Below are 115,343 nucleotides of genomic sequence, written 5' to 3'. Positions count from 1 at the left end.
TGGACGTGATCGGCCCCGCCACCGGAGTGCTCGGCACCGTTGCCTCCTTACGTGACGGGCTCATAGCCGCCGTCGGGCCGGAGCCCACCACGGCGGGCTCCCGGGGCGGGACCCGGATGACCTGGCCGACCGGAGCCCGCGCTCTCGTCCCCGGCGTCGCTCTCGGCGACGACCACGCCCTGCCCACCCAGGTGCGCGAGGACATGCGCACCGTATCCATGACTCACTTGACGGCGGTCTCCGGGGAGCACGTCGCCATAATCATGGGCCTGGTCCTGGCCGGGCTGGGCGTCCTGCCCCGGTGGGCGCGTGCCGGCGTCGGTGCCTGATCCTGGCCGGGCTCGTGGTACTGGTGCGCCCGGACGGGTCCGTGCTGCGGGCCGCCGCCATGGGCGCGGTTATGCTACTGGGCGTGGCCGCGGGAAGACGCTCCGCGTCCCTGCCCGCCCTATGCGTAGGCGTGATCGTCTTGCTGCTTCTCGACCCCTGGCAGTCCCGCGACTACGGCTTCGCCTTGTCCGTGCTGGCCACCGCCGGCATCCTGCTCGGCGCCGCCCCGCTGACCGCCGCGCTGTCCCGGCGCCTGCCCCGCCCGCTTGCCGCGGGGGTGGCCCTGCCACTGGTCGCCCAGCTGGCCTGCGCCCCGGTGCTGGTGCTGCTGCAACCGGTAGTCGGAATCTGGTCGGTAGCGGCTAACGTGGTTGCGGCTCCGCCCGTGCCTGTGGCCACCGTCTGCGGCATCCTCGCCACCCTGGTGGCGCCGCTGTGGCCGCAGGCTGCGGCCGTCATTGCCTGGCCAGCGACGGCGTCGTGCGCCTGGCTGGCGCTGGTGGCCCGCGCCTTCGCCCGCCTTCCGGGCGCGGCGCTTGCCTGGCCGGGACAGCTGGGTGGGGCACTGCTCCTGGCGGCCGGCGAGGCGGCGGTCATCGGTCTGCTGTACTGGCGTCGTCGGCGCCGCCCGCCCGGGCGTGGCAGGCTATGAGCCATGGCAACCTCCCGACCCGCCCGCGGCGCCCGCGGCGCCCGGCGCGCCCCCGCCGGACCCGCCTGGGACGAGGTGAATCTCGCTCCGATCGTACTGATCCGGGCGGGGGAGGAGCTGCTCGCCGACCGGGCCGTTTCCCGGCTCTTGGCCCAGGCGCGTCAGCAGGATCCGGCCACCGAAGTCACCACCATCGAGGCTGCAACCTACGAGTCGCATCAGCTGGACACGCTGGTGTCCCCGTCCCTGTTCGGCGAGCCCAAGCTCGTGCTCATTCCCGCCCTGGAGCAGATGACCGACGCGCTGCTGACCGACCTGCTCGCCTACGTCGCCGCGCCTGCCCCGGACGTAGCCGTCATCCTGCGGCACAACGGGGGACAGCGCGGCAAGCGGCTCCTGGACGCGCTCGCCAAGTCCCCCTACCCGGTGTGCACCATCCAGGCCGTTAAGTCCCCCAAGGACAAGGCGCCCTGGTCGCCGCAGACGTGCGCAGGGCCGGACGCCGCATGGAGCCCGACGCCGTCGGCGCGCTCGTAGACGCGCTGGGAACCGACCTGCGGGAGCTGTGCTCCGCCGCCGAGCAGCTCATCGCCGATACCCAGGGCACCATCACCGTCGGCACCGTCAACACCTACTACGCGGGTCGCTTCGAGGCCACCGGTTTCACCGTCGCGGACGCCGCCGCGGCCGGGAACGTCGCCAAGGCCGTCACCGCCCTGCGGCATGCGCTCGCCACCGGCACCGACCCGGTGCCTATCGTCGCCGCCCTGGCCATGAAGATCCGCCAACTGGCCCGGGTCGCCGCCATGGGCGGCCGCAGGGGACTGACCGCCCGCGACCTGGGCATGGCGCCATGGCAGGCCGAGCGCGCCCGCCGCGAGTTGTCCGGCTGGTCCGACGACGCCCTGGCCGTGGCGATCCAGGCGGTGGCCCGCGCCGACGCCGAGGTCAAGGGCGCCGCGCGCGACCCCGTATACGCCGTCGAGCGCGCGGTGATCACCATTTGCGACGCCCGCCGCGGGCGATTGCCCAAGCAGTCCTCCTAGGCTTGGGCCCGCTCCCGGGGCGTGGGGGTCGGTGCGGGCTGCCCGGAACTCAGCTTCGCGCGATGGCGGCCAGCGTGATTGCCGTGCTCATGGCCGCGCACGCCGCCTCGTAGCCCTTGTCCTCGTCGGCGCCGGGGCCACCGCAGCGGGCGAGCGCCTGGGCCTCGTTGTCGCAGGTGAGCAGGCCGAAACCCACTGGCACCCCCGTGTCGAGGGCGACCCGGCTCAGCCCGTCGGTGGCGGCCCGGCACACGTAGTCGAAGTGGGGAGTGCCGCCGCGGATGACGACGCCCAGCGCGACCACGGCATCGGCCCCGCCCCGGGCGGCGGCAGCGGCGAGGATCGGCAGCTCGAAGGAGCCGACCGCCCGCACGACGCGCGCCCTCGCCCCGGCGTCCTCGATGGCGCGCAGTGCTCCGGCGAGCAGGCCGGCCATGACCTGCTCGTGCCACTGCGCGGCAACGACCGTCACCCGCATGCCTCGCGCTTGCGGCGCGCTCTGCTCCGGTGCCCCGGTTCCGCTCATTGTGCTGCTCCTTCGTGCTCGTGGCTGTTGGGGTCGGTGTGCGTCGGCAGGCCGCCGGCGCGGGCCGCCTCGGGGCGGAGCGCCGCCGCAGGGGGCGGCATATCGCCGGGCTCGAGACCCGCGAGCAGGTGCCCCATGCGGTCGCGCTTGGTGCGCAGGTAGGTGAGGTTCTCCCCGTTGGCGAAGGTCGGTGTCGCCCGCCGGGACGAAACGCGCACCCCGTAACGCTCCAGGCCGGTGACCTTGTCCGGGTTGTTCGTCATGAGTTCGACCGAGCGCACGCCGAGGAACCGCAGCACCTGGGCGGCGGTGGCGTAGCTGCGCGCATCCGCGGGCAGTCCCAGCGCGACATTGGCGTCGAGGGTGTCCATTCCCCCCTCCTGGAGGGCGTAGGCGCGCAGCTTGTCGATGAGCCCGATGCCGCGCCCCTCATGGTCGGAGGCGTAGACGAGGACCCCGCGCCCACGGGTGCTGATCGCCTCCATGGCGGCGTGCAGCTGAGGCCCGCAGTCGCAGCGCAGGGAGGACAGGACGTCGCCGGTCAGGCACGCCGAGTGCACCCGGGTGAGGACGTCCTCACCATCCGCGAGACTGCCGCATACGAGCGCGAGGTACTCGGCGCCGTCGACCCTGCTGCGCAGGGCGTGAGCCTGGAACTCCCCAAGGGCGGTGGGCAGGTGAGTCGTGACGACCTCCTCGACGAGCTCCTCATGCAGCCACCGGTAGCGCTCCAGATCGCCGATCGAGATCATGGGCAGGGAGTGCGCATCGGCGAAGTCCCGCAGCTGGTGGCGGCGCGCCATGGTGCCGTCGTCGTTGACTACTTCGACGAGAACGCCGACCGGCCGCTGACCCGACAGGCGCATGAGATCGACGGCGGCCTCCGTGTGTCCGCGGCGCGCGAGGATCCCGCCCTCGCATGCGCGCAGGGGGAAGACGTGACCGGGGTGGGCGAGGTCGGCCGGTACGGAGTCAGGGTCCGCCAGGACGCGAATGGTGCGCGCCCGGTCGGCCGCGCTCACGCCGGTAGTGATCCCGTTGCGAGCATCGGCGCTCAGCGTGAAGGCCGTTCGCTTGGGATCGGTGTTGTGTTCGGTCATCATGGGGATGCCCAGGCGATCGAGCTCCTGCGCCGTCGTCGGCGCGCAGATGATGCCCGTCGAATGACGGATCGCGAAGGCCAGCTGTTCGGTCGTGGCCGTGCGTGCCGGGAAGATGAGGTCTCCCTCGTTCTCCCGGCTCTCGTCGTCGACGACGATTACCATGCGGCCCTCGCCGAGCGCGCCCAGGGCGTCTTCGACGGTGTCGAGGCGGACACGGGTGTCGCTGCGCATGCTTACGCCGCCCCCTCGTCGGACGTAGCCCCCAGGAGCCGCTCAACGTACTTCGACATGACATCGACCTCGAGATTGACCCGATCGCCCGCCGCCCTCGCGCCGAGCGTGGTGCGGCGCAGGGTTTCCGGAATGAGACCGACGCTGAAGGCCGGTCCGACCGGCGCCGGATTGTCACTGGAACGGGCATCGCCGTCGTCGACGTCGACCACGGTCAGGGAGACCCCGTCGACGGCGATCGAGCCCTTGACCGCGACGTAGCGGGCGAGGTTCCGAGGCAGGGCCAGGCGCACGAGGTCCCAGTGCTCCCCATGGTGACGGTCGATGACGCAGACGGTGGCGTCGACGTGACCTTGGACGACGTGTCCGCCGAGGCGGTCGGCCAGGCGCAGCGCCCGCTCGAGGTTGACCCGCTCGCCGGGGGCCACGGCACCCAGGTTCGTGCGGGTGAGCGTCTCCGCCATGAGGTCCGCCGTGAAGGCGCCGTCGTGCAGCTCGGCGACGGTCAGGCAGCAGCCGTTGACAGCGATGGAGTCACCTGCCCGTGCGTCCCGGGTGACGACCGGCGCGGCAACCGTGAGCCGGGCGGAGTCCCCGACGGCGTCGAGCCGGACGACTCGTCCGAGCTCCTCAACAATTCCTGTGAACATCAGCGATTCTCCTCGGCGTGGTGGTGGATGGGGGTGATGGATGGGCGGTTCGCTCCGGGCCGCCGGGATCGGGGTCGCCGGCCAGGCGGATGGCGAGATCGTCGCCCTCGCCGAGAACTTGGACCCGGGGGTGGCGGAGCCGCACTATGTCGGCGATCGTCGACACCCCGAAGTCGGCTACAGCGGCGGGTCCCGCACCGAGCAGCGCGGGCGCCACGTAGGCGACCACCTCGTCGACGACGCCGGCGCGCAGAAATGCGGCTGCGAGAGTCGGGCCGCCCTCCAGGAGTACGTGCCGGATCTCGCGGGAGGCGAGGACGGCGAGCACGGCGTGCGGGTCGTGGTCCGGCAGTAGGAGGTGGTTGTCGTCGGCGAGTACCTGCGCGGTGGACGGAATGGGCCGCGAGCCGACGACGACGCGCAGCGGCTGGAGGTGGGGCGGAGCCGGCTGCCCCGCCTCGTCGCGGATGGTCAGGGCCGGGTCGTCGGCGAGGGCGGTGCCGGTGCCCACCATGATGGCGTCGCACTGGCGGCGCAGGCGGTGGGCGTCGTGGCGGGCCGCCGGAGGGGTGATCCAGCGGCTGGTTGTGTCGGCGGCGGCGATACGACCGTCAAGGGTGGCCGCGAGCTTCCACGTCACCATGGGGCGACCGGTCGTCACGGCGAGGAGCCACGCGCGGTTGAGTTGGGCGGCCTCGTCGGCGCACAGACCGCTCCGGACGTGGACTCCGGCGGCGGCGAGGGCTGCCGCGCCGCCGCGAGCCTGCGTGGTGGGATCGTCCTGGGCGTAGATGACGTCGGTGACCCCGGCGTCGAGGAGCGCCTGGGCGCACGGACCGGTGCGGCCGTAGTGGTTGCAGGGCTCGAGTGTGACGACGGCGGTGGTGCCGTATGCGCTAATGCCCGATGCGGCCAGGTGCGCCAGGGCGTCGACCTCGGCATGGGCGGTGCCGGCGCCGCGGTGGTGGCCCTCGGCGAGGACGCGGCCCGCGGCGGAGAGGATGACGCAGCCGACTCGGGGATTGGGGCCGGCGGGGGCATCGGGGGAGGCGGCAATGGCGATGGCGCGGTGCATCGCGGCCGTCTCTGCCGACGTGAACCAGGTCATGCGTTCCTCTCCCTCGGGTGCGCTGAGGGAGAGGACACACGGGTGCGGCGGCCAGCGGGCAGGTGGCGCGCGGCGCGACACCATGTGTCCCGTGTGCACTTCCCATCCGGACTTTCACCGTCGGTCCAGGAGTTTCACCTGGTCAGCCGACCGCAGGATGCGGACGGGTCGCGGACTGTCACCGCCGGTTCGGACTTACACCGACCCCAGAGCACACGAGATTGTCTCGTTGCGGCGAAATATACCGCACTACTTCTTCCGGTAGAGCGACTTCGTGGCGAAGACCGGCTCGTTAGTCACCTGGATGCCGAGCGCGCGGAAGATCCCCTCGTCGACGCTCCCGAGGATGGTCGAGGTGTGCACGTCGCAGCCGCGCAGGCTGCCCAGCTGGTCCAGCGCCCGGGCGGCATTGGTGTCCCCGTTGGCGGACACCGCCAACGCGATCAGGACCTCGTCGGTGTGCAGGCGCGGGTTGCGGCTGCCCAGATGACGGGTCTTGAGCGTCTGGATCGGCTCGATCGACTCCTTGGCCAGCAGGTCCACCTGCGGGTCGATGCCGGCCAGACGCTTGAGGGCGTTGAGCAGCATGGCCGAGGAGCACCCGAGCAGCGGAGAGGTCTTGCCCAGTTCGATCGTCCCGTCCGGCAGCTCGATGGCGGCCGCCGGCGCCTTGGTCACCTCGGCCAGTTCCAGCGCCGGTACCACCACCGGACGGTCCTCCTTGGCGATGCCGAGCTTGCTCATCAGCAGCGCGATGCGTCCGGACTGGACCGGCTCCAGCATGTCCCGCTTCTCAGTGACCAGCGCCTTGTAGTAGCGGCGGATGACCTCCTGCTTGGATGCCTCCCGGCAGACCTCGTCGTCGCTGATGCAGTAGCCGGCCATGTTGACCCCCATGTCGGTGGGGGAGGCGTAGGGGGAGGAGCCCATGATCTGCTCGAACAGGCGCGACAGTACCGGGAACACCTCGACATCGCGGTTGTAGTTGACCGTCTGCACGCCGTGGGCGGCCAGGTGGTAGGGATCGATCATGTTCACGTCGTCGAGGTCGGCGGTGGCGGCCTCATAGGCGATGTTTACCGGGTGGTCCAGCGGCAGGTTCCAGATGGGGAAGGTCTCGAATTTCGCGTATCCGGAGGCGATGCCGCGCATGTGGTCGTGGTAGATCTGCGACAGGCAGGTGGCCATCTTGCCCGAGCCTGGCCCCGGTGCGGTGACGACGATCAGATCGCGGCTGGTCTCGATGTACTCGTTGCGCCCGTACCCCTGGTCGGAGACGATGCGGGCGACGTCGTTGGGGTAGCCGGGGATGGGGTAGTGACGGTAGACGGTGATACCGAGCTTCTCCAACTTGCGCTTGAACTCGGCGGCCTGCTGGTTGTCGTCCGTCCACTGGGTGATCACGACGCTGCCCACATACAGCCCGTAGTCGCGGAAGGCATCCACGTGGCGCAGTACCTCGTCCTCGTAGGAGGTGCCGTGGTCGGCGCGGATCTTGTGCCGGGCGAAGTCCCTGGCGTTGACGGCGACGATGATCTCCACGTCGTCGGCCAACTCGGCGAGCATGACGATCTTGTTGTCGGGGGTGAAACCGGGCAGTACGCGGGAGGCGTGCATGTCATCGATGAGCTTGCCGCCGAACTCCAGGTACAGCTTGCCGCCGAACTGGGCGCGCCGCTGGGCGATGCGTTCGGACTGCATCTTGAGGTACTTGTCCCGATCAAACCCGATACGCATGCGTTCTCCTCGCGGTCGCTTCAATGGTGCGGCCGAGCGGGAGGGCGCCGGCCTGACGAATCGTAACGCCATCGGCCGCTGCCAATAGAACGGGTCCGGTGGATGGAAGCCCGACGCGCCCGGTCAAACTCCGGGGTCTGTGGAGGGGGGTGGGCCGCGAGACGCGGGGCCGCTGTGGATGGGGCCCGTCCGGTGCTGACGACGTCCTTGTGTGCCCGAGGACGGCCTCCCAGGCCCGAATATGATCACTCCACCGCAGCCTCAGCTTGAACGACCACGTCCCCAAACACGGAGCGCCGCTAATTAGGGGTGGTGCTGACAGCGCCGAGGCGCGCGCCGATCACTCCCGGCACTCAACGCTGGCACCCGGGCATCGCCTGACGTACGACTTTCTGCCTCACGTACGGTTTTCCGCCACACGCACGCGTTTTGGAGTTCTACGGGGTTCTGGCACGGGCAAACCTCCAAAACGCGTACGTGAGAGGCGAACGCGTACGTGAGAGACGTCGTGGCGTCTGCCGCCGCGTCGCCTGGTGCCGGGCCGCCCGCCCCTGCCTGCCACCGCCCGGCCAGACGCACCTCCAGCCCAGCCGCTCATGGCGCCGCGCCACCCCGAGTTTGGACCCCTTACGTCGGTTTGGACCTCTTACGTCGTTTGGACCGCCCCAGTTGCACACAACGGCGGTCCAAACAGGGGCAAGCGGTCCAAATGGACTTACACGGTCCAAACAGGGGACAGCGGTCCAAACAGGGGAGGAGGCTGCCGGCGCCCATCCTCCCGGCACGCAGCACTTAAGCAACACGATCGCGCCGCTAACCCAGGAAGGAGGCAGAAAAAAGAGGAGGGACGCCCCTCCGGTGAGAGACGCCCCTCCTCGTGCAGCTAGATGCGCGACAGGTCACATGGCGTTGACGCGCTTGGCCAGCTTGGACTTGCGGTTGCGGGCCTGGTTGCGGTGAATGACGCCCTTGGAGACGGCCTTGTCCAGCTTGCGGCAGGCCTTGCGCAGGTGCTCCTCGGCGGCCTGCTTGTCACCGGCCTCAACGGCCTCGCGCGTGCGACGCACGTAGGTCTTGAGCTCGGACTTGACGGCCTTGTTGCGCAGGCGGGCCTTCTCGTTGGTCTTGATGCGCTTGATCTGAGACTTGATGTTCGCCACTGTGAGTGAAGCTTTCTGGTGTCTGAATGGTCAATGGCCGGAGAGAGGGTTGGCGCCGCGGGCGGACTTGAGGTGGTGGAAGCACCCGGCAGGCCCGGTCGCCGGACCCCGAAGCCGGCCAGGCCAGAGGTCCGGGTGCACTCTAGCACCGGATGTGTCGGCGATTCTCGGTCGGAAACCGCCCGACGACGTGAGGTGCGTCGCGCCGTGGCCGGCTCTGGCGGGCGGTCAGGCCCAGTGCGCGCGCAGGGCGACGACGACGCCGTCGAAGGTGGAGCGCTTCATGGTGGCGCCCTCGCGGCGCACCACGCCCGGTTCGACGAGCAGCAGACGATCCAGACGCACTTCGCTGGGGCGGCCCTTGGGGTCCCAGGGTCCGGTGCCGACGTCGTGCCAGTAGCGTCCCCAGCGGGCCTCCTGGGCGGCGTCGAGGTCGTGGTCCTTGCTGGTCAGCTGGGCGACGACGAGCCGCTTGCCGTGCCGGGCCAGGACGAGCACGGGCCGGTCCTTGCCCTGGGTGGCGTCCTCTTCGAAGGGCACCCAGGTCCAAACCACCTCGCCGGGGTCGGCGTCGCCGTCCGGGTCGGGGGAGTAGACGAACTTCGGCAGGCCCAGAGTGGCGACGTCGTAGACGTCGATGCCGGCGTGTGCGCCGGCGCGGGAGCTGCGGGCAGGCGCCGGGGCGGCGGTAGACGTGGCACGCTTGGACGCGCCGGCCTGCTCCGCCGTGGGCCGGGAGGGGCTGCGCTTGCGCGAGTTCTCCCGGGTGGCCAGCTCCTCCTCGAGCACATCGGTGATGGTCTCCTTGGCGGCGGAGGTGAAGATCCGGGCGATCCGCTTGAGCAGTGGGGAGGGCATGGGCAGACCCTACCGGAGAGCCGACTCGGCTAAACCCGGGGCGTTGCTCGTCCGGCCATGTACCCCAGCACTGCCCAGAAGACCGCGCCGCCCACCGCGGACCAGGCCAGGACGGGGCCGATGCCGGCCCAGTCCAGGCCGCCGGCATCGGTTATTGCGCCAGAACCGAGCGTCAGCGCCCGCGTCACCAACGAATACGGCCACAGCCCCGCCACCGTCCGCGACTGGTAGGCCACGGCGATGCCGATCACTGTTCCCACCAGTCCCAGGGCCACGGGCGTGGCGAAGGACCGCATGAGCATCGACAGGGTCGACTGCAAGCCCACCAGCGGCACCGCGGCCACCACCGCCAGCAGCGCCGAGACCGCGAAGCCGACGGGTACGCCCCCGTCCAGGTGTAGGAACACCAGCCCGGACAGCCATGTGGCGATGACCAGAAGCATCTGCATGACCAGCACCGGGACCAGTACCACCGCGGTCTTCGCCAAGGCGACCGCTGCGGGTGAGTGCGGCATCGTGGCCATGCAGTTCCAGGATGAGCCCCGGTGCTCCGGGCGCCAGGCGGCTGCCAGGATCAGGGCGACGGCGACCGAGAAGAAGAACAGGCCATAGAACAACGTGACCTGGCTGGTCAGCGACTCCCAGGTCGCCGTCAGGGCCCCCTGGTTCATGGCGAAGTTGACGGATCCGGAGACGACGGCGAGCACCGGCAGCGCCACCACGATCCACCACACCGGGGACCGGCGCAGTTTGAGCGCCTCCACCGCCAACAGCGCGGGCCACCAGGCTCGCCCCATGGGGCGGTCGCGGCAGGTACCGGGTACGCCGGAGCGGGTCGCACGTGCGGCAGCGTCAGAGCCTTCGGAGGGGGAGGGCGCGGGCATGACGATCACCTTTCCATCCGGTCAAGTCGGGCGGTCATTACGTGGAAGCAGCCGGCGGCCAGGCACAGGAACCCCGAAATCCAACTCAGCGCCGGCATGACGATCGCCACCTCGCCCAGGTGAGTGCCGGTCTGGGTGACGGGGCAGATCAACGCCCAGTAGCCCCACGGCAGCAGGCGCGCCAACCACTGCGGCGCGAGAAACATGTACACGGCGATAAACGCCCCCAGCAGGCCGATCCCCACGCACAGGATCTGGTTGTCGACGACGGCGGCGAGCAGGATATGCAGCGCACACACGGCCAGGTCGACGGCGATCAGCCCGACGGTGTATCCGGCCCACACCCCGATTGGCAGCGGCACGGTGGCGCCGACGGCGCGGGCCACACCCACCAGCGCCACCGTCTGCAGCGCGAGCGTCGGCACGAGCACGATCGCCAACGCGGCGAGCTTGGCCCGACACAGCCGTCCCGGCGTCAGGCCCGCCGTCGCCGCCAGGTACCAGCCACCGTCGTGCTCAATGTCCGTCAGTCGGCTGGCTGTGACGGACACCAGGATCGGGGAGAACAGGGCGCTCACCAACGCGTACTGCAGCAGCAGCGCCTCCCAGGGACGCGCGGACGGATCATCCAGACCCGCCCGGGAGGACTCGGACAACGGCGCGGCGAACAGGACGGCGATCACCGCCAGTACGACGACGACCACCGCCAGGCGCAGACGCCGCATCTTGACCAGTTCCAGCCGGACGGAGGCGGCGAAGGAGAGGCGCTGCCCGGCAGTGGACGGAGACGTGGAGCCACCGCGTTCGCGCAGACCGACGGAGGGGGCGATGGCTCTGGGCGACCTGCTCATCACAGCACCCTCGCTCCGCCGGTCAGGTCCATGAAGACGTCCTCCAGGCTCTGCGGCTCGCGCCGCAGCTCGTGCACGGGCACGCCCTCCGCCACCAGGCGCCGCACCAGCTCGGCGACGGCGTCGGGCGCCAGCCCATGAATGCGCACGCCCGCCTGTGTGGGAGTCATGACGCTCCTGCCATCCGGCGCGGGCCCGGCCCCTTCGGTACCCCCGAGTCCGGCCAGCAGCCCCGGAGCAACCGCCTGCGGGCGGGGGGTGACCAGGAGCAGATCCGGCACCGAATGACGCATCAGCTCGGCGCGCGTGCCTGAAAGACGAGCCTGCCGGCCGAGAGAATGCCGAGCACACCTGCCATGCGGTCGATCTCATCGAGCAGGTGACTGGAGACCAACACCGTCACCCCCTCGCCCGCCAAGGACATCAGCAGGTTGCGGATCTCCTCGATGCCGGCGGGGTCCAACCCGTTGGTCGGTTCATCCAGGATGAGCAGCTCGGGCTCGCGGGCCAGCGCCATGGCGATGCCCAGGCGCTGCTTCATACCCATCGAATAGGTCCTTACCAGCCGGTCCCGGTGCTCGGTCAGACGCACCAGCTCCAGCGCCCGCTCCACCTGCGCCTGCTGCAGTCCCAGCATGCGCTGTACCAGGCGCATGTTCTCGGCCCCGGTGAGGTGCCCGTAGCCGGGCGGCTGCTCGATCATGGAGCCGATGCGCGCCATGAGCGCTCCCCGGTGGCGTCGGTCGAGCGGGGATCCGAACAGGCGGACGCTCCCGGAGGTCGGCGTGAGCAGGCCGAGCAGCAGCTTCATGGTCGTGGACTTGCCCGAGCCGTTGGGACCCAGGAAGCCGTAGACGACGCCGCGGGGGATAACCAGGTCGAGGCGGTCTACGGCGGTGCGGGCGGCGGCGCCCCTGCCGAAGGTCTTGGTCAGGGCGTGGGTGGTGACGACGGCGTCCGTTTGCCGCGCTGCGACGTCTCTTGCGGCGGGCCCGGGGCGGGGGAAGGTGGCTGTGTCCATGCCTGGCAGCATTCCGGTGCACGCCGCCCATGACATCGGGCCCGGGTCTGAAACTCGAGACCGAACCCACCACTGCACTCATACCCGGGTATGACGACCCGACTCCCGCCGTGCCGCTACCGTCGCATACCGGATGGCGGCCCGGCTGAGGGGCATTCCCGCATACGGGCGGAGAGGCGGAGACAGAGATGAACGACGACGAGGCGGCGGGTCCGTCGACACCGGGAGCGTTCAGCGGTATTCGGCGGCATCTCCCGCGGAGCCGTCCGGGTGCGGCAGACACGCTGCTGGCCGTCGGCCTGGCCTATGTATGCGCATGGAATCCGCCCACGCTCCTGGAGACGCCGACCGGCGCAGGCCTGCGCGCGGCACTGTTCGACTCTGGCGCATACGTCATCATCCTCGCGGTGTGCTGCGTGGCCATCGCCTTGCGCCGCCTCGCTCCGACCGCGGCCGTCGCCGCGATCGGCGTGGCTCTCACCGTCCACGTGCTGATCTTTGACGGGCTTTCCATCCTTGCGGTGGTCGCCTGCCTGGTGGCGGCGGAGACCTGCACCAGCCGCGTGCCGCGTCCTCGCGCCTGGGCCTTGGCGGCCCTGGGGTACCTGGGCGGTACGGTCGGCGCCCTGCGTGCCGAGAAGCTGATCGACCCGCCCACCCGGGGGCCCGACTGATCGTCCTGGCGGTCACCTGGGCATTCATCACCGTCGCCGTCCTGACGGGCCTGCTGCGACGACGCTCGCGCGAGCGGGTCGAACAGGCCCTGGAACGCGCCGGAATATTGGCCGCCGGCCAGGAGGCCGAACGCCGCCTGGCGGTCAACGCCGAGCGGCAGCGCATCGCGCGAGACGTGCACGACCTGCTGGGGCACTCACTGTCCGTCATCGCCATGCAGGCCGAGGGCGCCCGGGCCGTCCTGGTCACCGACCCCGATGCCGCCGCCGAAGCGCTCGCCGTGATCGGGCGCACGAGCCGGCGCTCCGTTGCCGAGGTGCACGGCCTGGTCGACATGCTGCGTGCCGACGTCGATGAGCCCTCGCCGGCTCACCTTTCGGCGCGGTCGGACGGGAACAGGCCACCGATCGGCCGGGCCCCGGCCCTCGATGACGTGCCAGGCCTGGTGGCTGGGGCACGGCGGGCGGGCCTGCCACTCACCCTCGACCTGCACTGCGACTTCGACCCGCCGGCCCCGGTGGGAGAGGCCGTGTACCGCTGTGTCCAAGAGGCGCTGACCAATGCGATGCGGCATGCCGACGGCGCCCCGACCACGGTCTGGGTGCGGGCGGAGAGCGGGGGAGTCGACGTCGTCGTTGAGAACGCGGAGCCGGCGTCGGCTGGCCCCAACACGGCGGACCACGAGGCCAGGCGGGGAACGGGGCTGACCACCATGCGTGAACGCATGGCGCGGTCGGCGGGCGCTGTGCGCCGGGGCGCTGGCGGAGGGCGGCTGGCGCGTCCACGCCGTCGCACCGGCGGCGCCGCACGGTGCCGAGGCGCAAATAGAGGTACGAACAGAGGAGAACATATGAGCAGCACCATCAGAGTCGCGCTGGTGGACGACGAACCGCTGTTCACCGCGGGACTGGCCATGCTGCTGGGTGCGCAACCGGATATGGAGATCACTTGGCAGGCCACGGATGGTTGTCAGGCACTGCGGCGGGCGCAGCGCGATCCCGCGGATGTGATCCTGCTGGACGTACAGATGCCCGGCCTCGACGGCCTGGCCACCACCAGACGCCTGATTCAGGCGGGAGCACACGGCCGCATCGTCATACTCACCACCTTCGACACCGACGGCTACGTCATGGGCGCCATCGAGGCGGGCGCCGCAGGATTCCTGCTGAAGAACACCCCGCCGGAGCACCTGGTGGAGGCCTTGCGCACCGTCCACGCCGGCGACTCGGTCATCTCGCCGGGGCCGACGCGGCGACTGCTGACCGCGGTCCGCACCAGCCAGGAGATGCAGGCCGGGGTCCAGTCCCGGTACACGGCGCTGCCGGCTGGGTTGACACGGCGGGAGGAGGAGGTGCTAGCCTGATCGCCCGGGGTCTGACCAACCAGGAGATCTGCGACCGGCTGTGGCTGTCCATGGCGACCGTGAAGACGCACGTGACCCACCTGCTGGCCAAGACCGGGGCGCGCGACCGGGTACAGCTGGTGCTGCTGGCACTGCGCACCGGCGTCGTCGAGGTCGAAGAACTGTTCGCCGACTCCGTCTCGCCGGACTAGCGGGTGGCGGCCTTCATGGCGGCGACGAAGTCGCGCAGCTCGGCCTGGAGGGCCTGCATGGCGGCGGTGTACTGCTGCGAGTCGGTGCCCGCCTCGGCGGCAGCCGCCGCCAGGGCCGGGACATGCGACTCCACGATCTTGACCACGGCCGAGCCGGAGATCGCCCCGTCCGCTCCCGCCTCGATCGCCTCGGCCACTTGCGCCGGTGCGGAGATGCCGAAGCCCAGCATCACCGGCGCGGCCGCGTCCTGCCGCAGCCGCGCAACTGACTGCGCGAGCCCTACCGTGGAGGAGGCCCGTTCGGTGCCGGTCACTCCGGCTCGGGACACCGCGTACACGTAGCCGCGTGAGGCCCTGGCCACCGCGTCCAGCGTCTGTGCAGAGGCCGACGGCGGGGCGATGTAGACGGCGTCGATGCCCGCGGCATCTGCGGCGGCGGAGAACTCTTCGGACTCGCGCACCGGCACATCCGGTAGCAGCACCGAGTCGATGCCGGCGGCGGCGCAGCGGCGGTAGAACTCCTCCAGGCCGATCGCGAAGGGCACATTGCCGTAGATAAGCATGCCGATGGGCAACTGAGGGTGGCGTGCGCGCACCCGGCCCACCACCTCCAGACAGTCGGTGAGATTCGCCCCGGCGCCCAGCGCCCGCAGATGGGCGCGCTGAATGGTCGGTCCGTCGGCCACCGGATCGGAGAAGGGCACGCCCAACTCCAGGGCGTCTGCACCGCCGTCGATCAGCGCCTCGATGATCGCCTCGGAGGCGGCGGGGGTCGGGTCGCCGACCATGACGAAGGGCACAAAGGCGCCCTCCCCGGCGTCGGCCAGGCGGGAGAACATGGCGGGATAACGACTCATCTCAGGCCTCCTCGGGTGCGGCGGCGGAAACGGCCGCATTGCCGTGGCTCTCGGTACGGGCCAGCGACAGGTATTCGGTGCGCTTGCCCATCTGCTCGACCATGGCGGCGGCACGGGCGACGGCGGAGTCCTCGGAGAAGCTGCCGCCCAGGCGCATACGCACCTGCTCCAGGTCCTTGTCCCCGCGCCCCGACAGGCACACCAGCAGGTGCGGCGTGGGCGCCTCGGCAGGCGTATCGCGTGCAATCTTGAGGGCCTGGGCCAGCGCATGGGCCGACTCCAGAGCCGGGATGATGCCCTCCCAGCGGCTCAGCAGCCGGAAGGCCTCCACGGCCTCGTCATCCGTGATGGCCACGTACTGGGCGCGCCCGGAGTCGGCCAGCCAGGCGTGCTCGGGTCCGACGCCGGATAGTCCAGGCCCGCAGACACGGAGAAGGACTCCTCGACCTGCCCGTCGGGGGTGCGCATCAGGTAGCTGCGCGCCCCGTGGAGAATGCCGGTGGTGCCGTTGTTGATCGGGGCGCCGTTGCGGGGCGTGTCCAGCCCCTCGCCGCCAGGTTCCACCCCGATCAGCCCGACACCGACGTCGTCGATGAACTCAGAGAACATGCCGATCGCGTTCGAGCCGCCGCCCACGCAGGCGATCACCTGGTCGGGCAGGCGGCCAGTCAGGGCCAGGATCTGGGCGCGGGCCTCGCGGGAGATGCAGCGGTGGTACTCGTGCACGATAGTGGGGAAGGGATGCGCCCCGGCGGCCGTACCCAGCAGGTAGTGGGTGGTGGCGAAGGATGCGGTCCAATCGCGCAGCGCCTCGTTGACGGCATCCTTCAGGGTGCCGGCGCCACTGGCCACGGGCACCACACGGGCCCCCATCAGCTCCATGCGCTCGACGTTGGCGGCCTGCCGCACCACGTCGGTTGCCCCCATGTAGATGGTGCAGTCCAGGCCCAGCAGCGCGCACACCATGGCGGTGGCGGTGCCGTGCTGACCGGCGCCAGTCTCGGCAATGATGCGGGTCTTGCCCATGCGCTTGGCCAGCAGCGCCTGCCCCAGCACCTGGTTGCCCTTATGAGCGCCACCGTGCACCAGATCCTCCCGCTTGAGGAAGATGCGGGCATGGCCCTCGCGGGGCAGATTGTGCAGTTCGGTCACCGGGGTGGGACGCCCCAGGTAGCGGCGCATGAGCTCGTCCAGCTCGGCGGCGAAGGACGGATCCGACTGGGCGTCGATGAAGGCGTCCTCTAGCTGGTCCAGGGCGGGGATCAGCAGCTCGGGCACGTACTGGCCCCCGTAGGGGCCGAAGTAGCGCTCAGCCGCGGGTGGGTGTGGTCGGCGTGCTCCCGTTTCGCCGAGGCGTCGCTGGCGCCGGCGGCATCCGGCTCGACGGCGTCCTCCGCCCCGGGACGTGCTCCACCCCGGGCGGGCACCGGCACGGCGGTGGCCAGCACCTGCGCCACCACGCCCGGGTCCGGGGCGGACGACAGGGCCGAGCCGACTAGCAGGGCATCGACCTGCCCGGCCAGGCGGCGCACGTCCTCGGCCGTCTCTACTCCGGACTCGCCCACCAGCACCACGCCGGACGGCGCCAGCGGCGCCATCTCTTCGGTGCGGGAGATATCGGTGGCCAGGGTGCGCAGGTCGCGGTTGTTGATGCCGATCACCTGCGCCCCCAACGCGGCGGCCCGGTGCATCTCCTCCGGCGTGGACACCTCGGTGAGCACCTCCATGCCGAGGTCGTGAGCCAGCTGTGCCAACTCGGTGTAGACATCGTCCGGGACCACCGACAGCATCAGCAAGATCGCGTCCGCACCCAGGTTGCGGGCAGCCAGCACCTGCACAGGGTCCACGATGAAGTCCTTGCACAGCACCGGCACATCCACCGCGCCGCGCACGGCGGCCAGATCCTCGAAGGAGCCGTTGAAACGGTCCGGCTCGGTCAGCACCGACACGGCCGCCGCCCACGGCGCATAGGCGCGGGCCAGGGCCGCCGGGTCATAGCTGGAACGGATGGTGCCGCGCGAAGGAGAGGCGGACTTGCACTCCATGATCAGGGCGGGACGCGGGCTCGCCTGTTCGCCGGAGCGGGTGCGCAGCGCGTCGGCGAAAGAGTGCTGGGAGGGTTCCAATTCCTCGGCGCGCAGGTGCCCGAAGCGAGCGCGCAGCTCGGGCAGGCGCTTGCGCCGGGAGGCCACAATCGAGTCCAGGACGGTGCCGGTGGCGATCAGCCGCTCGTCCACCGGCCGCCGCTGCGGGCGCTCGGAGAGTCCGGCATCGGGGCGGTCGGCGGTCATCGGGCCTCACCGTCCGCGCCGTCGGCCTTGGTCATGGAGGCCAGGTGCTCGGCCACCCGGCCGCTGGCCAGCTGGTCCAGCGCCATGCGGGTGCCGTCGGCCAGGTTGTCGGCAGGACCCGCGAGGTACAGCAGCGCCCCGGCGTTGACGGCGATGGCGTCACGGTGTGCCGGCTCGCCCCGGCCGGAGAACACCTCCCGCAGCAGAGCGGCGTTCTCCTCCGGCTCACCGCCCAGGATGTCGTCGAGTGCGTAGGTGGATACCCCCAGCTCCTCGGGCGTGACCTCGTAGGCCTTGACCCCCCGCGGGGTGGCCTCGCGCACCTGGGTGGTGCCGTGGACGGCGATCTCATCGGTGCCCGCGCCGTGCACGATGAGGGCGCGCTTGCGGCCCAGCTTGACCATGGTCTCGGCGATCATGTCCAGGATGTCCGGGTCGGCCACGCCCATGAGCTGGTAGGTCAGGTGGGCGGGGTTGAGCAGGGGGCCCAGGACGTTGAAGATCGTCGGCGTGGCCAGGGCCTTGCGGATCGGGGCGACGTGCCGCATGGCCGGGTGGTACGCCTGGGCGAACAGGAAGGTGAAGTGGTCCCGGGCCAGGATCTCCACCGCCTGCTCGGGGGACACGTCCAGGGGCAGGCCCAGGGCGGCGACGACGTCTGCGGCCCCGGTCTTGGAGGAGACGGCCCGGTTGCCGTGCTTGGCCACCGACACGCCCATGGAGCGGCCACGATGCCGGCGCCGGTGGAGATGTTGATGGTGCCCACCCCGTCGCCGCCGGTGCCGACGACGTCCACCAGTGGGAAGGTGACCTCGGGGAAGGGGCGAGCCGCCTCACGGAAGGCGCTCGCGGCGCCGGCAACCTCGTCGGCGGTCTCGCCGCGGGCGTGCAGGGCTGCCAGCAGGGCGGCGGTCTCGGCCGCGGACAGGTCGCCGGCGCCGAGCGCGGCGAAGACGATGCCGGTCTCGTCCTGGCTCAGGCGCTTGCCCTGGATGACGCCGCGCAGCAGGCGGTGGGCGTCCTCGGCGTCGGCGATTGCGGCGGCCGAGGAATTTGCGGGGGCATTCGCCGGGGTATGCATGGCGTTGTTCTCGGCGGGTGCGGGGGTCATGGTGTGCTCCTCAAAGATGAATCGTGTGGTTGTTCGATGGCTGTGGCTTCAAGCGGAGGCCGCGGCGGCCAGATCCGCGGTGAGTGCATGCAGGATGCCGGGGCCGTGCGGCGTCAGCACCGACTCGGGGTGGAATTGGAGACCGACGACGGGACGGGTGCGGTGGCGGGCCGCCATGACCACGCCGGGCCCGGCGGGATCGTCGGCTCCGGTCACCGCCAGCGGGGCGAGTGCCCCGGGCAGCTCGCGGGTGCCCAGGGAGTGGTAGCGGGCCACATCCAGACGGCCGTCGGGCAGGTCCTGGAAGGCCGGGTCGGTGCGGCCGGCGTCGGTCAGTTCCACGCGCACGCTGCGGCCGTGTACGGGGCCGACCCGCCCGATGCTTCCGCCGCAGGCCTCGACGATCGCCTGGAAGCCCAGGCAGATGCCGAGCGTGGGGATGCCGCGCTCCAGGGCGGCCTCGATCAGCTCCATCAGGCTGCCGGAGGTGCGTGGGTGGCCGGGACCGGGGGATAGGCACAGCACCGGACGCTCGCCCCCGGCGTGGGCGGTGCCGCCGTCATCGGGGGCGAGCGCGCGCAGCACCGTGGCGGCCGGGGCCGTGTTGCGGTAGACCTCGATGCCCGCCCCGAGGGAGGCGAACTGGTCCACCAGGTTGTAGACGAAGGAGTCGCGGTTGTCGAGCAGGACCACGTGCATCTCAGCGCCCCCCTTTCCCCATGTCAGGTGCCGTGGCCGCGGGGACGGGGGCGTCGCCCGCGCCGGAGTCGATGACTAGCTGTGCCCCCTGGGCGGCGGCCACAGCGGCCAGCACCGCACTGGCCTTGTGCACGGTCTCGGCGGCCTCCGCGGCGGGCACCGAGTCGGCGACCACCCCCGCCCCGGCCTGCACCAGCGCCGTGCCCTCGCGCACGAAGGCGGAGCGGATCACGATGCAGGTGTCCAGCTCGCCGTCGCCCCGGAAGTAGCCGACCGAGCCGCCGTAGCTGCCGCGGCGCACCCCCTCGGCGCCGCGAATGAGTTCGGCGGCGCGCAGCTTGGGCCCCGGTGAGCGTGCCCATGGTCATGGAGGCGCGGAAGGCGTCCAGGGCGTCCAGGTCCGGGGCCAGCTTCCCGGACACCTCCGAGACCAGGTGCATGACTCGGCTGTAGCGGTCCACGCGCAGCAGGTCCTCGACTGCGGGTGCCGGGGACCGACACGCGGGCGACGTCGTTGCGGGCCAGGTCCACCAGCATGACGTGCTCGGCGACCTCCTTGGCATCGGTGCGCAGCTCCAGCTCCAGGCGGGTGTCCCGCTCGTGGTCCACGGCGCCGTCGGGGGCAAGACCGCGGGGGCGAGTGCCGGCGATGGGGCGGATGGCGACCTGCCCGGTCTTGGCCGAGTGCAGCAGGGCGGACTCCGGGGAGGCGCCCAGGAGCTCGAAGTCCGGGGCGCCCACGTAGAACATGTACGGGCTCGGGTTGGACTCGCGCAGTGCGTGGTAGGCGGCCAGCGCATCCGGGCACGGCAGGGCGAAGCCGCGCGCAGGCACCACCTGGTAGACGTCGCCGGCGGCGATCGACTCCTTCATGGTCTCCACCACGGCGGCGTACTCGGCGTCGGACTGGGTGGGTACGGCGTGCAGCGCCGGGCGGCCGACGCCATCGGGGCCGGTGCGCGCGGGGGCCAGCACAGGTTCCTGCCCGACGGCCGCGGCCTGATCGGCGAGCGCGTCCGCGGCGGCGCCCAGTGCTTCCAGCCGAGCGGCCAGGCCCGCGGTGTCCACCGAGGCGCCCACCAGCGTGGCGGTGCGGGTGGGATGGTCGATCACCAGGATGATGCGGGCGTCGTAGAAGAGGTAGTCGGGGCAGGTATTCGCGCCCATCGCCACTTCGGGCAGGGCCTCGAAGGTGGCCAGGTAGTCGAAGGCGAACACGCCCGCCTCCAGTGGCAGGTGCGGGTGGTCGACCTCGGTCGCCGCGAGTGCGCGCAGCGGCTCAATGGTGGAGATGGCCTTGAGCCGGTCGCGCTCCTCCACGTCGCCCGGGGCGGCCGGGAAGGCGAGGGTGAGCGTCTGGTCGGCGTCGGCGGTGACATATTCGGCCAGGGCGGTGCGCAAGCGGTCCAGGGCGGCGGCGCCGTCGGCGGGCGCCTGGGGGAGCGCCTCGGCGACGACGCTCCGTCCCTGGCAGGTCAGGCGGGCCGAGGCCTCCAGGACGGCGATGGTGGTGCGCGAGACCTTGGTGGCGATGTCGACGGACTCCAGCAGCACGGCGTCGAGGGGACGCGGGTTCCCGGCGGTGTCCGGCGCGGTGGCGATCAGACCGCGGCGCGCCAAATGATCCAGCAGGGCGCCGCCGTCGTGTTGGTAGCGCACCGACCGCGTCAGCACGGCGGGTGGGGGAAGCGTCATGGGGTGCCTTCCTGTTCGTGCCACCGGCAGAACCCGCCCCGAATGCGAAGAGCCCGCCTGGTGGCGAGCTCTTATGATCCGGCGCCGGCTATGCGGCGTGAGTGGCTCGCCCATTGGGGAGCCACCACCACTGGCGGGTACGGAACGCGGTCATGGGGGAACAGTAGAACGGGAGCCCGGCAGTGCCAAATCGGTGACGAGAATTTGAGACGGACGGCTCTAGAGCGTCAGGTGCTCACGCACCTCGTCCATGTCCTTGTCGCCCCGGCCGGACAGGTTCACCAGCAGCAGCGGTGCGGGCTCGCCGGGCGTCCGCTCGGCGTGCTCGCGGGCGAGCTTGAGCGCCTGGGCGACGCGTGCGCCGACTCCATGGCCGGATGATGCCCTCGTGCCGACTCAACAGGCGGAAGGCCTCCAGCGCCTCGGCGTCGGTGACGGCCACGTACTCGGCCCGCCCGGTGTCCGCCAGATAAGCGTGCTCGGGTCCCACCGACGGGTAGTCGAGCCCGGCGGAGACCGAGTGGGAGGGCAGGACGGTGCCGTCGTCATCGAGCATGACGAAGGAGCGCATGCCGTGCAGCACTCCGGTGCGGCCGGCGTTGATGGGGGCGCCGTGCTCACCGGTGGCCAGGCCTCGTCCGGCAGGCTCCACGCCGATCAGTTGCACGGAGGGGTCATCCAGGTAGGCGGCGAAGGCGCCGATCGCATTGGACCCCCCGCCGACGGCGGCGATCACGGCGTCGGGCAGAGTGCCGTAGCGCGCGAGCACCTGGCGGCGGGACTCGGCGGAGATGACCTGCTGGAAGTGCCGCACGATCGTGGGGAAGGGGTGCGGTCCGGTGGCCGACCCCATCAGGTAGAAGGTGTCCTCCAGACGGGTGCACCACTCCGCCAGGGCGGCGTCGATCGCGTCCTTCAGGCCCGCCTGCCCGGCGGCTACCGGAACCACGGTGGCGCCCATCAGCTTCATGCGCTCCACGTTCGGGCGCTGGCGCTCGACGTCGTGCGCGCCCATGTAGATGGTGCACTCCATGCCCATCAGCGCGGCCACCATGGCGGTGGCGGTGCCGTGCTGGCCGGCGCCGGTCTCCGCGATCAGGCGCCGCTTGCCCATGCGCTTGGCCAGCAGTGCCTGGCCAAGGGCGTTGTTCCCCTTGTGCGCGCCGCCATGGGCCAGGTCCTCACGCTTGAGCAGGATGCGGGCGCCGCCGGTCAGCGGCAGGTGACGGCATTCGAAGATGGGGGTCTCCCGGCCCAGGTAGGTGGCGCGCAGATCCTCCAGCTCCGCCTCGAAGGCGGGGTCGGCTACGGCCTCGGCGTACGCGGCCTCGAGCTCGTCAAGGGCGGGCAGCAGCTCGGCGGGGACCTCCTGGCCGCCGAAGCGCCCGAAGTAGGCGGGCAGGAGCGTCTCGCGCGGCACGTCCGCACCGGGCGGGGGAGGCGTGTAGCCCGGGGCGTCGGGTCCGAGCGGCCCGGTGGGCACGCGGTTGGCGGTGGGGGCCGCCCCGGGCAGGACGGTGTCTGATTCGGCGGGGGTGCGCATGGGTGCCTCCTTGCTGTCTCCACCGCCCGACGGCGGTCGCGTGCGTGAGGGTAGGGGCGTTCCCGTCGGCGGGCAAAAGCTGGCCCGGGTGTCTCAAATCGCGGGACCGTGGCGGCGTGTTCGGGAGCGCCGCGGTCTCGGTGCAGGTTATGCGTCGCGGTTGACAGATCACGCCCGCGCCTCCGTCAGGGTGATCTGCATCTCATATGATGGTGGATGTCCCTGTGAAACCCTGCAAGGAGAGATCGATGAAGATCACATACGGAAGGGGTCTGACCGTGGCAACCGTCGCGGCAGCCCTGGCCCTGACGGGATGCGCCTCCGGCGGATCCACCGCCGATGCGACCGCATCCCCCGGATTGGACAACAACGGCAACACCTACATCACGCAAGAACTGGACGACGGACAGACCCACTTCACCCGGGTCGTCAACCCCAACGGCGGCCAGGTGCTCAGCTACTCGGCCGACGGCGGCATGTCCATCATCGAGCAGACCGACGGCGAGTACACCTACGCCTTCAAGGACCTAGATGGTGACGGCGAACTCGACCCGGCCGAGGACTGGCGCCTGGAGGGCAGCGAGCGCGCCGCCGACTACGCCACCGGCCTGTCCAAGGAGCAGATGGCGGGCTGATGCTCTTCTCCTCCCACGAGCGCGCCCCCGAGGAGGGGCTTACGGCCGAGCAGCAGGAGTACCTGTCCGAGTCCTACCTGCGGGCCGTGCTCAACGCGGGCAGCTCGGACGTGACCGCCAACGTGCAGTGGGTCAACCAGATGCAGGCCTATGTGGAGACCCTGGGCTCCGCCGACACCCCCTATATCCCCGTCAACTTCTCCTCCGACCCGCGCTCGGACGCCTCCGGAGACGGCTCCTTCACCGAGGTCGGCGAGATTTCCAGCTGGCCCAGCTCGCTGGGGCTGGCCGCCACCTTCGACCCCGACACGGTGCTCCAGTTCGGGCAGATGGCCTCCCAGGAGTACAAGAGCCTCGGCATCGGCACCGCCTTGTCTCCACAGATCGACCTGGCCACCGAGCCCCGGTGGCTGCGCGTGTCCGGCACCTTCGGTGAGGACGCCGAAATGGCCGGGGCCATGGCAGCCAACTACGTCGCCGGCTTCCAGGGCACCTACGCCGATGACGGCGACGCCACCTGGGGCACCGACTCGGTGGCCACCATGATCAAGCACTGGCCCGGCGACGGCGCCGGGGAGGGCGGGCGCGAGTCCCACACCAACGCCGGCAAGTACGAAGTCATGGTGGGCGACAACTCCGCCGAGCACTGGTCCGTGTTCCAGCAGGCCCTGGACTCCGCGGCCGTGATGACCTCCTACTCCATCACCCTCGGCGCCGACGGCGAGCCGGAGTACGCCCAGCGGATGGGCTCCTCCTACGACGACGGCAAGCTCACCGCGCTGCGCGAGGACAACTCCTACGAGGGCGTGGTCGTCACCGACTGGGGCGTCACCCGCGCCACTACCGACCCTGACGAGCCGGTCATCGCTACCGCCTGGGGAGCGGAGGACTTGAGCGTCGAGGAGCGGCACTTCGAGATCATCAAGAACGGCACCGACATGTTCGGCGGCAACAACGATGCCGCACCCGTCCTGGCTGCCTACGACCTGTGGCAGGAGGCGTACGAGGCCGGGGAGCTGGAGGTGGATGCTCGCACCCGCTGGCAGCAGTCAGCCTCCCGCATCCTGACCATGTCCTTCAACATAGGCGCCTTCGACAATCCCTTCCTGGACCTGGCTGCCTCCCAGGCGCAGGTGGGTTCGCAGGACAAGGTGGCCGCCGGCCAGGAGGCGCAGCTGAACTCCATTGTTACCCTCAAGAATGACGGGGCCATCACTCTGGACCCGGAGGGGGACTGGTCGGACAAGACGGTCTACATCCCGCAGACCTACGACACCGGCTTCAACGGCGCCTTCAGCGAGGCCGAGTACACCGAGGGGCCCTCGATCGACGTCGAGGCCGCAGGCAAGTACTTCGGCAAGGTCGTCACCGACGAGGTCGAGTATGACTCCGAGGGCCGCGTCACCGGCTACACCGCCCCCGACCTCAGCGACGTGGACCTGGTGCTGGTGGGGATGCGCTCGCCGATCAACGGCACCAGCTTTTCCAAGGCGGGTTGGGACGAGGAGGCGGGCACCTGGTACCCGCTGTCCCTCCAGTACGGCACCTACACGGCGGACGGCGATAACGTCCGGCGCACCTCGGTCTCCGGGGACCTGCTCGACGACGGCAGCCGGGAGAACCGCTCCTACTACGGCGCCAGCTCCGCGATCTCCAACGGCGCCGACCTGGACGCCTTCAACCGTGCCGCCGACGCGGTAGAGGCCTCGGGCAGGGACATACCCGTCGTCGTCGCGCTCAAGGCGACGAACCCGGTGATTCACACGGAGTTCGAGGCGCGTGCTGACGCCATCGTCGTCGGCTTCGGCGTCGCCGATGAGGCGCTTATCCGGGTCGCGCTCGGGCTGCACGAGTCCAACGGGCGCCTGCCCATCCAGTTCCCCGCGGACATGGACACCGTGGAGGCCAACCAGGAGGACGTACCGAAGGATCTGACTCCTTACACGGACTCAATCGGCAACACCTACGACTACGGCTTCGGCCTGCACCTGGACGGCTCGGTGATCAAGGACTGACCGAGCAACCCGACCGGACGGTGCGCGGGGCGCGGACAGTGGGCTGTCCGCGCCCCGCGCCGGGGGCCGGGAGCTAGCTCCAGAAGATGGTGCTGACCGCCCCGGTCCATGCCTCATACTCCGGGCCGGTCCAGCCGGTTCCCTCCGGTGCGGTGGGGTCGCGGCGGAAGGCTCCCGGATTGGCGGCCGGTCCCTGGAGCAGGACCTGACGCAAGGGCTTGGCGCATTGGAAGTTGAGCGCGGACTGCACCCGGTTCAGGCCCCGGTTGAGTTCCCGCGGATCCTCCGGATGCTTGCCCGGAAAGCGCCCCTCCGCGGTGGCCCGCAGCAGGTAGAGGGCCAGGTTGGGTGCGGAGAACCAGTTCATGTTGAGCCGCAGTTTCCGCCCGCGCTGATCTTGCACGACGGACGAGTACTGACCTGTGGTCGAGAACGAGGCGATCTCCTGGTGGGGTATCTGTATGGCGCGGCCGCGCCAGTCGGTGCCAGCGATCAGCGTAGGAGCATCGATGAGGCTGCAGTTGCGGTAGGCGGCCAGGGAGTAACAGCCGTAACCGACGCTAAGGAGCGCCAACGCGGCGAAGATCCCGGCAGTCTGCAGACCATACACGACGGGCAGGGCGAGGATAACGAGGAACAACGCGCCACCGCCGAACAGGATGACCAGGCCGATATTGACCGCCACGCTGGGGCGCTGGATGGGGTACTCATAGGTGGTGGTCCCCGCCCCGGGCACGGGTTCGGTGATGCGGGCCTTGTCCGGGCGAGCGCCGCCGTGCAGCAGGGGCAGCGTCAACACCACCATGATGATGGTGAGAGCGTAGGTGGCAATCATGATGAGTATGCGTGCGGTGTCCATGGATCCTCCGGGGCAGTTCCGTAATCTCGGGCCGTGGCTTAGACAGGTTATGCGCCCGAACCGACAGATCGAGCGCTTGAGACAACATCACGCGCTGACATCGGTTCGAATTAGACCGCATGTTAATCACAGACAGGTCGCGGCTCCGAGCCGCCCATGCGTCATGGGTTGATCGGAGCCAGGCCCGTCCGTGAGCATCCCCATCCCCTTGCATTCCCATGCGAGGACCACAGAGAGGTGTCCCGACAGTGCTGGCAATCAACTGGAACGACGTCTGGAACGTGGTGGTGAGCCTGCGGCCGCAGCTGATCGCCATCGGCGTGGCGCTGCTGGCGGCGCTCGTCATCACCATTGCCGTACGCAGGCTCAACAAACCGACCCGCAAGCTCGTGCGCTCCACCACCTGGATCGCCGCGGTGGTCGTGGTGGCAGTGGCCGTCACCGGAATGATGTATGGCGGCCTGAAAACCGTTCTGGACCTGTCCTCCGGCTCCGGTACCCTGACCGACGAGACCAAGGCAACCGTTGAGGAGCTCGGCAATACGATCTCCGATGAGGGCATGGTCCTGCTCAAGAACGAGAACGCCACCCTGCCGCTCGAGGACGGATCGGCGATCAACGTGCTCGGCTGGGCCTCCACCAACCCGGTCTACGGTGGCACCGGTTCCGGCTCGCTGAACGCGGACAACCCCACCACCTCCCTGCTGGACGGCCTACACAATGCCGGCTTCACCACTAATGACGACCTGACTGCGATGTACACGGAGTATCGCGCCGACCGTCCCGAGATCGGCATGCACGCCGCCGACTGGACACTCCCTGAACCGACCGCGGAGGCCTACACCGACACCATCACCTCCTCCATCGAGTCCTTCTCCGACACCTCTGTTGTGGTCATCGCCCGCTCCGGCGGTGAGGGCTTCGACCTGCCGCAGGACGTCAACGCCGAGGTAGCTGCCAACGACGCCTTCTCCTACACGGACAACTCCACCTCCCAGCCCGATTTCGAGGACGGCCAGGGCTACTTGGAGCTGACCAACCCGGAGAAGGACCTCATCGAACTGGCCAAGTCCACTTCTGAGAATGTTGTAGTCGTCATCAACGCCGCCAATGCCATGCAGCTCGGTGAGCTTGCCGACGATCTCGACGTCGATGCCATCGTGTGGGCTCTGCCCGCCGGGCAGGTCGGCTTCAACGCGCTCGGCCGCATCCTCGACGGCGAGGTGAACCCGTCTGCAAAGACGCCCGACACCTTCCTGTACGACATCAAGTCCTCGCCGGCCGCCAACAACTTCGGCGGTTTCAACTACACCAATATGGACGAGTACGCCCAGACCTCCAAGTTCACCGGCACCACCACGGTCCCCGGCTTCGTCAACTACGTCGAGGGCATTTACGTCGGCTATCGCTGGTACGAGACTGCCGCCGTGGAGGGCGTCATTGACTACGACGAACAGGTCGTTTACCCCTTCGGCTACGGCCTGAGCTACACCACCTTCACCCAGGAGATGGGCGAGGTTACCTACGCCGACGATGGCACGATCTCCTTCGACGTCACCGTCACCAACACCGGTGACGTGGCAGGCAAGGACGTCGTCGAGGCCTACTACACCGCGCCCTACACCAACGGCGGCATCGAGAAGTCTGCCGTGAACCTAGCCGCCTACGGCAAGACCACGCTGCTTGAGCCGGGCGCCTCGGAGACGCTCACCCTCACCTTCGACGAGGATGACATGGCCTCTTACGACGCCGACTCGGCCAAGGCCTATGTCCTCGAGGCCGGTGACTACGAGATCTCCCTGCGCTCGGACTCTCACACCGTCATCGACTCCCAGACGATCACCGTTGATGAGACCATCACCTACGACTCCGACGACAACACGCACAACGGTGACGCCGTAGCCGCCACGAACCAGTTCGATGCCGCCGCCGGAGACGTCACCTACCTGTCGCGCGCCGACGCCTTCGCCAACTATGACGAGGCCACCGCCGCCCCCGCCTCCTACGAGCTGAGCGAGGACTACAAGGACACCTTCATCAACACCTCCAACTACGACGCTGCCGCCGAGGACGCCGCGGAGAACCCCGACGCCGAGATGCCCGTCACCGGCGCTGACAACGGCCTGGTCCTGGGCGACATGTACGGCCTGGACTACGACGATGAGAAGTGGGACCAACTGCTTGACCAGCTGTCCGTCGCCGACATGAACAACCTGATCGCCAACGGCGGTTACGGCTCGGTGGCCGTCGACTCCGTCGGCAAGGTGCGTGTGTCCGATGTGGACGGCCCCGCCTCACTGAACAACAACTTCACCGGTGTCGGCTCCATCGGCCTACCGGTCGCCGTCTCCGTGGCCGCCACCTGGAACCAGGAGCTGGCGCACGACTTCGGCACCGCCATCGGCACCATGGCGCACGACATGGACGTCGCCGGCTGGTACGCCCCGGCGACCAACACCCACCGCTACGCCTACGCCGGCCGTAACTTCGAGTACTTCTCCGAGGACCCGGTCCTGGCCGGCACCCAGAATGCCCAGGAGATTCAGGGGGCCAAGGAACTGGGGGTGTACGCCTTCATCAAGCACTTCGCCCTCAACGACCAGGAGACCAACCGCACCAACATGCTGGCCACCTGGTCAAACGAGCAGGCGATTCGCGAAATCTACCTCAAGCCCTTCGAGATCGGGATCAAGGACGGCGGTGCCGGTGCGGTCATGACCGCCTTCAACTACATCGGCACCACCTACGCCGGCGCCCACTCCGGCCTGCAGGAGAGCGTCCTGCGCGATGAGTGGGGCTTCCGGGGCATGACGCTGACGGACTACTTCGGTGGCTACGGCTACCAGAACGCCGACCAGCTTGTCCGCAACGGTGGCGACATGATGCTTGCGACCACGGACATCACGGTCAACTACGTCCAGACCACCGACTCCGCGGCCGCCGTCCAGGCGATGCGGGAGTCCGCGCACAACATCCTGTACACGGTGGCCAACTCGTGGATCTACGAGGATGGCCAGCCGGAGGTGCAGCGGGCCTCCTGGGAGTACCTGACCTGGGGTGTGCTGGCGGCTCTCGGCATCGGCCTGATCGCCCTTGAGACGCTGGCCATCCGCCGCTACCGCAAGCGTCGGGCCGAGGCCACGGTCGCCGTCGAGAGTTCCGAGAAGTAGCGATCGATACCCCGGTGGGTGGGGGCGAGGACGCTGTCCTCGCCCCCACCCACCGGCGACCTGCCCGAACCCGCGCGCACAACTCCCCGCCATCCTAACTACCCGTCAAGGTAAGGAGCATGCCGTGACTACCACCGCCTCGGATCTCACCCTCTTGGAGGCCGCCGCCCTGCTTTCGGGGTCCTCGGAGTGGGACTCGCGCGCCCTGCCCGCACGGGAACTACCCTCCTTCGTCCTCTCCGACGGCCCGCACGGAGTGCGCCGGCAACTCGGCAGCGGCGACCACCTCGGCATCGCCGCCTCGGAGCCCGCCACCTGTTTCCCGACGGCGGCCACGGTCGCCAACTCATGGGACCCGGAGCTGGCCGAGCAGATGGGCGCGGCGCTGGGCCAGGAGGCACTCGCCCTCGGAGTCGACGTGCTGCTGGGGCCGGGAATGAACATCAAGCGCTCCCCGCTGTGTGGACGCAACTTCGAGTACTACTCCGAGGACCCGATCCTCACCGGTCGTATGGCCGCCGGACTCGTCCGGGGCATCCAGTCCCAGGGGTGGCCGCCACCCCTAAGCACTTCGCGGTCAACGGCCAGGAGCTGCGCCGCATGGCCTCCGACTCCGTGGTGGACGAGGCCACCATGCGGGAGATCTACCTGACCGCCTTCGAGATCGTCGTGCGCGAGGCAGCCCCTCGCGCCCTGATGAGCTCCTACAACCGGGTCAACGGCACCTACGCCAACGAGAGTCGCCACCTGCTCACCGAGATCCTGCGCCAGGAGTGGGGCTTCACCGGCCTGGTCGTCTCCGACTGGGGCGGTTCCAACGACGCCGCCGCGGCCGCCGCGGCCGGGTCCTCCCTGGAGATGCCCGCGCCCGGTCTGCACTCCGCCCGCGAAGTCGTAGCCGCCGTCGAGGCGGGCCGCATCAGCCGTGAGGCCGTCTATGCCCGTGCGGCAGAGGTCATTGCCATGGCCTCCTCCGCACCCTCGGCCCGCACCGCTGCGGCCGACCGTCCCCGGATCGAGGTCGAGGCCCATCACGCCCTGGCCCGACGGGTCGCCGAGGAGTCCATGGTGCTGCTGCGCAACCAGGACGGCGTCCTGCCGCTGGCCCCCGGCACGCGCGTCGCCGTCGTCGGTGACATGGCTAAGACACCCCGCTACCAGGCTCCGGCTCCTCCCAGATCAACCCGACCCGGCTGGAGAACCTCCTGGACGAGCTCGCCGCCGCCGAGCTGGAACTGGTCGGCTACGCCCAGGGATACGACCGGCAGGGCGCCCCCGACCAGGCCCTACTCGACGAGGCGGTCGCCCTGGCCGCACGGGCCGACGTCGTCCTGGCCTGCATCGGGCTGGACGAGCTGTCCGAATCCGAGGGCCTGGACCGCTCCCACATGCGCCTGCCACAGGTCCAGACGCGGCTGCTGGAGGCCCTGTACCGGACCAACCCGAACATCGTCGCCGTCGTGTCGGCCGGCTCCGCAGTGGAGACCGCCTGGGAGGAACACACCCGGGCCGTGGTACACACCAGCCTGTCTGGGCAGGCCGGCGCCAGCGCCGCACTGCGGGTGCTCACCGGAGCGGTCAACCCCTCCGGCCGGCTGGCCGAGACCTACCCCGTCCGCTACGAGGACAACCCCACCTCCGCCTGGTTCCCGGCCACCGGGGAACTCGCCCTGTACCAGGACGGCCCCTACGTCGGCTACCGCTACTACAGCACCACCGGCACACCGGTGGCCCACCCCTTCGGGTTTGGCCTGTCCTACTCCCACTTCGAATATGCCGGGCTGAGCGTGGACGAGGGCGGCGCGCACCTGACGGTCACCAACACCTCCGCCGTGGACGGTACCGAGGTGGTGCAGCTGTACGTCACCGCCCCCGCGGGCGTGTGGGGACCGACCCGGGAGCTGAAGGCTTCGCCAAGGTGCCCGTGGCGGCGGGGGAGACGGTGACGGTGACTATCCCCTTCGACGACTACACCTTCCGCCGCTACTCGGTGAATGAGGGACGCTGGGTGCGCCCGGCGGGCACCTGGACGGTGCGAGTGGGCCGGAACGTGGAGGACCTGCCGCTCGAGACCACCTGGGAGGTGGACGGCGACCCGATCGCCCCGGCCGACCCGGCCCTGGGCCACTACTTGAACGGCACCGTCACCGAGACGACCGATGCCGAGTTCGCCGCCCTGCTGGGACGCCCGGTGCCACAGGCGGATACGTCCGGACGGATCGGCCCCAACAGCCCGGTCTCCGACCTGGCCCACGGCCGCAGTCGCATCGGCCGGATGGCGGTCAAAGTGCTGGAGCGGCGCAAGGCCAAGGCCGAGGCCTCCGGTAAGCCCGATCTGAACATCCTGTTCATGCTCAACATGCCGCTGCGCGCCATGGGCAAGATGACCGGCGGCCTGGTATCGGCCGAGATGGTCGACGGCATCGTCGACTTCGTGGGCGGCCACGGCCTGCGCGGGGCGCGCACCGTCGTAGGCGGCTTCTTCCGCAACCGCAGGCAGGACAAGACCACCCAGCGGCAGCTCGATTCCCCTCGCTGAATCCGCCTTCGAATCCGCGCCCCAAGGCCTGTGGCCCATCCATCCAGTTCCCCCGATAAGAGAGACCGAGACCTCTAATGAAAACGATCGCCGCCTGGTGGCGCCGCTTCGAGGAGCGCCACGAGACCATCGCCCAGTTCATCGTCTTCTTCATCCTGTCCAACGGCGTCACGGTGCTGCAGCTCATCCTGATGCCGGTATTCCGGTGGATCTTCGGATTCACCTCGTTGCAGGGCACCACCTTCCAGTTCCTGCCGGTCGGCTCCTCCGGCGGCAGTCCCGTCTACCTGTTCGACTACGTGGCCGGCCCCATCCAGGCCGACGGCTCCGGCGGCGGCCTGGCCTACTTCCTGGCCGTGGAGATTACGTTGCTGATCGCCCAGGTCATCAACTTCTTCGCGCAGCGCTCCATCACCTTCAAGTCGAACTCCTCGATCTGGAAGGCTGCGTTCTGGTACGCCGTCGCCTACGTGGTCATCACCATCGTCGCCGCCGCGCTGCAGGTGCTGTACAAGGAGCCCATCTACTCCTGGTGCAAGAGCGCGCTGGGTGCTTCCACCGGCGAGACCGTTGCGGACGTGGTCACCATGATCATCAACGCGGCCATCTCCTTCTGGGTGTTCTTCCCCATTTTCAAGGTCATCTTCAAGCGCGTGCCCGAGGATGCGGATGCGCAGCCGGAGGGGGCCGAGGCAACGTCGGCACGCTGAGCCGGGCCACGGTCCGGTAGTGTCATACACGTTAAACACCAGGAGGGCCCGGGTACGGGTCGGGCACCTGCCCGGCAACCGCGATACCTTGGCCGACTCCGTAGATCAAGGAGACCCGCGCGGTGCCCGCCAGCCCCCTTTTGACGGTCGTTGTCCCCGCCTATAACGCCGAGGACTGTCTGGGCCGTTGCCTGTCCAGTCTCGTGGCCGCCGACGACGGGGGCGGTGCCCTGGAGATCATTGTCGTCGACGACGGCGCCACGGACGGCACCGGTCCCCTCGCCGACGCCTACGCCCAGGCGCACACGGCCATCGAGGTCATCCACCAGGCCAACAAGGGCCACGGCGGTGCCATCAATACCGGCGTCGCCGCGGCACATGGCACCTGGCTGAAGGTGTGTGACGCCGACGACGCCATCGACCCTGGAGCTCTGCGCGCCCTACTGGCCGCCCTGCGCTCTTGGCGGCAGGAGGGCACCGAGCCGGACCTGGTAGTAACCAACTTCGTGTACGTCCGCGAGGGCACACCCTCCTGGTACCGCCTGAGCCACGGCCCCGCCCGCCGGGGCCCCCGTGGAATCCGACCCGGCCGCCACGTGGTGCGCTTCCGGGGACTGCTCCCGGTCGGGCGCATCGGCAACTGGAATGACGTCGGACGCTTCCGCCCCGACCAGTACCTGATGATGCACTCCCTCGCCTACCGGCGGGAGGTGCTGGAGCATTCCGGGCTGCGACTGCCCGAGCACTGCTTCTACGTGGACAACCTGTTCGCCTTCGAGCCGCTGCGGCAGGTGAGAACGCTGATCTACCTGGACCTCGACCTGTACTACTACACGGTGGGTCGGGCAGGGCAGTCAGTCGCCGACGACGTGATCGTGGCACGCCTGGATCAGCACGACCGGGTCAATGCGCTCATGCTGGAGGCGATGCCCCGCGCGGGCGAGGTCCCGGAGGCCCTCCTGCGCTACCTGGTGCACATCTACACCATGAGCGCGGTGGTCATCACCACCATGGCGCTGCGCTCGCGCACGCCGCGCAACCTGGCCATCAAGCAGCAGCTGTGGGAGCGCCTGGACACCACCCGGCCGGATATAGCGCGGCGGGTGCGGGCTTCAGCAATGGGACGGCTGATGACGCTACCCGGACGCCCCGGCAACTGGGTGCCGGTGGCCGGCTATCAGGTGGCCCGCCGGGTGCTCGCCCTGAACTGAGGTTGTTACATCCGGTGACTGGTATCCGGTCACTGATACCTGGGACGTGTGATGGGCGAACGTCTGCGACTGGGCACGTCACTGATGCCGGTCCCGATGCGCTACAAGTGCCGGTCTCGGTGGGGAGAATCGGCGGGCAGTGGCAGGAGTACGCGCAGCAGGAAGGTGCCCTGAGAACTCTCTCCGGCGGTGACCTGGCCGCCGTAGGTCTGCGCCGCGGCCCGGATGGCGTTCAGACCCGATCCGCGTGACCCCGCACCCGTTCCGGCGGCGGAACGACGCTTACGGGCGGCCGTCTCGACCGCCGCTACCGCTGCCGGATTCTCCACCTCCAGCAGGACGAAGCCACGGTGGGTGCGCACGTCCAGACGAATCCAGCGGTCACCGGTGTCATCGATGCGAGCGACGGCTTCGAGGGCGTGGTCCAGGGCGGTGCCGACCAGCGTGGCCAGATCCGCGGCAGTCATGAAGGTGAGCGCGGCGCCGTCGGCGATCGTGGTCATGGTGACATCGGCCTCCAGACAGGCCTGCTCCCGGTCGGTGAGGATGACGTCGAGCACGGGGCTGCCGGTGCGCACGAATACTTCGTAAGGGCGCACGGACGCCTCCAATTCGCCGAGCCGATCCAGTCGCACCGTGGGATCCGGCTCGGCGCGCACCGACGCGATCATGTGCCGCAGGTCGTGGTACTTGCGGTTGACGATGTCAATCGCCCGCTTGGAGGTCAGGTACTGCTCGTACTGCGAGCGCAGCAGCGCCTCAGAGGTGGCCAGCTCGACGCTTGCACGGTTCTGCAGGTCGACCTCCCGCTGGGCGTACAGGATGATGAAGCCGCACAGGTCCACCAGTGTGCGGATGTAGAAGACCTCTGACCCCAGCCGTCCGGAGAAGGGCGTGGCCGTGCTCAGGAAGCTGAGGTTGGACATGGCGAAGGTAATGGCGGCGATTGCGGCCGCCCCGGCCACGGTGGCGACGGTTGGCACCACGTCGGTGCGGAACCGGGGACGCTCCAGCAGGTAGACCACACCCAGGGCGACGCCGTCAACGGCGATGGTCAATGGCGCGGCCCAGACCGTGCCGGCGCGGTCGTGGAGGATGAACAGCTCCAACTGCCACTCCAGGGACGCCACCAACTCGGCGGCCACGAAGGCCCGCACCACCAGGTAGGTGGATCTCCGCAGCGACCCATTCAGAGCCAGATGCAGCACCCCCCACATGGCGGTCACCGCCCCCAGCATGCCCAACAGCCACAATGAGATCGGCAGGCGCTCAGCAAGCGCCTGGTAGACGCCCAACGCCGGCAGGGCCGCAGCCATCACCACCACGCCGCGGCGTCGAGAGTCCTGCGGCCTCCAGGTGGCCAGCACATACAGCAGGCATGCGCCCCACTCGGCCAATGCTGTCCACAGCCGGGGGATGTCCGGCAGCGCATCCTGGATCACGTGAGCGTTCCGGAAACGTGCTCGGTCAGGGCGCGCATGAACTCTTTCTTACGGGGCCGGGAGATGCGCAGCGTCTGGCCGGTACTCATCACGGACTCCTGCTCCCGTACCCCTACCACGTGCCGCAGGTTGACGATGTAGCAGGAATTGGACCGGAAGAACCCGTGCGGCACCAGCTGCGGCTCCATCTGCTTGAGCGAACCGGTCATAGTGATGGTGCCGTCAGTCAGGTGCACCTGAAGGCGGTGACCGGAGGACTCCAGGTAAACGATGTCGCGTACGGGAACGCGCCTCAGCCCCTGTCCGTCCTTCAGCACCACGTCGGCGGTCTCCCGTCGCTCCAGCACATCCACGGCGCGGCTCAGCTCACGTGCCAGGGAGGCGTAGGGGAAGGGCTTGACCAGGTAGCCGAGGGCGAAGACCTCGTAGCCGTTGATCGCGTACTGCTGGGCAACGGTGATGAAGATGATGACGACATCCGGGTCGGTGCGACGTACCGCCCGGGCGAGGGCAAGACCGTCTGTGCTCTTCATGCGGATGTCCAGCAGGAGGATGTCGTAGACGGGGCGGAAGCCGTTCAGGAGGGCCTGGCCGTCCTCAAAAGTGGAGACCTGCAGCTCCAGGCCCCGCTCGTGGCCGAAGCGTGCGAGATAGTCGGAAAGGACGCGGCGGTGGCGGGCGTCGTCTTCAACGACGCCAATGCGGAGTGTGGAGTGGATGCTCGTATTCACTTTCATCGGCGGCTGCGGCTGCGGGTTACGGTGCATGGGCGCTGATACCGACGGCACAGGGGTGCGCGACGGTCAGAGAGACATCAGAATCGAGCGTTCTCATGAGCACCGAAAGTAACGGTTACAACCATGCTAGTGTACCGGCGCCGTAGGCGGGCTGCGGTCCTGGAGGCGTTCACGATCGGTGGCCGATCGGCGAGGCGATCCTGCCGAACGACGACGGAGGGCGTAAACGATGCGAGCGGATCTAGTGGTGGTCGGTTCGGGGCTCTTCGGCGCCACGATCGCTCAGCGCGCCGCTGAGGAACTGGGCGTGCACGTGGTCGTGGTCGAGCGCCGCGATCATGCGGGCGGCAACGCCTACTCCTACCGGGACCCGGACACCGGCATCGAGGTGCATCGCTATGGGTCACATATCTTCCACACCTCCAATGAGCAGGTGTGGGCTTACGCTAACCGGTTCACCGCCTTCAACGGTTACCGCCACCACGTCTACGCCAATCATGCCGGTGAGGTCTACCCGCTGCCCATCAACCTGGGCACCATCAACCAGTTCTTCCGCACCGCCCTTGGCCCGGAGGCGGCCCGGGGGCTGATTGCCGAGCACGCTGCCGAGATCACCGGAGAACCCGCCAACCTAGAACAGAAGGCCATCAGCCTGATCGGTCGTCCCCTGTACGAGGCCTTCATCCGCGGTTACACCGCCAAGCAATGGCAGACCGACCCCACCGAGCTGGACGCCGCCATCATCACCCGTCTGCCGGTGCGCCTGAGCTACAACAACCGCTACTTCTCCGACCGTTACGAGGGTATCCCCACCAGCGGCTATGGGGCGTGGATCGAGCGGATGCTCGACCACCCGCGCATCGAGCTGCGGCTGGGGGAGGACTTCCTGGCGGACGACGGTCCGCTGCGCCGTGACGCCTGTGTGGGGCGGGCGCCGGTGGTCTACACCGGCGCCGTGGACCGGTTCTTCGACTACCGCTGCGGCGCGCTGACCTGGCGCACTCTCGACTTCGAGACACTCGTCCTGCCCACCGGCGACCATCAGGGCACCGCTGTCATCAACTACCCCGACGCCGACGTTCCCTACACGCGGGTGCACGAGTTTCACCACTACCACCCCGAGCGTTCCCATTCCGACGACGCCACCGTGATTATGCGGGAGTACTCGCGTATGGCCACCGCCGACGACGAGCCCTACTACCCGGTGGGTACGCCGACGGACCGCGAGCGGCTGGCCCGCTACCGGCAGTTGACGGCCGAGTTGGAAGCGCAGCGGGTCGCCTTCGGCGGGCGCCTGGGCTCCTACCGGTACCTGGACATGGACCGCACCATCGCCGCCGCCCTGGAGTGCTTCGAGCAGGTGGTGCGGCCGTGGTTCCGTCAGTGAGGAGCAAGACAGTGGGCTGTCCCGTCCGGGCGGTGCGCTCATTGTGATCACGCTCTTGACGCGGGCAGGTCACAGTGGTTGTCTTGCGTCCGGTTCACTTATGGGTGTTCTGCGGGCGGCCTAATTCCTTGAAGCTCTGGAGGTTTTCGTGGCGGATGCGGATATCCATATCGTCGGCGGTGATCTGGAGATGCTGGCCTCCTCCCTGGAGGAGCTTCGTGACGCGGTCGGCGCCCTGGACACCTCTGGTCCCTTCGAGAGCATCGGCGCGGCCATGCCGGGCTCGCTGAGTTCGGGGAGTGCCGGAACCGCCGCGGCCAGGCTGGAGAGCCGCAGGACGTCCCTGGGAAGCCGCTACGGGAATGTGGGTGAGGGCGTCCGGGACCTGGCGTCCGCCCACCGGTGCAATGACGAGTTCGTGGCCCAGGGGGCCGCAGCACTGGGGGCTGCTGTGCCATCGGCCTCAGCGAACCAGTGGGCGCGCGCCAGGGGGCTGATGTGAGATGACGACGTGGAGTGAGGTCCTGACCTGGGCCCCTGAGCCGCTGGCCGACGCCTCGGATGGGCTGAGGAGACTGCATACCTCCATGGCGGAGATGGGGGATGATGCGCAAGCCGCGAGCTCGCGGGTGATCTCGCGGGCCCCCAGCGTGGAGGCCGCGCTTGGTGCGCTGCACCGGTGCACAGCCGCTCACTCCGAGATGACCGAGCGGATCGGAGTCCTCACGCGTGCCACCGCCGACGCCTGCGAGGGTGTGACCCAGGTACGGCGCAGGGTACTGGCCTGCCAGGACTTCGCTGCTGAGCACCCCTACCTGACGCTGGGCGCTGACGGCTCGGTTTCGGTGTCCCTGGCCGAGGCGGCTGACAGCGGTGCAGAGAAGGCCACCGGAAGCGCCGTGGCAGCGGCGGTAGGCCCGGTGAGGATGGTCGCCGTGGGCCTGGGCGGGGCCATGGTGGAGGCCGCCCGGGCCCAGGCCCACGCCGTCGAGCTGGAGGAGATGGTCTCCTCTACTCTGACCTTGGCCACTCAGGTCGATGAGGACTATGCCACCGTCCTGGCTGGCTCGAGCTATGACAGCCCGGACCAGGCCCGGTCGGGACGGCAGTGGACTGATCCTCGGGACAAAGAGGACAGTCGCAGGAAGACGGATGACAGCGATAGGAAAACGGAGAGCAACCGCAGGAGTGGGAATAATGATCCCGAGACGCAGGGCAAGACAGAGCTCGGCGACCCGGTACCTGGAGAACATGCTGAAATGCCGGGGGTGACCCCCTGGGTCTATCCGGGGGATACCGCCAAGGAGGGGTCCGGGCAATACGGGAGTCGGCCAGCGGATCCGTTTGATCATCTTGTCCACGATGCGGCCATGATCGGCGCGGTTGCCAAGGCCTCGGACTGGCCGGACGCGTCAAGAAACCTGCTGCACTACCTGGGGAACAGCGGGGAACCGCAGGAACTGGACGCCGACCGTATGCTGGAAGATGTTGACGGGTTGAATACAAAAACGCAGCAAGCCGTTGAAGCTATGGCGGAGGCGGCGCGTAATGATGCTGAGGTCTCGGGCGTGACCGGGCCGGTCACCTACCCCTTCACCACTGAGTGGGAGGGGTACTACATCAGAGCGGAGGAGGATCAGAACTGGTTCTATGCCACGGGTGGCTGTAACTACGCGACGGATGGGACTGTCACGGTCTACCCACCCACGGCCGACAATCCGGAGTGGACCTATTCCTATGACTACCGTGTTCACGTGGCGGACCGGTACAACTGGGACGGGGACAAGTCGACGCAGATCGGTCCTTTCAACGTTAAAGATAGCCAGCTCCAGGAACTGCATCGCGCTGGTTTGGCTCAGGAGTATGACATGTCGGGTGGTTTTTCGGTGTTGCATGGGAGCGGGTCGTGAGGGTTAGGCGGCCGGTTGTGGGTGGTGAGGAGGTGACTGGTCGGCAGTTGCTTGTTGTGGTTGCCGTGTTGGTGGGGATTGGGGCGTTTTGGGTGCTTTTTGCGGTGGGGTACTTGTTTCTTTCTAGTGTGCAGGTTGAGAGGTCCGAGGCTAGGGCGTCTGCGTCGGCGAGTGCTGCTGGGGTGCAGGTGGGGGCTCCGTGCCCGGCGGATGTGGAGCACCTGGATGAGATCCTGGCGATCGATGGTGGTAGTTTGCCGGAGGGTGCTGAGGTGGTGTCGGTGGAGCCCGCGGTGAACTTTGCCGAGGCCTACCCGGGCGGGTGGGGGTACATCATCGAGTTCACCGCCAGCGACCAGGCCATCCGCGAATATACGGAGACTTACACCGCGGTGTCTGGCGATCTTATTGAAAAGCACTCAGAGGCGACGCATGTGTCAAAGACCGATGGGCTGGAGGACATTGACCTTAAGAACATTTCCAACCCGATGAGTACTGATTTTGGTAACGCCACGCTGGTTCTTGAGCGTCCTTTGGGGCGCGGGTGGCTGGTGATCCGTGGGGGCGGTAGGTGACAGGCTTGCCGTCGGGCATCACACCTGTGCCGACGCGGCATTCCGCCCGGCACGTGGGAGACTTGGTCCAGGTTTCTGTCCTGCGCCCAGGCCTCAGGTCCGAAGGCGCCGTAATGGAAGGCTTCTGTGTCACCGATCCCCACGTCCGAGCAGGCCGCTGCCGTCGCCCCCGCGGCCACCGAGCAGGCCCAGATCCGCAACTTCTCGATCATTGCGCACATTGACCACGGCAAGTCCACCCTGGCGGACCGGATGCTCCAGGCCACCGGCGTCGTCGCCCCACGCGACATGCGCGCCCAGTACTTGGACCGCATGGACATCGAGCGCGAGCGCGGCATCACCATCAAGTCCCAGGCCGTGCGCATGCCCTGGGCGGTCGCAGGCGCCGACGGCGTCACACGCGCCTACGCGCTGAATATGATCGACACCCCGGGGCACGTCGACTTCTCCTATGAGGTCAACCGGTCGCTGGCCGCCTGCGAGGGCGCGGTGCTGCTGGTCGACGCCGCCCAGGGCATCCAGGCGCAGACCCTCGCCAACCTGTACATGGCCATGGAGGGTGACCTGACCATCATCCGGTGCTGAACAAGATCGACCTGCCTTCGGCCGAGCCGGACCGTCACGCGGCGGAAATCGCCTCCCTCATCGGCTGCGAGCCCGAGGAGGTCCTGCGCGTGTCCGGCAAGACCGGCGCGGGCGTGCCCGAGCTGCTGGACCGGATCGTCGAGACGGTCCCCGCCCCCAGCGGTGATCCCGACGGCGCCGCCCGTGCCATGATCTTCGACTCCGTGTACGACGTCTACCGGGGTGTGGTCACCTACGTGCGCGTGGTCGACGGCGCCCTGAACCAGCGCGAGCGCATCAAGATGGTGTCCACCGGCGCCGTCCACGACCTGCTGGAGATCGGCGTCATCAGCCCCGAGCCGGTTCCGACCCGGGGGCTGCGGGCCGGCGAGTCGGCTACCTGATCACCGGCGTGAAGGACGTGCGCCAGTCGAAGGTCGGCGACACCGTCACCTCCGCCGCCGCACCGGCCACCGAGCCGCTGTCCGGCTACCAGGACCCCAAGCCCATGGTGTTCTCCGGACTGTTCCCCGTGGACGGCTCCGACTTCCCGGCGTTGCGCGACGCCCTGGACAAGCTCAAGCTCAACGACGCCGCCCTGACCTACGAACCGGAGACCTCGGTGGCGCTCGGATTCGGCTTCCGCTGCGGCTACCTGGGCCTGCTGCACCTGGAGATCATCCGCGAGCGCCTGGAGCGCGAATTCAGCCTTGACATCATCTCCACCGCCCCCTCCGTGGTCTACGAGGTCACCATGGAGGACCGCAGCGTGCACACGGTCACCAATCCCAGCGAGTTCCCCGAGGGCAAGGTCCGCGACGTCCAGGAGCCGGTGGTGCGCGCCACCATCCTGACCCCGAGTGAGTACATCGGCGCGATCATGGAGCTGTGCCAGGCCCGGCGCGGCACCATGCTCGGCATGGACTACCTGTCCGAGACGCGTGTGGAAATGCGCTACCGGCTGCCGCTGGCGGAGATCGTCTTCGACTTCTTCGACGCCCTGAAATCTCGCACCCGCGGCTACGCCTCCCTGGACTATGAGCCCGACGGCACCCAGAGCGCCGATCTGACCAAGGTGGACATTCTGCTCAACGGCGAGAAGGTGGATGCCTTCAGCGCCATCGTCCACAAGGACTCCGCCTACTCCTACGGGCAGAAGATGACCCGCAGGCTCAAGGAGCTGATTCCCCGCCAGCAGTTCGAGGTGCCCGTGCAGGCCGCGGTGGGCAGTCGCATCATTGCCCGCGAGACCATTCGCGCCCTACGCAAGGACATGCTCGCCAAGTGCTACGGCGGCGACATCACCCGTAAGCGCAAGCTGCTGGAGAAGCAGAAGGAGGGCAAGAAGCGCATGAAGCCGTCGGCCGCGTGGAGGTCCCCCAGGAGGCCTTCATCGCCGTGCTGGGCGCGGACCAGCCCACCGGAAAGTGATGCGAGCCGCAAACCCCTCGGTCGGCCGGATGGTACGCAGTAGGGTGGGCAAGCGGCGGACACGGCGGTCAGGAGCGTACAGATGAGTGAGGCAAGCGGTCACGAGCGGGCCCCGGAGCGGATAGACGGCGTTCCGGTCACCTCCGGCACGGTTCAGGCCGCTCTGACCGATGACGCTCCGGTCTGGAACTGACCTCCACCTTGGCGCGCCGCCTGGATGCCCCCACGCGGGCGCGGACGGCCGCCATGCGGACGAGCCCTCGCCCTTCCACGACGGCGACCCGGCGGGAACCGTCGGTGTCGTCTGCGCCCCGGAGCAGGTGCGCCCGGACGCCGGGGGAGGCGGGCGTATCCGCCATCCACTACGCGCAGACCGCAGCCCACGAGCCGGTCGCCTGAGCCGGCAGCGCCACGGCAGGAGCTGCCGGAGCGAATTCGAACACAACCAGGAGGAACCGGTCCAGTGCCCCAACAGCACCCTCCCCGCTCGCACGCCATTCGCGCCCGGGTGCGCTCGTACTCGCGGGCCGGGGGCCGCCTGACCGAATCACAGGTCCGCGCCCTGGAACGCTACGGGGACCGCTACGTCATTGACGTGCCGCGCGCCGACGCGATCCGCACCGTCGATCCGGCCTTCCGTCTGGACCCGGCCGCCGCTTTCGGCCATGTCGGCCAGCTGCGCCCGCTGATCGTGGAGGTGGGTTCCGGCTCGGGTGAGGCGATCCTCGCCCACGCCGCCGCCCACCCGGGGGTGGATCACCTGGCGGTGGAGGCCTGGGAGACGGCGATCGCCAAGCTGGTGGCCGGTGCCGCCAAGGCGGGCCTGCGCAACCTGCGGGTGGTGCCCGCCGACGCCGCTCAGCTGCTGGCTACCGCCCTGCCGGTGGGCTGCGCCAGCGAGGTGTGGGTGTTCTTCCCGGACCCGTGGCGCAAGCCCCGCCACCGCAAGCGCCGCCTGGTCAACTCCGCCTTCGCCGACTCCGTGGCCCGGGTGCTGCGCCCGGGCGGAGTGTGGCGGCTGGCCACCGACTGGGCGGACTACGCCTGGCAGATGCGCGATGTGCTGGAGGCCGCCTCCGCCCTGCCCGAGGGCATTGAGTCCGACTCCACCGGGCCGTATTTCCGCTACCCCGACGCCGGGGCGCAACCCGACCTGGGCGCCGACACCGCCGAGGAGGGCAGCCTCGGCAACGGCCCCGATCCCGGCTCTCCCGCAGGTGTGCGGGGCGGCTGGTCGCAACGCTATGCGGGGCGGGTGCTGACCCGCTTCGAGGACAAGGGCACCCGCGCTGGGCGCACCATCCGTGACCTGACCGCGGTGCGCACGGGGGAGATCTGGGTGCCTCCCCGGCGTGAGGCGGTGCCCTTTTGAGTCCGGCTCAGCCCGACGGGGAACCCCTGCCCGGAGCGGGCGAGTTGCCCGCACGGGTCCGGGCGACGTCGTCGGGCACCGGGGAGGAGACGCTGCGGGAGCGGCCGTTCTCGGTGTACCTGCACGTGCCCTACTGCCGGGTGCGCTGCGGCTACTGTGACTTCAACACCTACACGAACCTGGCCATGGGTGGCGGGGCGTCGGCGGGTGACTACGTGGATACGCTCGCCGACGAGCTGCGCCTGGCCCGCACCGGCATGGACCGGGCCGGCCTGGAGCAGCGGGCGGCCCGCACCGTGTTCGTCGGCGGTGGCACCCCCACCATGCTGCCCGCCGGGGACCTGGCCCGCATGCTGACCCTGGTGCGTCAGACCTGGGGGCTGGTCGACGGCGCCGAGGTGACCACGGAGGCCAACCCGGAGACCGTTGACGAACGCTACCTGGCCGCCCTGGCGCAGGCCGGCTTCACCCGGGTGTCCTTCGGCATGCAGTCGGCGGTGCCGCACGTGCTGCGCACCCTGGACCGCACCCACACCCCCGAGCGGGTGCCACAGGTGGTGGCCTGGGCGCGGGGCGTCGGATTGGCGACCAGCCTGGACCTGATCTACGGAACCCCGGGGGAGTCCCTGGAGGACTGGCGCCGCTCCCTGGAGGCGGCGGTGGAGATCGGCCCGGACCACCTGAGCGCCTACGCTTTGGTGATTGAGGAGGGCACCCGCATGTGGACGCAGGTGCGCCGCGGCGAACTGCCCCTGCCCACCGACGACGACGAGGCCGCCAAGTACGAACTGGCCGACCAGGTGCTGGGGCGAGCCGGCTACGAGTGGTACGAGATCTCCAACTGGGCGCGGCCCGGGCACGCGTGCCTGCACAACCAGGCCTACTGGCGCGACTGGGACTGGTGGGGTGCCGGCCCGGGGGCGCACAGCCACCTGGGGGACGTGCGCCTGTGGAACGTCAAGCACCCGGTGGCCTGGGCCGGGCAGGTGGCGGACGGGCGGCTGCCGTCGCGGGGCATGAGGTAGTCGATGCTGATTCGCGAGAATTGGAGCGGGTCATGCTCGGCATTCGCATGCGTGAGGGCCTGGAGTTGCGGAGCCTGACGCGGCTGGGGGAGGAGACGACGGCGTCGGGCGCCCCGCGGCGGCTCGTGCCCGTGGTGGGTCAGTACGTGGCCCAGGGGCTGCTTGACGGCGCCGCCGCCATGGCCGGCCGCGCCGTGCTAACCCTGCGCGGGCGGCTCATGGCCGACACGGTCACTCGCGGGCTAGTTGAGTGACGTGTTCCCGGGCCTGTCGGACGGCGCCTAGGGCTGGAGATCAACGGTGTCGGAGCAGGCGGCGATTACGGCTTCGTCGTGGCTGGCCACGACGATCGTCTTCCCTCGATCCCGCAGTTCCTTCAATAGATCGAGTACCGCGTCCCGGTTTGCGCTGTCCAAGGAGCCGGTGGGTTCGTCTGCCAGGATGATGTTGCAGGGCTTGAGCAGCAGTCGCGCGATGGCGGTGCGCTGCTGCTCGCCTCCGGAAAGGGTATAAACCTTGCGCGATTCGAAGCCAGGAAGGCCCACTGCGGCCAGAGCCTCGGATATGAGATCGGCCTTGGCCCGGCCCTCGGTGTCGGCGTAGGTGAGGGCGATGCGTAGATTGCTCTCGACTGACTCATGATCGATCAACGCGTAGTTCTGAAACAAGTAGCCGAGTTGATAGCGGATGAAACGGTTGGCGGCGCGGGTGCGGGGACGCGGTGAAGGGGAGCCATTCAGGAGAACGTCACAGCTCCCGGGTGATTCCAGCAAACCGAGGATGTTGAGCAGTGTCGACTTGCCCGAGCCCGAGGGGCCGGTGATGGCGAACATCTGCCCGCCGCCGATGGTGAACGAGACGTCGTTCAGGACCCGGTGCTTGCCGTAGGCTTGCAGAGGTTACGAACATCAACGGCCACGCTGCTCTGCACCCCGCTCGGCGTGGTCTGAGTGCTTGTTACGGAGGACATCTCAGAGCTCCTTCAATCGTCTGGTCAGGCTTATGCGCTCGGTGACCAGCGCAGTGAGGAATCCGATCGCGGCTTCAACCGCCGCGGCGGCGCACAACACGGCCGCCACCAGCAGAAGCCCCTGAGCGCCGAGCGCGTCAAGGGTGTATTGCAAAGGGCTGAGGTAGGGTAGTGGAAGGCCCAGGGAGCTGAGCGAGCCCAGGGCGATCGTGAATAGGAGTGCGAGCAGCCAGGTGCCTCCTAGTATGCGGAGCAAGCCGGAGTACGTCCGCATCAATGATGCCCCATGCAATCGAAGCACGGCGATCACGCGGTACTGCGAGTTGAAGTAGATGACGGTCGCGGAGGCACCGAGCACAACCACCAGCGCGAACAGCGAAGAACCCGCAGTCGCGGTGTTCCAGAACAGCTCGCGCTCATCGAGCGCGAGCTCGAAGCGCTGGGCGTCGCTCGTGGTGACCAGGTGCTTGAAATTATCGTCAAGGCCGAGCTCCTGCAGGGTAGGGAGGAGTCCCTCGTATGCGGACTCCGGATCCCCGTCGGTGAAGATCTTGAGAGCGGTGTCGGGATCGCCGGTAATCGAGTTCAGCCTGTCACCGACGAGGCTGTTGGAAGGCGTCATGATCTCGATGATGGGATCCCGTACCGTGTTCCCAGATTCGGGGGAGATCTTGGAGTTGAATGTGAATACGTCCTGTCCGGGTGCGGTCCAAATAATGGTGACGTCCTGTTCGTGTAGATCCTCGGGCACGGGCAGGCCCATGTGCTCATCGGCCTGAATGACGCCTTCTACTTCAGGGGTCCCGTTGCGAGACACGTAGTACGTCTGAAGAATGTGCTCCTCCTGGCTTTTGAGAGTTGAGGGGGCGGCGACGATCCAGGAGTCCTCGGAGGGGTCGATCTCTAGTGGTTGTCCGTCTTCCGCATATACTGGGTAGCGGGCCAAGTAGTTTAGGTTCACGGTCAGCGACTGCATTATCGGATCGTCGGGCGGAGAGTAATTCGGTTCGTAGCTAAACGATTCGATGTACAACGCTCCGGCCTGGTCCAGCATGGGGTACAGTTCACTCGCGACGGTCACTTCGGTTGCGTAGCCGCCGGAATCGATTTCCTGCTCGTCAGCGCCCACATAATAGGGGAAGAGTACTCCGTAATCGTCCGTGTCTCCCCATTCGGACAGGTGCTGTCGCTCATCCCGCGAATCAAGAATTGATGCGGACGCCTGCGAGATGATGATTATCAGCATCGTGGTTGCCAGTGTCTTTACGGTCAACGACAGAAACAGCGGGGTCGAATGGGCTGACATCGGTTCTCTCTACTGATTTGCTGATAGTCGTTACTGGATGTGAGTTGCGACGGTGACTTAGAGGCGGCCTTTTACGAGGTCGGACACCTTGAACCTCCTTATCGCCGCCATGCCGACGCCATAGGTGGTCAGTAGTACGGCGGCGGATGCGGACATGTATCGCAGGAACAGGGTGCGAACCAGGACTCCATTCATCTCGGGAACTGTTAACGCGAGAACAACGGTGGCGGTGAGACCCGCCCCCAGCATTATTAGCGTGGGTCTGCCGGTAGTGGTGTACCAAATGCGATTATCGGGGTAGCCGTGCAATGATAGTACTCCGAGTCGCCTGCCTGACCGTGTTACCGTGGCGGGGATCAGCGTTGCGGCGATCAGTGTCAATAGGTAGGGCGCGTACAAGAAGAACCTGGATGCGGTCGTTCGTGACTGGCCGTTGTTGATCTCGGACGGATCCAGCGGGTTCAAGTCGGTGGGTGTGTACTCCTCTCCGCTCAGGTCTGTGAGTGCTCCGGCAACGAGTTGAAGAAAATGGTCTCGAGCGTCTCGCGTAGGCGCCTCGACGGTGTAAGTGCCCTCGGCGGGCAGCCTGTTATAGGCGGCCTCGAGAGGCTCGATGCTGAGATCGTATCGCCTCGCTACGACATTCGGCACGCCCACCACTCCGGGCATGGTCGGTTCTGTGGTAGTGGCGGTCTGTCCGTGCCGCAGGCCGGATGCGGAGGGCCAGGTGCCGTGGCTCAGCTTGATGATGTGGAATAGTTGCGTGTCTTGGGTGCCCAAGTAAATGTAGTAGTGGATATGCCTGCGATCGCGCCCGGCGGAATCGATTGACGTTCTCAGGCGTTGACTCCCGACTCGGTGGCTGCTGTTGAGAGCGTTTCAAGTGCCTCCTCGGGTTCCGCGACATCGACTGCCGTCGGCCATTCGAACGTTGTTCCTATTCGTTCGGCCGCGTGCAGGTGTTGCTGCTCCTGATTGCGTGTGTAGTCGACTGTGGTTGATGTTGGTATCAAGACCATGATGAGGGCCAGGATGGCGTATAAGGACGTTCGCATGGTTCTCGTCCAGGTGCTACCTTGCGTGGTTAGGAGTAATCGGACGGTCGATGCGGTGGATGGTCAGTTGACTGCCGCTCGCTCCGGCCGTTTGTCTGCTTGTCAGTAAGTATCCCAGTAGACGTTGCAGCGCAGTGAGGTGTCTTTAGAGTTAGTTCCATGTTCCGCCTCCGACGAGGCGGCTCGTAGCTGCTGCGGGCATGATGAGATTAGCAACTGCCGGTGCAACCCCGCTCGTGGGGGACGCTGTGCGATGCGCAGTAGTGATTATGGTTGCTGCCGCGGTGCTGTTGATTTCGGTGGCGACGCTTGCGGTAGTGTTTCCGGCCGCAAGGATCATGCCAAGGACCGCGATGGCGATGGCACGCGTCAGCCCGGTACGCATTGTTGCTCCTCATGAATCTCACTTGGTGTCCGATTCAGGGTGTGATCGATCCGTTCGCGGAACACGCCGACACGGGCGTTAGCTTAGACATGCCGGGTGTGGTCGTCAACACAAAAGTGTGGTGAGTGCATGTTGCGAGGTACTAGCCGTCATCCGCGAATGTATTGCCGCATGCCTGGGGATGTGGGACGAGCCGAAGAGATGATCCAGTAGCCGATCGCTACTGGATCATCTCTTCCTGCACCAGCCGAAGCGTTGGTCTCTCGACGGTTCCGTCGGCCGATGCGCCACCGCCGTCGGCGGGTACCAGGAGCTGGCCGAAGGCGAAGGCGGAGAGGTCTCCTGGACGCTGGCCGATGAATACGGCCCAGCGTGCGGCCGAAACCTGCTCGCGGCGGAGCTGGTCGGCCAGGTGTGCGAGTGCTCGCGCGGTCGCCATCACCGAGAGCCCAAAGCGTTCCTTGAGACGCAAGAGCAAACCGAGTGATGGAGCGAGGCCCGTGGATGCGCGCACCGAGTCGCGACGCAGCAGCAACTCGCCGGCGAATCGGTTCGTCTCCTCCTTTAGCGCCCCTGTCAGTTGCTTCGCCTGTTCGGGTCGCCCCGTGCAGGAGCAGGTGGCCGAGTTCGCGTGCCAGGCGTACGCGGTCGGCAGCAATCGACATCAGCCGACGTCTTTGATTTCGAAGTTGACTGTCGCGGGCGGGAGGACGTCGGACAGATCTGTGCCCGCGCTCTCGAAGGTGCCGACCGACGGAAGAAGAATCCGTTGCTGCCAAGCGGTGATGAACCTCTCCGCGAAGGCTGACGGCAGCGACACCTCCATGTTCAGCACGCCGGTTTGAGAGTCGAAGTTGTACAGGAACACCCAGGTGCGAATACCGTCGAGGGTCGGGGGAACGGTGATCGGTATGAGGCTGAAGGCCAGTTGCCCCTGAGACGAGCATCCCAGCAACTCGGAGTTCGTGGTCACCTCGTTGGATCGGAACCTGCAACCGCGTGTCGTGCCCATGTGGTCGTTCCTGTTCGGTCTGCCCCCTCACCGCTCCACCGGCGTGGCGGTCTCCACAGTGTTTCGGCGGGACACGCAAGGTGTCGATTTGGCATCCTGGAGTCATGAGCACAGGCATGCCCGGTTATGGAGCACCCCAGAACAACGGTTACGGGAACTACGGAAACACCGGCCAGGGCAACGGTTATGGAGCCTCCCAGCCCTACGGTTACCCGTCTCCGGCCCAGCCCGCCATCACGGTCGGCGACGGGCTGTCATGGGCCTGGTCCCGCATCACCGACAACCCCGTGGTCCTGCTGGTCGGGTTCGGCCTTTGGACGGTGCTCACCGGTATTGGCGTGGAGGCGAGCTACACGGTCAATGGCGTCGAGCACAGCTACGGCCTGGGAATCCCCGGCGGCAACATCATCTCCTTGGCCGCCATACTGATCGGCCCCATCGCCTTGGCGCACGTGGGGATCCTGACGTCCTCCGGCCGCAAGGCGAGTTTCCGCGACGTCTTCACCTTTCCGAATTTCTTACAGGCCTTCCTTGCCATCCTCCTGTCGCGCTTGGCCATCCTGATCGGCACCATCTTCCTGATCATCCCCGGCATTATCCTGGGCTATCTGTTCAGCTTCGTTGCGTACGCCGCCGTCGAGCGCAACCTGGGGGTGACTGCCGCCATGCGCTACTCCATGCGCCTGTTGTCGGATAATGTCGGCCTGCTGTTGCCCTTCGCGCTGATCGGCTTCCTGCTGTACGTCGCCGGCGCGATCACCGTGATCGGCTGGATCATCACCGGCCCGCTAGTCGCGCTGATGACCACCTACGCCTACGTGCGCGTCCAGGGGCGGGACGTGGCTCGCTACCCGAGCCAGGGTTGACCTGCGTCGCGTCGTTGGCGCCCGCGGGGCCAGAACATCGGCGTGCTTCCGGTCACCTTGTGCCCGGGACGCGCCGATGTCTCGCGATGCGGGATGGATCTCGTCATAGGGTGGCGTTAGCGTCGTCGCATCTTTGATGGGGCGGCCCGCATACCGGCCCCGAACTTAGGAGTCTCACGTGCAGTTGCAGTGGTGGTCCATACTGCCCTTCGTCGTCATGCTCGCCTCGATCGCGGTGTTCCCACTGGTACCGGCGACCTCTCACTGGTGGGAGAAGAACTCCAGCCAGCTCACGGTCGCCCTGGTCCTGGGGCTCCCCGTCGCGGTTTGGATGTGGCTGGCCCTGGGCTGGGAGCCGGTATTCGGCGCCGTGGTGGAGTACATACAGTTCATTTCGCTGCTGCTGGCGCTGTTCGTCGTCTCGGGCGGCATCTTCCTGAAAGGTGACATTCAGGCCACCCCGCGCAACAACACGATCTTCCTGGCGATCGGCGCGCTGCTGGCGAGTTTCGTCGGCACCACCGGCGCCGCCATGCTGCTGATCCGTCCGCTGCTGAACACCAACCGCGAGCGCGAGTACCGCGTACACACCGTGCTGTTCACGATCTTCATGGTGGCCAACTGCGGTGGTCTGCTGACTCCGCTCGGTGACCCGCCGCTTTTCCTCGGCTTCCTGCGCGGCGTGCCCTTCACCTGGACCTTCAACCTGGCAGTCGAGTGGCTGTTCGTCAACGCCATGCTGCTCGCCAGCTACTTCGCCCTGGACACCTGGTACTACTCGCAGGAGCCCGCGGCCGACATCCTCGCGGACAAGACCGAGATCGAGCCCCTCGGACTGCGCGGTGCCTCCAACCTGATCTGGTTCGTAGTCATCATCGCCGCCGTCGCCTTCGCCCCCTCCATCGACGCCGAGGCCATCGAGGCGGGGCACGCCACCGTAATGGACTGGATCCCCGTGCGGGAGATCATCATGCTCGCCGCCGCAGGAGCCTCCTACAAGCTGGGTGACAAGCGCGCCCGTTTTGAGGACAACCAGTTCGAGTGGGGACCGATCGCCGAGGTCGCCGCCCTGTTCGTCGGCATCTTCCTGACCATGATCCCGGCACTGCGCTACCTGGACGAGATCGCCGGCAGCCTGCCGCTGAACGAGATCACCTTCTTCGTATTCACCGGCGGGCTGTCCTCCATGCTGGACAACGCCCCCACCTACGCGACCTTCTTCGAGATGGCAGGCCAGGTGGCTCACCCCGGCGGGGCCACGATTGCCGGCGTGCCCGAGTTGTACCTGCGCTCCATCTCGCTCGGCTCCGTGCTGTGCGGGGCGCTGACCTACATCGGTAACGGACCGAACTTCATGGTCAAGTCCGTCGCCGAGGCGCGCGACGTGGAGATGCCGTCCTTCGGCGGCTATATCGTTCGCGCCTACATGTATCTCGGGCCGATCCTGGTGGCCATGGTCCTGCTGTTCATCGCCGGCTCGCTGTGGGCGAAGCTGGTTGGCGTGATCATCGTGATCGCGCTGTTGGCCAACAACGCTCGGCTGCTGCGCTCCAGCCGCCGCCTGGCACTGGCCGACGCCTGACGACGCCACCCTGCCGACGACGTGCGGGCCCGGGCACCCTCTGGTGCCCGGGCCCGCACCACTGCTGCGTCAGGAGGCGGCCCGCTCGGCTACCCAGGAAATGAAGTTCTCCTCGCCGGTGCCGGTCAACTCGGCCATGGTGTGCCCCTGACCCCAGATCGTCCCGAAGTCCACCGACTGGCCGGCCGCCTGCAGCGCCAGCGCCAGGTTCACCTCCACCGTGCTGGCGGTGTCGCCCTGGGTGATGCCGGTGCGGATGCGCCAGTTGGGCGCCACCGTGGAGGTGCCGGCACCCTCATAGGCGCTGGACAGGAAGTACATGGGGTTGTACATGTGCTCGCGGGTGAGCACGTCCATCCCCTGCGCGTCGGTCTGTGCGAAGTCGGAGTCGTAACCGTCCGCGCCGTAGTCGTCGGACCAGTTGGTCAGCGAGGCATAGGTGTCCTGATTGGCGGAGATAACGTCGCGGGAGAGCTCGGAGAAGTGTAGCGTGGTGTCTCCAACCCCCAGGACCGTGTTCTCGGTCTGGCCGCGGTCGACGCCGTCGAGTGCGCCCACGTCCTTGGTCGCCGTCTTCTGACTGGTGACGAAGCCCTCCAGCCCGGTGACCGTGGCCGTGTTGGTCGAGGAGTCGTAGGAGACCCAGGCAACGTCCTCGTTCAAGGCGGCGATGTAGTCCTCCACGGTCTCATAGGTGACCGACTCGGATGAATCCGTCGAGGAACCATCCCCGGGGCCGCCCGCACCGGAGGTGGCGCCCCCAGGACCGCCGCTCGCGCCGTCCGTCGGGGCGCCGTCGGGGGCCTCGCCGTCTCCAGGGGACCCGGAGGGGAGCGCAGAGGCGTCGCCATCCGCCCCGTCGGGGCTGCCGGCACCGCCCTCGGGTGCGCCGGAGCCACCCTGGGACTCCATGCCGGCCATCTCGGTGCTGTTGGGCGTATAAGGGAACTCGGTGTTGGCCAGGAAGTCGTTCAGGGACTGCTCGACCACCGCGACCATATGGTCGTAGTAGGAGCCGGCCAGGTACTGCCCGCCCTCGGACTCCTCCAGCGTCAGGGTGTTGCCATCGGCGTCTACCAGCCCCAGGCCGTTGAGGTAGCCGGCGTAGGCGGCAGCCAGATCCTGGGAGTAGGCCTGCGTCCAGGTGCCCTCCGCGCGGGTGTCGGTGGTGGCGAACTGGCCCATGTTCCACTCGTAGGCGGCATTGGCGGCGTCCAGGCTGGTGATCGGGCACCAGCACATGGCGCCGGCGATCGCATCGGATAGGGCAGCGCCGTCGGTGTCGGTGGTGGCCGCGCCGAGCGCCTCCAGGTAGGGGGTGTACAGGGCGGAGTCACCGGAGGCCCCCATCACGGCGGACTGGGCGCCGCCGCCGGAGTGGCCGAACACGTACATCTGTTCCGGGTCGCCGGGCAGGGCGGCGGAGTTGTAGCGCAGGTAGCGCACCGCCGCCTTCAGGTCTGTCACGCCCCAGGGTGCGTTACCGGGGGCCGCGTCGGTGGTGGAGTCCTTGCCGCGCAGTCCCGCCTGCACGTAGATGAAGCCGGCCTCCATGTAGGCTGAGACCGTGTCATAGGAGTACTCGCTGGGCGGCTGCTGGGCCGCGTAGCCGGGGGTGTTGACCGGCAGCACGATCGGCGCCGTCGCCGCCGTCCAGCCGCCGACCGCGCCGTCGGAGGCGACTTCGGCGGTGAAGGTACCGTCGCCGTTGTCGGTGGCGGACAGGTAGGCGCCGGGCACGAAGACGCCCAGGGTCTCGTAGCTGGTGTCCTGTGGGGAGGCCACGTAGGACAGGCCCAGCTGGTAGTACACGTCACCGTCGGCGTCATAGTTCCAGGCGGCGGAGTCAAGCGTGAGAGAGGCGTCGGTGGTCGCTGCCGGTGTGGCGGCGGTCGAGCCGCTGGCGGAGTTTCCCGAGTCGTCGGAGCAGGCGGCCAGGCCCGCGGCCCCGAGCAGTGTCGCCACCGGCACCGCTCCCATGAGTGTGCGTCGCGAGAGCATCATCGTCGGATTCCTTCCAGTAGGCGTCAGGGTGACGGACAGGATGCAACCGTTCCTGCCTGTGCGACAACTGAAGACCGTGCTGTGAACCGCTTGTGAGAGCGCCGTGCCGGCGCCGTCGACTATGTGGGATAGACAGCCGCAGCGCGTGGCCGGTCCGGCCGAACCCGGGGAGAAACGCGCTGCGGCCAGGAAGGTGCCCGCACCCGCGCTGCGTTGCCCTGGCGGATCGGCCTGGGAACCTCTACCGACTTCGGTACGTAAGCTCTACCTACTCGCGCACAGGCGCCTTCAGCGGGTGCCGGGGGCGGTAACGAAGTCGATCAGCTCTTCCATGCGCCCCAACAGACTCGGCTCCAGATCCTTGTAGGAGCGCACCGTCGTCAGGATCCGCTGCCAGCCGCGGGCGATGTCAGCCTGGTTGGCGTGCGGCCACCCCAGTGCCTCCAGCGTGCCGTGCTTAATGTCCGTGCCGCGGGGAACCTGCGGCCAGGCCTGCAGACCCACGCGCTCGGGCCTAACCGCCTGCCATACGTCCACATACGGGTGTCCCAGGATCAGTACGTTCTCGCCGCCGGGCATGGCCCGCACGTGCTCGGCGATGCGCGACTCCTTCGAGCCGGGCACCAGATGATCCACGAGCACGCCCGCCCGCCGCTCGGGCGAAGGGCCGAACTCGGCCATAACCTCCTCGAGGTTGTCGACCCCATCGAGCATGAGCACGACCACGCCCTCATGACGCAGGTCGTCGCCCCACACCTTCTCCACCAGCTCGGCGTCGTGCTTGCCCTCGACCCAGATGCGCGAAGCCCGCGCCACCCGGGCCCGCTCGCCCTCGACGACGTAGGAGCCCGAGGCGGTGAGCCTGCGCCCGCCGGCGCTGACCGGCCCGGCGGGAGGACGCTTGCGCGGGGCCGGCGCCTCCACGATCACGGGCCGACCCTCCAGCCAGAAGCCCGGTCCCAGTGGGAAGGCGCGGCGCACGCCCCGTCTGTCCTCCAGCACCACCAGATGCTTGCCGCCCGACTTCTCCACGGCCACCGCCGCCCCCACGAACCCGGTTTGGCGGTCTTCCAAGACCATGCCGCGGGTAACCGCCACGTGTACGGACTCTGGTCGCACCGCCGTCGGACCCACCCGGTGCGGATCGACCGCCAGCACATCTCCGCCATAACGGTTGCTCACCGAAGGGCGCGCGGGCGGGGGAGTGGGGCCAGCCTTCCGGCCGCCACGGCCCGTCGCGGACCGTCCGGGGGACGCGGCGGCCCCGACCTTTCCCTCCGGATCGGCTTGACGACGCGCGGCGGCCTGCTGGCGGGCCGCCTGCTCGCGCAGGGCCCGACGGCGTGCCGCCGTCGCCCCGGGCACGACGCCGCTACGGGTGCCGGAGGTGGGTTGGGAGCCGGAACGGCGGGGCGGGGGCGTGTTCACTCAGGGCACGGTAGGGGAAGGTCACGCCCTCGGCCCTGATTACGCGCCGCGGCGCGGCGTAGGATGGCACTCGCGACCCGGGAGTGCTAACGGTGCCGGCCAACCCGACGGCGCATTAGCCAGCGGGCGCTGCGGCACCCCGCACGCCCACCGCGGACGAGGAAGGAGAACCCCATGTCGGACGATCGCCGGCTGAAGGTGTTGTCCGCCATCGTCACCGACTACGTGCGCACCCGCGAGCCGGTCGGCTCGCGCGCCCTGGTGGAGCGCTACCGGCTGGGTGTTTCTCCCGCCACCATCCGCAACGATATGGCCACTTTGGAGGACGAGGGCTACATCCACCAGCCTCACACCAGTGCCGGCCGCGTCCCAACCGAGAAGGCTACCGCCGCTTCGTCGACGAGGTCGCCCGCATCAAGCCCCTGTCCGCCCCCGAGCGGGCCGCCATCAACGCCCTGCTGTCCGGGGCCGTCGACCTGGAGCAGGTGGTCGCCCGCACCGTGCGCGTACTGGCCCAACTGACCGGTCAGCTGGCCGTCGTCGAGTACCCCAGCCTGCGCCGCACCACCCTGCGTCACCTGGAACTGGTAGCGCTGGGGCCTACCCGCCTGCTGATGGTTATCATCACCGACACCGGTCGCGTCGAGCAGCGCACGGTGAGCCTGTCCGGCCACGGCCCGAACGGACTGGTGGACCCGGCCGTCTTGGAGCGACTGCGCCTGCGGCTGAACACCGCCCTGGTCGGGCACCGCGCTGCCGAGGTGGTCCCGGTGCTCGCCGCCCTGGCCGAGCAGGCGCCTGCAGATGAGCGCACCGTCCTGGCCGCCGTCACCGACGAACTGGTCGCTGCCCTACGGCCCGACGCCGAGGAACGCATCGTCGTCGCCGGCACCGCCAACCTCGCCCGCTCACTGGACTTCACCGCCATCGGCACACTCCTGGACGCGGTTGAGGAACAAGTGGTGCTGCTGCGCCTGTTCACCTCCGAGGACGCCGCCCACCGCGACGACGTCGACGACACGGGGACCACCGTGCGCATCGGCTCGGAGACCCACGAGGACGCCCTGGCCGAGGCCTCCGTCGTCTCCGCCGCCTACGGTCCCGGCGACGCCGTCGCCCACCTGGGCGTTATCGGCCCCACCCGCATGGACTACCCGGCCACCATGGCGGCCGTACGCGCCGTCGCCCGCTATCTGTCCCGGTTCCTGACCGGGGCGGGGAGCAGCATGCCGAACTGAACCGTCCCGCCGAGAATTCGACACCACTCCACCACGAAGGAACACCAGCAAGCGTGAGCGACTACTACGACGTCCTGGGCGTCACCCGCCAGGCCACCGCCGAGGAGATCAAGAAGGCCTATCGCAAGAAGGCCCGCCAGTTGCACCCCGACGTCGCCGGCCCGGGGCACGAGGACGAGTTCAAGAAGGTCTCCACCGCCTACGAGGTGCTCTCGGACTCCGAGAAGCGCAAGATGTATGACCTGGGCGGCGAGGACGCCCTGCACGGCAACAACGGCTTCGGCGGCGGCTTCACCGGAGACTTCGGCAGTTTCTCCGACCTGTTCCAGCAGGCCTTCTTCGGCGGCGCCGCCACCCGCGGCCCGGCCTCCCGCACCCGCCGCGGCCAGGACTCACTACTGGCCTTGGACGTGGACCTGGCCGAGGTCGTCTTCGGGACCACCAAGACCGTGACCATGGACACCTACGTCGTCTGCGAGACCTGTCACGGCTCCTGCTGCAGCCCCGGCACCTCCCCGGTGACCTGCGCGGAGTGCAACGGGCAGGGCTCCGTCCAGCGCATGCAGCGCTCCCTGCTCGGCAACGTGGTCACGTCCACGCCCTGCCCACGCTGCCAGGGGTACGGCACCGTCATTGCCTCGCCCTGTAAGGACTGCGACGGTGAGGGCCGCAAGCACGTGCGTACCCCGATCGACATCAACATCCCCGCCGGGGTGTCGACCGGTACTCGCATTCGCATGGGTGGGCGCGGTGAAGCCGGCCCCGCCGGAGGACCCAACGGCGACCTGTACGTGGAGATCCACGAGAACGAGCATGACTCCTTCACCCGCGAGGGCGACGACCTGTACACCGAGCTGCGCGTGCCCATGACCGCCGCCGCCCTAGGAGCCACCTTCCGCTGGAGACCTTCGACGGCGAACGCAATGTCTCTGTGCGCGCCGGCACCCAGGGTGGGGACGAGATCGTCCTGTCGGGCCTGGGCGTGGGGCGGCTGCGTCGCCCCGGCCGTGGTGACCTGCGCGTGCAGATCGTGGTGGAGACCCCCACCCGCCTGGACGAGCGGCAGCGCGGACTGCTGGCGGAGTTGGCCTCCCTGCGCGGGGAGGACGGCTACGCACCGCCCAAGGACGAGTCCGTCATGGGCAAGCTCAAGGAGAAGTTCTCCGGTCGCTGAGGTGCCGCTCACGGACGCGCCGCGCAGCCGGTCGTGTCCGGGCAGGGCCCGCAGCGGGCTGTCAGGCGCCGTTCGTGGGCCAGTACAGTGAATCTGGGGTGGGGCGTGCTCCGAAGATCGCCTGTCCCACCCGCACGCAGGTGGAGCCGCCGGCGATGGCCAGCTCGAAGTCGCCACTCATACCCATGGACAGCTGCCCGTCGCCGACGGTGCCGGCCTGCAGTCCGGCGTCGCGCAGGGTGCGCATGATGCGGAAGCACTCGCGGACGCGTTCGGCATCGTCGGTGTGGGCGGCCAGTGTCATCAGACCGCGCACCCGCAAGGAGGAGTAGACCGGCAAAGCCGCCAGAAAGTCCGCCACGGCGTCCGGCTCCAGGCCGAATTTGGAGGCCTCCCCGGAGGAGTTGACCTGCACGTACACGTCCAGGCCGCGACCAGCCGCCTGCAGTCGCCGGTCCAGGGCCTCGGCCAGGCGCAGGGAGTCCAGCGCCTGGAACTCGTCCGCGAAGGCCGCCACATCCTTGGCCTTATTGGTCTGCAGGTGCCCGATCAGCGCCCAGTGGATGCCCAGGTCGGCCAGGTTGGTGGCCTTGCGCTTGGCCTCCTGCACCTTGTTCTCACCCATCTGGGTGATGCCGGCGGCGTGGGCGGCCCGCAGCCGCTCCTCGGGCACCGTCTTGGACACCGGCAGCAGCCGAATCTCGGCGGGGTTCCGGTCGGCGGCGTGGGCGGCGGCGTCAATGCGGGCACGCACGGCGGCCAGGTTGCGGCGGAAGTCTTCCACGGTGGTGGCGGTGGGGGCGGCTGATGCCTGCACGGCCGGTTCGGATCCTGGGGCGGGCGGCCGGGGGGACGGGAGGGACGATGGATCGGTCATGTTCCGTGACGCTAGCACCGCGGCACCAATGGGCCGGGAACCGTACCCTGTAAGGGTGACTGCGCCCGTCTTCCTCATCACACCCGAAACACTCGAACCCGCCGGGGCGGCTGCCACCGCCACGTCGGGGGCTCGACTCACGCTGACCGGTCCGGAGGCGCATCATGCGGTTTCCGTGCGGCGCCTGCGTCCGGGGGAACGTGTTGACCTGGTGGATGGACGAGGCCTGCGCCTGCTGTGTGAGGTGACCGACACGGCCGCCGACGGTGGACGGCGGGAACGCCTGGGCGTACAGGTGGTGGAGCGGGTCCAGGAGCCCGACGCGGGGCTGACGCTGGTGCTGGTGCAGGCTCTGGCCAAGGGCGGACGGGATGAACAGGCGATAGAGACCGCCACCGAGGTGGGTGCGGAACTGGTGGTGCCCTGGTGGGCCGAGCGCTGCGTGGCGGTGTGGCGCGGCGTGAAGGCCGCCCGTGGGCGTCAGCGTTGGCAGGCCGCCGCGCGGGAGGCCGCCAAGCAGGCGCGTCGAGCCCGCGTGCCCGAGATCGCGGAGCTGCACACCACCGCCGAACTGGTCGACTGGACGCGCCGGGTGCGCGCTGCTGGTGGGATGGTGTTGATCCTGCATGAGGAGGCAACCCGGCCGATCAGTGAGGTGGTGTTGCCGGAGGCAGCACGAGTGGACGTTGCGTCGTCGGAACCGGTTGGCGCGGCCGGGGACGACCCGCAGGGGCATGCGGGCGAGCCTCCGGTGCTCGCAGTCGTCGTCGGGCCCGAGGGCGGAATCAGCGACGCGGAGGTGGGGGCGCTGGAGGACGCCGGGGCGACCATGGTGCGCCTGGGGCCGCATGTGCTGCGCACGGCGTCGGCCGGGCCGGTCGCGCTCGCGGTCCTCGCCCAGCGCGCCGGCCTGTGGGGGTGAGAGGGGTCGCTAGCGGGGGGACGAGTGGCCGAAGCGCTTGTGCGCGGCCTGCTTCGAGACGCCTAGGGCGGCGCCTATTACTGTCCATGACTCACCGGCGGCACGAGCGTCGGCGACGGCGCGAGCCAGCTCCTGTTCCGCATCGATAGCGTGTTTTTTCGCGGCGATAATGCGCCGGAAGTGCGTGGCGTCGCGTGATGGCGTGCCAGCCGGGTCGAGAGACTGTAGGCCGGCATCCGGAGAACTGGTCGTAGTTGTTCGCTGCATGGGAATTACTTCAGAAAGTCGTAGAACTTCGGCCGTAGACGGTCTGCATGGATTATGCGAGCCGGTGCGGCTGAGGAAACAGCGACCAACTCGAGCAGACTCGAATCCATTGCGGGACCAATCACGAGTAATCGTTCCTCCCCGTCATACTCGTACTCCGCCAGTCGCAGCGCGTTCTCCCAGGCGTGGACGACGTCATCGGCTGAGACACCGTGTTTGAGGACCGACCGAGTGACCCTCATCCGTCAACCTTACGTTGACGGATGAGGGTGGTTAAGGCTGCAGCGTACTGCGCATGCCGTCGTGCGCCTGTTTTGCTGATTTGCGAAGGATTCATGCCTGTAAGGTCGCATGCTCCACTGACATGAATTCGGGTGCATCGACGTCCTGCGCCGGGAGCGGGCTACGGGCGCGGCGATACGATGTTGGCGTACCGTGCAGGCGGCGGGGCGGGCGCGCCCGACGGCCCGCACATTGGCCTTGCTTGCCGCCGAACATTCAGGATAAGACCATGCCCGAGACCATGACCGCCCTACTGCTCGACCGTCCGGCCGGGCCCGACGAGCTCGCCGCAGCCATGCGCCTGGGGCGGCTGCCCGTCCCCGAGCCCGGTCCCGGCCAGGTCCGGCTGCGCGTGGAGGCGTGCGGACTAAACCCCGTGGACTGGAAGGTCGCTCGCGGCGGCAACCCGGCCTGGGCCCGGCCGCACATCCTCGGCCTCGATGTGGCCGGAGTCGTCGACGCCCTCGGCCCCGGCGTCGCCGCCCCTGCCGAGGACGGCGCCCCCGCGCTGCGCCCCGACCTCGCCGTCGGTGATCGCGTCGCCCTGCACCACGACCTGCGGCGTCCCGGCGGCCTGGCCCAGTACGTCGTCGTCGACGCACTCGCCTGGCACACGTGCCGGACGCGGTCCCAACCACTGACGCCGCCGCCCTTCCCTGCGCGGGCATGACCGCCTACCACGCCCTCACCCGCCGCCTGCGCCTGGCCGCCGGGCAGACCATTCTCATCACCGCCGGAGCCGGGGGAGTGGGTGGCTACGCCGTGCAGATCGCCCACCACCTCGGTGCCCGCGTGCTCTCCACCGCCTCGCCCGCCAAGGTGCAGGCAGTCCGCGCCCTCGGTGCCGACGAGGTCATCGACTACCGCGCCGCCGGCGGTCCCGACGCCGTCGCCGCGGCCGCTCGCGCGCTGACTCCCGAGGGACGCGGCGTGGACGCGGTGCTCGACACCCTCGACTCGGCCTCGGCCACCGCGAATCTGGGTGCGCTCGCCTTCAACGGCGGTCTGGCCTTCATCGGCGGGCGTCCCGATCTGTCGGCCGTCCCGGGATTCACGATCTCGCCCTCGATCCACGAGGTCTCCCTGGGCGCCGCCTACTCCGCCGGCACCGCCCGTGACCGTGCGGACCTGGCCGCCATGCTCGCCGAGCTGCTGGAACTGGCTGCCACCGGCCGGCTCGACACCCGCGTGGCCGAGGTAGTGCCGCTTGGCGCGGTGCCCGCCGCCTACGCCCGGCTCGCCCAGGGCCACCAGGCCGGCAAGCTCGTGTGCGACGTGGCGGGGCAGTCGGTTTGTGACTCTGGGATGGGCGTTTCCCGTGCAAGTGTGTCCATCCGCCGCCACTTTTACGCTACTGTCCACAACACGATTCACAGTTTTCCCTGTTCTGGAGCCGTTCTTGCCGAAGAGCCTGCTGCGCCGACATGTGAAAGTGGCGGCGGATGGACACTTTTGGAAACCGACGCCGGGTCGGCGGTGGCAGCGGTCTCTTGAAATCCGGCGGTAGGAGGAGCCCGAACGTATCCTTCGACTCATCAACAGTGGTGCAGGAGGGGCGAGATGAGCACGCGGGGTCGTAGACGGGCCGGAAGTCCGGATGCCCGGCAGGCAATTCTGGGTGCCGCCCGCGCCGCCTTCGCCCGCGACGGCTATAACGCCTCGCTGCGCGGTATCGCCCGCGCGGCCGGCGTCGACCCCGCCCTAGTGCACCACTACTTCCCGGAGCGCTCGCGCCTGTTCGTGGAGGCCGTCTATGACGGGCCGGACGGGCCCGCCATGGATCCTGCGGTACTGGACGAAGTGCGCCACCTGCCCGCATCCCGGCAGGGAACCGCACTGGTGCGCCTGTTCGTGACCCAGTGGGACCGCATGGGGGCGGACCGTTTCGCCGCAGTGGTGCGCGCTGCGCTTACCAACGAGGGTGTGATCGCCCGCATCCGGGACCTCGTGGTCGGTGCCCTGGTGACTCCGCTGGTCGAGCGTGTGGCGCCCGATCGGGTCCGGCTGCGGTCTCAGCTGATTGCCGGACACCTGGTCGGGCTGGGCATGACGCGCTGGATCGCCCGCCTTGACGCCGTCGCCGCCGCGGAACCGGATGAACTCGCCGCCGCCGTCGGTCCGGTGATCCAGCACTACCTGACCGGCGACCTAGGTGAACCGAGTGGTGGCTTTGCCGAGGACGTGGACGAGTCCACGGTGCAGGAGCGGCCCGCGGAGTGAGCCCTATTCCTTGTCCAGTGGCGAGGAACGCTCTATATTCATCACATGATGAAAAACGGGTGGGGTACGACGGCTGGCCGACCCGCTCCCAGCGGCGCCTATACGTCTGGGCCCGCCGTCCGCGTGCGCGGCCTGCGAGTCTCACGTGGCGGCCGCGAGATCCTCCACGGCCTCGACCTGGAGCTGGGCCCCGGTTCAATCACCGGCCTGCTCGGCCCCTCGGGCTGCGGCAAGACCACGCTGATGCGGGTGCTCGTCGGGGTACAGCGCTACGACGGTGAGGCGAGGGTCCTGGGGGAGCGGCCGGGCGCGCCCGCAGCACGCGGGAGGGTCGGCTACGTCACCCAGGCGGCGGCCGTATACCGGGACCTGACCGCCCGCCAGAACCTGCGGTACTTCGCCGCACTTGCAGGAGCGCGCGCCCGCGACCTCGAGGAGGTGCTGGACGCGGTAGGACTGACCGCGCTGGCCGACCGGCGGGTGAGCACCTACTCCGGGGGCGAGGTCGGCCGAGTCTCGCTCGCCTGCGCCCTGGTGGCCGGGCCGGAGCTGCTGGTGCTTGACGAGCCGACCGTCGGCCTGGACCCGCTGACCCGGAAGGGGCTGTGGAAGGTGTTCCGGAACCTGGCCGACGCGGGCGCGACCCTCCTGATCTCCAGCCACGTCATGGACGAGGCCTTCCGTTGTGACCGGGTGCTGCTCATGCGGGAGGGGCGCTTCTTGGCCTCGACTACTGCCGCCGAGCTCCTGGCGCGCACCGGCGCCGACACGCTCGACGCCGCCTTCCTCGATGTGGTCCGGCGGGCGGAGCGGATGGCGGCCGGCGCACAGGCGGGCGCAATCCCGGTGGGCGACCACAGCGGGGAGGAACGCCGGTGAACGCGCGCACCTACGCCGCCACCGTCCGCCGTGTGCTGGCACAGCTGGTGGCCGACCGCCGCACGCTCGGGCTGATCATGATCGTCCCCGCCGCGCTGCTGACCCTGCTGTACTTCGTCTACCACGACTATCCGCACGGCGAGCAGCTGTTCAACCGGATCGCGGTGGCCATGATGGCGATCCTGCCGATGCTGGTGATGTTCTTGGTCACGAGTGTGGCCATGCTGCGCGAGCGCTCTTTCGGGACGCTGGAGCGGCTGTGGACCACGCCGCTGCACCGCGCCGACCTGCTGCTCGGCTACGCCACCGCCTTCACCGCCACGGCGGCGGGGCAGTCCCTGGTGCTGTGCACGGTGGCGACCTGGTGCCTGGGTGTGGAGATCGCCGCCTCCTGGAGGTGGGTGGTGCTGGCCGCGCTGGTGGTCGGCTTCCTGGGCGTGGCGCTGGGGCTGTTCGTCTCCGCCTTCGCCCGCAGCGAGTTCCAGGCCGTGCAGTTCTTCCCGGTGGTCATCGGCCCGCAGATCTTCCTGTGCGGGCTGCTGGTGGCCCGCGACCAGCTGCCGCGCGCGCTGGAACTGTGCAGCAATGTGCTACCGATGAGCTGGGCCGTCGAAGCCGTCGGCGAGCTGAGCGCGAATACCGCGCCGACCGCCGCGTTCGCCGCCGACCTGGGACTCGTTGCCGGGGCGGGAGTGGCGATCCTCGCCGTGGCCGCCCTGACCGTGCCGCGGCGGGTGCGGTAAGAAGCGGCTGCGGGCGGCGGCGTAGCTGGGGCGGTCGGGCTTATTGGCTCTCCTGATTGGGAGTGTGTTCGCGTTGCCACGTACCTGCTCGACGATGGAGGTAGCGATAATGGCCTACCCGGGCGGCGTCGTCCTCGCTTCTGTCGTGGGTCTGCACACTCGAGAAGCGAGCCCCGAGGATGAAACCGCGATACTGTGCGGATTTGATCTGGGGACCTGGTGTCATGACAGTGCTCCTGTGTGCAATGAGGAGTCGGTTGCACACGGGAGCGGCGCCACCCGATTTGGGACGAGAAGCGATTTTCGCGTGCTTCCAAGGAAAAACGGGTATCAATCAAGTTGGCTCGGACAGCTCCGGTGTGCGGACGCGCTGCGGCGATCCAGCCACGTCGGGCAATGTGCAGCATCGGACCGGGCCTGATGTCGCTCAGCTTGGCGCGCAAGCGCCGGCGGCCCCGATGTGGGCCGTCGGCTGTGGCTGGCGCCACCGACCACATCCTCAAGCCGGAAGAGCCTCATTCGGCATCTCCCGTGAGGGTGCTCAGGTAGGTGCGGCCGGCGTCGGTGATCCGGTAGCGCTGAAGGCGGCTCTGGGGATTGTCCGGGATCGTGCGTTCGACCAACCCGGCGCCGAGCAGAGGGTCGAGATGACGACGCACATTGCGCGCCTCGTTGCTCAGCCCTATTTGAGTAGGCTTAAGGGCCTATGTCTGATTGACTTGGTGACTCGACTTAGTGACTTGGTGCTCCGACATGGTGACTTGGTGCTCCGACTTGGTGACTCGACCCGCTCGCTTGGGAGACCGCCATCCGCGCCCGATTTGCTTGCTTGCTCACTGACCTTGGCCGGGTCGTGGCTGGGCACGTAGATCGTGACCCTCATACGGTCCTGGATCTCTTCGACCACGGGCTCGGGCAGGCCGGCCCCGGCCACCTGTTCGAAGACGCGCTGGACGCCGGTGCCCCACTGCTCCATGATCCCGGCTTCGCGGAAGACACGTGCGAGGGTGGGGTTGCGCGGGCGGGAGACGCGCCGCATGTCGTCGATGGTCGTGTTCGGCAGCAGCAGTCCCGGACTATCCACCTGGATGCGGCCGTCGTAGAAGCCGATGCGGATGGGCGTGCCGCGTTCCGCATAGGAGGCGTGCACGAGGGCGTTGACGATCACCTAGCGGATCGGCTCGATGGGGATCGAGTAAACATTCCGGCGCCGGACCTAGCCGAAGGCCGCGGTCTTATAGGCGTGCTTGAGCAGGAACTCCACGGCGAGGTCGATGGCCAGGGGCGTGGGTCCGTGAATCCCGGTCTGTTCGAAGATGTCGGCGCCGTGCGGGCCGCGCAGGCGCCCGCACTGGACCCAGGCGGAGGGGAGGAAGCGGGTGGGGTCGGGGCAGGCGGCGAGAATGCCTGCACTGGTGGGGACGATCTGTTCGCCCTGTTTGACGGCGAGGCCGAGTGCCAAAAGGTCGTCGACAGACGTGGTGCGTCCGCGCAGCTCGGAAAGGACCTGCAAATCGAGGTCCTCCACTGTGGCGCGTGGTTCGGGCAGGTCTGCGAAGGCGATACCGCGGGCGTTGCGTTCGAGTTCGGCCACCAGCGCCAGGTCCGCCTGCCGCGTGGTGGAACCGAGGCGTACGTAGACGCCGGCTTCCGCACCCTGGCTGGTGATGTGGTGAGGCCGACGGGTACTGAGCGGCACGTCTACGACGAGCACCGTCTTGTCTGCCGACGATCACCAGATCGATCGCCGGGACCAGCTGGGGTGAGATCCGGTCATCGATGAGGCTGGCCATGCGTTCCTTTTTGGCGAGCGGGTCTTCGACGCCCACCACCGTGCCATCGTCCGCAACACCGATGACGAGCCTCCCACCCGCCGAGTTCGCGAAGGCGACAATCGCCCGCAGCGGCCCGTCGGGTGAAAACAGGTCGCGCTTCAGCTCGAGGGTCTTGCCCTCGTTGATGGCGACGCGCCCTTCAGTTCCGAGAGTAAGGAACTCAGCCATTGGCTATATCCTGCGCCACACATACTCGTGCGCGCGGAGGCCTCGTCTCGCCGCGCAACCACCCGCTTCGCACTTACCGATCGCGCGCTTCGCTGCCGCTGAACAAAGGGACAACCCTAGCTCGATTGGAGCGCCGCGGTTGGGCAGCGTACCGACCTGGGCACGTAACGTCTACCGACCTCGGCACGTAGCTGCGGCTGGCCGGTAGCATGGACGCCAAGATGACGAATACGCCCATCACACCAGTAGCCGCTACGGCGGCGATGACCTCCTCAAATACCAGCAACTTGACCGCCAACCAGACCAACAACGCCGCCGGCCCCACCGGCCCGGCCGACGTCACCCGCACCCTGACCCTGCCCGACGACCTCGCCCCCGTCGCCCTGCTGGGCGCCCGCGACGAGGTACTGCGCGCCGTCGAGCGCGGCTTCCCCGACGTCAACGTCCACGTGCGCGGCACCACCGTGACCGTCACCGGCGCCGCCGCCCGCGTGGACGTCGTGATCGTGCTGCTGTCCGAACTGATCGACGTCGCCCGCGCCGGCACGCCCCTGACCGCCGACGCCGTCGACCGGGCCATCAGCCTGCTGGACGCCTCCGCCCGCCCCGCCGAGGTCCTCACCGACGAGGTCCTGACCACCCACGGGCGCTCCATCCGCCCCAAGTCGCTCGGCCAGAAGGCCTACACCGACGCCATAGAGAACTCCACCATCACCTTCGGCATCGGCCCCGCCGGCACCGGCAAGACCTACCTGGCCATGGCCAAGGCCGTCGACGCCTGGCCCGTCAGCGGATCTCCCGCATCATCCTCACCCGCCCGGCCGTGGAGGCGGGGGAGAATCTGGGCTTCCTGCCCGGCACCCTCACCGACAAGATCGACCCCTATCTGCGGCCCCTGTACGACGCCCTGCACGACATGCTCGACGCCGAGGCCCTGCCGCAGCTGATCGCCGCCGGCACCATTGAGGTCGCCCCGCTGGCCTACATGCGCGGGCGCACCCTCAACGACGCCTTTATCATCCTGGACGAGGCCCAGAACACCAGCCCCGAGCAGATGAAGATGTTCCTGACCCGCCTGGGCTTCGGCTCGAAGATGGTGATCACCGGGGATGTCTCCCAGATCGACCTGCCGGGCGGCCGTCCCTCCGGGCTGCGGGTGGTGCGCCGCATCCTCGACGGCCTGGACGACATCAGCTTCTGCGAGCTGACCGCCGCCGACGTGGTGCGTCACCGGCTCGTCGGCCAGATCGTCGACGCCTACGCCCGTTACGACGCCGAGCATGCCGACCGCGCCACTCGGCTCGGCGAGCCCGCAACCCGCCGCGACGGCGCCCGCCGTCGTACCCCCTCCGAATTCCGAGACAGGAACCGCCCATGACCACCGAGGTCATCAACGAGACCACCACGTCCATCGACGCCGCCGAGTTCGCCGCCCTGGCCGACCACGTGTTGTCCGCCATGCACGTGAATCCCTTGGCCGAGCTCAACATCCTGTTCATCGACCCCGAGCCCATGGCCGAGTTGCACGTGCGCTGGCTCGATCTGGAGGGGCCCACGGACGTGATGAGCTTCCCCATGGATGAGCTGCGCCCTGGCACCGCCGAGAACGAGACCCCGCCCGGCACCCTGGGCGACGTGGTGCTGTGCCCGCAGGTGGCCGCGAAGCAGGCCCTGGAGGCGGGCCACAGCGCCGTGGAGGAGATGCTGCTGTTGACGGTCCACGGCATCCTGCACCTGCTCGGCTACGACCACGTCGAGCCGGAGGAGAAGCAGGAGATGTTCGCCCTCCAGCGCACCCTGCTGCTTACCTTCCTGGCGGAGCGGGGCAAGTGACCACCCCGCCCACCGTCCTGCTGCTGCTCGCGGCGGTGGTCGTCCTCGGCTTCGGGATGGTGCTGTCGGCGGGGGAGGGGGCCCTGACCCGCATGACTCGCGCCGCCGCCGAGGACCTCGTGGAGGCCGGACGCCGTGGTGCCGAGAGGGTCGTGGTCCTGACCGCGAGGCGCGACCAGGTGCTCGGCACCCTCGCCGCCCTGCGTGCCGGCGTTGACATGCTGGCCGCGATCCTGGTGACTCTGGGCGTGGCCGGTCGCTTCGACCGGTGGTGGCAGGTGCTGCTGGTGGCCATCGCCCTGAACCTGGTGCTGCTCGGCCTGCTAGTGGGTGCCTCCCCCCGCTCGGCGGGACGCCGCAACCCCGAAGGCACCCTCCTGGCGCTGGCCGGCGTGCTGGAGCGGGTCGACGCCCTCGGGGCGCCCTGGCGCTGGCTTCGGTCCCGCTTCGGCCATACCTCCACCCGCACCGAAGCCGAGGCGCGCGCCGAGGTCACCGAGGACCTGCGCGAGATGATCGACGAGATCGGCGACTCCGAGACCATCGAGGACGAGGACCGCGAGATGATGCGCTCGGTGGTCGAACTCGGCCAGACACTCGTGCGTGAGGTGATGGTGCCTCGCACCGACATGGTCACCATAGACGAGCACAAGCCCGCCTCCGCCGCCATGCGCCTGTTCATCCGCTCCGGCTACTCGCGCGTGCCCGTGATCGGGGAGGACGCCGACGACGTGCGCGGCATCCTGTATCTCAAGGACGTGCTGCGGCGCCTATCCGAACACCCCGAGCACGAGGAGCGGCCGGTGGTCTCCTTCGTGCGCGAGGCCGTCTACGTGCCCGAAACCAAGCTCGCCGACGACCTGCTGCGGGAGATGCAGCTGGGACACTTCCACATCGCCCTGGCCGTCGATGAGTACGGTGGCATTGCCGGCCTGGTCACACTGGAGGACCTGCTGGAGGAGGTCGTCGGCGAACTCACCGACGAGCACGACCACGCCGAGCCGGTGGCCGAGGACCTGGGGGAGGGCATATTCCGCGTACCCGTCCGCCTGGGGCTGGACGCGCTCGGCGAACTATTCGACCTGGAGATCGAGGACGACGACGTCGACACCGCCGGCGGGCTGCTCACCAAGGCCATCGGCCGGGTGCCGCTGCCCGGCGCCAGCGGCGACGTGCAGGGCATCCACCTGGTGGCCGAGGAGGGCACCGGACGACGCCGCCAGGTCGCCACCCTGCTGGCCTCCCGCAGCGAGGCCGGCCCCGCCGCGCCGGCCCCGGCCGCCCCCGACCAAACCGAAGACTCAGAGGAATCTTAGAAGAGTGAGGCACAAGCGATGACCAACATGACCGACGCCGACGGCTTCCCCATTCTGCCCGAAGATCCGGACGCCGACGACCCCACCCGCGCACACATCGCCGTGCCCGATTACCCCGAGGACTTCCGCGCCGGCTTCGTCTGCCTGCTCGGCCGCCCCAACACCGGCAAGTCCACCCTGACCAATGCGCTGGTCGGCACCAAGATCGCCATCACCTCCGGCCGCCCCGAAACCACCCGTCACAACGTGCGCGGCGTGGTCAGCCGGCCGGGAAGCCAACTGGTGCTGGTGGATACCCCCGGTTTCCATCGTCCCCGCACCCTGCTCGGCAAGCGCCTGAACGACCTCGTGCGCGAAACACTCACGGGCGTGGACGTGGTTGCCTTCTGCATCCCCGCGGGCGACAAGATCGGCCCCGGCGACCGCCTCATCGCCCGGGAACTGGCCGACCTGGGCAAGCCCGTCGTCGCCGTCGTCACCAAGACCGACACCGTCTCCCGCCCCAAGCTCGTCGAGCAGCTCCTGGCCGTCGCCGAGCTCGGCGACTGGGTGGACATCGTGCCCGTCTCCGCCCTCAAGGGGGAGCAGATCGACGTCCTGCAGGAGGTCCTAACCTCCCACCTGCCGCCCTCCCCGCCGCTGTACCCCACCGACTCCGTCACCGACGAGCCCCAGGCCGTCATGGTCGGTGAACTGGTACGCGAGGCCGCCCTTGAGCGCCTGCGCGACGAACTGCCACACTCCCTGGCGGTCGTGGTCGACGAGATCGTCGACCCGGCCACCACCGAGAATGCCGGCCGCATCAAGGGCACCGGCAACCGTCTGCAGGTGCGCGTCAGCCTGCTGGTCGAACGCGACTCGCAGAAGGCCATCGTCATCGGCCGGGGCGGCGCCAACCTCAAGGCCATCGGCACCGAGGCCCGCCGTGGCATCCAGCAGCTCCTAGGCCGCAAGGTCTACCTCGACCTGCATGTGCGCACCGTCAAGGACTGGCAGTCCGACCCGAAGGCCCTGGCCAGACTCGGATTCTGAAGGCCCATCCGCCCATGCTCCCGGTTTCCCGACAATCCGACGACCGGTCCGGCGAGGACGCACCCTCGCGCCCTGAGACCGAGTCACCGCAGCGCGTACGCACTAGGCCAGTCTCGCCGCGGCGGGCTCGCCCCAAGGCCCAGCCCGCACGCATTACCAGGGCCGAATTGCGCTCCGGCTGGGCCTGGCTGCGCGAATTCCCCCACCGCGCCTGGACGCTGCTGTCTTGGCTGTGGCGCACCGAGCGGCGCCGCACCCTGATCGTGCTGGCGGCCGCGATCGGCGTGGCCGCACTGATGGGACTGCTCGGAACCGGTCGTCGGGAGATCTGGGAAATCATGCTGACCATCGGCCTGGGCGCCTGGTGCTCGCGGTATCCACCGACCACCGCACCATCGGCGGCGTCGTGGTCACCGTCCTCGGCCTCAGCCTCGTCGGCACCCTCGCCGGGCCGCGCTGGAACCCCCAGCCAGTGACCGACTCCCTCACCCCGGTCACCACCGACACCACCATCGGCGGGACTGTCACCACTGCCGCCGTGGGCACCTACGAGGTCGAGACCACCACCGTCACCATCACCCAGGCCGACGGCGAGGAGGTACCCGCTCTGCTGCGCCGCCCCATCGGTGTGGACGAAGACACTCCCGGCGTCGTCTTCATGCACGGCGCCGGCACCCACAGCATTTGGGGGTTCACCGAGCAGGCCGAGTCGCTGGCCTCCGCCGGCGTCACTACGCTGGTTCCCTCAAAACCCATGGAGGACTACTCCACGACCGAACGCGACTACCTGTCCATGGCCGCGGACTACCAGCGCAGTCTCGACTACCTGCTGGCCCTGGACGGTGTGGACCCCGATGCCATCGGCATCTACGGCGAGTCCGAGGGCGCCATTCCCGGGGTGGTGCTGACCGCCGAGGACGACCGGGTAGCCTTCTTGATCCTCGCCAGTGCCCCCGTGGTGCGGCTGCGCGAGCAGGCCGCGCTCGCCGTCGACACCTACATGCGCAACGTCGGTGTCCCTGAGGCCATGCTCACCCTGATACCGCGAGTGCTCGGGTCCACGAAAATCCCCGGAGGCGGCTTCGAGTACGCCGACTTCGACTCCGTGGCCTACCTGGAGACCATTACCGTCCCCATCCTCATGCTTTACGGCACCGCCGATGCCTCCATGCCCCTGGTGCAGGGGCCGACCACGGTCTGGAACGCGCTGCAGGCTGCGGGCAATGACCAGCTCACCGTCCGCTACTACGACGGCGCCAACCACGGTCTCAAGCTCGGCATTACCACGGACGGCTCGCTGGCGCCGGGGGTGACCCGCGACCTGGCCCGCTGGGTGGCGGGCCTGCCGGACACCGCCGACGCCGAGCCCCACGTCGCCGGCGCCACGCCCACTCAGGCCTACTGGGCGCAGACGCCCGATTCCACGCGTTGGTACGCCTCCGGGGACCTGATGCTCGCCACCCTCATCATCGGCTTCGGGCTCATGGTGCTTTCTGGCATCGGCTGGTTCCTCGGGCAGGTACCCCGGCTGCGCGGGCGCCGCGGTTTGCACCTGCCCGACCCCATTGGCCGCTGGTCCGTCTCTCTGTGTCTGAGCGTGACCGTGGCCTGGGCGCTATATGTGGTCTACATACTCGGCGTGGCCTCCCTGGCGACCAGCTACCGCACCAACCACTGGTTCTCCTACGGCGGCTGGGTGGCGGTCCAACTGGTGGCGGTTGTGGCCGTGGTCATCTTGGTCAAGCTCACCTATCGGGCTCGGCTCATGCGTGCCGCCGCGCACGAGGCCAACCGGGAGCGCGGCGAGAAGGGACGCTGGCTGACCGTGCCCGCCGCGGCCGTGCTCACTGGGGTGCTGATCGGGGCCGTGCTGTTGCTGGTCGCCATCGCCTACTGGGGCCTGTTCCCCATGCTGGCGTGAAGCGCATCGGATCGGTAAGGATGCCCCTGTGAGAGTCCTGACCCTGATCGGCGCTGCCTGTAGGCTGCGGCGCCCCGGCGTGGTCTTCACCCCGGCGGTGCGCTCGCTGGAGGTGGTGCTGGTCTGCGTCTTGATCTGGGCTGCTACACGGGGTGCAGTCACGGTGATCGGCAATGCCGCTCAGGCGGCGACGGTGGCGGGAGTCGGCGTGGTTGTCGCGGGGACGAACGCCTCGGCGCTGCTGCGGGATCTTGATCCCCTCAGGCGTGGGGCGCTGCGCTACTACGGATTCGGGCCGGCGGACTTCCTCGTCCTGTACGCGGCTGCGGCCATGCCCCTGACGGTGCTGGAGGCCGCGTGTGGAATGCTCGCACTGGGCTTCCCGGAATGGTCCGACGCGAGCCGCTTCGGTCTGTTGCTGGCGGCGTGGACGGCGGCGACGGCGCTGGTGACGGCGGCAGCGGACCGGATCGGGCGTGCCGACATCGCACCCGGGATCCCCATGGAGCCTTTGCGGATTGGTGCCAGGCCGCGGAACCGTCTCGCTTCGCTGTGCGTGGTCTACCTGTGTTCGGCATCCCGGTGGCCGTTGCTCTTGGCGGCGGCCACGGGCCTGCTGAGCGCATATGCACTGGGACGCTTCGGTCAGTCGGCCGTCGTCGGCGTGTTCGTCGCGGGCGTCTACCTGGCTGCGACGGTGATCGGCGTTCTCGCCGAGGTCGATGACACCGCTGCCGCCCGCTATGCCAGGAGCCGCTACGCCATTACCGACGCGGAGCTACGGCGCGCCAAGCTCGCGTTGGTGCTGCCGCTGCTAATAGTCGAATGTTTGGCAGCGGGGGCAGTCGGTGTGGCGGCTGGTACCCGTACCGACACCGTCCACCTGCTGGCCTGTCTGGTATACCTGGCGCTGTTGGTAGTCGCGCTGGCCGATGTCGCCACCGCCTACACCCGGCGGCACCGGATGCTCCCCGCTGCGGAACTTGGCGGCCTGCTGATCACCTCGGTGCCGGTACTACCCCTGGTGGTGTTCCCGGCCGCCGCCTACCTACTGCGCGGGAGCGAACATGCTTGAAATCATTGATGTTCAGCGCCGTTACCGAGGCGGCCGCGGCACCGGGCCCGTGAACCTGAGGGTGGCGCCCGGAGAGGTGCTCGGCGTCGTCGGCCCCAACGGGGCGGGCAAGACCACGCTCTTTGACGCGCTGTGCGGGGTGAACGAATTCCAGTCCGGTACCGTCCGGCTGGATGGCCGCCAACTGGGGCGGCGCCTGCCCGCCGAGGCCTGTGGCTTCCTGCCCGAGCACAGCCGGCTGTTCCCGCAGCTCACCGCCCGGCAGGCGTGCCGCTTCGAGGCCGCCATGCGCCGCCTGGACCTGGACGACACTGCGCTGGAGGAGCAGCTGGACCGCTTCGGCTGCGCCGGCTTCCGCGACACCGAGGTACGGCACCTGTCCCAGGGAATGACCCGGCGCCTGGGGATCGCCTGCGCCTTCCTCGGCACCCCACAAGTGGTGGTGCTCGACGAGCCACTCAATGGGCTCGACGTGGAGGGGGTGCTGGTGTTCAGGCGAGCCCTGGCCGACTACCTGGCAGGAGGCGGCATGGCCCTGATGTCCAGCCACATCCTCAGCGTGCTCGACGAGCTCTGTGAGCGGGTGGTGCTGCTCAAGGACGGGCTGGTGGCCGCCACGGTGGACGTGCGTAACGGCGGGGCCGAGCGGGCCTACCTCGAGGTCTTCGGGCAGTGAGTTGGACACGCATTGACGTAACACTCTGGATGGTGACCTACAGGGCTAAGTGAAGTCTTAATGCGGCATCAACCTTGGTCATGAGCTCTGCCGGCAAGTGTCCTACCACCTGACCGAGGCGTTGAACCGCCACGGAACGTACCTGTTCTGCCTGTGCCTTGGAGTCCAATGACAGCCCGGTTGACTCCGCGGGAAGAAGGACTTGGAACGGGAGAACACGCTCGGTTGAGCTCGTGACTGGTACCACCGTTACAACACCTCGGCCGAGAACCGCGGCCGCCGTGTTGGCATCGTCGTTGCTCACCACGACGGCAGGTCTGCGCTTGTCTGCTTCGCTGCCTATCACGGGATCGAGGTTCATAATCCGTATCTCACCGCGCAGCATCGTCGTTCCCGTCGAGCCCGTCGGCGACCGTTATGTCCCATTCGGATGAGTCTGGGGATTCCGCCCAGTCCCTCCATGCCTCCATGTAGGCCCCACGCAGGTTCTCCCGGTGAAGATGACGTATGGCCGTTTGGACTCCCGCTGATCTTGAAGGAAGACCTTCCCGGTTTACGTACTCGTCTAGGAGCGCTAGATCCGCCTCACTCAGACTCACACTCACTTTCATACCCAACATACTACCACTAGTCGCCAAACGGTGGGAGTCTGGTGGTAGAACCGGTGTGCTGGTTTTGTGTTCAGCTCAGCGGCGGGAACTCCTCCAGGGAGAAGACCGACTCCACGGGCACGTCGAAGTAGCGGGCGATGCGCAGCGCCAGGTGCAGGGACGGCGCATACTCTCCGCGCTCCAGGTAGCCGACCGTCTGGTAGTGGACGCCGAGCGCCTCCGCCAGCTGCCGCCTGCTGACCTTGCGGTCCGCGCGCAGCACGGCGATCCTGTTGTGAACGACCTCTCCGGACATTTCACAGCCCACTCTGCGAGCGGAGCTTAGACTGTGCGCGGCTCAGCCCGCCGATCGTCTCCTTGCGGAAGCTGCGGCGAATCACCGGCGGCACCAGCGCGAAGCCGACAACGACCCAGGCCAGCAGCACCCCGGCAGCCAGTGCCGGACGGAAGCTGCCGCCGATCTCCCAGGACGGGTCGTCCACGAGCGCCCAGCGGGTCAGGTGTCCGGACCAGTAGGTGGGCAGCAATGCCTGGATGCCCTGCACCCAGCCTGGCAGCGCGGAGGTCGGGTAGCAGCAACCGGCCACGAACAGCGCGAGGCAGACCACCATGTTCACCATGTAACTGTAAACGCCGCGGATAAACACGCTGAGGAAGAACCCGAGCGGCGCGCACGCCATCGAGGCCAGCACGGCAATAAGCAGGCAGAGCAGTGCCGTCCCGATAGAGGGCATCGCGACATCAATGAAAAGGACAGTCCCTAGAAGGATCATCGCCTGCATGATGAAAAGCAGCACCACGGTGGACAGCGTCTTGCCTATCGCCCAGGTGAGTGGTCCGTGTGGGAGGATGCGCACCCGCAACAGTGCGCCACCGATGCGGTCGGTATAGGTCTCCGCTCCGACCTGCATCATGATGAGACTGGCGAAGCTCCTACGCAGCCGGCCGCGAACATGGTACCGAAGGCACTAGTAGAGTCGAGTCCCTGGAGTGGCCCATCGCTTATCCGGGAGACGACCAATACGGCGGCCACTGAAAACAGGGTGGACGTCGCACCGGCTCCCCCGAGGTTGGGGCGCAGGTCGCCATAGGCCTGGCGCGCCGCCGCGCGCAGTACGGACAGGGGTAGGGAACGAGTGGGGGTCATGTCCTGGGCTCCTTGGCGGTGGGGGTGGTTGCCGGATCTCTCCGGATGGTCAGATGATCTGTGCCGTTTTGCTCGGCCTCCGCGGGCTGGGAGACCAGGGCGAGGTAGGCCTCCTCCAGGGTGGGGCGGGTGACGGTCAACCCGCTGATCGCGTCCAGGTCCAGCTGCTGCAGGAATCGCTCGGGGGCGGCGGTTGCGTGTACGTGGTGCTCGCCGTCCTGCACCCAGGTCACCTCCGCCTCGCGGCTGAGTCCTTCGCGCAGCTCAGCCACGGTGCCGTCGGCAATGATCCGGCCCGCCGCCATGATGATCACCCGGGAGGCCAGGCGTTCGGCCTCGGACAGGTCATGCGTGGTCATCAGGACCGTGGCGTCGTCGTCGACGCGGTCCATGATCAGGTCGTGCAGGCGCGCCTTGGAGGCGGGGTCCAGTCCCGTCGTCGGCTCGTCGAGGATCAGCAGCTCCGGGCGGCCCAGCAGCGCCGCCGCGAAGTCAAGCGTGCGCCGCTGCCCTCCCGAGAGCCGGGACAGGCGCGAGTCTGCCTTGTCTGCCAGGCCGACGGCGTCGAGCACCTCGGCCACGTCCGCCACCCGCACTGATGCCGTCAGCTGCATGGAACGGATCCACTCCAACTGATCCTTGACCCGCCACTTGGCGTGATCGGACCAGTTCTGCTGCACCAGCCCAATCCGCGCCCAGAAGGCGGCGTCGGCGCGCCGCGGATCGGCGCCAAACACGCGGACGCTGCCCGAGTGCGGCCGCAGTGAACCGAGCAGATTCTCCACCAGGGTGGTCTTGCCGACGCCGTTGGGGCCCAGCAGGCACACGACCTCGCCGGACTGGACCGTGAGGCTGAGATCGTGCAGCACGGGATTCTTGCCGTAGGCGAAGTCGACGCCCCGGGCGCTGATCACGGGCGGGATGGGGGACATGTCCACTCCTTCCTGGTAGACGCGCTACTGAATATAGCAGATCTACTACATATTGCGTGAATACATGACAAGTGCTGTGGTTGTGAGTTACGAAAGTCGCTCGTCGTCGCGCCATCCACACTGTGATCCGGCGTGGCGTGACCGTCGATTCGCGGTACGGTGTCCCCGTGCGCGCGACCTCCGTTCGGGAGCGGAACCTCCTGCTTAGTCGCCGCGGCGGGGCCTGAACAGGCCGGCACCCCGACCGCGGCGCCCTTTCGCGTAGCCAGCCAACCCGGTGCGCCGGGCATCGGCGCCGGGAACCAGCACACCCGCTCAGGAGAATCCATACCCATGCGTACCGCTCGCCCCGCACCCCAGCAGCTCTCCGGCATGCCCTTCGCCAAGTACCGGCCCTTCCTCGACACCGTCGAGACCTCCCTGCCGGACCGCACTTGGCCCAACAACCGCATTACCCGCGCCCCCCGCTGGCTGAGCACCGACCTGCGCGACGGCAACCAGTCCCTCATCGAGCCGATGGGCCCCGCCGCCAAGCGCGCCATCTTCGACCTGCTGGTGCGCATGGGCTTCAAGGAGATCGAGGTCGGCTTCCCCGCTGCTTCCCAGACCGACTACGACTTCGTGCGCTCCCTGGTGGAGGACGACGCCATTCCCGCCGACGTCACCATCTCCGTGCTCACCCAGTCCCGCGAGGACCTGATCGATCGCACCCTGGACGCCTGCGTCGGCGCCCCGCGCGCCACCGTCCACCTGTACAACGCCCTGTCCCCGCTGTTCCGCGAGGTCGTCTTCCGCATGGACAAGGACGACATCCGTGAGCTCGCCATCGAGGGCACCCGCCAGGTCATGGCCCGGGCGGAGAAGGTGCTCACCGAGGACACCATCTTCGGCTACGAGTACTCCCCGGAGATCTTCGTGGACACCGAGCGCGAATACGCCCTGGAGGTCTGTGAGGCCGTCATGGGCGTGTGGCAGCCCGAGGGCGACCGCGAGATCATCCTCAACCTGCCCGCCACCGTCGAACGTGCCACCCCCAACGTCTACGCCGACCAGATCGAGTGGATGAGCCGCAACCTCTCCCACCGCGACGCCGTGTGCCTGTCCATTCACAACCACAACGACCGCGGATCCGGCATCGCCGCCGCCGAACTGGGCATGCTCGCCGGCGCCGACCGGGTGGAGGGCTGCCTGTTCGGACACGGCGAGCGCACCGGCAACGTCGATCTTGTCACCCTCGCCCTCAACCTCTTCAGCCAGGGCGTCGACCCCATGCTCGACCTGTCCGACATCGACGAGGTGCGCCGCGTCGTCGAGCAGTCCACCCAAATGGACGTGCCCCCGCGTACTCCCTACGTCGGTGAGCTCGTGTACACCTCCTTCTCCGGCTCCCACCAGGACGCCATCAAGAAGGGCTTCGCCGCCCGCGCCGAGAAGATCGCCGCCAAGGTTGCCGAAGGGATGACCGACACCGAGGCCGACGTGGCCGTGCCCTGGTCCATGCCCTACCTGCCCATCGACCCTCACGACGTCGGCCGCTCCTACGAGGCGGTGGTGCGCGTCAACTCCCAGTCCGGAAAGGGCGGGGTCTCCTACCTGCTGCGCACCACCCACAACCTCGACCTGCCGCGCCGCCTGCAGATCGAGTTCTCCAACATCGTCCAGCGCCACACCGACACCTTCGGCGGCGAGGTCGACGCCGACGAGCTGTGGTCGATCTTCGCCGACGAGTACCTGCCCGCCGCCGCCGCCCCCGGCGCCGACCTGCCCGCCTGGGGCCGCTACAGCCTCAAGGGCGCTACCCTCACCGCCGTCGGTGACGACGAGTCGATCCTGACGGTCACCATCTCCGACGGCGACGAGCGCAAGCTGCTGACCGCCTCCGGCTCGGGTCCGCTGGACGCCTTCGTCACCGCCCTGGAGCAGACCGGCGTGCAGGTGCGCATCCTCGACTACGCCGAGCACGCCCTCAGCGAGGGCCGCGACGCCCGCGCCGCCTGCTACGTCGAGTGTGAGGTGGGCGGTCAGGTGTTGTGGGGCGTGGGCATCGACCCCTCCATTACCACCGCCTCCTTCAAGGCCGTGATCTCCGCCGTCAACCGCGCCATGCGCTGACCGGGGGCGCCGTTGGGGAACAGGCTCTACCGGGACGAGGCCATCGTCCTGCGCACCTACAAGTTGGGCGAGGCCGACCGCATCATCGTCATGCTCACCCGCGCCCACGGGCAGGTGCGCGCCGTCGCCAAGGGCGTGCGTCGCACCACCTCACGCTTCGGCGCCCGCCTGGAGCCCTTCTCCATGATCGACGTGCAGCTGCATGCCGGACGCAACCTGGACGTGGTCACCCAGGCGGAGACCATCGACCCCTTCGGCCGCGCCATCGCCGCCGACTACGCCATGTTCACCTGTGCCGAGACCATGGCCGAGACCGCCGAGCGCCTCACCCGCGACGACGGCGACCTGGGCACGACCGACTCCCCTCAGCAGTTCCTGCTGCTGTACGGGGCGCTGTCCGCCCTGGCACGCCGCCGCCACGCCCCGGGGCTCGTGCTCGACTCCTACCTGTTGCGGGCCCTCGCCCTGGCCGGCTGGGCGCCGTCGTGCTACGACTGCGCCCGCTGCGGTGCCCCCGGGCCCCACACCGCCTTCCACGTGCAGGCGGGCGGCGCCGTCTGCGCCGCCTGTCGGCCCGCCGGCGCCGTCGACGTCGAACCGGGCGCCATGGCCCTGCTCGGCGCCCTGCTCTCGGGTAACTGGGGGCTGGCCGACGCCGCGAGTTCGCGCGAGCGCGCCCAGGCGTCCGGGTGCGTGTCCGCCTACCTGACCTGGCACCTGGAACGGCGCCTGCGTTCCCTCTCCCTCGTAGAAAGGGCCTGACATGACTGAGGTCACGGACTCCGCCCCTGCTGCGGGCACGGCCCCGGACCCGCGCCCGCTCGACGTCATCCCCCTGCACCGCGAGGGGCTCACCCCACCGGCGCTGAACCCGGCGGCCGTGCCCGCACACGTCGCCTGCGTCATGGACGGCAACGGGCGCTGGGCCAACGCCCGCGGCCTGCCCCGCACCGAGGGTCACCGGGTGGGGGAGTCGACCATGATGGACGTGATCGCCGGCGCCGTCGAGCTGGGCATCAAGGAGCTGAGCGTCTACGCCTTCTCCACCGAGAACTGGAAGCGCTCACCCGCCGAGGTCCGCTTCCTCATGGGCTTCACCCGCTCGGTGCTGCGCGCCCAGACCGACTACCTGCTGGAGTGGGGCGTGCGCGTGAACTGGGTGGGGCGCGAGCCCAAGCTGTGGAAGTCGGTGCTCAAGGAGGTACGCCGCTCCGAGCGCATCACCGCCGGCAACGACACCATGGTGCTGAACATGTGCCTGAACTACGGCGGCCGGGCCGAGATCGCCGACGCCGCCCGCGCCATGGCCCGCGACGTGGAGGCGGGGCGGCTGCGGGCGGCGTCGATCAACGAGAAGACCGTGCAGCGCTACCTGTACTCCCCGCACATGCGGGACGTGGACCTGCTGATCCGCACCGGCGGGGAGCAGCGCACCAGCAACTTCCTGATGTGGTCCTCGGCCTACGCCGAGCTGTACTTCTCCGACCTGCCCTGGCCCGAGTTCGACCGCACCGAGCTGTGGCGCGCCTGCGAGGCCTACGCGCACCGGGAGCGCCGCTTCGGCGGTGCCGTCGACCAGGTGGCTCGGCCGTCCCAATCCTGACGCCGCGCCGTCACTGCTACCGGTTTCGGTGTGTCACTTATGTCGGTCTCGGGAGCAGGCGGGGCACAGGCCGAAGAACTCCACCGTGTGCTCCATGTCCGTGAAGCCGTGCTCGGCGGACACCCGCCGGATCCACTCCTCCAGCTCGCCGCCGGCCACCTCCACGGTGCGCCCGCAGGAGCGGCACACGATGTGGTGATGGTGCTCGGGCCGCTCACATTCCCGATACAGGATCTCCCCGTCGGCACTGCGGACCTGGTCGACCTCGCCGGACTCGGCCATGGCCGTCAGGTTGCGGTAGATGGTCGCCAACCCCACCTTGGTGCCCTCGGCCTGTAGGGCGGCGTGAATCTGCTGGGCGGAACGGAACTCGTCGGTGCGTGCCAGCATGTCGGCCACGGCGGCCCGCTGCCAGGTGGCGCGGTGACGCGTGGAGTTACCTCCGGTCGCATTCAGACTCATGCGGTCACCTCCTGTTCACTGTGGTCACGTCGAGCGATGCCGCCGCTGCGGTCGCTGACTCCCGGATGGCGCCTGCGCCCGGCGCGGAGGGTACGCGCCAGGCCACTGACCAGGGCGACGACGGCATAGGTACACACCAGTAGCACCACGATCATGGCGCCCGGCGAGGCGGCCAGGAAGTAAGTGATCGTCAGTCCGAGCACGCAGGCGACTACGCCGATCGCCATGGCCAGGTGCATGGTGCGTCCGAAGGAGTAGGAGACCAGCTGGGCGATCGCTACCGGCACGATCATCACCGCCGACACCAGCAGTGCCCCGACCACGCGCATGGACACCGATACGGTCAGCGCCGCCACCACGGCCACCGTCACGTTCAGCGCCCCGGTGGGCAGTCCGATCGAGCGGGCGAACTCCTCGTCGTGGCACAGGGCGAACAGCGGCCCGCGCAGGCCGATCCCTACCACCAGCACCACGGCGGCGAGCGCCACCGTGAAGCGAGTGTCGGAGGCGGACACGGTGGCGATCGAGCCGAACAGGTAACTGGTCAGGTTGGTCGTCGTGCCTCCGGCCAGCTTGATCAGGATCACGCCACCGGCGATGCCGCCATAGAACAGGATCGCCAGGGCCACGTCCCCGCGGGTGCGGCCGCGGGCGCGGATGACCTCGATCAATACCGCGCCGAGCACGGAGGCGACAATGGCCCCCGGTATCGCCCAGGCGTCGTGCGGCGTCACGTTGGCGGCCGCCCCGGCGATCCAGCCGAGTGCCACGCCGGTCAGGGCGATGTGGCCGATGCCGTCGCCCAGCAGTGCCAGGCCCCGCTGCACCAGATAGGTACCCACCACCGGCGCGGACAGTCCGACCAGCACGGCGACGAGGTAGGCCCGTTGCATCAGCGGGCTGGCCAGCATCTGGCCGAGTGCGGTGATTAAGTCGTTCACTTGACGCCCCCCGCCTGCCGTACGGAGGTGGTCAGCACCGGGGCGTGGTGGACGGCCGGCTCGGTGCTGCCGTGCTCATGCTCGTGCTCGCAGTTGTCAGGATGGTCGTGACCGAGCTCGTCGTGGCGGGCGTGGTCATGCACGAGTTCACCCTTCGGCCCGTCGAAGACCACGCGTCCCTCGGCCAGGACGACGGCGCGCTCGACGACGTCGGCCAGCTCGCCCATCTCATGCAGGACGGTCAGCAGCGTCAGCCCCCGGCCGCGCAGCTCGGCCAGGGTGACGGCAAGGGAGTCGCGGGAGGCGCGGTCGATGCCGGCCAGGGGCTCGTCCAGCAGCAGCAGCTCGGGGGAGCGCACCAGGGCCCGGGCAATGAGCACGCGTTGGGACTGGCCGCCGGAGAATACCTGTACGTGGTCCTGGGCCCGGTCCGCCAGACCTACGGCGTCCAGCGCTTCCAAAGCGCGCCGTCGGGCGGCTCGGCCGCGGTCGGCGAAGGGGCGCCCGGGGGACAGCAGTCCCGAGCGGACCACCTCCAGCGCGGTGGCCGGCACGCCCGAGGCCGCCCCGACCCGCTGGGGCACGTACCCGACCCGCTCCCAGGGCACCGTGCGGCGCTCGGTGACGTCGTGGCCGAACAGCCGTACCGTTCCCGCACGGGTCGGCAGCAGGCCCAGGATCGTCTTGACCAGCGTGGACTTGCCCGATCCATTGGCGCCCAGCAGCGCGACCGACTCGCCTCCGTGCACGGTCAGGTCGACGGCGTCCAGGATCAGGTTGGAGCCGAGCACTACGGAGCATCGGCCACTTCAATTTGAGGCTACTCGCCCGCGCGGGTGCCGGGGTGGAGGTCATGAGGTCCTTTTGGGTCAAAACGACGATGATGGGAATCGTGTTCACTCGCAGGCCAGCGCGGTGCGCAGCGCCTGCAGGTTGACAGACATGGCCTCAGCGTAGTCCCCGGATTCGGGGGCGGACTCGAGTGGGTTGAGCACGGCAGTGGTGGCGCCGGTCTCGGCGGCCAGTGCCTCGGCGGTCTTGGGGGAGACCAGCTCCTCGGTGAAGATCGTCGTCGTCCCGGTCTCCTGCACGATCTGCTTAACGGCGGCCAGTTCGGCGGGGCTGGGCTCGGACTCGGGGTCGATGCCGGACACGGACGCCTGGGTCAGGCCGTAACGATCGGCCAGGTAGCCGAAGGCGGCATGAGCGGTCACGAAGGTGGTGCGCTCGCACTGGGCCAGACCGGCGGAGAAGTCCGCGTCCAAGGCGCTCAATGCCTCGGTGAGTTCGGCCAGGTTGGCTCGTAGTCCGCCGCATGGTCCGGGTCCGCCTGGGCCAAGGCGGTCTCAATGGCCTGCGCCGCGGACTGCATGCGCACCGGGTCGAGCCAGAAGTGCGGGTCGGTGGATACGGCCTCGGCGTCGTCGGCCTCGTCGTCGTGCCCCGCGCCGTCGTGGCTAACCAGGTCGACCGCGTCGGACAGGTCGAGGACGGCAGGGCCGGAGACCTCCGCCAAGGCGTCGTCCAGCGAGGGTTGGAAGCCGGGGACGTAGGTGACCAGATCCATGCCGGACAGGGCGGTGACGTCCTTGGGGGCGAGCTCGTATTCGTGCGGCTCCACATTGGTGGGCGTGATGGAGGTGACGGTCACGTTTTCGCCGCCGATCGCCTCGGTGAGGTACTGGATCGGGTAGAAGGAGGCGGCTACGGACAGGGTGTCCCCGGCGGCGCCGTCGTCGGCGGAATCGGCGGAGCAGGCGGCCAGTGACAGGGCGGCGAGTCCGAGTGCGGCGGCGGTGAGGGCGGCCAGGGGGCGGCGCGTACGTGGGAGGCGGGGCGGGCGCAAAGAAACGTTCATGGGAACCATTCTCAGTTAGCCGTGGGGTGGGCGTCAAATCCCACTCGCGACGCCCCTTAGACTGAGCCCGTTCGTCCGCGCCACCGCGTGCGGGACACGGGCGGCAGCTGACGAGAGCACACACCAGGACCTACGGAGAAACACAGTGGCAGCAACTCCCTCAACGCTCGACCGCGTCATCAACCTTGCCAAGCGGCGTGGTTTCGTCTTCCCCTGCGGCGAGATCTACGGCGGCACCCGCTCGGCCTGGGACTACGGCCCGCTCGGTGTGGAGCTGAAGGAGAACATCAAGCGTCAATGGTGGCAGTACATGGTCCGCTCCCGTGACGATGTCGTCGGCCTGGACTCCTCCGTCATCCTGCCGCGGGAGACCTGGGTCGCCTCCGGCCACGTCGCCGCCTTCACCGACCCGCTGATCGAGTGCACCTCCTGCCACAAGCGGCTGCGCGAGGACGAGCTGCAGGAGCGTACGCCGCCAAGCACGGCATCGACAACCCCGACACCGTCACCCTGGACCAGCTCGTGTGCCCCAACTGCGGTACCCGCGGCGCCTTCACCGAGCCTAAGGCCTTCTCCGGCCTGCTCAAGACCTACCTCGGCCCGGTCGATGACGAGGCCGGCCTGCACTACCTGCGCCCCGAGACCGCCCAGGGCATCTTCATCAACTTCACCAACGTGATGACCGCCGCCCGCAAGAAGCCGCCCTTCGGCATCGGGCAGGTCGGCAAGTCCTTCCGCAACGAGATCACGCCCGGCAACTTCATCTTCCGCACCCGCGAGTTCGAGCAGATGGAGCTGGAGTTCTTCGTCGAGCCCGGCACGGACGAGGAGTGGCACCAGTACTGGATCGACTACCGCAAGGCCTGGTACACGGACCTGGGCATCAGCGAGGACAACCTGCGCCTGTACGAGCACCCCAAGGAGAAGCTCTCCCACTACTCCAAGCGCACCGTCGACCTGGAGTACCGCTTCGGCTTCGCCGGCGGGGAGTGGGGCGAGCTGGAGGGCATTGCCAACCGCACCGACTTCGACCTGTCCACTCACGCCGATCACTCCGGCAAGGACCTGTCCTACTTCGACCAGGGGAAGAACGAGCGCTGGACCCCCTACGTGATCGAGCCGTCGGCGGGCTTGACCCGCTCGCTGATGGCATTCCTGGTGGAGGCCTACACCGAGGACGAGGCGCCCAACACCAAGGGCGGCGTCGACAAGCGCGTGCTGCTGCGCCTGGACCCGCGCCTGGCCCCGGTCAAGGCCGCCGTGCTGCCGCTGAGCCGCAAGGAGGAACTGACCGGCCCGGCCCGCGAGCTCGCCGCCCGGCTGCGCCGCAACTGGAACGTCGAGTACGACGAGGCCGGCGCCGTCGGGCGCCGCTACCGCCGCCAGGACGAGGTCGGCACCCCCTTCTGCATCACCTACGACTTCGAGTCGCCCGAGGACGGTGCGGTGACGGTGCGCGAGCGCGACACCATGGCCCAGGAGCGCATCCCGCTCGAGGGTGTGGAGCGCTACCTCGCCGAGCGCCTGGTCGGCTGCTGAACAGTCCGCTGTTGGCCAACTAGATGCTGGCTGCCCGGCCGGCGCCTGATTGGCGTCTGGCCGGGCAGCGCGGCCGTTCCACGACCTTTGTGACATTGCACGACCCTGGTGTGTGTTCCACGACCCCCGGGTGGTCGTGCAACAGGCACCGAGGTCGTGCAACGCAGCCGGGGGTCGTGCTGTGCATGAGATGTGCCCGGCGTCGGCTCGGCTCGGGGAGCACGCGTGGGGCGACTGCGTTTAGCGTCGGCGCATTCCTAGCAGGGAGCCTTCGTGCAGCCCCGCTTCCAGCCTCGTACCCGGCCACAGCAGATCACGGTTGGGTCTGAGTGAGGCGACGGTCCCGGCCGGGAAGGCCGCGAGCACCTTGCCTGCCAACGCGCGCAGATCGCGGAACTCTCCGTAAGTCACTCGTATGAATCGCCAGCCCAGGGACTGGATGGAGTCCTGACGCAGTTTCTCCTGCCAGGCGTCTTCTCGGGTGTTGTACTTCATCCGGCCGTCAACCTCGATGACGATCCCGTGTTCGGGCCAGCACAGGTCGAGCCACCACCGGTTCGCTCCGGTATCCACAAGGTATTGCACTTGTGGCGGCCTAAGTCCGAGCACGAGAGTCAGCCAGCGCATGACGGACTCACCGGGCGAGTCGGCCAATGGCGTCGCCGCCCCCAGCACGGCCCGCGCTTGTGCGACTCCGTGTCTGCGTGCGGACTGCTGAAGCCATTCTTGCCAAATGCCGCGGGCACGTGCCTCGGCCTGCGCATCCAGGCTGCGGTCGTTGTGGTGCGTGCGACAGTACAGCCGCAGGGCCGCATCGGCTATGGCTAGGGCGTTGTGTGCGGGCTCATCGAAGGCGCAGTCGAAGGCGGTACGTAAGACGGTGGTGACCGGCAGGCCGCCGACCACGGTTATGTCTTCCTCCGACAGGTCCAGGTGTCGGCGCCAAAGCATGACCTGCCGGCAGTAGAAGTCTTCGTGCTTGCTCGACCGCGGTGGTCCGGCAGGAGCCACTCTGATCAGAGGCAGCGGCGTGCCAACTCGCTTGGGCGTACTGGGAACCGCCAGGTACACGTCCGGCTCCTGCGTCATCATCGGCAGGCCAAGTACAAGGGCGGCGGATGCGTGGGTGAGACAGCGCGCGGAGCGGTGCGTGGTCTGCGCGGTTATGGCACGTGCCAGGGACAGGGTGTAGCGGTGCTGCCAGCGCTTCGCGTCGGGGGCGGGAACCCAGTGAATGCCGGGAGTAAGCCGCAGCGCGGAGCGGGGGACCTCGACGCCGGCGCGGTCATGCCGACCGGTGTGAATCAGTGCGGGAAACAGATCATGGTTGCGAGCTTGGTCGGGCGAGGTGGGCATGGCTCCACCATTCGCCCAAGGTGAGTGCGATGGCTACTGCTCGCATCGCCGACTGTGGACAAGCGGTTGTCGGGGGTGCCGCTAATGGCGCCTGTGGGTTTTGGCGCTTTGGTTGGCCAGTCTCCGCGGGAGCGTGCCGGTGGTCCATGCCTGGTCATACTCCTGGACCGCTGGCTTCTCGTTTTGCGGTGCCGCAGGCCTCGCACTGCACGACCTCGGTGTGTGTTCCACGACCCCCGGGTGGTCGTGCAACAGGCACCGAGGTCGTGCAACGCGGCCCGAGGTCGTATTTGGGCGGCGACGGGCAGCTGGTCGGCAGACGCGTGCCGCCCGAGGTGTCTCAAACCGGTTCATGCCGGGGGCAGCCGCCTTAGGGTGACGTACCCGCGCGGTGCCCGCGGTTCGACACCTCCGGCGGGCATTATGGCGGCGTGAACGACGACAAGCCGGCCGCCACCGACGAGGCCCGCACAAGCACGTCCACCGACACTGCGCACGCAAGCACGTCCACCAACGAGGCGGACGCCTCCCGGACGCTGCACAGCCACTCCGGCCCCCTGAGCCTGGGAACGGCCGAGATCAGGCGAGTGCGCCTGATACTGGCCGCCATCGTCGTGCCCCTGGTGGTGGCCACGCTTATCGGCCTGATTGTGCTGTGGCCGAGTGACAACTCCCTGGTCGGCTCCCAGCCCTTCACCGCCGACGGCGCCACCCTCGAATCCGCCACCATCACCTCCCTGGACACCGCCGCCTGCGCCGATGCCAGCAGCGCGCTGGAGGGCGTGTCCAACGACTCCCTGCTGGTCGACGCCGTCTGCGCGGAAATCACCTCCGGCGACGGTGCCGGCCTGATCATGCCGGTGCACATCCCCGCCGAGTCCCTGGCCACGGCCGACGTCGGCGATCGCCTGCAGGTGATGTACACGCCCGCCGCGCTCGCCTCCGGCACCCCGTATGTGTTCATCGATTACGCTCGCCAGGTGCCGGTCGCCGCGTTGGCGGTGGTGTACCTGGTGCTGGTTGTCGCCGTCGCCGGGCGCAAGGGGGCCCTGAGCGTGCTGGGCCTGCTGCTGGCCACGGGCGTCCTGCTCGGCTTCATGATCCCGGCGCTGCTGGACCGGGCGTCACCCATGTGGGTGACGCTGGTGGGGGCCTCGGCGATGATGCTGTTGGCCGTCTACGTCGCCCACGGCATCTCCGTGCGCACCACCACTGCGCTGCTGGGAACCTTCGCCGGCGTGGTCATCACCGTGCTGCTGTCCCTGTGGGGCGTGGACGTCGCCAACCTGACCGGCGCCACCGATGAGACCGCCCTGACCCTGACCTCGATGGTGAGCGGCATCAACCTGCAGGCGCTGCTCACCTGCGGGATGGTGGTGGCGGCCCTGGGCGTACTCAACGATGTCACCATAACCCAGGCCTCCGCCGTGTGGGAGCTGCACGCCGCCAACCCGGCCTTGGGCCGCGCCCGTCTGTTCACCGGCGGCATGCGGATCGGTCGCGATCACATCGCCTCGACCGTCTACACCCTCGCCTTCGCCTATGCCGGCACCGCCCTGCCGCTCATCCTGGCGGCCTCCCTGATCGACCGCTCGCTGGCCGACACCCTGCTTTCGGGCGAGATCGCCGAGGAGGTGGTACGCACCCTGGTGTCCTCCATCGGCCTGGTGCTGGCCATCCCGGCGACGACGGCGATCGCCGCCGTGCTGTGCCGCACCGGTGAGCCTGCCGAGGCCTGAGTTGCGGCGGCGCAGGCAGCGGTAACGAGCCACCGAGGGGGGTCGCGCGCACCGCGTCGGCTCAGCCGCCGGAGACGTCCAGTTCGGCGTCGGCCAGCAGTGCCCGATCCGTCTCATCCAGGTAGGGGGAGTCCAACCAGCCGTCGGGTAGGTGCGGGGAACGCGGGCTACCGGCGCGCCCGCGTGGGCCCTCCGCAGCCGGCCCCGGGTAGGGCACCACCTCGGGCAGCCGCTCCCGCATCCGCGCCAGGGCGGCGTCGAGCTCACCCAGTGAGGACACGCGCACGAGCTCGGCGCGCGCCGCGCCCCCGACCGGATAACCCTTCAGATACCAGCCGATGTGCTTGCGCAGATCGCGCACGCCCCGGTCCTCGCCCAGCTCTGAGGCCAGCAGTCGTCCGTGCTCCTTGATCACGGCGATCACCGCGTCCAGGTCGGGGCGGGTGCGCGCGGCCCGCCCGTGCATGGCGGAGACAATGTCGGCGAACAACCAGGGCCGCCCCTGACAGCCGCGCCCCACCACGACCCCGTCGCAGCCGGTCTCGCGAAACATGGCCACAGCGTCGTCACCGCTCCAGATGTCCCCATTGCCGAGCACCGGCAGACTGGTGGCCTCCTTGAGCCGGGCGATCTGGTCCCAGCGGGCCTTGCCCGCATAGTGCTGTCGGGCGGTGCGCGCGTGCAGCGTCAGGGCGGAGATGCCGGCGTCCGCGGCCAGGCGGGCCGCGTCCAGGAAGGTCTCGTGGGCGTCGTCGATCCCCAGGCGCATCTTCACCGTCACCGGCACCTCCCGCGGCCGATGGGCGGCGGCTACGGCGGACTGCGAGGCCTGTACGGCGGCGCGCATGATCGCCGCCAACAGATCTCGCTTCCACGGCAGGGCGGCACCCCCGCCCTTGCGGGTCACCTTGGGCACGGGACAGCCGAAGTTCAAATCGATGTGGTCGGCCAGGTCCTCGGCCACCAGAATGTGCACCGCCGCGGCTACTGTGGCCGGATCCACCCCGTACAACTGGATGGAGCGCACCCGCTCCGTGGGGTCCGTGCGCACCATGGCCAGGGTCTTGGCGTTGCGCTCCACCAGCGCGCGGGTGGTCACCATCTCGGTGACGTACAGGCCAGCCGGGGCGGCCAGGCCGCCGTCCGCGGTGGTCACCGGCCCCTCAAGCGCGGGACACAGCGCTGCGGGCAGTGCCTTCTCCCCGTAGCGGCGGCACAGGTGTCGGAATGACGCGTTGGTCACTCCCGCCATGGGAGCGAGCACCACCGGCGTGTCGATCTGAAGTGGGCCGAGGCGCAACGGCGGCACGACGGCGGTGCGGCGGACGGTGTCCGCGGGGGAGTGCGCCCCCGGAGCGGACAGGTCGGTCGGCGGCAGGATCGGTTCGGGCGATGCGCTCACCGGCACATGCTGGCACATCCGGGTGGTGGGCGCCGCCGCATGCGAGGCTGGTGCCATGAGCGAGCAACCGGCCCCGCCCGCGGGTCTACTCGACGGCCGCACCGTCCTGGTCACCGGGGTGCTGCGTCCCGCCTCCATCGCGACCGCCATTGCCGTCGCCGCCCGGGAACAGGGGGCGCGCATGGTGCTTACCGGTCACCCGCGTACGCTTGCGCTCACCCGGGCGGTCGCCCGCCGCCACGGCATCGACGTCGTGGCGCCGCTGGACGTCACCGACCCCGCCGGCCTTGCCAACCTGGCACCCTGCCTGCGGCGGGCCGGGGTGGAGCGGCTGGACGGCGTCGTGCACGCCATCGCCTATGCCGACGCGACCTGCTCGGCGGCCTGCTGCCCGCCGCCCGTCCCGGCCCCGACGGCGAGTCTGACGCGGCCCCCACCACGGTAGGGGCCGCGCGACAGCGGAGCTTAACGACGGCCTTCACCACCTCGGCCGTCTCCCTGCCGGCACTGATTGACGCGGCGCGTCCCCTGCTCGCCCCGCGCGCGGCGGTGGTGGCTCTCACCTTCGACACCGGGCATGTTCACCCCGGCTATGGCTGGATGGGGCCGCTTAAGGCTGCGCTGGAGGCGAGTGTGCGGGCCCTGGCCGTGGAACTCGGTTCGGCGGGCGTGCGCGTGAACGCGATTAGTGCCGGGCCGCTGGTAACCCCCGCCGCCTCCGCCATCCCGGGAATGGAGACGCTGGCCGCTCATTGGGAGGCGGCGGCACCACTCGGCTGGGACCGGCACGACGCGGCTCCCGTCGCCCGTACGGCTGTGGCGCTGCTTTCCGACTGGCTGCCAGCCACCACCGGGCAGGTGATTCACGCCGACGGCGGTGCCACCCTGCCGCTGACGGTAGGGTAGCCGCGTGACGACTGACTCCTCCGGCAAGATCCTCGTGCTGGTCCGGCATTCAAAGGCGTCCCACAACGCCCCCACCGACCTGGAACGCCCGCTCACCTCGCGTGGGCGTCTGCTCGCCGATGAACTGGCCCACGCCCTGGAACGGCGGGTGCCCAGCCTCGACCTGCTGCTGGTATCCCCGGCCGCCCGCGCCCGCCAGACCGCCGGCCCCATGCGCGAGCGCCTGAGCCCCGCACTCACCCGCGTAGAGCCCGAGATCTATCACCAGGGCCCCGGCGGCATCCTGCGGCTGCTGCAGCCACTGCCGGAGACGACCCGGCACGTGCTCGTCGTCGGGCATGAACCGACCGTCTCGGTGCTGGCGCACATGCTGCACGACACCGTCGACGACCTGGCCAACCAGGTCTCCTTCGGTATCCCCACCGCAACGGCGCTTCTGCTGCAGATACCGGTCAGCTGGGCGGGGCTCGGCCCCCAGACCGCACACCTGAGCGAAATCGTCACGGCTCCGCGCTGAGCCCGGTGGGTCGGCCCGCCGCCCTGCATCAACCGACCTCGGCGGCTGTTTCTACCGATCTGGGCGCAGGAAGAGCAAGAGCGCTAGAGCAGGTCCAGCACCGCCGTGAGGTCACGTACGTGCACCGCGGCGGGCGCGGCCTCGGTAACCACCGGCTTGGCGCAAAACGCCACCCCCAGCCCCGCCTCGGCGATCATGCCCAGGTCATTCGCCCCGTCACCCAGCGCCACGGTGCGCGTCATGGGCACGCCGTCGGCCTGGGCCCAGGCGTGTAGGCAGCGAATCTTCTCCTGCCGGTCCACGATCCGCCCCAGCACCCGGCCGGTGAGCACCCCGTCCGCCACCTCCAGCCGGTTGGCGGCCACATGGTCTATTCCCAGGCTGTTCGCCAGCGGACACACCACCTCCTCGAATCCGCCCGAGACCACCCCGACCCGGCAGCCGCGCGCATGCAGCGCGTCGATGAGTTCGCGCGCGCCGGGGGTCAGCTCGACCTCCTCCAGCACCTCGGCGAACACCGTCTCCGGAACCCCGGCGAGCGTTGCAACGCGCTCCCGCAGAGAGGCGGCGAAGTCCAACTCACCGCGCATCGCCCGCGCGGTCACTTCGGCGACGCGCTCGCGGGTACCGGCCCGCGCGGCGATCAGTTCGATCACCTCCTGCTCGATCAGGGTGGAGTCCACATCCATGACCAGCAGGCCGGGCCCCAGGGCGGCCAGCTCCCCGCTCGCGCGCGCGCCGGACACGCGCGGCAGGCCGGTCGACTGGGCGGACGGGGACGTGGGGGAGTGCATGGCCAGGATGCTAGTCAATGCGCTTCCGTCACAGACGCCGCCGCCCCGGGATCGTGAGAATCCCGGGGCGACGGTGCGCGTGTCTCGGCGGCGCGGCTGGTCAGCGCACGACCCGCTGTCCCTTGGCGACGACGGTGATGCCGGACTCGGTGACCGTGAAGCCGCGCTCACGGTCGTGCTCGGGGTCGATGCCGACCATGGCGCCCTCCTCGACGACGACGTTCTTGTCCAGGATGGCGCGGTTGATCACCGTGTTGCGGCCGACGTTCACTCCGTCCATCAGCACCGACTCGCGCACCGAGGACCAGGAGTTCACCCGCACCTCCGGCGAGAGCACAGAGGAGATGACCTCACCGCCGGAGACAATCACGCCGGGGGAGACGATGGAGTCGACGGCGTGGCCCAGGCGCTCGTGATGCCCGTAGACGAACTTGGCCGGCGGCATGGCATTGGTGTAACCGGCGAACAGCGGCCAGCGGCTGTTGTACAGGTTGAACACGGGGGTGACGCTGATCAGGTCCTGGTGGGCCTCATAGAAGGCGTCAACGGTACCAACGTCGCGCCAGTAGTCGCGGTCGCGCTCGGTGGCCCCGGGGACCTCGTTGTCCTTGAAGTCGTAAACGCCGGCGGCGCCTGATTCACGAACCAGGGGACGATGTTGCCGCCCATGTCGTGCTTGGAGGCCTCGTCGGCGGCGTCGATGGTGACGGCCTCGGTCAGGGCGTCGGCGTTCATGATGTAGTTGCCCATCGAGGCCAGCACCTCGTCGGGGGAGTCCGGCAGACCCGGAGTCTCCTTGGGCTTCTCAACGAAGGCCTTGATCTTGCCGGCAGAGTCGGGGTCGGACTCAATGATGCCGAACTGGTCCGCCAGCTCGCGCGGCTGGCGGATGCCCGCGACGGTGCACGGCAGGCCGGAGGCGATGTGGTGCTCCAGCATCTGGGAGAAGTCCATGCGATAGATGTTGTCCGCACCGGTGATGACCACGTAGTCCGGACGCTCGTCCTCAACCAGGTTCAGCGACTGGTAGATGGCGTCCGCCGAGCCTAGGAACCAGTGCTTGCCCACGCGCTGCTGTGCGGGCACCGGGGCGATGTAGTTGCCCAGCATGTCCGACATGCGCCAGGTCTTGGAGATGTGCCGGTCCAGTGAGTGCGACTTGTACTGGGTGAGTACGACCACCTTCAGGAAGCCGGAGTTGATCATGTTGGACAGCGAGAAATCGATCAGCCGGTAGATCCCGCCGAAGGGCACGGCGGGCTTGGCCCGGTCGACCGTCAGCGGCATCAGGCGCTTGCCTTCACCGCCGGCGAGGATGATTGCGAGGACGCGAGGAGAAGCCATGGGGCCACCTTACGGTGATTTTCGTCATCTTGGGAGGGGATTCGAGCGATTGAAAGCGATTGAATCGGCCGATCACCCCGTGGCGCAAAAGCTGCGCGGCGAACCCCGGTCGGCGATACTGTGTGACGTGCGACAAGGCCCGCCGGATGTGCACGGGTGCACGACCAAGAAGGAGAGCGCTGTGACCGAAGACACTAACATCAGTGACGGACTGCGAGTCGACCTACTGACCAAGGAATATCCGCCCTTCATCTACGGCGGTGCAGGCGTACACGTCAACGAGCTCGCCAAGGTGCTGAGACCGCTCGCGGACGTGCGCGTGCACGCCTTCGGCGGTCCTCGCGAGCCCGGCACCGAGGGGGCCGACGCGGGCGTGACCGGCTACCCGGAGGTGGCCGAGCTCGAGGGTGCCAACGCCGCCCTGCGTACCTTCGGCGTGGACCTGGAGATGGTTCCCGGGGTGGAGGGCGCCGACATCGTCCACTCTCACACCTGGTACGCCAACCTTGCCGGGCACCTGGCCGGCCTGCTCTACGGCATCCCACATGTCCTTTCCGCTCACTCCCTGGAGCCCATGCGCCCCTGGAAGGCCGAACAGCTCGGCGGCGGCTACGCCCTGTCCTCCTGGGCGGAGCAGCAGGCCTACGAGGGCGCCTCCGCGATCATCGCCGTGTCCAACGGCATGCGCGCCGACATCCTGAAGTCCTACCCGAACGTCGACCCCGAGCGCGTCAAGGTGGTCCACAACGGTATCGACCTGGCCGGCTGGGCCCGTCCCGACGACGCCGAGTTCGAGGCGCTGGCGGCAGACGTGCGCAGCCGCTACGGCATCGACACCTCCCGGCCCACCGTTGTGTTCGTCGGCCGCATCACCCGGCAGAAGGGCTTGCCGCACCTGCTGCGCGCGGTGGAGAAGCTGCCCGAGCAGGTCCAGGTCATCCTGTGCGCCGGCGCCCCCGACACGCCCGAGATCAAGGCCGAGGTGGACGCCGCCGTCGCCGCCTTGCAGGGGCAGCGCACCGGCGTGATCATGATCGAGGAGATGCTCCCGCATCGCGAGTTGCAGGCCGTGCTGGCCGCATCCGACGTGTTCGTGTGCCCGTCGGTGTACGAGCCTCTCGGTATCGTGAACCTCGAGGCCATGGCCATGGGGCTGCCCGTGGTCGGATCGGCCACCGGCGGCATCCCGGACGTCATCGTCGACGGCGAGACCGGCTACCTGGTCCCGATCGAGCAGCTGCAAGACGGCACCGGCACCCCCATCCACCCCGAGCAGTTCGCCACCGACCTGGCCGACCGGCTGACCGAACTGGTCATGGACGCGGACAAGGCTCAGCAGATGGGTGTGGCCGCGCGCAAGCGGGTGGAGGAGCACTTCTCCTGGACCGCGATTGCCGAGCGGACGATGGAGGTCTACCGCTGGGCGCTGGCCAACCCGCGTTGATGCCGCCGTCTTGACGGCCCGCCAGGGGGTCGCATCATGTTGAGGGCTCCGCCGCCGTTCACGGGTGGCGGAGCCCTCAGTGCCATCGGAGCGCGGATGAGCGCCCCGGACCATAATGGTTGATCTGTTAAACAAATACGTATAGGGTGGCTCCGTCCGGCACAGCAGCCGGAAGCGCGACGGAGCGATGGAGACGTGTTATGACGGCAGCCGCGGAGGCCACCACGGCAACGGAATTCACCAAGGCGGTAGAGGCGGTCAAGTCCGGGGCCGATCCCTTTGATGAGGCTGCCGCCCTGCACGATCTGCTGACCGACGACGAGCGCCTGGGGCTGCTCGACGGCGACCAGCCCTTCTGGGAGGGCATGGCCCAGATGATGCAGGTCGGCTACAACACCGTCCCCTATGTTCACGGAGCCGTCGACCGTCTCGGCATTCCCGGCACGCGCTTCGTGGACGGTCCACGTGGCTGCGTAGCCGGACGGGGGACCGCCTTCCCGGTGTCCATGGCTCGCGGCGCCACCTGGGACGTCGGACTCGAGGAACGCATCGGCGGCGTGATCGGCACCGAGGTGCGTGCCGTGGGAGGCAACTTCTTCGGTGGCGTGTGCATCAACCTGCCCCGTCACCCCGCCTGGGGCCGTATTCAGGAGACCTACGGCGAGGACACCTGCCTGCTGGGCGAGTTCAGTGCCGCCCTCACTCGCGGCGTCCAGCGCCATGCCATGGCCTGCGCCAAGCACTACGCCCTGAACTCCATGGAGAACAAGCGCTTCCAGGTGGACGTCACCATCGACGAGGCGACACTGCACGAGCAGTACCTGTCCCACTTCAAACGGGTCGTCGACGAGGGCGTGGCCGCCATTATGAGCGCCTACAACTCCGTCAACGGACAGTGGGCGGGGCAGAACCACTACCTGCTTCACGAGGTTCTACGCGAGCAGTGGGGCTGGGACGGCATCACGGTGTCCGACTTCATCTGGGGGCTGCGGGATGCCGCCTCCTCGCTCAACAATGGGCTCGACCTCGAGGAGCCCTTCGCTCAGCAGCGCGCCCGGGACCTCAGACGGCAGCTTGAGAGGGGTGAGACGAGTTGGGAGATGGTGCGGCGTGCGGGGGTGCGGCTGCTGGCCGCCCAGATCCGTTCCTACGCTTCGCGGGACCACGTCCCCGAGGATGCGGACCTGCTGGCATGCGCCGAGCACCGCGCCCTGGCCCGCGAGGCCGCCACGCGCGCCATGACACTGCTGAAAAACGACCAGGTAGACGGCGCCCCGGTCTTGCCGTTGGGGGCGGGCCTGCGGACGATCGCCGTCATCGGCAGACTGGCGACCGCCGAGAACATGGGCGACTCGGGCTCGTCAATGGTGCGTCCGCCCAGCCACGTCACCCCGCTGGAGGGCATCACGGCGGCCTACCCGGACGCCGAGATCCTCCTGGTGGAGGACGACGACCCGGACGCTGCCGCCGGTGCTGCGGCCCGGGCGGACGTAGCGATCATCGTCGCCGGGTTCGACAAGCACGACGAGGGCGAATGGGTCGGCGGTGACACGATGAACGACCCGGTACTGACCAGTCTTTTCCCGCCCCTGCCCGATGGCGCCGAAGTGCCGACGGGGCAGGCCAACGTGATCATGACCGCCGGCTACGGGGGCGACCGTTCTCGCCTGACTCTGCGTGACGTCGACGAGGAGATCATTAAGGCCGTCACGGCCGTGAACCCGCGCACCGTCGTCGCCCTCGTCGGAGCCGGCACCATCATGATGGAGAACTGGCGCCACAGCGTCCCAGCGATTCTCATGATGTGGTACGCCGGCATGGAGGGCGGACACGCCCTGGCCGATGTGCTCACCGGTCGAGCGAATCCCTCCGGGCGGCTGCCCTTCTCCATCCCCACCAGCGAGGCCCACCTGCCTGCATTCGATCGCGAGTGGACGGCGGTGACTTACGACCGCTGGCACGGGCAGCGCCTGCTCGATCGACTCGGCGTCGAGGCGGCCTACCCGCTGGGCTGGGGCCTGTCCTACACCACCTACCGTCTGGATGGGGCAGAGGTCACCGCCTCGACCGGCCAAGGTGCCGATCGTGTACTCTCCGTCCGCGCACGCGTGACGAATGCCGGGGCGCAAGACGGAATCCAGGTCGTCCAGGTATACGGCCGCGGCGGGGCACACGCCGAGGAGACCCAACTGCTCGGCTTCGCGACGTTGGAGGTCCCCGCCGGAACGACTCGGGAGGTGGACGTACCGGTGCGCCTGATGCAGCTGGGCTCGTGGGATCATCAGGCCCAGCGGATCGTCCTGGCTGACGGTCCCGTGTCGCTCGATGTCGCCTTCCACGCTCACGACCCGAATGCCGTCACGTTCACCGTCTGATTACGGGGCGGTCGGTTCAGCGCGCCCACCATTCGGTGGCGGCGGCGACCCCCTGACGGGCGGTGGCCAATAACGGTCGCAGGATGGCGGCACGCCGTTCGGCCTGCAGCGCCGTCGCCGCGGCGCCGTCGTCCTGTAGGGCCAAGGTGCAGATCGTGCGCAGCCGCAGGGAGCGCTCCAGCAGGGTGCGGCGGCGGGCGTCCAGGCTGGGCGGCAGGAGCCGCGGGTCGAGTACGGCGGTGATCACATCGTTGAGCGTGTCGGCCAGGTCGGGCCGATCGCGGGCCAAGTCCAACTGGATCAGCGCGTCTATCGCCGCCTCGGTGGCGCCGTGCACGTCGCGCCGCGCTTGGGAGGCGTCCGCCGGCGGCAGCGGCGCCGGTATTTCTTCCACCTGCCAGGCCACCGACGCGCCGGTCGCCCAGGGCACCAGTAGTACGCGCCTGCCGGTGACCGACTCGAGTACCACGCCCTCGCCGACCTCGACGGCGGCGGCCAGACCCGGCAGCGGGTCAGCGGGGGAGGGCAGCACCGCGTTTGCCCGCGCAAGCGGGCCGAAGTCGGCCACCCATTGCTCCAGAGGCAGGCGGCCCAGCCCCCAGGGGGAGGCGTCGTCGAGCGCCTCGTGTACGGAGTCGGGCCCCTGTACCACGGCCCGCCCCTGGGAGGAGGGCAGCGGTGCCCACAGGGCCAGCAGGACGGAGACGGGCAGCGCAAGGGGGTCCACGTTGCCGCACCTTAGCGCCAAGTGGTGGGACCGCGCAGTGCCGCGCAGGATAGGGTGAGCACATGACCAGCGTGCTCCGTTTTGACGACGTCTCGCTCCACCGTGGCACCACCCAGATCCTGTCCCACGTGGACTGGCACGTGGACGAGGGACAGCACTGGGTGTTGGTGGGACCGAACGGCGCTGGGAAGACCACCATTTCCCGTATCGCCGCGGCCAGGCTGTTCCCCTCCGCGGGCGCGGTAGACATCCTCGGCGAACGGTTGGGGCGCGTCGACGTGGCCGAGCTACGGCCCCGCATAGGCCTGGCCTCCGCGGCCCTGGCCGGCCGGGTCCTGGGCGGTGAAACAGCGCTTTCCGTGGTGTTGTCCGCCTCCTACGGCAGCATCGGCGTGTGGCGCGAGGAGTACGACGACTTCGACGTTGAGCGCGCCCGGGCATTGCTGACCGCGCTCGACGCCGGCCACCTGGCCGAACGGACCTGGGCGAACCTGTCCTCCGGGGAACGCAAGCGCATTGAACTCGCCCGTGCCCTCATGCCGGACCCGGAACTGCTGATCCTAGATGAACCGGCTTCCGGCCTGGATCTGGCCGGCCGTGAGCAGCTGCTGGCGGCGCTGGCCGAGATCCTGGCCGCCCCGGGCGCCCCGTCGATGCTGCTGGTCACTCACCACCTGGAGGAGATCCCCGTAGGCTTCACCCACGGGCTCGCCCTGCGGGGCGGCCGGACCGTGGCCGCCGGGCCGCTGGACGCGGTGCTGACCGGCGAGGTCGTCACCGCCACCTTCGGTCTCCCGCTGGAGATCACCAAGGACCGCGGCCGTTACACCGCCCGCGGCGCCTGAACTATCCATAGCCCCGTCCCGGCCCGCCGGGGCGCACCTACAAGCACACCAGAGGAGCACATGATGATTTGGCTTTGGTGGATCGGAGCCGCCCTCGTGCTCGGCGTCATCGAGACGGCGACGGCGGACCTGACGTTCCTCATGCTCGCCGGTGGCGCGCTCGGCGGTGCCCTGGCCGCCGCCCTGGGCGCCCAGGTGTGGGTGCAGGCGATCGTTTTCGCGGTGGTGGCGGCACTGCTATTGCTCGCCGTGCGTCCCTGGGCCAAGCGGCACCTGGCCGCCACCACCCCCGAGATGCGCACCAACGCCGAGGCCCGCATCGGCCGTTCCGCAACCGCCCTGACCGTGATCGACGCACGCGACGGCCGCATCAACCTCGACGGCGAGGAGTGGAGCGCCCGGCTGGCCGACACCCCCGAGGCCTACGGCTCCAACTCCGCCGGGCACGTTGACCCCGGGGCGGGCGTACGCGTGGTCGCCATTGACGGGGCCGTGGCCGTCGTCGTCCCCCAATAGCCGTCCCGAACCCAGCGCGGCCAGTAACGATTTGCCGCACATTCGCGTAAGCTGCCGATCACAACCGACCGAAAGGCCCAACGGTGCTAGAGACCGCGATCCTCGTCATTCTTGTACTGATACTGCTCCTGGTGATCGTCGCCCTGTTCCGGGCGGTGCAGATCGTCCCGCAGTCCTACGCCATCATCGTTGAGCGCCTGGGCAAGTTCCAGGCCGAATACGGTGCCGGCATGCACCTGCTGGTGCCCTTCATCGACCGGGTGCGCACCACCGTGGACCTGCGTGAGCAGGTCGTCTCCTTCCCGCCGCAGCCGGTGATTACCTCCGACAACCTGGTAGTGTCCATCGACTCGGTCATCTACTACCAGGTCACCGACCCCAAGCGCGCCACCTACGAGATCGCCAACTACCTGCAGGCCATCGAGCAGCTGACCGTCACCACCCTGCGCAACGTCATTGGTGCCATGGATCTGGAGCAGACGCTCACCAGCCGCGACCAGATCAACGGCCAGTTGCGGGGTGTGCTGGACCAGGCCACCGGCCGCTGGGGCATCCGCGTGTCCAACGTCGAGCTGAAGTCCATCGACCCGCCCGCCTCCATCCAGGGCGCCATGGAGCAGCAGATGCGCGCCGAGCGCGACCGTCGCGCCGCCATTCTGACCGCCGAGGGCGTCAAGCAGTCCCAGATCCTCACGGCCGAGGGTGACAAGCAGTCCGCGATTCTGCGCGCCGAGGGCCAGGCCCAGTCCGCCATACTCAAGGCACAGGGTGAGTCCCGCGCCATCCTGCAGGTGTTCGACGCCATCCACCGCGGCAACGCCGACCCCAAGCTGCTGGCCTACCAGTACCTGCAGACCCTGCCGAAGATCGCCAACGGGTCGTCGTCAAAGATGTGGATCGTACCCACCGAGTTCACCGCCGCGCTGGACGGCATTGCCGGCGCCCTGGGCGGCAAGTCGGCCGCCGGCGGACCCGGCTCGGCCGCCTTCAACACCGACGCCGACGAAGACGTGAAGGTGGACGTCTCCGGCATGGAGACGACGCTTGACATCGCCGGCGACCTCGCCGAAACCAGCCTGCAGGCCCCCGAGGAGGCGCTCGCCCAGGCCCGCGGCGAGGCCGCCTCCGCCTCCCAGGAGGCCGAGGCGTCCGACGATGTGCCGCCGTCGGGCCGGGGCGCGTGAGACGCGCCCCAACCCTGTGCCGACAGTGAAATAGGCGCCTGCTCCGGGGGCGGTGCGCGGTAGCCTCTCCAGGTGCTGCTTAAGACACTTCGTCATTACCTCAGGCCCTACGCGGGCTCCTTGGCGATCGTCTTCCTGCTGAAGATCATCGAGACGATCGCAGTTTTATCGCTACCGACCCTCAACGCCGACATCATCAACGACGGCGTGGTCACGGGAGACACGCACAAGATCTGGTCTCTCGGCGGGCAGATGCTCGCCATCACCGTGGTTCAGGGCATCGTTGCCGTCATCGGCACCTACCTGTCCTCCAGGGCGGCCATGGGACTCGGCCGCGAGATGCGCAGGGACATCTTCAACCATGTCCAGCGCTTCAACCTGGAAGAGGTCTCCCGCTTCGGCGCACCCTCCTTGATCACCCGCTCCACCAATGACATCCAGCAGGTGCAGATGGTCGTGTTCATGGCCAGCACCATGATGCTGATGGCGCCGATCATGCTGGTCGGCGGCACCGTCATGGCGCTGCGAGTGGACGTGCCGCTGTCCGCCCTGCTGCTGGTGCTGATCCCGCTGCTGCTGGTGGTGGTAGGCACGCTCATGAGCCGCCTGCTACCGCACTTCCAGGTCATGCAGTCCCGCATCGACCGGGTGAACCTGGTAATGCGCGAGCAGATTCAGGGCGTGCGGGTTATCCGGGCCTTCGTGCGACAGAAGGAACGCAGGCAGGTCTTCACCGAAGCCAATGACTCCTTGACGCGTACCTCGATGAGTATTGGCCGCCTGTTCGCCATCCTGATGCCGTCGGTGACCGTCATCATGAACCTCGCCTCCATCGGCGTGATGTGGTTCGGCGGGCTGCGCATCAACGACGGGCAGATGGAGGTCGGCGACCTGACCGCATTCCTCAACTACATCATGCAGATCCTCTTCTCCGTGATGATCGCCGTCATGCTGGTGACGATCCTGCCGCGCGCCCAGGTCGCCGCCGGTCGCTTCCAGGAGGTCATGGCCGTGGATCCCGCCATCAAGCGCCCGCGAACCCGGTCCATCTACCGCATCCGGCGGCCCTGCCGGTACCCGGGGCCGCCGCGTGAAACTGGACAACGTCACCTTCCGCTACCCGGGTGCCGACTCCCGCGTGCTGGCCGAGATCAACATCGACATGGCTCCCGGCACCACCACCGCCTTCATCGGCTCCACCGGCTCCGGCAAGACCACCCTGGCCAACCTGCTGCCGCGCCTGCTGGACGTGACCGACGGATCGGTGAGCGTCGACGGCGTCGACGTGCGCGACCTGGACCCGCATGAGCTGCGGGAGAACGTCGCCACCGTCCCCCAGAAGGCCTACCTGTTCTCCGGCACCATCCGCTCCACCCTGCTGCACGGCCGGCAGGACGCCACCGACGCCGAGCTGTGGGACGCCCTCGAGGCCGCACAGGCGGCCGGATTCGTCCAGGCCCTCGACGACGGCCTGGACCACGAGGTGGACCAGGGCGGCGTCAACTTCTCCGGCGGCCAGCGTCAGCGCCTCGCCATCGCCCGGGCCCTGGTGCGCCGGGCGGGCGTGTACGTCTTCGACGACTCCTTCTCCGCCCTGGACTACGCCACCGATGCCCGGCTGCGCGCCGGACTGCCGCAGGCCACCGGCGGGGCGACCATCGTCGTCGTCGCTCAGCGCGTCGCCTCGGTGCGCAACGCCGACCAGATCGTGGTCCTCGACGAGGGCCACGTGGTTGGAATCGGCACCCACAACGAACTCATGGACACCTGCCCCACCTACGCAGAGATCGTCCTATCCCAGATCAGCGCCGAGGAGGCCGCATGAGCCACGGACCTGGGCCCCGGCGGGCCCCCAACCAGAAGGCGAAGAACTTCCGCGGCACTTGGCGTCGTCTGCTGCACGAGCTGCGTCCCGAGCGGCTGCGTATCCTCGCCGTGATAGTGCTGACCGCAGGATCGGTGGTGCTCAACGTCGCCGCCCCCAAGGTCATGGCCCGCGCCACCAACGTCATCTTCGAAGGCGTGCTGGGCAAGCTCCTGGCCAACTTCGGGCTGCCCGACGGACTGTCCGGAGACGAACTGGCGCAGGTGCTGCGCAGTGCCGGCCAGGACACCTACGCGGACATGCTCTCCGCCTACGACGTGGTCGTCGGCCAGGGCCTGGACACCCACGCCCTGATGGTGATCCTGCTGCAGACCCTCACCCTGTACCTGCTGTCCGCTCTGTTTATTTGGGCTCAGGGCTACATCCTGGCCGGCGTCATCCAGCGCACCGGACGACGCATGCGGGCCGAGGTGGCCGCCAAGCTGGACCGGGTGCCGCTGTCCTACATCGACCATGGTTCCCGCGGCGACATGCTCTCCCGCGTCACCAACGACGTCGACAACATCACCCAGACCCTGCAGCAGACCCTCTCGCAGGCACTGAACTCCATCATCACCGTCATCGGCGTGTTCACCATGATGCTGACGGTCTCCGTGCAGCTGTCTCTGATCTCCCTGGCCACCCTGCCGGTGGCACTGATCATCACGCTGCTGATCGCCTCCCGCGCCCAGCCGCACTTCACCGAGCAGTGGGACGCCACCGGCGACGTGTCCGGCGTGGTGGAGGAGGCCTTCACCGGACACGAGGCCGTCGCCCTGTTCAACTCCGAGGAGACCTTCAACGCCCTGTTCGAGCAGGAGAACAACCGCCTGTACAACGGCTCCTACAAGGCCCAGTGGATCTCCGGCACCATCCAGCCCGCCATGCGCGTGGTCTCCAACCTGAACTTCGTCATCATCGCCGTGATCGGCGGCGTCAAGATCACCAATGGGCAGATGACGCTGGGCGACGTACAGGCCTTCATCCAGTACTCCCAGCAGTTCACCCAGCCGATCACCCAGCTCGCCTCCATGGCCAACCTGCTGCAGTCCGGGGCCGCCAGCGCCGAGCGGCTGTTCGAGATCATGGATGCCCCCGAGGAGGACGACACCGCCGTCCGCGCCCTGCCCGAGCGGGTAGCCGGCCGCGTCGTCTTCGACCACGTGAAGTTCTCCTACAGCCCGGACACGGAACTGATCACCGACCTGAATCTGACCGTTGAGCCTGGACAGACCGTCGCCATCGTCGGCCCCACCGGGGCCGGCAAGACCACCCTGGTGAACCTGCTGCTGCGCTTCTACGACCCGCAGGCTGGGTCAATCACGCTCGACGGCGTGGACACCCGGGAGCTGTCTCGCAACGAGTTGCGCGAGCAGATCGGCATGGTGCTGCAGGACACCTGGCTGTTCGAGGGCACGATCGGGGAGAACATCGCCTTCGGCGCCTCCCACGCCACTGCCGAGCAGGTGCGCGAGGCCGCCCGGGCCGCTAGCGTCGACCACATCGTGCGCTCCCTGCCCGACGGCTACGACACGATCATCGACGACTCCGGAGCGGGCGTTTCCGCCGGCGAGAAGCAGCTGATCACCATCGCTCGCGCCTTCCTCGCCGACCGGCAGATCCTGGTGCTGGACGAGGCCACCTCCTCGGTGGACACCCGCACCGAGCTGCTGGTGCAGAAGGCCATGGTCGGGCTGCGGCAGGGGCGTACCAGTTTCGTGATCGCCCACCGCCTGTCCACCATCCGCGACGCCGACACCATCCTGGTCATGCAGCACGGCGACATCGTCGAGCAGGGCAACCACGAGACCCTCATGGCCGCCCGCGGCGCCTACTACGAGCTGTACCAGAGCCAGTTCGCCGGTCCGGAGGGCGAGGACGAGCCCGCCGTTCAGGCCGACCCGTTGCTGGCCGCGGTGGGCCGAGACGCACGGGGCAACCGCCTGTGATCATCCCGCTCGAGGTACTCGAGGACGCCACAGACCCCCGCCTGGCCGACTACACCCGCCTGACCGATGTGGCGCTGCGGCGTCGCCTGGAGACCGAGCGCGGCCTGTACATGGCCGAGTCCACCAAGGTGATCACCCGTGCGGTGGCTGCCGGGCATACCCCGCGCTCCTTCCTCATGGCGCCGCGGCACTGGGAGCAGATGCGTCCGGTGATCGCTGCGGCCGCCGGCTGCGGCGGGCGTGACGACGGCGGTGAGGTGCCGGTCTTCATCGCTCCGGAGGAGACGCTGGAGACCCTCACCGGATTCCATCTGCACCGCGGCGCGCTGGCGGCCATGCACCGCCCTGCCCTTGCCGGCGTGACCGAACTGCTGGCGGGGGCCCGTGGCGGGGCGGGGGCGCGGCGCATCGCTATCCTGGAGGATCTGGTCGACCACACCAACGTGGGTGCCGTCTTCCGCAGCGCCGCCGCGCTGGGGATCGACGCGGTGCTGGTCACCCCGCGCTGCGCGGACCCGCTGTATCGGCGCAGCGTGCGCGTGTCCATGGGCACCGTCTTCCAGGTGCCGTGGACGCGCATTGAGCGCTGGCCCGTCCTGGATGAGCTGCACGCGGGCGGCTGGACGGTGGCGGCCCTGGCCCTCAGCGATGACTCGATAGGTCTGGACGACTTCGCCGCCGCCCCGGCATGCACCGATCCGGAGGGAAAGGTGGCGGTGGTGCTGGGAGCCGAGGGCGACGGACTCAGTCACCGTACGATCACCGCCGCCGATGCGGTGGTGCGCATTCCCATGGCCGGGGGAGTGGACTCGCTGAACGTGGCGGCGGCCGCCGCCGTCGCCTTCTGGGCACTGCGGGCATAGCTTCGAGACCCGGTGGCGAGTTGTCGGTGTGAGCGGGTTTGCTTGGGGTCGGGGTTTTGGTTGGTGTGGTGTGGGAGGGTCGGGGTGGTTGTGGTCTGGGAGGTTAATCCGGGGCGGTGCTTGACTCTCGCGGGTAAACACGCTCCGGGCGGTGAGGACACCGTCTCACACGGGCAAGGGCCCTGGCCGGTCTGCCATACCCCGATGAGAGGGGGAAGCCCGGCTCCACCACCACTACACGCCCAGCGGCGGATACACACCACCCGCCGAACCTCGGTCGCCGGGTCGCCTGATGCTGGGCCGCCTGCTCCTGTCTCCGCTCCCGGCCATGCCTGCTTCCAGGCCTGCATCGACTGCGCATCGACGCCGCACCGTCCCGAGTTTGGACCCCTTACGTCGGTTTGGACCCCTTACGTCGGTTTGGACCCCTTACGTCGGTTTGGACCGCCCACGCGGCACACAACGACGGTCCAAACAGACTTACGCGGTCCAAACAGGGGCAAGCGGTCCAAACCGGGGAGGTCGGCAGCGGGCATCCCCGCGACACGCCGGTCTAAAGCACCACGCTCGCACCGATAACCCAGGTCGGTAGGGCGAAAGAGAAGGCCGCCGTCCGCGGGTGCGGGACGGCGGCCTCAAGTGCCCTGCCAGCGGGCGGCACGCGCTCAGATGTTGCGCGTTACCTTGCCGGCCTTGAGGCAGGACGTGCACACGTTGAGGCGCTTGGGGGTGCCGTTCACGAGAGCACGTACACGCTGAATGTTCGGGTTCCACCGGCGGCTGGTCCGCACATGGGAGTGCGAGACGCTCTTGCCGAAGACGGGGCCCTTGCCGCAGACGTCGCACACAGCAGCCACGGTTCCACTCCTGAATCTTCTTGGTGTAAGCGCGCGAGCCTTTTGCCCGGCGCCGGGTCTACCGCCCGGCGACACGGGTCGCGGGCAACTCCAGCACTTTAGCGGAAACGGCCCGCCGCCCCAAGCGGAGCGGGTATGGACTCGCGCACACGCCGCGGCGCCCGCAGCAGCACAAAGCCCCGTTAACCACTAATCTGACCTTAGGTCCGCAGTCGCCGGTGCGCCAGTCCCGGCGCACCGGCCGTTGACGCGGTTCGGCATTGCGCGGGCAACGAGCACAGGGAAGGAGTGGCGTGGCAGATCGCACAGGTGCCGGTGACGCCGGCGCATCCGGCATCACCGCGCCGCTGCTGCATGCCTGGCTGAACGCGGCCCGGTCGGTCGCCGAGTCCACCCGCGAGCTGGTCAACTTCCTCAACGTCTTCCCGGTCCCCGACGCCGACACCGGCACCAATGTCCTGCTCACCGTGCGCTCCGCCTGCGACGCCCTGGCGCTTCTGCCGCCCGGCGCAGACCTCGCCCAGGCCGCCCGCGCCGCCGCCGACGGCGCCGTCCGCGCGCCCGCGGCAACTCCGGTCTGCTCATCTCTCAGGTGCTGGCCGCCCTGGCGGACGTGTGCGCCGAGGCTCCCGACCCCACGGTGCTGCGCCCGGTCGAGCTGGTACACGCCTATGAGCGCATCGCCACCACCACCTGGGCCGCCGTATCCCGGCCGGTGGCGGGCACCCTGCTCACCGTCGCTCAGGACGCCGCCGCCGGCGCCCGCGCCGCCCTTGTGGAGTCCACCGCCGCCGCTCCGGCGAGCGTATCGACCGTCTCCGCCTCCGCCGCTTTCGGCGCTCAGGAGTCCGTGGTGGAGACCGCAGGTCTGGGACACGGCGCCGTCGACGCCGGCGGGGCCGCCCTCATGCTCATGTACACCTGCCTGTCCGACACCATCGACGCCGGCCCCGCGGACGCCGTCTCCGGGACGAGGCCCGCCTCCCCGGGCGCGACGGCCGTGTCCGTCCCGTTCGCGCTGCCCTGCACCGACGTGGCCCGGCAGATGCTCGATGATCTGGTCGCCGGCGCCGCCCACGGTGCCGGGGCACGCGACGACGCCGATTCCTTCTCCACCGGCGAGTTCGAGGTCATGTATCTGTTGGAGGCCACCGCCGCCCAGGCCACCGAACTGCGCCGCGACCTGGAGACGATCGGTGACTCCGTGGGTGTGGTTGGCACCCCCGATGCACTCGGCGTGGGCATGTTCCAGGTCCACGTCCACACCGACACCCCCCGGGCCGCCCTGCCCCGCCGCGGCCGCGCCCGCCAAGTCTGCATCCACCACCTGCACCCGACAGCGCTCGCGCTGGCCCCCGCCTGGGAGGCCGACGAGCCGCCCCTGCCCACCTCCGCCCCCGCCGACGGCCGCGTGGTCTCCTTCGAGCGCCTCGCCGCCCGCCGCGCCCAACGCGACCCGGATACCGCCACCACGCCACCCGCCGACGGCCCGCACCGTGTCACGCGCCCCGCCCCTCACCGCGTCGGGGTCATCGCCTGCACCCGTGCTCCCGGCCTGATTGAGCAGTTCGCCCGCACCGGTGCCGTCGTGGTGCTGGACCCCGAACGCGACGGCATCGTCCGCGCCGCCGGCGACCTCGGCGCCACCCAGGCCATCGTCCTGCCGTGCGACCCGCAGGCAGCCGCCAGCGCGCACGAGGCGGCCCGCTTCCTCGCCGCCCGTTCCGCCGTCTCCTCCGTGCGCGGCGCCGGGGACGGCGAGACCGCCCGCATCGTCCCCGAAGGCCTGCGCCTGCTAGTCTGCGACACCGACGACGAGGCCCGGGTCCTGGCGGCCGCCGTCGCCGTGGCCGGGCAGACAGAGCACACCGAACTCGGCGAGCTGGCTACGCGGGCGGGCGGCGTCGCCGCGGCCGTGCGCACCACCGCCCTGACCGGCCCGGACGCCGAGGCCGACGCCGTCGCCGCCACCCTGACCGCCGCACTGCGCCCTGACGACGAGTTGGTCACCGTCATCCTCGGCCGTGACGCCCTGCCCGACGTCGGCGCCATGGCCGCCGCGGCCGTCGCCCGCTACACCGAGCGGCAGGGCTTTTTCCCCGACAGCATTGAGGTCGTCGTCCACGCGGGCGCCCAGTCGACCCCCGACGTCCTGCTCGCCATCGGGTGAGCCGCCCATGACCGCCACCCCCGGTCGCGCCCGCCGCCCGCGCGGCGCCGTGCCTCTGCTCGACCGCCCCCTAGACCGGCTGATCGGCAAGACCACCGCCACCCAGCTCGCCAAGCAGGGCATCACCACCCCACGGGGGCTGCTGCGCCTGTTCCCACGTCGCTACGACACCTGGGGGGACCTGACCGACCTGCGCACCCTTAAGCACGGCGAACAGGCCACGATCCAGGCGCAGGTCGTGCACGCCGCCGCCCGCCGCACCCGCTCCGGCCGGCCGCCGGCCCTGATGGAGGCCACCGTCACCGACGGGGTAACCACCATGGGGCTGGTGATGTTCGGCAACCCCGGCCAGATGCAGCACCACGCCGCCCAGCTCGCCCCCGGCACCACGGTGCTGCTGTATGGCAAGGTCGGGCTGCACCACGGTCGCCTGCAACTGGCCAGCACCCGCTTCCAGGTACTCGACGAGCTCGACGACGTCGAACGCGAGGCGTTGCTGGCCCGCCCCATGCCCATCTACCCGGGCACCGAGTCCCTGCCCTCCTGGCTGGTGGGGCGGGCCGTGCGCACCATCCTGGACCAGATCGGCCCCGCGGACGTCCCCGAGCCGCTGCCCGAGCCGGTGCGCACCGCCGAGCGCCTGGTGGACGCCTACACCGCCTACCGGTGGGTGCACACCCCCGAGGACGCCAGCCAGTGGCGCGACGCCCGCCGCCGCCTGCGCCACGAGGAGGCCTTCGTGCTGCAGGCCGCCCTGGTGCAGCGACGCGTTCAGCACGCCGCCGAGCATACGGCCGTCGCCTGGCCCCTTCCCGGCAAGGAATCCCTGCTGGCCGACCTGGACGCCGCCCTGCCGTACACGCTCACCGCCGGGCAGGCACGCGTGGTAGACAGATCGCCGAGGCCCTGAACTCCACCATCCCCATGCAACTGCTGCTCCAAGGCGACGTCGGATCCGGCAAGACCCTGGTCGCCCTGCGTGCCATGCTGCAGGTGGTCGACGCCGGTGGGCAGGCCGCCCTGCTAGCACCCACCGAGATCCTGGCCGCCCAGCACCGCGCCTCACTGGAGGCCCTGCTGGGGCCGCTCGGGCGTGCGGGCATGCTCGACGGCGCACCGCGCGCCACCCGCGTCCGCCTGCTGACCGGATCCACTTCGACCGCTGAGCGTCGCCAGCTGTTGGCCGACCTGGCCGCCGGGGAGCCGACCATCGTGGTGGGCACCCACGCCCTGCTGTCCCAGACCGTGCAGATCCCCTTCCTGGGGCTGGTCGTGGTGGACGAGCAGCACCGCTTCGGCGTCGCCCAGCGCGACGCCCTGCGCGAACGCGGCGGCGTCACCGACCCGGTCACCGGCACCCAGCGCACCCCACACCTGCTGGTCATGACCGCCACCCCCATTCCACGCACCATCGCCATGACTATCTTCGGGGACCTGGACACGGCCGTGCTCGACGAGCTGCCCGGCGACCGCCGGCCGGTCACCACCACGCTGGTGCCCTGGACGCGCGAGCCTGGGTGGAACGCATCTGGAGGCGCGCCGCCGAGGAGGTGGCCGCCGGCGGACGCGTGTATGTGGTGTGCCCGCGCATCGACGGCGACGACTCCGACGCCGCCGGGGACGACCAGGAGGAGCCGGAGCCCCCGGACGCGCTGCTGGACGAGGGCGGGGAGTTGGTGCAGGAGGCGCCCCCGGCTCGGCCGCCGGCCGCCGTCGTCGACTGGGCGCAGCGGCTGGCCGCCGAGCCGGCGCTCGCGGGCCTGGGCATCGGCACTCTGTCCGGGAGGATGAGCGCCGCGGAGAAGGATGCCGCCATGGCGGACTTCATCTCCGGACGCACCCCGGTGCTGGTGTGCACCACCGTGGTGGAGGTGGGCGTGGATGTGCCGGCCGCCTCCATGATGGTGATCCTGGATGCCGACCGCTTCGGCCTGTCTCAGCTGCATCAGCTGCGTGGGCGTGTGGGGCGCGGTGAGCGGGAGTCCGTGTGCGTGGCGGTGACCGGGGTGGAGGTCGGATCGCCCGCCTACCACCGGCTCAAGGCCTTCGGAGACATCGGCGACGGCTTTCAACTGGCGGAGGCCGACCTGGAGCTGCGCAGCGAGGGCAATGTGCTCGGCGCTGCCCAGTCGGGGCGGCGTAGCGACCTGGATCTGCTGCGCGTGAGCCGTGATGGTGCGCTCATCGCCCGGGCGCGGGAGCAGGCGGAGACGATCATCGCCGCCGACCCGATGCTGGCCGAGCATCGGGATCTGGCCGCCGCCATCGCCGACCGGCTGGACGAGGAGGCCGGCGCCTACCTGGAGCGGTCCTGACGCGCCGGGCGCGCACCGGTGCGGGGCCAGCGGGCCGGATCGGTCCGGCCCCGGCTCAGGAAGGTTTAGCGTGCGGCGGGCTTTTCACCGGACGTGGCGCCGTCGTCGGCGGACCTGGTGTCGCGGCTCGTAGCGGGCGGGATTGGTAATGGACATTGCCGTCCCGCTCCACCAGCCGGTACCATAAACCTGTACCACTTGGTTTCGGCGTCGCTCATTGGGAGGTTGCCATGTCGATCAGTGCCACCGAGGCGCGGCGCGCCCTCTTCCCGCTGATTGAACGGGTCAATGCGGACCGGGACGCAGTTGAGATCGTTTCCCGCCGCGGCAACGCCGTGCTCATGTCGGCTGACGAGTACGCGGCCTGGCAGGAGACCGCCTACCTCTTCCGCTCACCCGAGAACGCCCGCCGCCTGCTGGATTCCTATGAGCGTGCCCGCGCGGGACGGGTCGAGACCCACGAGCTCGACCTCGACGACTGAAGATGAACCACGCGGCTGCGCTCGCTTGGTGATGGTTTCATGAGGCTCGTGTGGGAGGCGTCCGCCTGGGAGGACTACTGCTACTGGCAGACGGCTGATCGCCGTACGCTAAAGCGCATCAATGCGCTCATCGCCGCCTCCCTGCGCGAACCCTTCGCCGGTATCGGCAAGCCCGAACAGCTCAAGTACGGGGCACCCGGCGCCTGGTCCCGGCGGATTACCGAGGAGCACCGACTGGTCTACCTGGTCGACGGTGAGGACCTCATCATTTTGCAGGCCCGCTACCATTACTGACCCTTGTTGCCCCGCCGCCACGTGACGGCGGGTGCAGTTTCCTCGTGAGCCGCCGCGTCTCGGGAGGGGTCAGTGCTTGGCGGGCTCTCCACCGGACGTGGCGTCGTCGTCGGGCTCGGCGAACCAGAGCGTGGTCTCCCCGTACTTGCGCGTGGAGAAGCGGCGCAGGCCCGCCGGCCAGGACGGCTCGGGGGAGCGCGAGGAGCGCTCGACCACCACCACCGCGCCCGGTGCCAGCCACGGGTCCTGACGGCGGGACAGCGGCGCCAGCATGGCCGCCAGCGTGGCCTCGTCGACGTCATAGGGCGGGTCGAGCAGGACCAGATCCACGGGCGCGCCCGCCGGCCCGGCCAGGAAGGCCTCCACCTTGGCCGTGGCGCTGCGCACCCCGGCAAGGCCGAGGGCGCGGATGTTGCGTCGCAGATGCGGGTGGCGCGGCGGGAGACGTCCACCAGGGTGACGTCGGTGGCCCCGCGGCTGGCGGCCTCCAGGCCGAGCGCGCCCGAGCCCGCGCACAGGTCCAGCACGCGCGCGTCGGCGATGACGCCGTAGTGCTCCAGCCGGCCGAACAGGGCCTCGCGCACGCGTTCGGAGGTGGGGCGGGTGCCGGCCGCGGGCACGTCGATCCGGCGTCCGCCGGCACTCCCGGCCACAATCCTGGTCATGGGGCGAGCCTAGAGGATCGGCTGTCGACGCTCGCAAGCCCCAGTGCAGGTGCCATCCCCGGGATCATTGTCGCAAATGGTCACAAACGGCGGATTCGGCTGCCCGAGTCGAGTCCAGAACCGCATGATTCCAATGATTGGCGAATTGCGATTCGGGGCGGGGAGTGCGTTTGTGACCGTTTGCGACAATGCAAGTCACTCTGAGCGCGCCGGGAGCTCGTCCGGGCTGTGCGGGGCGCCAGTAGGCTTGCCGCGGACACGCGACCACACAGGCGGCGCCGTTCCAGCGAGGCCGGAAGGGAAATACATGTCGGACACGTCAGCAACCGTCGCCACCGGGCTGCGGGGACCGCAGTCGGACGCAGTGCGCGAACTCTCCCATGACTGGCTCCTCCCCACCGTGCCCGGGCCCGGCCGCGGCCGCCATCTGCCGCCGCGCGCCTGGGTCGCGCCCGAGGACACGAACGCACCCAGCCTCAGCCTGAACGGCACCTGGGCCTTCCGTCTGCACTCCCAGGCGCACCCCGAGGGCCTGGACGAGCGCGGCGAACCCATCGCCCCCGACTTCGACCCCGCCGACGCCGCCCTCGGCCCCTGGGGCCAGATCGACCTGCCCGCCCACTGGGTGCTCACCGGCGAAGGCGAGCGTGGCCTGCCTGGTACACCAACGTCCAGTACCCCATTCCGGTGGACCCGCCTTATGTGCCCGACGAGAACCCCACCGCGGACCACGTGCGCACCTTCACCCTCCCTGCCGACTGGTCCCTGGAAGACTCCGGCGCCCTCCAGGTGCTGCGCCTGGACGGGGTGGAGTCCTTCGCCTCCGTGTGGGTCAACGGCACCTGGGTCGGCACCACCCAGGCTCGCGCCTGCCCTCCGAGTTGGACGTGACTGGGCTCCTGCGTCCCGGGGAGAACACCGTGGCCGTGCGGGTATCCCAGTGGTCGCCGGGAACGTACGTGGAGGACCAGGACCAGTGGTGGCTGCCCGGCATCTTCCGCGACATCACCCTGCTGCGCCGGCCCGCCGGGAGGATCGACGACGTCTTCGCCCACGCCGACTACGATCCCGCCACCGGCGCCGGTACCCTGGAGGTCGACGTGGCCGCCCCGCCCACGGCTTTTCCCGTGCGGGTCGAGCTACCCGAACTGGGCCTGGACGCCGAACTGACCGACCCCGGTACGGCGCGCCTGGTCGCCCCCGCCGTCGAGGCCTGGAGCGCGGAGGCCCCGCGCTTGTACGACCTGGTGATCACCGCCCGGGAGGAGACCGTGCGCCTGCGCACCGGGTTCCGCCGCCTGGAGGTGATCGACGGGCAGGTGCGCGTCAACGGAACGCGCCTGATCATCGCCGGCGTCAACCGGCACGAGGTCAATGCCCACCGCGGCCGGGTCTTCGACGAGGACTGGGCGCGCGCCGACCTGGCGGCCATGAAGGCCCACAACGTCAACGCCATCCGTACCTCTCACTACCCACCCCACCCGCGCCTGCTCGACCTGGCCGACGAGGTCGGCCTGTGGGTCATGGACGAGTGCGATCTGGAGACCCACGGCTTCGAGGCCCACGGCTGGTGCGGCAACCCCGCCGACGACCCCGCCTGGCGCGACGCCTGGTGGACCGTGCCCGCCGCATGGTCGAGCGCGACAAGAACCACCCCGCCATCCTGCTGTGGTCCCTGGGCAACGAGTCCGGCACCGGCCGCAACCTGGCCGCCATGAGCCAGTGGATCAAGCACCGCGACCCCGGCCGCCTGATCCACTACGAGGCGGACTTCGCCGGCGCCTACACCGACGTCCACTCGCGCATGTATCCGACCCTGGAGGAGGTCGAGGCCGTCGTCGGACGCGGGCAGGAGACCGTCAGCGGTGCGCTCGTCGACGTCGACGCTCCCGCCAGCACGCCGGTGGCCGTGCCCGGGCACGCCGCCGCGAACCTCGCCCCCGCGCAGAACGCGCACGTGCGCACTCTGCCGTTCGTCATGTGCGAGTACCTGCACGCCATGGGCACCGGCCCCGGCGGCATCGAGGACTACACCGCGCAGGTCGAGCCCAATCCCCGCCACCTGGGTGGATTCGTGTGGGAGTGGCGCGACCACGCCCTGGTTGACCCCCGCCCCGAGGCCGCCGGAGCCCTGCGCTACGGCGGCGACTTCGGAGAACCCGTGCACGACGGCAACTTCGTGTGCGACGGGCTCGTCTCTGCCGACACCACGCCCAGCGCCGGCACCACCGCCTGGGCCAATGCGGTCGCACCCGTCCTGGCCGCCTGGGCGGGCGAGGCCGGGAGCCTCGGCACGGTGCGGGTGCGCAACCGCTTCCACACGCGCGCCACCGCCGCACTCACGCTCGCCTGGCAGGTGACTGTGGAAGTGTCCACCGCCGACGGCCTCGCTCTGGCCGTAAAAGACCCCGGCGCAGCCGCTCATGTCGGAACGGATGGCGCCGCCGCCCCGGCCGGGCTCACGCTCCTGGGCGCTGCCGCCTCCGGCGAATGCCCGCTGCCCGAACTCGCCGCGGGGGAGGAGACGCTGTTGGACGTGCCCGAGCTGGCCGATGCCGTTGCCCGCGCCCGGGCCGCCGGCCGTGCCGTCCACGTGCTCACCGCCGTGCTGGACCCGCTTATCCCCGGGGTGGCGGACGTCGGCCCCCGCCAGGTCGATCCGGTCGACGGCGCCCCGCTGCTGCCCCAGGTGGCCTGCACCGACGCCGCCGGACGCCGAGTCATATCCACCCGGGAGGCGACCCTGCCGGCCCCGTCCGCGCCGGCCGGAACCGGCCGCCCGACAACCCCAGGCCGTTGCGAGCCTCCGGTCCGGGTGCGCGGTGGCATCGAATTAGGGCCCGCCCGCCTGGACAACTGCGGGCGGCTCCTGGAGCTGGGCGGGCTCGACGTCGTCGGCCCGCTGACCACCGTCTGGCGCGCCCCCACCGACAACGACGAGGGCCACGGAGCCATCGACTACTGGCAGGTGCCCCCGAGCCGCACCAACCTCGGTGCGGGCGGCGGCCGCCCGGGCCCCTCGGCGGCCGACCGCTGGCGCCAGGCCCGCCTGCATCTGGCGGCCGAGCGCCACGTGTCCACCGTGGTCGAGGACGACGCCGTCGTCGTGCGCAGCCGCGTCAGCGCAGCCGAGCAGGCATGGGCGCTGGAGACCACCACCACGTTGACCGCCGTGGCCGGCGGGCTGCGGTTGCGCACGCAGATCATCCCCACCGGGGACCTGCCCGCCGTGCTGCCCCGCCTGGGGGTACGGCTGGGGCTGCCCGCGGACCTGATCCACGCCACCTGGGCCGGCACCGGCCCCGCGCCCGCCTACGCGGACCTCGCCGGAGCCGTACGCCACGGTGTCTTCACCGGCGACGTGTCCGCGCTGTGGCAGCAGCCGGTGCGGCCCCAGGAGGGCGGTACCCGGCCCGGACTGCGCCGTCTGCAACTCGACGGCGACGCCGGGCGCCTGACCGTCGTGATCCCCTCCACGGCCCCGGTCGCCTTCTCGCTGAGCCCGTGGAGCCTGGAGAACCTCACCGCCGCCGATCACGTGGAGGAGCTGTGCCCCGACACTCACCTGTGGCTGCACCTGGACGCCCTGCACCACGGCATCGGTACGCGCTCCTGCGGCCCGGACGTGCGCCCGGAGGCCGCCGCCGCGCCCCGGCCGGTCGTCGTGGAGGCCTGGCTGGGCGTGCAGCCCGCCTGATGCCGTAATCCCGGTTGCCGCCCCCTCGGCCGGCCTCCTGGCTGCCGGCCGGGTGCCTGCGCCGACTCCCCGGCTTCGGCGCGCGTCCCCACCCGCCGGGGCCGTTCCGCTAGCCTCGCAGCGTGACGCTCGCCGTGTACCCCGGAACCTTCGACCCGATCACCCTCGGGCACGTCGATGTGGTACGCCGCGCTGCCAGCGTGTTCGACCGCGTCATCCTGGGCATCGCCCATAACGCCGCCAAGGACTCCTCCCGCCTGTTCAGCATTGAGGAGCGGGTCGCCCTGGCCCGCCTCGCCCTGGTGGACATTCCGGGGGCGGAGGTCGCCGTGGTCCCCGGCCTGCTCGCCGACTTCTGTGCTCGGCGGGGCGCGGACGCGATCGTCAAGGGCCTGCGCAACGGCACCGACTTCGACGCCGAGGTGCCCATGGCCCTGCTCAACCGGGAGCTGGGCGCCCCCGAGACCTTCTTCCTGGCTGCCGCCCCCACGCATGCGCACGTGTCCTCCTCGCTGGTCAAGGACGTCGCCCGCCACGGCGGGGACGTTTCCGCGCTCGTGCCCGCGGAGGTCGCCGCCGCGCTCGCCCGCGCCTTCACCGCCC

Annotated in this window: 91 protein-coding genes, 21 pseudogenes and 1 riboswitch (1 of these 113 running past the window's edge); of the genes and pseudogenes, 63 read left to right on the top strand and 49 right to left on the bottom strand. The window is 69.1% G+C overall.

The annotated features are described in order from the left end of the window. From BW737_RS18980 to holA, 3 genes and pseudogenes are all read left to right on the top strand, one after another. A protein-coding gene (locus BW737_RS18980; RefSeq protein ID WP_257210873.1) for a ComEC/Rec2 family competence protein crosses the window boundary here: on the top strand, window positions 1-329 show its final stretch. 742 nt of this gene lie to the left of the window's left edge; only the last 329 of its 1,071 coding nucleotides appear in the window; the start codon falls outside the window, past its left edge; the stop codon is at window positions 327-329. Window positions 330-343: 14 nt separating this feature from the next. Then, window positions 344-982 (top strand): ComEC/Rec2 family competence protein, encoded by a 639-nt coding sequence (locus tag BW737_RS18975; RefSeq protein ID WP_257210872.1) that lies wholly within the window; start codon window positions 344-346, stop codon window positions 980-982. Window positions 983-985: 3 nt separating this feature from the next. After that, window positions 986-2,028 (top strand): annotated as a pseudogene (gene holA, locus BW737_RS13985) (DNA polymerase III subunit delta). Between the two features lie 49 nt (window positions 2,029-2,077). Here the strand turns inward: holA and ribH are convergent. The 10 genes and pseudogenes from ribH to BW737_RS13935 form a co-directional block, all read right to left on the bottom strand. Further along, window positions 2,078-2,554, bottom strand: a complete 477-nt coding sequence (ribH, locus tag BW737_RS13980; RefSeq protein WP_086614455.1) for a 6,7-dimethyl-8-ribityllumazine synthase — start codon at window positions 2,552-2,554, stop codon at window positions 2,078-2,080. Continuing rightward, complete coding sequence (locus tag BW737_RS13975) at window positions 2,551-3,888, bottom strand: bifunctional 3,4-dihydroxy-2-butanone-4-phosphate synthase/GTP cyclohydrolase II (protein WP_086614454.1); 1,338 nt, start codon at window positions 3,886-3,888, stop codon at window positions 2,551-2,553. The genes ribH and BW737_RS13975 overlap by 4 nt, the downstream gene beginning before the upstream one ends. Window positions 3,889-3,890: 2 nt before the next feature. Beyond that, window positions 3,891-4,538: a riboflavin synthase gene (locus BW737_RS13970; RefSeq protein WP_086614453.1), complete on the bottom strand. Its 648-nt coding sequence runs from the start codon at window positions 4,536-4,538 to the stop codon at window positions 3,891-3,893. Next, complete coding sequence (ribD, locus tag BW737_RS13965; protein WP_086614452.1) at window positions 4,519-5,646, bottom strand: bifunctional diaminohydroxyphosphoribosylaminopyrimidine deaminase/5-amino-6-(5-phosphoribosylamino)uracil reductase RibD; 1,128 nt, start codon at window positions 5,644-5,646, stop codon at window positions 4,519-4,521. The genes BW737_RS13970 and ribD overlap by 20 nt, the downstream gene beginning before the upstream one ends. Before the next feature lie 89 nt (window positions 5,647-5,735). Then, window positions 5,736-5,865: riboswitch (FMN riboswitch) on the bottom strand. Between the two features lie 30 nt (window positions 5,866-5,895). Continuing rightward, complete coding sequence (locus BW737_RS13960; protein WP_086614451.1) at window positions 5,896-7,383, bottom strand: DUF1846 domain-containing protein; 1,488 nt, start codon at window positions 7,381-7,383, stop codon at window positions 5,896-5,898. A gap of 899 nt (window positions 7,384-8,282) precedes the next feature. Beyond that, window positions 8,283-8,543 (bottom strand): 30S ribosomal protein S20, encoded by a 261-nt coding sequence (gene rpsT / locus BW737_RS13955; RefSeq protein ID WP_086614450.1) that lies wholly within the window; start codon window positions 8,541-8,543, stop codon window positions 8,283-8,285. A gap of 228 nt (window positions 8,544-8,771) precedes the next feature. Next, window positions 8,772-9,401: a type II toxin-antitoxin system PemK/MazF family toxin gene (locus tag BW737_RS13950; RefSeq protein ID WP_086614449.1), complete on the bottom strand. Its 630-nt coding sequence runs from the start codon at window positions 9,399-9,401 to the stop codon at window positions 8,772-8,774. Between the two features lie 29 nt (window positions 9,402-9,430). Next, complete coding sequence (locus BW737_RS13945) at window positions 9,431-10,285, bottom strand: ABC transporter permease (protein WP_257210871.1); 855 nt, start codon at window positions 10,283-10,285, stop codon at window positions 9,431-9,433. Window positions 10,286-10,290: 5 nt separating this feature from the next. After that, a complete protein-coding gene (locus BW737_RS13940) occupies window positions 10,291-11,136 on the bottom strand; it encodes an ABC transporter permease (RefSeq protein WP_086614448.1) in 846 nt (281 codons plus the stop codon). Continuing rightward, window positions 11,136-12,193: pseudogene (locus BW737_RS13935) on the bottom strand (ABC transporter ATP-binding protein). The gene BW737_RS13940 and the pseudogene BW737_RS13935 overlap by 1 nt, the downstream one beginning before the upstream one ends. A 152-nt stretch (window positions 12,194-12,345) precedes the next feature. Here BW737_RS13935 and BW737_RS18970 point away from each other — a divergent pair. From BW737_RS18970 to BW737_RS13925, 3 genes and pseudogenes are all read left to right on the top strand, one after another. After that, complete coding sequence (locus BW737_RS18970) at window positions 12,346-12,831, top strand: DUF7134 domain-containing protein (protein WP_257210870.1); 486 nt, start codon at window positions 12,346-12,348, stop codon at window positions 12,829-12,831. 176 nt (window positions 12,832-13,007) lie between these two features. Continuing rightward, window positions 13,008-13,121, top strand: a pseudogene (locus BW737_RS18965) (histidine kinase dimerization/phosphoacceptor domain-containing protein); the annotation flags it as partial. A gap of 561 nt (window positions 13,122-13,682) precedes the next feature. Beyond that, window positions 13,683-14,386: pseudogene (locus BW737_RS13925) on the top strand (response regulator). Here BW737_RS13925 and trpA read toward each other — a convergent pair. The 6 genes and pseudogenes from trpA to trpB (BW737_RS13895) all read right to left on the bottom strand — a co-directional run. Further along, entirely contained in the window at window positions 14,383-15,243 is an 861-nt protein-coding gene (gene trpA / locus BW737_RS13920; RefSeq protein WP_086614447.1) for a tryptophan synthase subunit alpha, read from the bottom strand. The pseudogene BW737_RS13925 and the gene trpA overlap by 4 nt on opposite strands. 1 nt (window position 15,244) lies before the next feature. Beyond that, window positions 15,245-17,534, bottom strand: a pseudogene (trpB, locus tag BW737_RS13915) (tryptophan synthase subunit beta). Further along, window positions 17,531-18,645: pseudogene (trpD, locus tag BW737_RS13910) on the bottom strand (anthranilate phosphoribosyltransferase). Before trpD ends, trpB (BW737_RS13915) begins: the two co-directional pseudogenes overlap by 4 nt. A 48-nt stretch (window positions 18,646-18,693) precedes the next feature. Beyond that, window positions 18,694-19,344 (bottom strand): anthranilate synthase component II, encoded by a 651-nt coding sequence (locus BW737_RS13905; protein ID WP_086614446.1) that lies wholly within the window; start codon window positions 19,342-19,344, stop codon window positions 18,694-18,696. A 1-nt stretch (window position 19,345) separates the two neighbouring features. Then, window positions 19,346-20,217, bottom strand: a pseudogene (locus tag BW737_RS18960) (chorismate-binding protein). A 1,050-nt stretch (window positions 20,218-21,267) separates the two neighbouring features. After that, window positions 21,268-22,573, bottom strand: a pseudogene (trpB, locus tag BW737_RS13895) (tryptophan synthase subunit beta); the annotation flags it as partial. A 257-nt stretch (window positions 22,574-22,830) separates the two neighbouring features. On the opposite strand from trpB (BW737_RS13895), the gene BW737_RS17080 reads away from it, so the two are divergent. Both BW737_RS17080 and BW737_RS13890 read left to right on the top strand, forming a co-directional pair. Next, the gene (locus BW737_RS17080) at window positions 22,831-23,217 is read left to right on the top strand and encodes a hypothetical protein (protein WP_218961926.1); all 387 of its coding nucleotides are present in this window, start codon (window positions 22,831-22,833) and stop codon (window positions 23,215-23,217) included. Next, complete coding sequence (locus tag BW737_RS13890) at window positions 23,217-25,232, top strand: glycoside hydrolase family 3 N-terminal domain-containing protein (RefSeq protein WP_218961925.1); 2,016 nt, start codon at window positions 23,217-23,219, stop codon at window positions 25,230-25,232. The genes BW737_RS17080 and BW737_RS13890 overlap by 1 nt, the downstream gene beginning before the upstream one ends. A gap of 73 nt (window positions 25,233-25,305) precedes the next feature. Here BW737_RS13890 and BW737_RS13885 read toward each other — a convergent pair whose 3' ends face one another. Further along, window positions 25,306-26,091: a hypothetical protein gene (locus BW737_RS13885; protein ID WP_086614445.1), complete on the bottom strand. Its 786-nt coding sequence runs from the start codon at window positions 26,089-26,091 to the stop codon at window positions 25,306-25,308. Window positions 26,092-26,339: 248 nt separating this feature from the next. Between BW737_RS13885 and BW737_RS13880 the strand changes: the two genes are divergently transcribed. The 6 genes and pseudogenes from BW737_RS13880 (at window position 26,340) to BW737_RS13865 (ending at window position 33,721) form a co-directional block, all read left to right on the top strand. After that, window positions 26,340-29,261, top strand: a complete 2,922-nt coding sequence (locus BW737_RS13880) for a glycoside hydrolase family 3 C-terminal domain-containing protein (RefSeq protein ID WP_086614444.1) — start codon at window positions 26,340-26,342, stop codon at window positions 29,259-29,261. Window positions 29,262-29,385: 124 nt separating this feature from the next. Next, window positions 29,386-30,161, top strand: a pseudogene (locus tag BW737_RS18955) (glycoside hydrolase family 3 N-terminal domain-containing protein); the annotation flags it as partial. Window positions 30,162-30,439: 278 nt separating this feature from the next. Next, on the top strand, window positions 30,440-31,207 hold the full coding sequence (locus BW737_RS18945; RefSeq protein ID WP_338063942.1) for a glycoside hydrolase family 3 protein: 768 nt from the start codon (window positions 30,440-30,442) through the stop codon (window positions 31,205-31,207). Further along, window positions 31,180-31,800 carry a fibronectin type III-like domain-contianing protein gene (locus BW737_RS18940; RefSeq protein ID WP_257210868.1) on the top strand — a complete coding sequence of 207 codons (621 nt, stop codon included), beginning with the start codon at window positions 31,180-31,182 and terminating at the stop codon, window positions 31,798-31,800. The genes BW737_RS18945 and BW737_RS18940 overlap by 28 nt, the downstream gene beginning before the upstream one ends. A gap of 77 nt (window positions 31,801-31,877) precedes the next feature. Beyond that, window positions 31,878-32,510: a hypothetical protein gene (locus BW737_RS13870; RefSeq protein WP_086614443.1), complete on the top strand. Its 633-nt coding sequence runs from the start codon at window positions 31,878-31,880 to the stop codon at window positions 32,508-32,510. A gap of 122 nt (window positions 32,511-32,632) precedes the next feature. Beyond that, a complete protein-coding gene (locus BW737_RS13865; RefSeq protein WP_180272231.1) occupies window positions 32,633-33,721 on the top strand; it encodes a glycosyltransferase family 2 protein in 1,089 nt (362 codons plus the stop codon). 101 nt (window positions 33,722-33,822) lie between these two features. On the opposite strand, the gene BW737_RS13860 is transcribed toward BW737_RS13865, so the two are convergent. Further along, a complete protein-coding gene (locus tag BW737_RS13860) occupies window positions 33,823-35,163 on the bottom strand; it encodes a GHKL domain-containing protein (protein ID WP_086614441.1) in 1,341 nt (446 codons plus the stop codon). Beyond that, window positions 35,160-35,894 carry a LytR/AlgR family response regulator transcription factor gene (locus tag BW737_RS13855; protein WP_257210867.1) on the bottom strand — a complete coding sequence of 245 codons (735 nt, stop codon included), beginning with the start codon at window positions 35,892-35,894 and terminating at the stop codon, window positions 35,160-35,162. Before BW737_RS13855 ends, BW737_RS13860 begins: the two co-directional genes overlap by 4 nt. Window positions 35,895-36,129: 235 nt before the next feature. Between BW737_RS13855 and glf the strand changes: the two genes are divergently transcribed. The 7 genes and pseudogenes from glf to hemW all read left to right on the top strand — a co-directional run bounded on the left by glf (window position 36,130) and on the right by hemW (window position 44,418). Further along, complete coding sequence (gene glf / locus BW737_RS13850) at window positions 36,130-37,287, top strand: UDP-galactopyranose mutase (protein WP_086614439.1); 1,158 nt, start codon at window positions 36,130-36,132, stop codon at window positions 37,285-37,287. A 148-nt stretch (window positions 37,288-37,435) separates the two neighbouring features. Further along, window positions 37,436-37,789, top strand: a complete 354-nt coding sequence (locus tag BW737_RS13845) for a hypothetical protein (protein ID WP_086614438.1) — start codon at window positions 37,436-37,438, stop codon at window positions 37,787-37,789. An 85-nt stretch (window positions 37,790-37,874) separates the two neighbouring features. Further along, window positions 37,875-39,197 (top strand): hypothetical protein, encoded by a 1,323-nt coding sequence (locus BW737_RS13840; RefSeq protein WP_086614471.1) that lies wholly within the window; start codon window positions 37,875-37,877, stop codon window positions 39,195-39,197. Continuing rightward, window positions 39,194-39,772 (top strand): hypothetical protein, encoded by a 579-nt coding sequence (locus tag BW737_RS18935; RefSeq protein ID WP_257210866.1) that lies wholly within the window; start codon window positions 39,194-39,196, stop codon window positions 39,770-39,772. Before BW737_RS13840 ends, BW737_RS18935 begins: the two co-directional genes overlap by 4 nt. Before the next feature lie 126 nt (window positions 39,773-39,898). Further along, window positions 39,899-41,767 (top strand): annotated as a pseudogene (lepA, locus tag BW737_RS13830) (translation elongation factor 4). A gap of 463 nt (window positions 41,768-42,230) precedes the next feature. Then, window positions 42,231-43,139 (top strand): tRNA (guanosine(46)-N7)-methyltransferase TrmB, encoded by a 909-nt coding sequence (gene trmB / locus BW737_RS13820; protein WP_086614437.1) that lies wholly within the window; start codon window positions 42,231-42,233, stop codon window positions 43,137-43,139. Further along, window positions 43,136-44,418 (top strand): annotated as a pseudogene (gene hemW, locus BW737_RS13815) (radical SAM family heme chaperone HemW). Before trmB ends, hemW begins: the two are co-directional and overlap by 4 nt. Before the next feature lie 27 nt (window positions 44,419-44,445). Here the strand turns inward: hemW and BW737_RS13810 are convergent. The 5 genes from BW737_RS13810 to BW737_RS13790 form a co-directional block, all read right to left on the bottom strand. Then, complete coding sequence (locus BW737_RS13810) at window positions 44,446-45,033, bottom strand: ATP-binding cassette domain-containing protein (protein ID WP_257210886.1); 588 nt, start codon at window positions 45,031-45,033, stop codon at window positions 44,446-44,448. Window positions 45,034-45,135: 102 nt separating this feature from the next. After that, the gene (locus BW737_RS13805; RefSeq protein WP_086614435.1) at window positions 45,136-46,380 is read right to left on the bottom strand and encodes a hypothetical protein; all 1,245 of its coding nucleotides are present in this window, start codon (window positions 46,378-46,380) and stop codon (window positions 45,136-45,138) included. A 117-nt stretch (window positions 46,381-46,497) separates the two neighbouring features. Continuing rightward, entirely contained in the window at window positions 46,498-47,220 is a 723-nt protein-coding gene (locus tag BW737_RS13800; RefSeq protein WP_099330392.1) for a hypothetical protein, read from the bottom strand. Between the two features lie 880 nt (window positions 47,221-48,100). Beyond that, on the bottom strand, window positions 48,101-48,415 hold the full coding sequence (locus tag BW737_RS13795) for a hypothetical protein (RefSeq protein WP_143233399.1): 315 nt from the start codon (window positions 48,413-48,415) through the stop codon (window positions 48,101-48,103). A 129-nt stretch (window positions 48,416-48,544) separates the two neighbouring features. Beyond that, a complete protein-coding gene (locus BW737_RS13790) occupies window positions 48,545-48,853 on the bottom strand; it encodes a hypothetical protein (RefSeq protein WP_143233398.1) in 309 nt (102 codons plus the stop codon). Between the two features lie 143 nt (window positions 48,854-48,996). Here BW737_RS13790 and BW737_RS13785 point away from each other — a divergent pair, with 143 nt between their 5' ends. Both BW737_RS13785 and BW737_RS13780 read left to right on the top strand, forming a co-directional pair. Further along, on the top strand, window positions 48,997-49,758 hold the full coding sequence (locus tag BW737_RS13785) for a hypothetical protein (RefSeq protein WP_143233397.1): 762 nt from the start codon (window positions 48,997-48,999) through the stop codon (window positions 49,756-49,758). A gap of 178 nt (window positions 49,759-49,936) precedes the next feature. After that, the gene (locus tag BW737_RS13780; protein ID WP_086614430.1) at window positions 49,937-51,340 is read left to right on the top strand and encodes a sodium:proton antiporter; all 1,404 of its coding nucleotides are present in this window, start codon (window positions 49,937-49,939) and stop codon (window positions 51,338-51,340) included. Between the two features lie 69 nt (window positions 51,341-51,409). Here the strand turns inward: BW737_RS13780 and BW737_RS13775 are convergent, their stop codons facing one another. Then, window positions 51,410-53,344 carry a subtype A tannase gene (locus BW737_RS13775; RefSeq protein WP_086614429.1) on the bottom strand — a complete coding sequence of 645 codons (1,935 nt, stop codon included), beginning with the start codon at window positions 53,342-53,344 and terminating at the stop codon, window positions 51,410-51,412. A gap of 288 nt (window positions 53,345-53,632) precedes the next feature. After that, entirely contained in the window at window positions 53,633-54,772 is a 1,140-nt protein-coding gene (locus BW737_RS13770) for a DUF3097 domain-containing protein (protein WP_420835759.1), read from the bottom strand. Between the two features lie 174 nt (window positions 54,773-54,946). Between BW737_RS13770 and hrcA the strand changes: the two are divergent. Together hrcA and dnaJ are read left to right on the top strand one after the other, a co-directional pair. Beyond that, window positions 54,947-56,010 (top strand): annotated as a pseudogene (gene hrcA, locus BW737_RS13765) (heat-inducible transcriptional repressor HrcA). A 53-nt stretch (window positions 56,011-56,063) separates the two neighbouring features. Beyond that, window positions 56,064-57,184, top strand: a pseudogene (dnaJ, locus tag BW737_RS13760) (molecular chaperone DnaJ). A gap of 61 nt (window positions 57,185-57,245) precedes the next feature. Here the strand turns inward: dnaJ and BW737_RS13755 are convergent. After that, entirely contained in the window at window positions 57,246-57,968 is a 723-nt protein-coding gene (locus BW737_RS13755) for a YggS family pyridoxal phosphate-dependent enzyme (RefSeq protein WP_420835762.1), read from the bottom strand. 148 nt (window positions 57,969-58,116) lie between these two features. Between BW737_RS13755 and BW737_RS13750 the strand changes: the two genes are divergently transcribed. Beyond that, complete coding sequence (locus BW737_RS13750) at window positions 58,117-58,983, top strand: 16S rRNA (uracil(1498)-N(3))-methyltransferase (protein ID WP_086614426.1); 867 nt, start codon at window positions 58,117-58,119, stop codon at window positions 58,981-58,983. Window positions 58,984-58,992: 9 nt separating this feature from the next. Here the strand turns inward: BW737_RS13750 and BW737_RS13745 are convergent, their stop codons facing one another. Beyond that, on the bottom strand, window positions 58,993-59,250 hold the full coding sequence (locus BW737_RS13745) for a hypothetical protein (protein ID WP_086614425.1): 258 nt from the start codon (window positions 59,248-59,250) through the stop codon (window positions 58,993-58,995). Between the two features lie 511 nt (window positions 59,251-59,761). Between BW737_RS13745 and BW737_RS13735 the strand changes: the two genes are divergently transcribed. The 5 genes from BW737_RS13735 (at window position 59,762) to BW737_RS13715 (ending at window position 63,374) form a co-directional block, all read left to right on the top strand. Further along, a complete protein-coding gene (locus tag BW737_RS13735) occupies window positions 59,762-60,202 on the top strand; it encodes an alcohol dehydrogenase catalytic domain-containing protein (protein ID WP_180272230.1) in 441 nt (146 codons plus the stop codon). After that, window positions 60,148-61,026, top strand: a complete 879-nt coding sequence (locus BW737_RS13730) for a zinc-binding dehydrogenase (RefSeq protein ID WP_086614422.1) — start codon at window positions 60,148-60,150, stop codon at window positions 61,024-61,026. The genes BW737_RS13735 and BW737_RS13730 overlap by 55 nt, the downstream gene beginning before the upstream one ends. Window positions 61,027-61,092: 66 nt before the next feature. Further along, window positions 61,093-61,752: a TetR/AcrR family transcriptional regulator gene (locus BW737_RS13725; protein ID WP_086614421.1), complete on the top strand. Its 660-nt coding sequence runs from the start codon at window positions 61,093-61,095 to the stop codon at window positions 61,750-61,752. A 45-nt stretch (window positions 61,753-61,797) separates the two neighbouring features. Further along, the gene (locus BW737_RS13720) at window positions 61,798-62,631 is read left to right on the top strand and encodes an ABC transporter ATP-binding protein (protein ID WP_180272229.1); all 834 of its coding nucleotides are present in this window, start codon (window positions 61,798-61,800) and stop codon (window positions 62,629-62,631) included. Further along, on the top strand, window positions 62,628-63,374 hold the full coding sequence (locus tag BW737_RS13715) for an ABC transporter permease (RefSeq protein WP_086614420.1): 747 nt from the start codon (window positions 62,628-62,630) through the stop codon (window positions 63,372-63,374). The genes BW737_RS13720 and BW737_RS13715 overlap by 4 nt, the downstream gene beginning before the upstream one ends. A 515-nt stretch (window positions 63,375-63,889) precedes the next feature. Here BW737_RS13715 and BW737_RS18930 read toward each other — a convergent pair. From BW737_RS18930 to BW737_RS18915, 4 genes and pseudogenes are all read right to left on the bottom strand, one after another. Beyond that, window positions 63,890-64,033, bottom strand: coding sequence for a Fic family protein (locus BW737_RS18930; protein WP_257210864.1), 144 nt, complete (start codon window positions 64,031-64,033; stop codon window positions 63,890-63,892). Window positions 64,034-64,056: 23 nt separating this feature from the next. Continuing rightward, the gene (locus tag BW737_RS18925; RefSeq protein WP_257210863.1) at window positions 64,057-64,542 is read right to left on the bottom strand and encodes an ATP-binding protein; all 486 of its coding nucleotides are present in this window, start codon (window positions 64,540-64,542) and stop codon (window positions 64,057-64,059) included. Between the two features lie 48 nt (window positions 64,543-64,590). After that, window positions 64,591-65,073, bottom strand: a complete 483-nt coding sequence (locus BW737_RS18920; protein ID WP_257210888.1) for a hypothetical protein — start codon at window positions 65,071-65,073, stop codon at window positions 64,591-64,593. Between the two features lie 88 nt (window positions 65,074-65,161). Further along, window positions 65,162-65,377 (bottom strand): annotated as a pseudogene (locus tag BW737_RS18915) (AlbA family DNA-binding domain-containing protein); the annotation flags it as partial. Window positions 65,378-65,586: 209 nt separating this feature from the next. Between BW737_RS18915 and BW737_RS13705 the strand changes: the two are divergent. The 8 genes and pseudogenes from BW737_RS13705 to BW737_RS13675 all read left to right on the top strand — a co-directional run bounded on the left by BW737_RS13705 (window position 65,587) and on the right by BW737_RS13675 (window position 73,230). After that, a pseudogene (locus BW737_RS13705) lies at window positions 65,587-66,755 on the top strand (PhoH family protein). Next, the gene (gene ybeY / locus BW737_RS13700) at window positions 66,752-67,210 is read left to right on the top strand and encodes an rRNA maturation RNase YbeY (protein ID WP_086614419.1); all 459 of its coding nucleotides are present in this window, start codon (window positions 66,752-66,754) and stop codon (window positions 67,208-67,210) included. The pseudogene BW737_RS13705 and the gene ybeY overlap by 4 nt, the downstream one beginning before the upstream one ends. Next, window positions 67,207-68,526, top strand: a complete 1,320-nt coding sequence (locus tag BW737_RS13695) for a hemolysin family protein (protein ID WP_086614418.1) — start codon at window positions 67,207-67,209, stop codon at window positions 68,524-68,526. Before ybeY ends, BW737_RS13695 begins: the two co-directional genes overlap by 4 nt. An 18-nt stretch (window positions 68,527-68,544) precedes the next feature. Next, window positions 68,545-69,558: a GTPase Era gene (era, locus tag BW737_RS13690; protein ID WP_180272228.1), complete on the top strand. Its 1,014-nt coding sequence runs from the start codon at window positions 68,545-68,547 to the stop codon at window positions 69,556-69,558. Between the two features lie 14 nt (window positions 69,559-69,572). Further along, window positions 69,573-70,034 (top strand): hypothetical protein, encoded by a 462-nt coding sequence (locus tag BW737_RS18910; protein ID WP_257210862.1) that lies wholly within the window; start codon window positions 69,573-69,575, stop codon window positions 70,032-70,034. Then, window positions 69,923-71,479, top strand: coding sequence for an alpha/beta hydrolase family protein (locus BW737_RS13685; RefSeq protein WP_257210861.1), 1,557 nt, complete (start codon window positions 69,923-69,925; stop codon window positions 71,477-71,479). Before BW737_RS18910 ends, BW737_RS13685 begins: the two co-directional genes overlap by 112 nt. A gap of 28 nt (window positions 71,480-71,507) precedes the next feature. Further along, window positions 71,508-72,554, top strand: a complete 1,047-nt coding sequence (locus BW737_RS13680; RefSeq protein WP_086614417.1) for a hypothetical protein — start codon at window positions 71,508-71,510, stop codon at window positions 72,552-72,554. Then, window positions 72,547-73,230: an ABC transporter ATP-binding protein gene (locus BW737_RS13675; RefSeq protein WP_086614416.1), complete on the top strand. Its 684-nt coding sequence runs from the start codon at window positions 72,547-72,549 to the stop codon at window positions 73,228-73,230. The genes BW737_RS13680 and BW737_RS13675 overlap by 8 nt, the downstream gene beginning before the upstream one ends. 37 nt (window positions 73,231-73,267) lie before the next feature. Here the strand turns inward: BW737_RS13675 and BW737_RS13670 are convergent, their stop codons facing one another. The 6 genes from BW737_RS13670 to BW737_RS13650 all read right to left on the bottom strand — a co-directional run bounded on the left by BW737_RS13670 (window position 73,268) and on the right by BW737_RS13650 (window position 75,920). After that, window positions 73,268-73,615: a type II toxin-antitoxin system PemK/MazF family toxin gene (locus BW737_RS13670; protein WP_086614415.1), complete on the bottom strand. Its 348-nt coding sequence runs from the start codon at window positions 73,613-73,615 to the stop codon at window positions 73,268-73,270. Continuing rightward, the gene (locus BW737_RS13665; protein ID WP_086614467.1) at window positions 73,602-73,841 is read right to left on the bottom strand and encodes a CopG family ribbon-helix-helix protein; all 240 of its coding nucleotides are present in this window, start codon (window positions 73,839-73,841) and stop codon (window positions 73,602-73,604) included. The genes BW737_RS13670 and BW737_RS13665 overlap by 14 nt, the downstream gene beginning before the upstream one ends. 70 nt (window positions 73,842-73,911) lie before the next feature. Next, entirely contained in the window at window positions 73,912-74,136 is a 225-nt protein-coding gene (locus tag BW737_RS13660; RefSeq protein WP_086614414.1) for a helix-turn-helix transcriptional regulator, read from the bottom strand. 1 nt (window position 74,137) lies between these two features. Next, on the bottom strand, window positions 74,138-74,755 hold the full coding sequence (locus tag BW737_RS13655; RefSeq protein ID WP_257210860.1) for an ABC transporter permease: 618 nt from the start codon (window positions 74,753-74,755) through the stop codon (window positions 74,138-74,140). Further along, a complete protein-coding gene (locus tag BW737_RS18905; RefSeq protein WP_257210859.1) occupies window positions 74,752-74,988 on the bottom strand; it encodes a hypothetical protein in 237 nt (78 codons plus the stop codon). Before BW737_RS18905 ends, BW737_RS13655 begins: the two co-directional genes overlap by 4 nt. After that, window positions 74,985-75,920 carry an ABC transporter ATP-binding protein gene (locus BW737_RS13650; RefSeq protein ID WP_420835758.1) on the bottom strand — a complete coding sequence of 312 codons (936 nt, stop codon included), beginning with the start codon at window positions 75,918-75,920 and terminating at the stop codon, window positions 74,985-74,987. Before BW737_RS13650 ends, BW737_RS18905 begins: the two co-directional genes overlap by 4 nt. A gap of 333 nt (window positions 75,921-76,253) precedes the next feature. On the opposite strand from BW737_RS13650, the gene leuA reads away from it, so the two are divergent. Genes leuA through uppS form a run of 3 tightly spaced genes read left to right on the top strand, consistent with a single transcriptional unit; the run spans window position 76,254 to window position 79,635 of the window. Then, a complete protein-coding gene (gene leuA / locus BW737_RS13645) occupies window positions 76,254-78,032 on the top strand; it encodes a 2-isopropylmalate synthase (RefSeq protein ID WP_086614413.1) in 1,779 nt (592 codons plus the stop codon). A gap of 12 nt (window positions 78,033-78,044) precedes the next feature. Beyond that, window positions 78,045-78,794: a DNA repair protein RecO gene (recO, locus tag BW737_RS13640; RefSeq protein WP_086614412.1), complete on the top strand. Its 750-nt coding sequence runs from the start codon at window positions 78,045-78,047 to the stop codon at window positions 78,792-78,794. Between the two features lies 1 nt (window position 78,795). Next, window positions 78,796-79,635 carry a polyprenyl diphosphate synthase gene (gene uppS / locus BW737_RS13635; protein WP_086614411.1) on the top strand — a complete coding sequence of 280 codons (840 nt, stop codon included), beginning with the start codon at window positions 78,796-78,798 and terminating at the stop codon, window positions 79,633-79,635. A 33-nt stretch (window positions 79,636-79,668) separates the two neighbouring features. Here the strand turns inward: uppS and BW737_RS13630 are convergent, their stop codons facing one another. The 4 genes and pseudogenes from BW737_RS13630 to BW737_RS13615 form a co-directional block, all read right to left on the bottom strand. Beyond that, window positions 79,669-80,097 (bottom strand): Fur family transcriptional regulator, encoded by a 429-nt coding sequence (locus BW737_RS13630; RefSeq protein WP_086614410.1) that lies wholly within the window; start codon window positions 80,095-80,097, stop codon window positions 79,669-79,671. After that, window positions 80,094-81,008 carry a metal ABC transporter permease gene (locus BW737_RS13625; RefSeq protein WP_180272234.1) on the bottom strand — a complete coding sequence of 305 codons (915 nt, stop codon included), beginning with the start codon at window positions 81,006-81,008 and terminating at the stop codon, window positions 80,094-80,096. The genes BW737_RS13630 and BW737_RS13625 overlap by 4 nt, the downstream gene beginning before the upstream one ends. A 26-nt stretch (window positions 81,009-81,034) precedes the next feature. Then, window positions 81,035-81,829 carry a metal ABC transporter ATP-binding protein gene (locus BW737_RS13620; RefSeq protein WP_086614408.1) on the bottom strand — a complete coding sequence of 265 codons (795 nt, stop codon included), beginning with the start codon at window positions 81,827-81,829 and terminating at the stop codon, window positions 81,035-81,037. Between the two features lie 105 nt (window positions 81,830-81,934). Further along, window positions 81,935-82,896: pseudogene (locus BW737_RS13615) on the bottom strand (metal ABC transporter substrate-binding protein). 145 nt (window positions 82,897-83,041) lie between these two features. On the opposite strand from BW737_RS13615, the pseudogene BW737_RS13610 reads away from it, so the two are divergent. Beyond that, window positions 83,042-84,435, top strand: a pseudogene (locus BW737_RS13610) (glycine--tRNA ligase). Between the two features lie 240 nt (window positions 84,436-84,675). Here the strand turns inward: BW737_RS13610 and BW737_RS13605 are convergent. After that, window positions 84,676-85,791 (bottom strand): hypothetical protein, encoded by a 1,116-nt coding sequence (locus BW737_RS13605; protein ID WP_086614407.1) that lies wholly within the window; start codon window positions 85,789-85,791, stop codon window positions 84,676-84,678. A gap of 431 nt (window positions 85,792-86,222) precedes the next feature. On the opposite strand from BW737_RS13605, the gene BW737_RS13600 reads away from it, so the two are divergent. Next, window positions 86,223-87,530 (top strand): YibE/F family protein, encoded by a 1,308-nt coding sequence (locus BW737_RS13600; protein ID WP_420835757.1) that lies wholly within the window; start codon window positions 86,223-86,225, stop codon window positions 87,528-87,530. 61 nt (window positions 87,531-87,591) lie between these two features. Here BW737_RS13600 and dusB read toward each other — a convergent pair whose 3' ends face one another. Continuing rightward, the gene (dusB, locus tag BW737_RS13595) at window positions 87,592-88,932 is read right to left on the bottom strand and encodes a tRNA dihydrouridine synthase DusB (protein ID WP_420835756.1); all 1,341 of its coding nucleotides are present in this window, start codon (window positions 88,930-88,932) and stop codon (window positions 87,592-87,594) included. Between the two features lie 55 nt (window positions 88,933-88,987). On the opposite strand from dusB, the gene BW737_RS20100 reads away from it, so the two are divergent. From BW737_RS20100 to BW737_RS13585, 3 genes are read left to right on the top strand one after another with little or no spacing between them, the layout of a single operon-like run. Further along, on the top strand, window positions 88,988-89,377 hold the full coding sequence (locus BW737_RS20100; RefSeq protein ID WP_257210858.1) for an SDR family oxidoreductase: 390 nt from the start codon (window positions 88,988-88,990) through the stop codon (window positions 89,375-89,377). Continuing rightward, the gene (locus tag BW737_RS20095) at window positions 89,305-89,838 is read left to right on the top strand and encodes an SDR family oxidoreductase (RefSeq protein WP_257210883.1); all 534 of its coding nucleotides are present in this window, start codon (window positions 89,305-89,307) and stop codon (window positions 89,836-89,838) included. Before BW737_RS20100 ends, BW737_RS20095 begins: the two co-directional genes overlap by 73 nt. A gap of 4 nt (window positions 89,839-89,842) precedes the next feature. After that, window positions 89,843-90,355, top strand: coding sequence for a SixA phosphatase family protein (locus BW737_RS13585; RefSeq protein ID WP_086614405.1), 513 nt, complete (start codon window positions 89,843-89,845; stop codon window positions 90,353-90,355). An 83-nt stretch (window positions 90,356-90,438) separates the two neighbouring features. On the opposite strand, the gene serB is transcribed toward BW737_RS13585, so the two are convergent. Both serB and glgC read right to left on the bottom strand, forming a co-directional pair. Next, window positions 90,439-91,149: a phosphoserine phosphatase SerB gene (gene serB / locus BW737_RS13580; RefSeq protein ID WP_086614464.1), complete on the bottom strand. Its 711-nt coding sequence runs from the start codon at window positions 91,147-91,149 to the stop codon at window positions 90,439-90,441. A gap of 100 nt (window positions 91,150-91,249) precedes the next feature. Next, window positions 91,250-92,493, bottom strand: a pseudogene (gene glgC, locus BW737_RS13575) (glucose-1-phosphate adenylyltransferase). Window positions 92,494-92,704: 211 nt separating this feature from the next. Between glgC and glgA the strand changes: the two are divergent. Together glgA and BW737_RS13565 are read left to right on the top strand one after the other, a co-directional pair. Continuing rightward, window positions 92,705-93,937 (top strand): glycogen synthase, encoded by a 1,233-nt coding sequence (gene glgA / locus BW737_RS13570; RefSeq protein ID WP_086614463.1) that lies wholly within the window; start codon window positions 92,705-92,707, stop codon window positions 93,935-93,937. Window positions 93,938-94,137: 200 nt separating this feature from the next. Next, the gene (locus BW737_RS13565) at window positions 94,138-96,312 is read left to right on the top strand and encodes a glycoside hydrolase family 3 protein (protein WP_086614404.1); all 2,175 of its coding nucleotides are present in this window, start codon (window positions 94,138-94,140) and stop codon (window positions 96,310-96,312) included. Between the two features lie 16 nt (window positions 96,313-96,328). Here BW737_RS13565 and BW737_RS13560 read toward each other — a convergent pair whose 3' ends face one another. Beyond that, window positions 96,329-97,039, bottom strand: coding sequence for a hypothetical protein (locus tag BW737_RS13560; protein ID WP_086614403.1), 711 nt, complete (start codon window positions 97,037-97,039; stop codon window positions 96,329-96,331). 62 nt (window positions 97,040-97,101) lie between these two features. On the opposite strand from BW737_RS13560, the gene BW737_RS13555 reads away from it, so the two are divergent. The 7 genes from BW737_RS13555 (at window position 97,102) to BW737_RS13530 (ending at window position 104,260) form a co-directional block, all read left to right on the top strand. Further along, on the top strand, window positions 97,102-97,884 hold the full coding sequence (locus BW737_RS13555) for an ABC transporter ATP-binding protein (protein ID WP_086614402.1): 783 nt from the start codon (window positions 97,102-97,104) through the stop codon (window positions 97,882-97,884). 63 nt (window positions 97,885-97,947) lie between these two features. After that, window positions 97,948-98,400, top strand: a complete 453-nt coding sequence (locus BW737_RS13550) for an NfeD family protein (RefSeq protein ID WP_086614401.1) — start codon at window positions 97,948-97,950, stop codon at window positions 98,398-98,400. A gap of 83 nt (window positions 98,401-98,483) precedes the next feature. Beyond that, entirely contained in the window at window positions 98,484-99,584 is a 1,101-nt protein-coding gene (locus tag BW737_RS13545; RefSeq protein WP_086614400.1) for an SPFH domain-containing protein, read from the top strand. A 72-nt stretch (window positions 99,585-99,656) separates the two neighbouring features. Further along, on the top strand, window positions 99,657-100,892 hold the full coding sequence (locus BW737_RS13540) for an ABC transporter permease (protein WP_257210857.1): 1,236 nt from the start codon (window positions 99,657-99,659) through the stop codon (window positions 100,890-100,892). Then, a complete protein-coding gene (locus tag BW737_RS18890) occupies window positions 100,774-101,409 on the top strand; it encodes an ABC transporter ATP-binding protein (protein WP_257210881.1) in 636 nt (211 codons plus the stop codon). Before BW737_RS13540 ends, BW737_RS18890 begins: the two co-directional genes overlap by 119 nt. Next, the gene (locus BW737_RS13535) at window positions 101,406-103,397 is read left to right on the top strand and encodes an ABC transporter ATP-binding protein (protein ID WP_086614399.1); all 1,992 of its coding nucleotides are present in this window, start codon (window positions 101,406-101,408) and stop codon (window positions 103,395-103,397) included. The genes BW737_RS18890 and BW737_RS13535 overlap by 4 nt, the downstream gene beginning before the upstream one ends. After that, complete coding sequence (locus tag BW737_RS13530; RefSeq protein ID WP_086614398.1) at window positions 103,394-104,260, top strand: TrmH family RNA methyltransferase; 867 nt, start codon at window positions 103,394-103,396, stop codon at window positions 104,258-104,260. The genes BW737_RS13535 and BW737_RS13530 overlap by 4 nt, the downstream gene beginning before the upstream one ends. A 665-nt stretch (window positions 104,261-104,925) precedes the next feature. Here BW737_RS13530 and rpmB read toward each other — a convergent pair. Next, window positions 104,926-105,117, bottom strand: coding sequence for a 50S ribosomal protein L28 (gene rpmB, locus BW737_RS13525; RefSeq protein WP_073327266.1), 192 nt, complete (start codon window positions 105,115-105,117; stop codon window positions 104,926-104,928). Between the two features lie 592 nt (window positions 105,118-105,709). Between rpmB and BW737_RS13520 the strand changes: the two genes are divergently transcribed. From BW737_RS13520 to BW737_RS13505, 4 genes and pseudogenes are all read left to right on the top strand, one after another. Continuing rightward, window positions 105,710-107,287 carry a DAK2 domain-containing protein gene (locus tag BW737_RS13520; protein ID WP_257210856.1) on the top strand — a complete coding sequence of 526 codons (1,578 nt, stop codon included), beginning with the start codon at window positions 105,710-105,712 and terminating at the stop codon, window positions 107,285-107,287. A gap of 7 nt (window positions 107,288-107,294) precedes the next feature. After that, a pseudogene (locus tag BW737_RS13515) lies at window positions 107,295-109,602 on the top strand (ATP-dependent DNA helicase RecG). 230 nt (window positions 109,603-109,832) lie between these two features. Further along, window positions 109,833-110,084 (top strand): type II toxin-antitoxin system Phd/YefM family antitoxin, encoded by a 252-nt coding sequence (locus tag BW737_RS13510; RefSeq protein ID WP_086614397.1) that lies wholly within the window; start codon window positions 109,833-109,835, stop codon window positions 110,082-110,084. Between the two features lie 39 nt (window positions 110,085-110,123). Next, on the top strand, window positions 110,124-110,378 hold the full coding sequence (locus BW737_RS13505; RefSeq protein ID WP_086614396.1) for a Txe/YoeB family addiction module toxin: 255 nt from the start codon (window positions 110,124-110,126) through the stop codon (window positions 110,376-110,378). Window positions 110,379-110,447: 69 nt separating this feature from the next. On the opposite strand, the pseudogene rsmD reads toward BW737_RS13505, so the two are convergent. After that, a pseudogene (rsmD, locus tag BW737_RS13500) lies at window positions 110,448-111,043 on the bottom strand (16S rRNA (guanine(966)-N(2))-methyltransferase RsmD). 687 nt (window positions 111,044-111,730) lie between these two features. Between rsmD and BW737_RS20090 the strand changes: the two are divergent. The 3 genes and pseudogenes from BW737_RS20090 to coaD form a co-directional block, all read left to right on the top strand. Continuing rightward, a pseudogene (locus tag BW737_RS20090) lies at window positions 111,731-113,216 on the top strand (glycoside hydrolase family 2 TIM barrel-domain containing protein); the annotation flags it as partial. After that, a complete protein-coding gene (locus BW737_RS16335) occupies window positions 113,205-114,740 on the top strand; it encodes a beta-galactosidase small subunit-related protein (RefSeq protein ID WP_420835761.1) in 1,536 nt (511 codons plus the stop codon). The pseudogene BW737_RS20090 and the gene BW737_RS16335, both read left to right, overlap by 12 nt. 122 nt (window positions 114,741-114,862) lie before the next feature. After that, on the top strand, window positions 114,863-115,343 hold a 481-nt coding region (coaD, locus tag BW737_RS13490), incomplete at its 3' end, for a pantetheine-phosphate adenylyltransferase (protein ID WP_099330394.1).

Origin of the sequence: Actinomyces ruminis (assembly GCF_002154335.2) — a bacterium.
GTDB lineage: Bacteria > Actinomycetota > Actinomycetes > Actinomycetales > Actinomycetaceae > Actinomyces > Actinomyces ruminis.
This window is presented reverse-complemented; position numbering and strand designations above follow the sequence as displayed.

What these genes read in the sequence shown, in the direction of transcription:
- ribH (WP_086614455.1), bottom strand. Translation starts at nt 2,554, where the DNA reads ATGAGCGGAACCGGGGCACCGGAGCAGAGCGCGCCGCAAGCGCGAGGC.
- BW737_RS13975 (WP_086614454.1), bottom strand. Translation starts at nt 3,888, where the DNA reads ATGCGCAGCGACACCCGTGTCCGCCTCGACACCGTCGAAGACGCCCTG.
- BW737_RS13970 (WP_086614453.1), bottom strand. Translation starts at nt 4,538, where the DNA reads ATGTTCACAGGAATTGTTGAGGAGCTCGGACGAGTCGTCCGGCTCGAC.
- ribD (WP_086614452.1), bottom strand. Translation starts at nt 5,646, where the DNA reads ATGACCTGGTTCACGTCGGCAGAGACGGCCGCGATGCACCGCGCCATC.
- BW737_RS13960 (WP_086614451.1), bottom strand. Translation starts at nt 7,383, where the DNA reads ATGCGTATCGGGTTTGATCGGGACAAGTACCTCAAGATGCAGTCCGAA.
- BW737_RS13950 (WP_086614449.1), bottom strand. Translation starts at nt 9,401, where the DNA reads ATGCCCTCCCCACTGCTCAAGCGGATCGCCCGGATCTTCACCTCCGCC.
- BW737_RS13945 (WP_257210871.1), bottom strand. Translation starts at nt 10,285, where the DNA reads ATGCCCGCGCCCTCCCCCTCCGAAGGCTCTGACGCTGCCGCACGTGCG.
- BW737_RS13940 (WP_086614448.1), bottom strand. Translation starts at nt 11,136, where the DNA reads ATGAGCAGGTCGCCCAGAGCCATCGCCCCCTCCGTCGGTCTGCGCGAA.
- BW737_RS18970 (WP_257210870.1), top strand. Translation starts at nt 12,346, where the DNA reads ATGAACGACGACGAGGCGGCGGGTCCGTCGACACCGGGAGCGTTCAGC.
- trpA (WP_086614447.1), bottom strand. Translation starts at nt 15,243, where the DNA reads ATGAGTCGTTATCCCGCCATGTTCTCCCGCCTGGCCGACGCCGGGGAG.
- BW737_RS13905 (WP_086614446.1), bottom strand. Translation starts at nt 19,344, where the DNA reads ATGCACGTGGTCCTGCTCGACAACCGCGACTCCTTCGTCTACAACCTG.
- BW737_RS17080 (WP_218961926.1), top strand. Translation starts at nt 22,831, where the DNA reads ATGAAGATCACATACGGAAGGGGTCTGACCGTGGCAACCGTCGCGGCA.
- BW737_RS13890 (WP_218961925.1), top strand. Translation starts at nt 23,217, where the DNA reads ATGCTCTTCTCCTCCCACGAGCGCGCCCCCGAGGAGGGGCTTACGGCC.
- BW737_RS13885 (WP_086614445.1), bottom strand. Translation starts at nt 26,091, where the DNA reads ATGGACACCGCACGCATACTCATCATGATTGCCACCTACGCTCTCACC.
- BW737_RS13870 (WP_086614443.1), top strand. Translation starts at nt 31,878, where the DNA reads ATGAAAACGATCGCCGCCTGGTGGCGCCGCTTCGAGGAGCGCCACGAG.
- glf (WP_086614439.1), top strand. Translation starts at nt 36,130, where the DNA reads ATGCGAGCGGATCTAGTGGTGGTCGGTTCGGGGCTCTTCGGCGCCACG.
- BW737_RS13840 (WP_086614471.1), top strand. Translation starts at nt 37,875, where the DNA reads ATGGCGGAGATGGGGGATGATGCGCAAGCCGCGAGCTCGCGGGTGATC.
- BW737_RS13805 (WP_086614435.1), bottom strand. Translation starts at nt 46,380, where the DNA reads ATGCTGATAATCATCATCTCGCAGGCGTCCGCATCAATTCTTGATTCG.
- BW737_RS13785 (WP_143233397.1), top strand. Translation starts at nt 48,997, where the DNA reads ATGAGCACAGGCATGCCCGGTTATGGAGCACCCCAGAACAACGGTTAC.
- BW737_RS13775 (WP_086614429.1), bottom strand. Translation starts at nt 53,344, where the DNA reads ATGATGCTCTCGCGACGCACACTCATGGGAGCGGTGCCGGTGGCGACA.
- BW737_RS13745 (WP_086614425.1), bottom strand. Translation starts at nt 59,250, where the DNA reads ATGCAGCGAACAACTACGACCAGTTCTCCGGATGCCGGCCTACAGTCT.
- BW737_RS13735 (WP_180272230.1), top strand. Translation starts at nt 59,762, where the DNA reads ATGCCCGAGACCATGACCGCCCTACTGCTCGACCGTCCGGCCGGGCCC.
- BW737_RS13725 (WP_086614421.1), top strand. Translation starts at nt 61,093, where the DNA reads ATGAGCACGCGGGGTCGTAGACGGGCCGGAAGTCCGGATGCCCGGCAG.
- BW737_RS13720 (WP_180272229.1), top strand. Translation starts at nt 61,798, where the DNA reads ATGATGAAAAACGGGTGGGGTACGACGGCTGGCCGACCCGCTCCCAGC.
- ybeY (WP_086614419.1), top strand. Translation starts at nt 66,752, where the DNA reads ATGACCACCGAGGTCATCAACGAGACCACCACGTCCATCGACGCCGCC.
- era (WP_180272228.1), top strand. Translation starts at nt 68,545, where the DNA reads ATGACCAACATGACCGACGCCGACGGCTTCCCCATTCTGCCCGAAGAT.
- BW737_RS18910 (WP_257210862.1), top strand. Translation starts at nt 69,573, where the DNA reads ATGCTCCCGGTTTCCCGACAATCCGACGACCGGTCCGGCGAGGACGCA.
- BW737_RS13675 (WP_086614416.1), top strand. Translation starts at nt 72,547, where the DNA reads ATGCTTGAAATCATTGATGTTCAGCGCCGTTACCGAGGCGGCCGCGGC.
- BW737_RS13670 (WP_086614415.1), bottom strand. Translation starts at nt 73,615, where the DNA reads ATGCTGCGCGGTGAGATACGGATTATGAACCTCGATCCCGTGATAGGC.
- BW737_RS13665 (WP_086614467.1), bottom strand. Translation starts at nt 73,841, where the DNA reads ATGAAAGTGAGTGTGAGTCTGAGTGAGGCGGATCTAGCGCTCCTAGAC.
- BW737_RS13660 (WP_086614414.1), bottom strand. Translation starts at nt 74,136, where the DNA reads ATGTCCGGAGAGGTCGTTCACAACAGGATCGCCGTGCTGCGCGCGGAC.
- BW737_RS13655 (WP_257210860.1), bottom strand. Translation starts at nt 74,755, where the DNA reads ATGATGCAGGTCGGAGCGGAGACCTATACCGACCGCATCGGTGGCGCA.
- BW737_RS18905 (WP_257210859.1), bottom strand. Translation starts at nt 74,988, where the DNA reads ATGACCCCCACTCGTTCCCTACCCCTGTCCGTACTGCGCGCGGCGGCG.
- BW737_RS13650 (WP_420835758.1), bottom strand. Translation starts at nt 75,920, where the DNA reads ATGTCCCCCATCCCGCCCGTGATCAGCGCCCGGGGCGTCGACTTCGCC.
- leuA (WP_086614413.1), top strand. Translation starts at nt 76,254, where the DNA reads ATGCGTACCGCTCGCCCCGCACCCCAGCAGCTCTCCGGCATGCCCTTC.
- uppS (WP_086614411.1), top strand. Translation starts at nt 78,796, where the DNA reads ATGACTGAGGTCACGGACTCCGCCCCTGCTGCGGGCACGGCCCCGGAC.
- BW737_RS13630 (WP_086614410.1), bottom strand. Translation starts at nt 80,097, where the DNA reads ATGAGTCTGAATGCGACCGGAGGTAACTCCACGCGTCACCGCGCCACC.
- BW737_RS13625 (WP_180272234.1), bottom strand. Translation starts at nt 81,008, where the DNA reads ATGCTGGCCAGCCCGCTGATGCAACGGGCCTACCTCGTCGCCGTGCTG.
- BW737_RS13605 (WP_086614407.1), bottom strand. Translation starts at nt 85,791, where the DNA reads ATGCCCACCTCGCCCGACCAAGCTCGCAACCATGATCTGTTTCCCGCA.
- BW737_RS20100 (WP_257210858.1), top strand. Translation starts at nt 88,988, where the DNA reads ATGAGCGAGCAACCGGCCCCGCCCGCGGGTCTACTCGACGGCCGCACC.
- serB (WP_086614464.1), bottom strand. Translation starts at nt 91,149, where the DNA reads ATGCACTCCCCCACGTCCCCGTCCGCCCAGTCGACCGGCCTGCCGCGC.
- BW737_RS13565 (WP_086614404.1), top strand. Translation starts at nt 94,138, where the DNA reads ATGACGGCAGCCGCGGAGGCCACCACGGCAACGGAATTCACCAAGGCG.
- BW737_RS13555 (WP_086614402.1), top strand. Translation starts at nt 97,102, where the DNA reads ATGACCAGCGTGCTCCGTTTTGACGACGTCTCGCTCCACCGTGGCACC.
- BW737_RS13550 (WP_086614401.1), top strand. Translation starts at nt 97,948, where the DNA reads ATGATTTGGCTTTGGTGGATCGGAGCCGCCCTCGTGCTCGGCGTCATC.
- BW737_RS13535 (WP_086614399.1), top strand. Translation starts at nt 101,406, where the DNA reads ATGAGCCACGGACCTGGGCCCCGGCGGGCCCCCAACCAGAAGGCGAAG.
- BW737_RS13510 (WP_086614397.1), top strand. Translation starts at nt 109,833, where the DNA reads ATGTCGATCAGTGCCACCGAGGCGCGGCGCGCCCTCTTCCCGCTGATT.
- BW737_RS13505 (WP_086614396.1), top strand. Translation starts at nt 110,124, where the DNA reads ATGAGGCTCGTGTGGGAGGCGTCCGCCTGGGAGGACTACTGCTACTGG.